Raw genomic sequence first — 115,095 nt, 5'->3', positions numbered from 1 at the left:
CGCTGCCGCCCTCGCGCATGGCGTCGAGATCGTCGCGCGCGGTATCGAGTTGCGCTTCGATACGCCGTGCATGCTGAATCAACGCCTCCCCGTATGACGTTGGACGCAACCCGCGCGCCTGACGCTCGAACAGCGGCAGGCCGATATCGTCCTCCAGATCCTTGAGCCACTTGGATAGCCCGGGCTGGGTCGTATTGAGCAACGCCGCAGACTGGCTCATGTTCCCGGTCTGCGCGAGCGTCAGCAGCATCTGCAAGTTGCGCAGACGCAAGCGATGAGTCCAATCCATACGCAATCTCCCGGCACCCGGCGATACCTCGCCATGACCCGACCCATACGATTTTTCGTATGGATCCGATGATTTATTCATTTCAAAGAATATGTCTCGCCGAGTATAACGCTATCCATAGACCCGAAAGCCACGGCCAGTCCGCAGGCAGCGCTCGCTAGACGAGCAGACCGGGCTCCCATCCAACATGGAGACAAGCATGTCCGATCGCGCCCTCAGCGCCGAACGCGCCGCCTATTACGAACACATCGGCCTCAACCACATGGCCCCCCTGTGGGAATCGCTCCACAGTCTTGTGCCGCCGCAACCGCGCCCGCGTGTGGCGCCTGCCATCTGGAAATACAACGAAGTGCGTCCGCTGGTCATGGAAGCGGGACGCGTCATCAGCGCCGAAGAAGCCGTGCGGCGCGTGCTGATTCTGCAGAACCCGGGCACCCCCGGATCGTCGAGCATCACCGGTTCGCTGTACGCCGGTCTGCAATTGATTCTCCCGGGGGAAATCGCGCCGAGCCATCGTCATACCCAGTCGGCGCTGCGCTTTATCGTGGAAGGCCGTGGCGCGTGGACCGCCGTCAATGGCGAGCGCACCACCATGCACCCGGGCGATTTCATCATCACGCCGTCGTGGACGTGGCATGACCACGGCAACCCCGTCGACGGCGAGCCGGTCGTGTGGCTCGACGGACTCGATATTCCGCTCGTTCAGTACTTCGACGCCGGCTTCGCCGAAAATTACCCGGAATCGCAACAACCGGTGCAGCGCCCCGAAGGCGACAGCTTCGCCCGATACGGCTACAACATGCTGCCCGTGCACCACAAGGTGAGCGATCCGACTTCACCGATTTTCAGCTATCCATATGCGCGCTCGCGCGAAGCGCTGGATACGCTGTTCCGCAACGGCGAACTCGACCCGTGGGACGGCATCAAGCTGCGCTACGTCAACCCGGCGACCGGTGGCTGGCCGATGCCGACGATGGCGACGTTCATGCAATATCTGCCGGCCGGCTTCCAGGGCAAGACCTATCGCAGTACCGACGCGACCGTCTTCTCCGTGGTGGAGGGGCGAGGCACCGTGCGCATCGGCGACGAGGTCTTCCAGTTCGAGCCGCGCGACCACTTTGTGGCGCCGTCGTGGGCGCCCGTGCAACTCGCGGCGCTGGACGACGCCGTACTGTTCAGCTACTCCGACCGCCCCGTGCTCGCCGCGCTGAACCTCCTGCGCGAGTCGCGCACTTGAATCGTGCGTCCGAGCGATACCACCCTTCACACAAGCTAAACATCGGCCGCCCGCGCGGCCGCCGTCTTCTCCTTCATCCGACGAGTCAACCACCATGTCCTACGTCTTCACTCCGCCGGCCGTCGTCGGCATTCCCGTTGTCGGCAGCCAAGACCTGTTCGCCGTGCGCCGCGTGTATTGCGTTGGCCGAAACTACGCCGCGCATGCCCGCGAAATGGGCTTCGATCCGGATCGTGAGCCGCCCTTCTTCTTTTGCAAGCCCGCCGACGCGGTAGTGCCGGTTGCGTACGGCGACACCCTCGAACTGAAGTACCCGGCCCAGACGAGCAACTATCACTACGAAGCCGAACTGGTCGCTGTCATCGGCAAGGCCGGCTCGGACATTGCGCTCGACGAGGCGCTGGAACACGTGTGGGGTTACGCCGTGGGTCTGGACATGACGCGTCGCGATCTGCAAATGAAAATGCGCGAGATGGGCCGTCCGTGGGAAATCGGCAAGGCGTTCGATGCTTCGGCGCCGATCGGTCCGATCCATCCCGTGTCGAGCGTTGGTCACATCGAGAAGGCCGGTATTTCGCTGACGGTCGACGGCGTGCAAAAGCAAAAGAGCGACATCACCCACCTGATCTGGTCGGTGGCCGAGACGGTGTCGTATCTGTCGCAATTCTTCCGTCTGGAACCGGGCGACCTGATCTACACCGGCACCCCCGAAGGCGTAGGCCCGGTCAAGGCCGGCGAGACGATGGTCACCGCCGTCGAAGGGCTCGGCGAAATCACGGTGCGCGTGGTCTGAGGTTCGTCCATGCAGCTCTACAGTTTCTTCAACAGCTCGACTTCGTACCGCGTGCGCATCGCGCTCGCCCTCAAGGGTCTCGCCTTCGACACCGTCCCGGTGAATATCCGCGTCGGAGAACACCGTGCACAACCGTACGTCGACGAAGTCAACGCGTCGGCCGCGGTGCCCGCCATCGTCGACGGCGACTTCTCGCTGGGTCAGTCGCTGGCGATCCTCGACTATCTCGACGCGAAGTACCCGCAGACGCGACTGGTGCCGCAGGACATCGAGGCGCGCGCCCGCGTGCTCGAACTCGCGATGCTCATCAGTTGCGACATTCATCCGGTGAACAACCTGCGCATTCTCAAGTACCTGCAGGGGCCGCTGGGGCTGTCCGCCGAGCAGAAAGACGCCTGGTATCGCCATTGGGTCGCCGAGGGCATGGCGGGGGTGGAACGTCTGCTCGTCAGGCATGGCCATGGCGCGTGGTGCTTCGGCGATGCGCCGACGCTCGCAGACGTCTGCCTGATTCCGCAGATCGCCAACGCGCAACGCATGGGCTGCGATCTGTTGCCGTATCCGCGCGCGATGGCGGTCTACGACACGGCGGCGACGCATCCGGCATTCGTCGCGGCAGCGCCGAGCCGTCAGCCGGACTACACGGCGTAAGTATGAGCAGCGAGGGCAGGAGAGTGCCCGAGGAGACAAGCATGACGCAATCCCATCAACCCAAAGCGCTCGTGGTGGGCGGTGGCATCGGCGGTCTGGCCGCCGCGCTCGCCCTCGCCAATCAGGGGGTACGCATCGAGCTGCTGGAACAGGCCGAGACCATCGGCGAGATCGGCGCCGGCATCCAGCTCGCCGCCAACGCGTTCGCTGCGCTCGATGCGCTCGGCGTTGGCGAAGCGGCGCGTGGGCGCTCGGTCTTTACCGATCACATCACTCTGCGCGACGCCATCGATCGCAGCATCATCGCCCAGGTCGACGTGGGTGCGCCGTATCGCGAACGCTTCGGCAATCCGTACGCGGTGATTCATCGTGCCGACATCCATCTGTCGATTCTCGAGGCGGTACAGCGCAATCCGCTGATCCAGTTCCGAACGGCAACGCGCGTCGTCTCGCTCGATCAGGACGCAAACGGCGTCACCGTAACGGATCAACACGGCGAGCGACACACCGCCGATGCCGTGATCGGCTGCGACGGCGTGAAGTCCGCCGTTCGCGCTGCGCTGATCGGCGACGAGCCCCGCGTGACAGGCCACGTCGTCTACCGGGCCGTGGTCGACGTGGAGAACATGCCGAAGGATTTGCAGGTCAATGCGCCCGTCGTATGGGCGGGGCCGCACTGCCACCTCGTGCACTACCCGTTACGCGGCGGCAGGCAATACAACCTCGTGGTCACCTTCCACAGCCGCGAGCAGGAGGTCTGGGGGGTGCGCGATGGCAGCAAGGAGGAAGTGCTGTCGTACTTCGAGGGCATCGACGCGCTGCCGCACCAGATGCTCGATCGCCCGACGTCGTGGCGACGCTGGGCCACTGCCGACCGCGATCCGGTCGAGCAGTGGAGCTTCGGGCGCGCGACCATCCTGGGCGACGCGGCGCATCCGATGACGCAATACATCGCGCAAGGCGCCTGTCAGGCACTGGAAGACGCCGTCACGCTCGGTGCCGCCTACGCCGCAGCGAACGGCGACTTCACGCAGGCGTTCCAACACTACGAGCGTGCCCGTATCCCCCGCACTGCCCGCGTGCTGTATGGCGCGCGCGACATGGGACGTGTCTACCACGCCAAGGGCGTGGATCGCTGGGTACGCAACTCGTTGTGGAAGGGCCGTACGCAAACGCAGTTCTACGACGCCCTGCAATGGTTGCACGGCTGGCGCGCCGAAAACTGCCTGTCGCAGACCCCGTGGCTGACGAGCGAGTAAGTCGGCGCGTGTAGCACTGGCTTCCCCGTATCACCCATTGCGCGGAATTCAAAACAACAACCGCGCATGGTCCCTGCGGCACGACGCGCGCTTGCCGTCGCGCTGCTTCTGGCACCTTAGAAGCTCTAACAAAATGATTTCCTGAGATGGCGCCAGCAGATGATGCAACCAGCCATTTTCAGGAAGGCTTCGTGAATGATTGCGAGGCGCTCGAAGCGGACTCGCAATCGCTTGAAGTTGTGCAGCCACGCGATGGTTCGCTCGACAACCCAACGCGTCTTGCCAAGACCGCTGCCGTGAGGCTCGCCGCGGCGAGCAATCTCGGTGGCGATGCCGACGGCGTGCAGGGGCTTGCGGTACTTGTCGTGGTCGTAGCCGCGATCACCCTGAACGATGTGCGGTTTAGACAAGGGGCGACCGCGCTTGCCTCGAATCGGAGGAATCGCCTCGATCAGTGGCAGCAGTTGGGTAATGTCGTTGCGGTTGGCGCCCGTGAGTATCAGCGACAGTGGAATGCCTTGGGCGTCGGTCAGGACGTGGTGCTTTGAACCTGGTCGCGCGCGATCTGTGGGGTTAGGTCCTGTTTTTGACCCGACCCCACTGCCCGGATAGAAGAGGAATCGACGACTACACGAGACCAGTCGATGCGATCGGCCGCACGGAGCTTGGCCAGAAGTACCTCGTGCAGACGATCCCAGACGCCAGCCTTCTGCCAGGCATGTAGCCGTCGCCAGCAACTCATGCCTGAGCCGCAGCCCATTTCCTGCGGCAGCATTTCCCAAGGGATGCCGGATTGCAGAACGAACAGGATGCCCGTGAGCACGGCACGATCGTCCAGCGGCTTGCGCCCGGGATAGCGGGCGCGCCGAGGCTTCGGTGGCGGCAGCAGTGGCTGGATGATTGCCCACAGTTCGTCGTCGAGTATTGGTTTGGCCATGTCCTTTGCGCAGCGATGACTGCGCAAAGGTTAACAAAAATCACTTTGAGTTAACAGCCCCCGTAAACTCATTTTGTTAGAGATTCTTAGAGGAGACAACCATGCCAGCCAGCCCCATCAACGTCACGGCGTTCATCGACCGGCATCGCATCTCGCGATTCCAGATGATGATCGTCGTGCTGTGCTTTCTGATCGTGGCCATCGACGGCTTCGATACCGCCGCCATCGGCTTCATCGCGCCAGCCATTCGCGCGGAATGGTCGCTCACCCCCGCCCATCTCGCGCCACTCTTCGGCGCAGGTCTGGCTGGCCTGATGGCCGGTGCGTTCCTGTTCGGGCCGCTTGCCGACAAGCTCGGCCGCAAGACGATTCTCATCTTCTCGGTGCTGTTCTTCGGCGTGGCGAGCCTGGCGTCGGCGTGGTCGATGGAGCTCTGGCAACTCATCGTGTTGCGCTTCCTGACGGGACTGGGTCTCGGCGGCGCGATGCCCAACGCGATTACGCTGACCTCGGAGTACTGCCCCGACTCGCGCCGCTCGTTCCTCGTGACGACCATGTTCTGCGGTTTCACGCTCGGCTCGGCGCTCGGCGGGCTGGCCTCCGCCGGTCTCATCGAAGCCTTCGGCTGGCGCTCGGTGCTGATCGTCGGCGGTGTCATGCCGATCGCGCTCGCCGTGATTCTGATGCGCGCCCTGCCCGAATCGGTGCGCTATCTGGTGATGGCCGGCAAATCGCCGGAACGCGTGGCGGCCTCGCTCCAGCGCATCGCGCCGCACGAGGATTTGCGCGGCGCAACGTTCAATGTCGCGACAAAGCCCTCGGCTACTTCGCCCGTGCGCCATCTCTTCAAGCCCGAACTGCTGCGCGGCACGCTGCTGTTCTGGGTCACGTTCTTCATGAGCCTGCTGGTGATCTACCTGCTCTCGAGCTGGCTGCCGACGCTGCTTCGCACGAACGGACTGACCTTGCGCAACGCGGCCATTGTCACGGCCATGTTCCAGGTCGGCGGCACCCTGGGCGCCATCGTGCTCGGCTGGTTGATGGATCGCTTCAATCCGCACTACGTGCTCGCGGCGGCCTATGTTCTTGCAGGCGTGTGCGTCGCAGCGGTCGGTCCGCTGGCGAGTTCGCCGGTGCTCGCGTCGGTCGCGGTCTTCTGGGCGGGCTTCTGCGTATCCGGCGGCCAGGTCGGCGCGAACGCGCTCTCAGCCGAGTTCTACCCGACGGACTGCCGCGCCACGGGCGTGAGCTGGGCCAACGGCGTTGGACGTATGGGATCGGTGGTCGGATCGGTCGGCGGCGCCTCGATGCTGGCCATGGGCTGGTCGATGCCGGCACTGTTCGCGGCCATCGGCGTGCCCGCCGTGCTCGCCGGTCTCACGATGCTCACGCTCGGCCGCCTGCGTCACCGCCAGAGCGCCGTCGCGATCGAGGCGGCCGCCTGATCTCGGCGCAAATCCACAAGCCAGCGGCGCATCGACGCTAAGCGTTTCGACACGCACAACCCGTCGCAAGCCGCTCACCCCGGCGTTGAACCCCGGACGGGCGTCATCCGCATCACGCGATGACGCCCGTTTGCCGTCTGGTCGCGGGCACGATCAGCAGCGAGCCGGGCGCTTCGTGTTGCGTCGCGCAATTCGTCGCGGATAGGGATAGAGTGTCGTCTGACGGCGAACGCGAGCGGTCCGCGCGGCCCCGGCGCCGTCAGTCCCAATACCCCCAGACGGAGATTGAAGGTGTCGCTGCCCCCCTTGCTGGTCATCATCCCGATGCATCCCGAGCAGTTGTCCGAACTGCAAACCCGTTTCGAAGTGATCTATCGTCCCAGTCACCATCCCACGCCGGAAGGCTGGGGCGCGGAGGGTCAACGCGCACGCTTCGTGCTCACCAACGGTGCGCGCGGCATGAGCGCGGCCGAACTGGCGCACCTGCCGAATGTGGAGCTGGTGAGTGCGTTGGGGGCTGGCTTCGAGAATCTGGATGTGCCTGCCATGCGGGCGCGCAACATCGTTGCCGTGAACGGCGCCGGGGCGAACGCGCCGACCGTGGCGGATCAGGGCTTTGCGCTGCTGCTTGCCGCGATGCGCCGCATTCCCGAGTACGACGCGGCTTGCCGCAAGGGCGTCTGGCGCGATGCGCTACCGATGCAGCCGGGCGTGGCGGGCAAGAAGCTCGGGATCGTCGGTCTGGGCGCGGTCGGACGACAGTTCGCCAAGCGCGCAGAAGGCTTCGATATGCAGATCGGTTACCGCAACCGAAATCGACGCGACGACCTGCCGGCGCACTATCGGTACTTCGATGACGTGTTGTCGCTTGCCACGTGGGCCGACATGCTCGTCGTGACCGCACCCGGCGGCGCGGAGTCGCACCACATGGTCAACGCCGACGTGCTGCGCGCCCTTGGCCAGGATGGCTTCCTCGTGAACCTCGGGCGCGGCAGCGTCGTCGACACCGCCGCACTGGCCGAAGCGCTGCGAAACGGCGTCATCGCCGGGGCAGGACTCGACGTCTACGAAGGCGAACCCGCGCCGCCCGCGGCACTCATCGACTTGCGCAACGTCGTGCTGAGCCCGCACGTAGCCGGACGCTCGCCCGAGGCCGAAGCGGCGACCCTCACGATGTTCCTCGAGAATACGCGCCGATATCTGGCGGGCGAACCCGTGATGACGCCGCTCTGAGGGCGTTTTGAGCGCGCGCTGAACGTTGATGCGGGCCTGATGCCGGCTTAGCGCCAGCGCAATGCGTGCATGGCGCCGGCATGACGCCCGCCTAGTGATTATCGAGCCCGTCGAGGCTTCTTTCCGGTGACGGAGAGAGCGTCACGCCGTCGTTGACGGGCTCGAACTCGATGCTGCTGCGCGCAGTGCCCGTCGCAAAGCGCGTGTTGCAGGTCGGGCATTTCACTTCGGCCTCCGAATGGAGGTAGTCGTACAACGACTGGACGCTCGGTTCGCTGGCAGCCACGGCAAAGCGCCCGTTGCATGTGGGACATACGACGAAACCGGTGTGGATCGACAACATGGTCTGACTCCTTCGCGTTCATCGCGTATTGCGACAGATGTTACAGCCAGTCGGTGCGCCGCGGGCTTCGGCGCGTGGTGTCGGAAGGCTCGTCGGATTCGCGGGGGGCGACCGTGCGGTCGTTCGCGGCCACGCCGACGGTCGGCTCGGTGCGCGTCGCCTCAGCGCTCGACGTGCGCTCCTCCGGCAAGTCGTGCGCGCGCTTGACGGGATCGAAGTCGCGCCATTCGCCAGCTTCCCATACGCCGTCCGCCTGCTCGATCTCGGCAGCGCCAGCATCACGCAGCACGGCAATGGCCGTATCCGCCGTGGACTCGCTCACATGGGTGGCGAGCATCACACCGGCGTCTCTCATGCCCGCTTCGCGTGCCGACACACGCTCACGGCTACGCATGCGCTGCAGCGCGCCGAGAAACGCACCCAGATAGGCCCCGGCCATCATGCCAACGACGGGCACCAGCCAGAATCGCCAGACAGTTACAAACAGCAGCGCGCCCAACGCGAGACCGAACGCACCACCCGCGATAACGCCCTGGGCCGCGCCCTTTCCCGCCGGACGGGCGGCGGCGTCCGCGTCGACATCGCCCCCTATCGGAAACTTGGCATGTTGTCCCGTCGGGTTGAGGAAGAAAACCGAGACATCGGACGGTCGGAATGCCCGGTCGTAAAGCCGGCTGGCCACGAGATTTGCCTGATCGCACGTCGTAAAGCGTCCTGCCACGATCATCGCCATCACCACCTCCCTAAGCTGGTTTCGTGAATACGTGAATCGATTCCCGTGGGATGAACGCTTTACCGGTTTGTTTCATCAAGGAATCCTGTCACGTACTGCATCGGCATTGAGAAAATCAATGCCCGGGAACCGTTGCCGACGCAGGGGAATCGCAATGACATGCGGCGAAATTGCCACGGGCGGTGCATTTGTGTGCGGATGCGGCACCTATACCGACAACTCCGCACACATGATGTCCTTGCACCCGCCGCACCCGCTGCGTTGTAAAGGCGATATTCCCTTCGCCGCATGGTTTGTTTCGACTTCGCATCGAACCCCACATTGGGAGCGTCTATGGCTCGCGCGATATGGAAGGGTGCGATCAGCTTCGGGCTGGTCAACGTCCCGGTCACGCTGTTTCCTGCGTCGACAACGCACAAACTCGATCTCGACTGGCTCGACAAGCGAACGATGTCGCCGGTCGGGTACAAGCGCGTCAACAAGGAAAATGGCAAGGAAGTCCCTCGCGACCAGATCGTGCATGGGTACGAATACGAAAAGGGCAACTATGTCGTATTGAGCGACGACGAGATTCGCGCGGCGAATCCTGCCGCGACGCAAACCGTCGACATTCTCGCGTTCGTCGACGCGTCGGACGTATCGTTCATGTATCTGGATACGCCGTATTACCTCGTTCCCGAGCGTGGCGGCGCGAAGGCCTACGCGCTGCTGCATGCGGCGCTCATCCGCGCGGGAAAGCTCGGCATTGCACGCGTGGTCATGCACACGCGCGCGCATCTTGCCGTGCTCGCACCGGCAGGCGATGCACTCGTGCTCGACACGCTGCGGTGGCAGGACGAGATGCGCGACCCGGCCGAAGTCGGCCTCACGAAGGAAAAGCTGGGAAAACTCGCCGCCCCCGGCGATCGCGAACTGGACATGGCGATACGGCTGATCGACGAAATGTCCGGGCCGTGGCGCCCCGGCGATTATCACGACACGTTCCAGGACGACCTCAAAGCGCTCATCGATCGCAAGATCGCCTCGGGTCAAACGCGCGAAGTCGCGCAAATCGAGGCCAGTGCGCCCAAGCTCTCCGGGGGTAACGTCACCGACCTGATGGCATTGCTCAAGCAAAGCCTGGGGACGAAGGGCAAGCGCGAGAGCGCCGCCGTCGACGCTGAAGACGTCGAGGAGAAGCCGGCGAAGAAGACCGGAAAAAAGACGACAGCGCGGAAGACGGCAACCAGGAAGACAGCAGTCCGGAAGACGACAGCGAGCAAAGCCGCGTCCAAACGCACCAAATCCGCGAAATCCAAGTGAGTGCGATCATGCCGAGACACAGCACGAGCACGCCCACCGAAGCGAAGGCCAAAGGGAAAGCGCAAACGAAAGCCAAGGCACGACGCGGCAATTCCCCGGACCCGCTCGCGGACTATGACGCCAAGCGCAACTTCCGCGCAACCCCCGAACCCCGTGGCAAGCGCACCCCACGTGGACAGGCGCTTCGCTACGTTATCCAGCGGCACGATGCAAGTCATCTGCACTACGATTTCCGCCTCGAGCTCGACGGGACACTGCGCTCGTGGGCATTGCCCAAGCAGCCGAGTCCGGACGTAAGCCGCCCGCGTCTGGCCGTTCAGGTCGAGGATCACCCGCTGGCCTATGCGGACTTCGAAGGCGACATTCCGGCAGGTAACTACGGCGCAGGACACGTCGACATCTGGGATAGCGGCACGTGGACACCCGACGGCAACGCGTCGCGCGACTACGCGAACGGCAAATTGTCGTTCACGCTGCACGGCAAGCGACTGAGCGGACACTGGACGCTGGTGCGCACCGACAAGCCCGCGCGACAGCCACAGTGGTTGCTGATCCATCGACATGACGACGCCGCATCGTCGCCCATTGCGAAGCCGCCGGTGAACTCGCGCAAGTCTTCGGCAAAGCCGCCTGACGACATGCGTCCCATGTTGGCGACACTGGTCGAGCAGGCCCCGTCCTCGGATGGATGGCATGCCGAGATCAAGCTCGACGGCTATCGCGTACTCATTCGTGTCGCGGGCGATGACATCCGAGTCTTTACCCGCTCGGGACAGGATTGGACGCAGCGCTTTCAACCCGCCGTCGACGCATTGCGAAAACTCAAGTTGCGCGGATTACCCAACGCGTGGCTCGACGGCGAGGCCGTCGTCGCGAACGAACACGGGCTACCGGATTTTCAGGCGCTGCAACGCGCGTTCGACGAAAACGCGCAGCGCGATATCGTCATTTATGTTTTCGATCTGCCGTGGTGTAACGGGCAGGACCTGCGCGAGACGCCATTGCGCGAGCGTCAGGCCATGCTCGCCACCCTCTTCGAAGGTAAGCAGACGGATGCCGTGCGCGTGCTCCAGCCGGTCACCGGCGATCTCGTCTCGCTGTGGCATGGCGCTTGCGAAGCCGGGCTGGAAGGCATCATGGTCAAGCGCGACGACTCGCCTTATGTGAGCGGACGAAGCGATGCATGGCGCAAACTGAAGTGCTCGCAACGCCAGGAGTTCGTGGTGGTCGGCTTCACGGAACCAACAGGTACGCGGCAAGGCTTCGGGGCGCTGTTGCTGGGCTACTACGATGACGATGGCAAGACGCTGCGCTACGCCGGCAAGGTCGGCACCGGCTTCGATACCGACGCGCTGTTGCGTCTGCGCAAGCGACTCGACGCCAACGAGACGGCCCGACCGCCCTTGTCGCCCGCACCGCACCCGGGTGGCCGTGCACGGGTGCACTGGCTACGTCCGACACTCGTTGCCGAAGTCCGTTTTGCCGAATGGACGCGCGATGCGCACGTGCGTCAGGCCTCATTCGTCGCACTGCGCAACGACAAACCGGCGAAGGACATTCGTCGGGAGGTGCGCCGCCACGGTTCTGCCAATTCGAAGGAGACGCCTGCCATGCCCAACGCCGCGACCAAGGCATCAGCCAACACAGCGAAGACCACAACCACGTCGGCAACGCGCATCGCCTCGTTGCCCATGAAGATTTCGCATGGCGATCGCGTCATGGACACGCATTCGGGCGTGACGAAGCTGGCCCTGGCCGAGTACTACCACGCCGTGAGCCAGTGGATGCTTCCTCATCTGGCGGACCGTCCGGTGGCCGTCCTGCGTGCGCCGGAGGGCATCGGCGGCGAGATGTTCTTTCAGAAGCACGCGGCGAAGACCATCCCCGGCGTGCGCATGCTCGATGCATCGCTCGATCCGGATCATGAGCCATTGATGCAGATCGACGACGTGACGGGTCTCGTGGGCGCCGTGCAGATGGGTTCGGTGGAATTTCACACATGGAATGCGCGCAGCGACCGGATCGAGCGTCCGGACCGCGTGATCTTCGACCTGGATCCGGGCAAGGGCGTCGAGTTCGCCCAGATCGTGCAAGGCGCACAACTCATTCACGGACTGCTGGATGAATTGGGTCTGCTGGCCTTCGTGAAGACGAGCGGGGGCAAGGGCCTGCATGTGGTGACGCCCCTCGCCCGCCGCCATACGTGGGACATGGCCAAGGGTTTTGCGGAAGCCATCGCCAAGCACATGGCGCGAGTCTTCCCGGATCGCTTCACGGCCACGATGGGGCCGAAGCATCGCGTGGGGAAGTGTTTTATCGACTATCTGCGCAACTATCGGGGTGCGACGACCGTATGCGCTTATTCGGCCCGCGCCCGCGAAGGCATGGCCGTATCGATGCCGGTGCATTGGGAGGAATTGTCCGTTTTGCCCAGCGCCGACGCCTGGAACGTGCACAACGCCGTGGACCGTCTCAAAGCCTTGAAGCGCGACCCGTGGGCAGACTACGAGCGCGCCTCGCAGCAACGGGTGACGAAAGCGGTGTTAGACCGGTTGGCGAAGTGAATCACCCGCAGAGCAGGAATACAACTACGGGTCTGTGGGCCGCCAAGCCGGAATCGTCGGGTTGTCCGTCTGCTTGCCACCCACTCTGTCATTCAATTGAATCACACTTCCAGGACATTCAAATCGTTAGGGAGCGCCATCATGGCAGCCAGTGCATTGGTGCAAGCACGCATCGACCCCCAGTTGAAGGAGCGCGCTACGGCGGTGCTCGACAAGATGGGATTGACGGTATCCGACGTAGTTCGGATTTTACTCACGCGCATTGCGAACGAAGGCGCGTTACCGTTCGGATTCGCGGCTGACCCTGACGCTTACGATGCATGGGTCAAGCAAAAGGTGTTGGAGGCGCTTGAAGACAGGCGCCCCGCGATACCGAATGAAGACGTTGAATCCCATTTCGCCGCTCGCCGTGCTGCGACACGCAAGCGCATTACGAACAAAAGGTAGTACGTGAGATTAGCGTGGTCCCGGCATGCCCATCCAAGACCGTATCGACATTTATGAATTTGTTGAGCAACGAAGCCCGAGTGCGGCAGTGTGGATCGACACCCGTATCGAACAGCAACTCTTCTCGCTGTTGCATTTCCCCGGGGCTGGGCGCCCGGGACGCGTCCAAGGGACTCGAGAACTGATCGTTACGCGCACCCCCTACGTTGCCGCGTATCGCGCGCTACCTGTGTGCGTGCGGGTGCTTCGTATCTATCACAACGCGCGAATGTGGCCGGGCGCCCCACGCTTGAGGTACGACAGCTAACGCCCATCACCCCCGCGTCGTGCCTGCGTCACCCTCTTGCAACCAGCGCCGCTTGTCGCGCAGTGGGGCTTCGCCGAACACTCGGGCGTATTCGCGGCTGAACTGGGACGCACTCTCGTAACCGACCGCCTGCGCCGCTGTCGCCACCGCGATATCGGCGGCAAAGATCAGGCGTCGCGCCTCCTGCAAGCGTAGTTGCTTCTGATACTGAAGCGGGCTCATCGCCGTCACGAGCTTGAAATGGTGGTGCAGCGACGACACGCTCATATGCACCTCCTGCGCCAGCGCCTCCACGCGCAACGGTTGCGCATAATGGTCGCGCAGCCAGCGCACGGCGTTCGCGATGCGATTCATCTGACTGTCCTGTAACGCCATCTGACGCAACAAGACCCCCTGCCCGTTCATCAACAACCGATAGATGATTTCGCGCTTGATCATGGGCGCGAGAATCGGAATGTCGCGCGGCGTGTCCAGCAATCGCAGCAGACGCAACACGGCATCGAGTAACGCCGCATCGAGCCGGTTGACGTATAACCCGCGAGCCGTCGACGTCGCCGCCGGCGGCGGCAGATGCTCATCGCCGATGAGCGAGGTGATATCGTCCGCGACCAGATCGAGACGCATGCCCAGATAGGGCGCCTGCTCGCTCGCGGCCGAGACTTGCGCGACCACCGGCAGATGGACCGACGACACGAGGTAATGCATCGGATCGTAGGCATAGTGCTCGTCGCCGATCTGCAGGCGCTTCTCGCCCTGCGCGATGACGGCGAACGCCGGCTGCTGCAAGACCGGCCTCGGCCCGCCCGGATGCAACACGCGGTGCACGAACAGGCCTTGCACGGCCGTCGGCGAGGTGCCCTCCAGGCCATGCGTCGCTCGTTCGAGCAACTGCACCAGTTCGGCGCGCGCCGCACGCGACGGGTCATTCGCGTGCGCATGGGTCGGCGCCGCGTCGTGAGGGGAAGTTTTGACGAGATGCATGACGAAGTTCCTCGATCCTTGATCCCTTGATCCGCTTGATCTGTTTGATCCGTTTGATCCGTTTGGGCGCACGGACGACGGCAATCGCGTTGCGCGCCCTCAATTCGCGACAGCATACGCTCGTCGCGAGAACTTGCCCGATTCTCCGCCATCAGATGGGCACGATCAGGCATGAAATTCAGAGAATCCGACAAAAATGCGGAAGACACCCGGCGTCGGACGGCGATACCCCGGCGACACGATCCCCCCCCGAATTCCCTGTCGGCCAACGCTTTCTCTCGCTTTTGCGCTTGCGTTCCCGGCAAGCCGACCACGGGCTTGCAGAATCAGGCAAAAAATGTGCAGGAACAGGTACTGCTTGCCCGATACCCCGCGCCGCATAATGCATCCCATCCCGTGCAAGCCGCCACCCTCCCGGCGGTCTTCTGCGACGGGCGGCAATTTCTACGGAGCGACGCAATGCGACAACGCAAACTCGGCAACACCGGCCTGTTCGTCTCGGAACTGTGCCTCGGCACGATGACCTTCAGCGGACAGGGCGACTTCTGGAGCAAGATCGGCCAATTGCAGCAGAACGACGTCGACGCGCTCGTTGGCCGTGCGCTCGACGCGGGCATCAACTTCATCGACACCGCCGACGTCTACTCGGAAGGCCAGTCGGAAGCGCTCACCGGTCAGGCGCTGCGCAACCTCAAGGTGCCGCGCGACAGCGTGGTCGTGGCAACCAAGGTCTTCGGTGTCACCGGCGCGCAAACGAGCAACTCGCGCGGCCTGTCGCGTTATCACATCATGGACGGCGTCAAAGCCAGCCTCAAACGCCTCCAACTCGAGCACATCGATCTGTATCAGGTGCATGGCTTCGATCCGGCCACGCCGATCGAGGAAACGCTCAGTGCACTCGACACGCTGGTGCGTCAGGGCCACGTGCGCTACATCGGTGTATCGAACTGGGCGGCATGGCAGATCACGAAGGCGCTGGGCATTTCGGCACGCCTGAATCTCGCGAGCTTCGCCTCGCTTCAGGCGTACTACACGGTCGCGGGACGCGATCTCGAACGCGAAATCGTGCCGATGTTGCGCAGCGAGAATGTGGGTCTGATGGTGTGGAGCCCGCTCGCAGGCGGCCTGCTCTCCGGCAAGTACACGCGTGACGGTCAATCGGAAAACGGCGCACGCCGCCAGACCTTCGACTTCCCGCCGGTCAATGTCGAGCGCGCCTACGACGTGATCGACGTGATGCGCGGCATCGCAGCCGAGAAAGGCGTTTCCGTGGCGCAGATCGCGCTGGCCTGGCTGCTCGCGCAACCGGTCGTCTCGACCGTTATCATCGGGGCGAAGCGTGCCGATCAGCTCGACGACAACATCGCCGCCACACGCGTGACGCTCAACGAACGCGAATTGTCGGCGATCAATGCGGCCAGCGCGTTGCCGAGCGAGTACCCGGGCTGGATGCTCTCGCGTCAGGGTGACCCGCGTCGCGCACAACTCGCCGAAGCCGGTCTGCTGTGATGTGAACTGTTGAAACGTCACCCATGAAAAACGGCGCACCGGACTCACCGGTGCGCCGTTTTTCCTTCCTTGTCCCGCTACTCGGTCGGAACTTCAGAACGTGTGACGCATGCCCACGTTCACGCCCAACTGACTCGTGCCCGGGGTCGGTGAGCCGCCCGCACCGCCCGAGCTCACGGAATATGCGGCGTGCTCGCTGTTACCCAGCCAGGCAAGCTGGGCATACACGGCCGTGCGCTTCGAGAGGAAATACGTGCCGCGCAGGGTCGCCATCGTCGCTCGGGCGTTCTGACGCGAGTTGAGCATCCGAAAGACCTCGCCGTCGACGGCAAACGTCGGCGTGAACTGATACAGCGCGCCGAGGTAGAACATGTCGGAGTTCACATCTGCCACGGCAGCCGACGCCGTCTGTACGCGACGACCCAGCCAGCCAGCCCCCGCCTTCCAGTTGCCGCCCTTCACATAGCCGTTCAGTTGCCAGCGCGTGTCCTTGTCCGATGAACTCGTGAGCGGCACCGCCGCCGCGCCGTTGAAGAAACTCGCCGCCGCCCCGGCACCGCCGCGCTGCTCGTCCCATGCGCCCGCCACGCCGAACCATGCCGTGTCGTACTTGAGCATTGCCGAGATCTGACGGCACGCGGTCATCTGTCCCGGCGTCTGTCCCGCACAGGTGCCCTGCCCCGGCGAGTTGCCGGCGCCGCCGCTGTCGCGACCGAACGAGTACGTCGCGCCAACGGTCAGGCCCTGAAACACGCCCTTGTATGCGACCGTGTTGTCGCTGCGCGCGTTGGGAATGTAGCTGTCGAGCGAGCCGCTGCCGTAAAGATCGGGCCCGAGAATGTCCGCGTCCGCCATGACCCAGAACGTCATCGAATACTGGCGGCCGAACGACAGCGTGCCGTACTGGTTCGACAATCCGACCCATGCCTGACGGCCGAACAGGCGTCCGCCCTGATTCAGGTCGCCCGCACGTACGTTGAAGCCGTTCTCGAGCGTGAACAACGCGTGCAGACCGCCGCCGAGATCTTCGTCTCCGCGCAAGCCCCAGCGCGACGGCAATGACCCCGTGTTGGCGGGCATGCGCACGAGCGAACTGTTGTTGGGGCCGGCGTGCGAGATATATTCGACGCCGGTATCGAGAATGCCGTAGAGCGTCACGCTCTGGGCCGAGGCGGAAGTGGTGGCCAATGCGAGGCCGGCAGCCAGCGCGAGCGCAGGCAGTCCCTTGTGGATCACGGTGATGTCTCCGAAGATGCTTGTGGTGGCCTGACCTGTGCCGGTCAGTTTGCAGCGCCGCCGCATGGCCGTCGGGGGACGAACCCTGCGGCGGGTACTTCATGGGCGAGAGGCTGGTCTTCGCCCTCGTACGCGTTTCAGACGCGGCCCGTCGCCGGGTTCGTCGGCGGCGTGCTCGCCGGTGGCGCGAGCGATCCGCTACGTGCCACGCGGCGACGCATGACCAGCATGAGACCCGCCGCGAGGAAAGCCGGAATGGCCACGATCTGGAACGCCTGAGCCGTGCTCGACGCCGTGGCGATCAGCACGCCGCCGAGGCTCGAACCGAGGATGGAACCGAGACGGCCCACCCCCAGCGCCCACGCTACCCCGGTCGCGCGCGAGGCCGTCGGGTAGTAGGCCGCCGTCAACGCATTGGCGCCGGTCTGCGAACCCGCAACACCAAAGCCCGCGAGGAAGACGACGATCATCAGCCAGCCCGCCTGATGCGTCACCGAACCCAGCACGCACAGCGCAATGCCGGCCATGACATACGACGCCGCGAGCACACGGTACGGACTCGTGCGGTCCATGGCAAAACCGATCAGCACCGCGCCCACCGTGCCGCCGAGCGGCAGCATCGCGCCGATACGTGCCGCTTGCGCGAGCGTATAGCCCGAGTCCTTGACGACCAGCGGCAGCCAGCTGGTGAGCAGGTAGAACGCGCACAACGTGCAGAAATACGTCGCCCAGAGCAGCATCGTGCCCACCACATAGCGGCGCGTGAACAGGCCCCCCACCGCCGAACTTGCCGCACCGGCCGGTGCGACTTCCGGATCGATACGTGTGAGCGTCGGATCGATGTGGCGCGCAATATCCAGTAACTGGTCCGCACGGTCGCCGCGCGCTGCGAGATAGCGCATCGATTCCGGCAGCCAGCGCATCAGCACCGGCACGACGAGCAGCGGCACCACACCACCGGCGATCAGCACGCCACGCCAGCCGATATGCGGCAACGTTTGCGCGACGATCTCTCCGCCGATGGCGAATCCGAGCGTAAAGCCGCAGAAGGTGGCCGTGACGAGCAGCGAACGCATGCGCTCGGCGCAGTATTCCGAGCTGAGCGTGATGGCGTTGGGCATCGCGCCACCCAGCCCGATACCGGTGATGAAGCGCAGCACGGCAAGCTCCGTCGGGCTATGGACGAACGCCGAGGCAATGCTGCCCAGCGCGAACAGCACCACGGAGAGGATCAGCACGCGCTTGCGCCCGATACGGTCCGCGAGCGGGCCGAAGATGAAGCAACCGAGCATCAGGCCGCCGAGGCCTGCACCGAACACCGTGCCGAGACTCGTCGTCGCCATCGCCCACTCGCTGCGGATCGCCGGCGCGAGGTAACCGATCGCGGCGGTATCGAAGCCGTCCAATGTGACGATGAGAAAGCACAGGGCAATCACGCGCCACTGAAATGGCGTGATGCCCCTGCGATTCATCAAAGCGGATATTTCCATGTCTGTCTCCTGTGCGGCAACTACCGCAGACTGAGCGACGGGTCGTGGCGTCTGTGTCGGTGCACGACGCTCTATGTCGACGCCGCCGCCGGTTGGGGGCGATTACATCGAGAACCTTCGGGTGATGGGCGCGCGGCGCCCCGCGCGCGTGACGCTGGCAGCGCTCATGACGTTGACGGCACGTTGGCGGCTCGGGTGGCGTGGGCGGCACAGGCAACATGAGCACCGGACAACTCCGGATCCCCTGCCGACAGGTACTCCCACATCCGCTCGATGATCCGGCCCGAGCGCGTGGCCCGCGCGCGGCATTGCGCGTCGTCGAGCACCGCTGCCGTGAACCTCCCTTCGAGCGCGAGCACGTCGAGATCGACGCGTGCGGCGTCTTCCAGATACCAGGTGAGGGCGACCATCGCTTCGAGCGTGTCGGCAGCGACGACGGCGCCATTGCCACGCATGACAACGGCAGCGTTCGTGCCCATGCACGCAACGACCGCCGCCGCCTGTTCGTCCGAGCGGATCAATTGCGGGTCGTCCCACAGCGGCACGCCCGGTGCGAAATAGGTGCCCGGCCCATGCAGCGCGCGCGGCGTGCGGCGCAGCGTCGAGAGCGACATCGTTTTGGACGGCATCGTTCGCGCGACTGCGCCGATCTCCGGACGCGCGCGGTAAATCTGCTGATGCAGGCGCACTTCGCCCAACACGCCCTCAGGCAGCGGGCCGTCGATGGGCACGACAGTACCCGTCTCGCCGACACCGATCAGTCCCATCGGACGTGCGGCACAGACGACGAAGTGAGCGTCGTCGATTCGCGCGCTGCAATGGCCATACGCGTGTGCGAGTCCGGCGCGCGCCAGCGTTCGCGCGGCCACGCGCACTGCGCGGTCGAGTGCGGCGACGCTGGCGATACTCGGCATGCCGGCGGTGGGAAGCGTAGTGTGAGTCATGGGGATACCGCCGGCCATGTCAGGACGAAAACTCGGGAATCTCGGGCTTGGCGCCCCACATGCAGAATCCGGTCGGATCGAACGGGAACTGGCGCGGCACGTACGTCGCCTCGTCCTGCGGCGCGATCTTGCGCACGCCGGTCGAGTACTCGTAGACCATGCCGTCCGGACCGGCGAAGTACAGGAACATCGCATGCGACGTCGGATGACGCCCCGGACCGAAGCGAATGGGCACGCCCTGCTCGCGCAGGAAGTACCACGACCGCATCAGGTCATCGATGCCGTTGACCTGAAAGTTCACATGCTGGATGCCCGCGCGTTTGGCCGGAAACAGCGCGATCTTGTGATGCACGTCGTCGATGCGCAGCAACGGTGCGTCGCCGATACGGTCCGACACCCGGGCGTTGCATACGCTGGTCCAGAACGCTTCGTCGCGGCGCGCGTCGGTGGTACACAGCCCAACGTGACTGAACGAGTCTATGCCCGCGTCGCGCTCGCCGTGATAGCCGCGACCGGTCTGGGCAGCGCGCAGCACGAGTTCGATCTGGTTGCCCGTGGGATCGCGGAACGTGAGGAAGTCAGCCACGCGACGCATGTCAGCTTCGTCGCGCGTGCCGCGACGAAATGCGATGTGCATCGCTTCGAGTTGCGCAGCAGCTGCATCGAAATGCGCATCGCTCGCGATGTCGAACGCCACCGTGTGGTCCGTGGGGTCGCCTTCGAAGTAGCACACCGAATGGTCGCGGCTGTCGCTGCGAAGGAATACGCAACCGGCCTCGCGACGCACTTCCTGCAACCCGAGAATGGTGCGCGCATAGCGTGTGGCACCTTCGAGGTCGCGCGTGCCCAGCCGCACATAACGAATGTCGTGCAGATTGATCACCGCTTGTCTCCTGCGGATGTTGTTCATGTCCCGGACTGGCGTCCGGCGACGTCGGTTCGACGACGTCAGTCTTGTGAGGGATACGATAAGGATGCGCGCCGCATGACGCCAACAAATTACGTAAATGTCCGGTATTTACGCTGTGAATTGGGTGTGCAGCATTGGGGGATGCGCGCGCTGTCGAGGCAAGGGACAAGACACTCCGGCGCGGCGGGGGGCGAGGGTGAAGGCGCTCGACGTCCTGCGTGCTGGCTCGCGGCTCAGTCTTCGCCGTGGAACAAATGAAAGATCGTGTTGCGCAGCCAGCGATGGCCGGCGTCGGTGTGAAAGCGCTCGTGCCAGAGTTGCGAGATGTCGAACTCGGGACTCTCGAACGGCAGCGCGTACGTTTGCAGGTCGGCGTTGGCGCTCAGCGCGCGGCCCAGCCGCGTCGGCACGCACACCACTAGATCGCTTGCGGCAATGAGTGCGGAGAGCCCCATGGAATGCGCCATGCGCAGCGCCACATGGCGCTGGTGCCCCGAGCGGGCAAACCACTGCTCGACCGCCGTCTCGAATACGTCGTGGTGGCCGGCGGTCGGACGATAGACCGCGTGCGCGGCATTGCGGAAGTTCTCGACCGTCAGTTCGCCATGGATCGTCGGATGCCCGTCGCGCACGAGCGCGACGTAATGCTCGCGAAACAGCCGTTGCTGATGAAAGCCCGACGAGAACCGCGTGAACAGCCCGAGGGTGAGATCGATGTCGCCCATCGCCATGGCGCTTTGCGCTTCACGCGGGGTGGTGTCGACCGTCACGATGCGCACGCCCGGCGCCTGCACCGCCAGCGTGGCCATGAGTTTAGGCATGAAGATCAACTGCCCGATGTCGCTCAGATACAGGCGGAAGGTGCGTTGCGCCCTGGCGGGAACGAAGTCCTGCGGCGCTTCGATGGCGCCCCGGATCAACCCGAGCCCTTCGGTGACCGGCGACGCCAGCGAGGTGGCGAGCTCGGTGGGGAGCATGCCCTGCGGTGTCTTCACGAACAGTGGATCGCCGAACGCCAGCCGCAGTCGCTTGAGCGCATTGCTCACCGCCGACTGCGTGAGGTTAAGTTCCTCGGCCGTAACCGTCGTGCTGCGCGTGCGCAGCAACGACTCGAACACGAGCAACAGATTCAGATCGAGCGAGCGTAAGTTCATCCCCAGCCGTGCAGTTCTGCCAAAAACGTCCCGCATTTTAGGCAACGGGCCGCAACGCGCGCAGTGCGGGAAACCCCGCCCCTGCGCGATGTCGCGATCATGGTATTTACGTGCGCGCGCTAGCGTGCAGACGCGCGATCACTTCCAGCACCTCCGGGCGCCTCTCGCGTTTGGCCGTCACGATGTGGTACCGCAAGGGACACTCGACTTCCACGTCGGACAGTCGCACGAGCCGACTCCGAGCGATCCAGTCCTGCGCGAGCGGCGCGCGCGCAAGCGCAATGCCCAACCCCGCCTCGGCCGCCGCGAGCACCACCGTATAGTCTTCGAAGCGACGATCGCGCGCGCGAGGACGCAGCGACACGCCCTGCGCCCCGCACCACGCGCGCCACCCCGTCAGATCGGAGTCGTGCACCAACGGCATCGCCAGCAGTTCGGACGCACTCGCGCCCTTCACACGCTGTGCAATTTCCGGCGACGCGACCGGATACAGCATCTCGCTCATCAGCGGCTCGGCATCGACGCTCGCCCAGCCACCGCGACCGTAGCGCAGCGCAATGTCGACTTCACCCGCGCCCACGTCCGCATTGCGGTGTTCGGTGGTGACCTGAATGTCGATGAACGGCTGGCCCGACTGGAGCGAATGCAGCCGCTCCAGCAGCCAGAGTTTGGCGAACGACGGCACCACGCTCAGCCGAACGGCAGGCACCTTGCGCGACTGATGCCACTGATCGGCGGCGGCATCGATGACGTCGAACGCGTGCTCGATGCGCCCCAGAAAGCGCTGCCCGTCGCACGTCAGGCTGACGCCTCGCCCGTGACGCTCGAACAGGGCGCAGCCGAGCCAGTTTTCCACGGCCCCGACCCGGCGACTGATCGCGCCGTGCGTAAGACCGCTCGCCTCGGCGGCAGCAGTAAACGAACCGTGGCGTGCCACCAGGCAGACGGTTTCCAGATTTGCCAGCGGAGGACGGGCGCGGTGCTCGGACGTCATGGACAGGGAAAACAACGGAAATTGGGGCCGGATCGGGAGGCCATACTGCGGCAATGAGCTGTGATTCCAGATCACAGCTTGCCATCGATTTGTGCAGTAGCTTATCACCGCGCGGGTGCGGCAAGATAGGCGTCCGAGAGGCATTCGCCTGCGCGCTTCGCCCTCGCACCCTCGCCTTCGCATCTTTTCCGCATGTTCCGCCAAAGGAGTTCACCGTGTCAGCCGCTGCCCCCGCATCGTTCACGCTCTACGTCGACGCACAGTTCACCAGCCCTTATGCACTGTCGGTTTTCGTCACGTTGCGCGAGAAAGGGATTCCGTTCGATCTGCGCACCGTCGACCTCGATCAGGGCGCCCATCACGAAAGCGGCTTTGCCGACCTGTCGATCACGCGTCGTGTGCCAACGCTCGTGCATGGCGATTTCACGTTGTCCGAATCGTCGGCGATCGATGAATATCTCGAAGCGATTTCGCCGGACGTTCCCGTGTATCCGGCCGACGTGCGCGAACACGCGCGAGCGCGCCAGGTGCAGGCCTGGCTGCGCAGTGATCTGGGCGCCCTGCGTGAAGACCGTTCGACGCAGGTCATCTTCTACCGTCCGTCCGGCAAGCCGCTGACCGATGCCGGTTACGCTGCCGCGAACAAGCTCATCGCCATCGCACAGAGCCTGTTGCCGGACGGTCGCATGTCGCTGTTCGACAAGTGGTGTATCGCGGACGTCGATCTCGCCGTCATGCTCAACCGTCTCGTGTACAACGACGACGTGGTGCCGCAGAATCTTGCCGAATACGCCCGTCGTCAGTTCCAGCACCCTGCGGTGCAGGAGTGGCTTGCCATGCAACGCCCGCCGCTCGCCTGATCTCACTACGCAGGCTGTCGACGGCAGCCTGCGCCTGCCAGTGCCGACAAGCGCAGACAAACGCGGATCACCCTCAGAGCGCGACCATCGCCAATTGCTGGCGATGGATGCGCAGGTGAAACAGGACGAGCAACCGGTGTGGGCAGTCCTCGCGTACCGCGACCGTGCGCTGTCGGCTCTCGCCGCCCAGTGTCACGTGGCGGCTCGCGAGCGCCGCCTCATAGGCGGCCTGCGCCACCGAGCGCGCCGCGAGCACCAGCAGCAGCAATGACCCGGCCATTGCGATACGAAAATCGCCCGAGGTGAAGATACGCTGCGGTACGTCGAACACCAACATGGCGATCACCACGCAGGCGTCGATGCACATGGCCCCCAGCGACGCCACGAGCAGGTAAGCGCGCAACATCCGAATCGTCGTCGACTTCATGCGTCTCCTCTCCCTTTGCGCATATCGGGTGGGAACGTCCAGCGCGCGGCGATGCGGTCGCCGAAGGCAACCGTTGCGCGACTTCAACGCCAGGAGCGTTCCCGACATGATGCGCTTTCGATATTAAATGTCGAGCGCAGTCCGCCTCGTGGTCGGAAATGTTTTTTTACACACTTTTGACCCGACCCGGGAAGCGCCGCGGCGCCTCCGAGAACGAAAATTCCGGCTAACGGCGCAGAATTCCAGCAAAAATTCACCAATTTCCGACATTTTCCGGCACAAATTCCGAAAGAAGCCCGCCGTGACGTGAGAAGCGGTGAATTCAGTCGACAGGCAGGCCCCGAAAGGAGGAAAATATGCCACCTTGCCGTTTACGTTAACGGCACAGACGAATCAAGCCACCTCTGCCGAGACACTGAAGAAACATGAGCGCTGACAACCAATTGCGTTTTGTCGTGGAGCCGCACGCCAACCCCACCCCCGCCGACCAGATCACCGCCGCGCTGGCGAATCCGGTGTTCGGCCGTGTATTCACGGATCACATGGTCACGATCCGCTGGACCGAAGGCAAGGGCTGGCACGACGCGAAGGTGGAAGCCCGCCGTCCGTTCCAGATCGACCCCGCATGCGCCGTGCTGCACTACGCACAGGAAATCTTCGAAGGCATGAAGGCCTATCGGAGCGAGGACGGCAAGATCTCGCTGTTCCGTCCGCAAGCCAACGCGAAGCGCTTCCGCGAATCGGCCCAGCGCATGTCGATGGCCGACTTGCCGGAAGGCGTGTTCCTTGAAGCCGTGGAAAAGCTCGTCGACATCGACCGCGCGTGGATCCCGGGCGCCGAAGGCAGCAGCCTCTACATCCGTCCGTTCATGTTCGCCTCCGAGAGTTTCCTCGGCGTGCGTGCCGCACATGAATACATCTTCTGCGTGATCGCCTGCCCGGTCGGCCCGTACTTCAAGGCCGGCAAGTCGGCCGTCACGGTGTGGGTGTCGGACCAGTACACGCGTGCCGCCCCGGGCGGCACCGGCGCCGCCAAGTGCGGCGGCAACTACGCCGCCAGCCTGATCGCGCAGACGGAAGCGAGCGCCAAGGGCTGCGATCAGGTCGTGTTCCTCGACGCCGCACAACACCGCTGGATCGAAGAACTCGGCGGCATGAACGTTTTCTTCGTCATGGACGACGGTTCGCTCCAGACGCCCCCCCTCTCGGGCACGATTCTGCCGGGCATCACCCGCGCGTCGATCATCGAACTGGCGCGCCGCGAAGGCCTCACGGTCAACGAAGCGCCGTACGAATTTGCCCAGTGGCAGGCCGATGCGGCCAGCGGGCGCGTGAAGGAAACGTTTGCCTGCGGTACCGCCGCGGTCGTCACGGCGATCGGTCAGGTGCGTCACGCCAACGGCGAATTCAACATCGCCGACGGCGGCGAAGGCCCCGTCACCAAGCGCATCCGCGATCAACTCACGGGCATTCAGCGCGGCAAGATCGCCGATCCGTTCGGCTGGGTGCACCATATCGCCTGATCGCGCGTTGTATCGGTCAATCACCGCATCGACATAACAAGCTGTGAAGCTGCGCGTCGCCCGAGACAGCGACGCGGGAAATCTCTGGCGGCGCGTCACCGACATCAGGAGAGTCGGGCGCGCCGTCCTGTTGTTCCTGACTTACAGATCATGAAACACGACACGGGCGCCGTATCCGGCGCCATTGCGGCAACCGACACAATCGGCGTTCCGCACTCCGTGCTCGAAGACATCTATGCGATGGTCATCGGCATGGCATTCGTGGTGGTCGGTCTGGTGCTGCTCAAGGCTGCCGGGTTGGTCACCGGCGGCGTGGCAGGCATCGCACTGCTCGCCTCTTACCTCTTTCCGCTACCGGTAGGCACCATCTTCACGCTGGTGAACATACCGTTCTTCCTCTTCGCGTATTTCACGATGGGCGCCCGCTTTGCGCTCAAGTCGACGATCGCGAGCTTCGGGATCACCTTCGCCCTGGCGGCCATGCCGCAGACGTTCAACGTCGCCTTCGTCAACCCGCTGTTCGCGGCGTTCGTGGGTGGCACGCTGTGCGGGATGGGCATTCTGGCGCTGGCGCGTCATGGCGCGGGCGTCGGCGGCACCGGCATCGTGACGCTGTGGCTGCAACGCCGACGGGGCATCAACGCCGGCATCACGCAGGTGTGCATCGACGCGACGATTCTGCTCGTCTCGCTGAGCGTCATTCCCTCGGGCCGCGTGGCATGGTCGGCCCTGTCCGCCATCGCGATGAGCGCGATGGTCGTGGCATGGCACAAGCCAGGACGCTACACGGGACGCTGATACAGCGCACGCCGCCCGAACCTAGCCGGGCCGGTAATCGGGACGGTACGTCGGCCGATAGGCCTTGGCCTGATCGAGCAGCCACTCGCGAAACACGCTGAGGGGTTGTCCGTGCGTAAGCTCGGTCGGATAGACGAGGTAATAGGCCGACTCGGCCACACTTTTCACGTCGAATGGAATCGTGAGGCCGAGCGTCGCCAGTTGCCCCTCGACGAAGAACTTGGGCACCAGCGCGATACCCAGCCCGGCCGCCGCGCCGGCGATCAGCATCGTGTGCAGTTCGTAGCGCACGCCCTGCAACGCGCGATGGTCTTCGATGCGCTGTTCGGCGAACCATTGCGTCCAGGCGCTCGGGCGCGTGGTCGAGTGCAGCAACGGATACGTCAGCAAGTCGGCAGCCGTGCGAACCGGCCCTTTCAGAATCGACGGTCGACAGACCGGCACCACCTCTTCCCCGAACAGATAGTCCGACGACGTGCCCGGCCACGTCGGCTGCCCGAAGTGAATGGCCGCCTCGAAGTGCGTCTCGCCAAAGGTGAACAGATCGGTGTGCACGCCCATGTTCACGCGAACGTCCGGGTGGCGATCGTCGAAGTCTTTCATCCGCGGAATCAACCATTGCGACGCGAATGTCGGCAGCACCGCCAGTTCGAGAGACCCGCCGCCGCTGCCATGCGCCATGATCGCCAGCGTGTCGCGATCGAGCTGCTCCAGCGTGCGGCGGACCTGCGTGCCATACAGACGCCCGGCGCGCGTGAGCATGACCCGCTGCTTGGCACGTACGAACAGGCGTACGCCTAGTTGTGTCTCCAGCGTGGCGATCTGGCGCGAGACCGCGCTCTCCGTCAGGAACAGCTCGCGCGCCGCATGGGTGAAGCTTTCATGCCGGGCAGCGGCCTCGAAGGCCAGCAGCGCCGCCGTGCCGGGGGTCTTGAATTTGCGCATGTTGATTCCAAAAACGCATCAAGTGGCAATTTTATCTCGCTTTACGCGCAAGCCGTCCGTTCCAATAATGCTGTCACGGCAAGATGGCATGGCGCGAAGCCCTACGATCCCCCATGTGCATCATGCCCTCCCCCTGATACCCTGCGGCGCTGGTCAACACAGCGCCCCTGCCTGAGAGACTCACCGATGCGCAATGCCAATGTGGAGTCGCTGCTGGTTTCCCTGATCGGGAAGGCCCGTACCGACGCCCTTTTCGCCACGCTCAACGCGCCGTCGATCCTCGCCGACTTCGAGTTCGGCCGCGTTACCCGCGCCGAACTGGCGCAAGCCATGAACATGGCGCTGTTCGAAGGGCTGCTAGAGCGCTCGCAGAACGGGCGCACCTATACCGAAGAGGCGATTGCCGCCGGCGGCAGCGTGTACTTCGACCATGGCGCGCTGCGCACCGTTCGGTGGGACGAGAACGGCGCGCTGCCCCCGGGAGAAGCCGCGTTCACGCGCATTCTGCGCCCGCTCGGCTTCCGGTTGAACGGTCGCTATCCGCTTGACCGCCTGGGCATGACGGGCCGCGCCTACGCCCACGAAGACTGCCCCGACGAAATCTCGCAGTTCTTCGTGAGCGAGCTGCACCCGGAGCGCTTTTCGGAAACGTTCCAGCAAGCCGTGTCGCGCGTGGTCGGCACATCGAAAGACCCGCTCACGCCAACGGCCGTCGGTCAATTGTGGGAACTGGAGCGCGACGGCACGCTGCCGCTCGAGAGCGCCCAGGCCCTGCTTCCCGTCATCGTCGGTGCGTTCGCCCGCCAGCATGACGTGCCGAGCGAAGCCGACTACGAACTGCTGCTCGCCGAATCGGCCGAAATGGCATGGATCGCGACGGAGGGCAACGCTTTTAACCACGCCACGGACCGCGTGGAAGACGTCCTCGCCCTGTCGGACGCCGAGAAGGCAAAGGGCCGCCCCATGAAACCCGAAGTCGAGCGCTCGCGCTCGGGTCGCGTGTTCCAGACGGCCTACCGCGCCGACACCGTGCGTCGCGAATTCCGGGGCAAGGATGGCGAGATCGTCACGCGCGACGTGCCGGGCTCGTTCTACGAATTCATCACGCGTCATCGCGAGTACGACACTGCCGGACGGCGCTGGAAACTCGACCTGCGCTTCGACGCGGGCAATGCCCAGGGCATTTTCAAGATGACGGCCAACGCCAAGTAACGACCAACGCGTAGATTTCAGCAAATTCCAAAAGGACACTCACGTGAACGCGACTTCCATTCTCAACGAACTGGGCATTGCCAAACTGGCCGAGACGGGCGACATCGCCGTGCACTCGCCGATCAACGGCGAACTGATCGGCCGCGTGGCCAGCGCCTCGGTAGCCGACGCACAGGCCGCCCTCGCGCGCGCGCAAACCGCCTTCACCGCATGGCGCAACGTACCGGCCCCGCGTCGCGGCGAGCTGGTCCGTCTGCTTGGCGAAAAGCTGCGCGAGCGCAAGCAGGCGCTGGGCGCGCTCGTCACGCTCGAAGCGGGCAAGATCCTGCAGGAAGGCCTGGGCGAAGTGCAGGAAATGATCGACATCTGCGACTTCGCGGTGGGCCTCTCGCGTCAGTTGTACGGTCTGACGATCGCCTCGGAGCGCCCGGGCCACCGCATGGCCGAGACGTGGCACCCGATGGGCGTTTGCACCGTCATCTCCGCCTTTAACTTCCCGGTCGCGGTGTGGTCGTGGAACGCTGCGCTCGCCCTCGTGTGCGGCAACGCGGTCGTGTGGAAGCCGTCGGAGAAAACGCCGCTGACCGCCCTCGCCGTCAACAAGTTGATGGAAGAAGTCATTGCCGAGTTCGGGGATGCCCCCCAGGGCCTGACGGCTCTCGTCATCGGTGGGCGCGACGTCGGCGAGGCCCTCGTTGCCGATCCGCGCTCGGCGATCGTGAGCGCGACGGGCAGCACCGAGATGGGCCGCAAGGTCGGCGTGGAAGTCGCACGCCGCTTCGGTCGTTCGATTCTCGAACTCGGCGGCAACAACGCCGGCATCGTCACGGAGAGCGCCAATCCGGAACTCGCCCTGCGCGGCATTCTGTTCTCGGCCGTCGGCACGGCCGGTCAGCGCTGCACCACGCTGCGTCGCCTGTTCGTGCATGAAAGCGTGTACGACAAGACCGTCGAGCGCCTGAAGACGCTGTACGGCAAGGTCGCCATCGGCAACCCGCTCGAGCGCGGCACGCTGATGGGACCGCTGATCGACGAAGGCGCATTCAAGCGCATGCAGAGCGCCCTCGATCAGGCGCGCGCCCAAGGGGGCAAGGTGACGGGCGGCGAGCGTCATGTCGTCGCCGGCAACGAAGGCGGCTTCTACGTCAAACCGGCCATCGTGGAGATGCCGTCGCAAACGGAAGTCGTACTGACGGAGACGTTCGCGCCGATTCTGTACGTGCTGAAGTACAGCGACTTCGCACAAGCCATCGAGGCCAACAACGCGTCCTCGCACGGCCTGTCATCGTGCGTATTCACCAACGACCTGCGCGAAGCCGAGCGCTTCACGTCGTCGGCCGGTAGCGACTGCGGCATCGCCAATGTCAACATTGGTCCGAGCGGCGCAGAAATCGGCGGCGCATTCGGCGGGGAAAAGGAAACCGGCGGCGGCCGCGAGTCGGGCTCGGACGCGTGGAAGGGCTACATGCGCCGCGCGACCAACACCGTGAACTACTCCTCCGCCCTGCCGCTCGCGCAAGGCATCGACTTCTCGATCGAGTAAGTCGCGCCGGCAGCGCCGGGGCACCAATCATCGTCCCTCGCGACGATGCACGATGCCCCGGCGCTGCCGCACCGTCTTCCGTGCCGGACGTCGCATGGCGTTCGGCGACAACGCTCTCCCGTCAGCCTTCTCACGTCACGCTTCGATCAGCGAGGCCCCCATGTACGCTTTCACGTCTTCCTTCGCCAATCCGGCAGGTTCGCCGATTCGCGAACTGTTCAAGTACCTGTCCGAGCCGGGCATGATCTCGTTTGCGGGCGGATACCCCGCGAGCGACCTGTTCGACGTCGACGGTCTTGCCGCCGCACAAGCCCGCGCTTTCTCCCTGCCGACACGCTGTCTGCAATACGGCCCGACGGACGGACTCGCGGAACTCAAGGCACAACTCATCGCCTTGATGGCGCAACGCGGTTCGCCCTGCGCCTCGGAAGAACTGCTGGTGACGACGGGATCGCAACAGGGCCTCGATCTGCTGTTGCGCGTCATGGTCGCGCCGGGCGATGTGGTGGTGACCGAGCAGCCGGCCTATCCCGCCACGTTGCAGGCGCTGCGTCTGCAGCAGGCGACGATTGTGAGCGTGCCGGTCGACGCCGACGGACTGGACGTCGCGCATCTGGAAGCGTTGCTGCGCGAAGGCCGGATCGCCCCGCCCAAGCTGCTCTACACCGTGCCGACGTTCGCCAATCCGACGGGCGCGACGCTCTCGCGCGAACGTCGCCTGGCGTTGTTGAAACTGGCGGTGGAATTCCGCTTCGTGATCGTCGAGGACGATCCCTACGGCAACCTGCGCTTCGCGGGCGAGGCCGTACCGACGATGCTCGGCCTGACGGCAGAGGTGCCCGGCTCGCGCGACTGGGTCGTGCACTTCTCGAGCCTGTCGAAGATCGTGGCGCCGGGATTGCGGGTGGGCTGGACAGTAGCGCCGCCGGAGATCGCGCGGCGCTGCGTGGTAGCCAAGCAGACCGTCGATCTGTGCAGCGTGCCGTGGACGCAGGCGGTGGCCGCAGAGTATCTCGCGGAAGGCTCGCTCACGCGCCATCTGCCGAAGATCACCGAGGCCTACCGTCTCAAGTGCGACGCCATGTGCCAGGCGCTGCGCGACAAGCTGGGCGACGCCATCCGGTTCCATGCCCCGCAGGGCGGGATGTTCGTGTGGGCCCGTCTCGCGGCGCTCAAGACAAGCGAATTGCTGCCGCATGCGATTGCGGAAAAAGTGTTGTTCGTGCCGGGCACGGCATTCTTTGCCGAGCTACCCGACGAAGCTTCGCTGCGACTGTCGTTCGCGGCGCCGGCCGTGACGGCGATCGAAGAAGGCGTGGCACGTCTGGCACGCGCCATGCAGGTGACGCTCAGGTAAGACAGGCAAGCGCCCCGCCGTAACGCCAAGGGCCTCGTCAGCCATCCCTGGGGAGCTGACGAGGCCCTTGCCATTTTCATGTGCGCCGCTTACAGCTTCACGCAGACGTTACGCAGTTCGGTGTAGAACTCCAGCGAATGCACACCGCCTTCGCGACCGATACCCGACTGCTTGGCGCCACCGAACGCCGTGCGCAGATCGCGCAGGAACCATGCGTTGATCCAGCACACGCCGACCTCGAGCGCCGCGCCCATGCGGTGCGCCCGACTCACGTCCGACGTCCACACAGTGGCCGCCAGACCGTATGGCGTGGCGTTCGCCATCGCAATCACTTCCTCTTCGGTATCGAACGGCGCGATGTGGCAGCACGGTCCGAAGATTTCTTCACGAATGACCGAGGCCGTTTCCGGCAGCCCCGTCCAGATCGTGGGCTGCACCCATGCACCGTCCTTCATCGACGCCGGCATGTCGGGCACCCCGCCGCCGGTCACGATCGTCGCGCCTTCCGCACGCGCCTTCTCGTAATAAGACAGCACCTTTTCGCGATGGACCTGCGAGACGAGCGGACCGAAGTTCGTGCCTTCGGCATACGGATCGCCGAGCTTCAACGATTCGGCGCGTGACTTGAGCGCGGCCACGAAGCGCTCGAAGATCGGGCGTTGCACATACACGCGCTCCGTGCCCAGACAGACCTGGCCGCTGTTGTCGAACGCCGAGCGCGTAATGCCTGCCACGGCCTTGTCGAAGTCGGCGTCCGCAAACACGATGCCCGGATTCTTGCCGCCGAGCTCGAACGACACCGGACGCACGCCGTTGGCTGCGGCCTTCATGATGGCTTCGCCGGTGCGTGTCTCCCCGGTGAAGGTGATGCCGTTGACGCCCGGATGCTCGGTGAGGAACGCGCCCGCCGACTCGGGGCCGAAGCCGTGCACGACGTTGTACACCCCGGCCGGCACCCCGACTTCGTTCATCACCTCGCCCAGCAACGTCGCCGTGGCGGGCGTTTCCTCCGACGGCTTGACGACCACCGTGTTGCCGAACGCGAGCGCAGGACCGACCTTCCAAGTCATCAGCAACAGCGGCAGGTTCCACGGGCAGACGACTGCGATTACGCCGCGCGGCGTGCGCACGCCGTAGTTCAGCGCGTTGCCGCCGTCGGGGGTCGTCATGGCAAACGATTCCGTCGGCACGTTCTTGATCATGTCCGCGAACACCTTGAAGTTCGCGGCCCCGCGCGGGATGTCGAGATGGCTCGCGAGGCCGTGCGGCTTGCCGGTATCCGCGATCTCGGCCGCAAGGAAATCGTCGAAGCGCCGATTGATGCCGTCGGCCACGGCGTGCAGCAATTCCACCCGCTGCGCGACCGTCATGCTGCCCCAGGGACCTTGCAGCGCCGCGCGGGCCGCACGCACGGCGGCGTCCACTTCGGCGCGTCCGGCTTCGTGGACGTGGCCGATCAGGCTGTTGTCGACAGGGTTGCGGTTCTCGAAGGTACGGGCAGTGGATACCCACTCACCGTTGATGAAGTTCCGGAAATCCTTCATGTCTCACTCTCGCTTGTGTCTTGGATGGATGCGGGCGACACCGCCCCCCATGGCGGGGGAAGCGACGTCGACATGACGCACACGATAAGTCTGCCGATCGGTCCTCGTCAACATTTTCTCGAGAATTTTTTATTGTCTCGACTATTTTCCGATTTTGCGAAAATCTTCGGGAAGCTCCGTATAATCTCGACACGCCGCGCCGACAGGCACTTTCCTCCTGAATCGCCGTAACACCGCTCATCCATGCACAGTCCCCAGTCCTCCGTTCCGAGCGCCGACGCCACATTGGCCCAAAGCGCCTATCTGCGCTTGCGCAGCGACATCGTCGAAGGGCATCTTGCGCCGGGAGAAAAGCTACGCGTCGAGCATCTGAAAGATCGTTACGAAGTGGGCGCGGGAACGTTGCGCGAGGCGCTGGCGTTGCTGGTGGCGGACGCCCTCGTGGTTCAGCACGGTCATCGCGGCTTTCGCGTCACGCCCATCTCGCTGGCCGACTTCATCGACATCACCGAGACGCGCGTGCAATTGGAGACCGAGGCGCTTCGTCAGTCCGTGGCGCTTGGCGACGATACGTGGGAAGCCGACCTGACGAGCGCCTTCCATTTGCTCACGCTCGCCGAAGAACGGCTGGGAGATCCGGCGAACGACAAGACCGGCGACAGCGGCCGGTTTGCCCAATGGGAGACGCGTAACCGCGCGTTTCACGAGGTGCTGATTCGCGCGTGTCCGTCGCGCTGGCTGCATCACTTTCTGGCGATTCTCTATCGCCAGTCGGAGCGCTATCGGCGCTTGTCGATCACACATCGTCCGGTCCCCCGCGACGTGCATGAAGAGCATCGGGCGATTTTCGACGCCTGTCTTGCACGCGACGCCGACAAGGCAGCGTCGTTGCTTGCGGCACACATCCGCAAGACGCTTGAAGCGGTGCGCGAGCTGCCCGACGCCGTGATCAACGCCGGAACGGTGCCGCTCGCGACCGTTCGCTAAACATCGCCCTCATCGACCCATGGCATTCAGCGCGGCAGACTGTCGCGCACGATCTGTGCGAAGTAACGCGCGCCGAGCGGAAGAATCGCGTCGTTGAAGTCGTAGCAGGCGTTGTGCAGCGGGATCGCACCCGGCTCATCGCCGCTGCCGTTGCCGATGAAGGCAAAGTTGCCCGGCACGTGCTGCAGGAACACACCGAAGTCCTCCGACGCCATCACCGGCGCGACGTCCGCGTCGACCATCGCCTCGCCTGCGACCGCCATGGCGGCACGCACGGCCAGTGCCGTGTTCTCCGCCCAGTTCATCGTCGGTGCGAACTCGTGCGTGTACTCGAACTCGCAATGCGCGCCGTGCATGGCGCAGGCGCCCATGCAGATCTCGCGCATGCGCGTCTCCAGCAGTTGCTGCACATGCGGGGTATAGCTGCGTGTGTCGCCCTTGATCACGACGTTCGTCGGGATCGCGTTGCGAATGCCGTCCGTGATGAACTCGGTGCATGACACCACCGCCGAGTCCGCCGGGTCGACACTGCGCGAGAGCACCGTCTGAAGCGCCACGACGATCTGTGCGCCGATCACCAGCGGATCCACGCCCATATGCGGGCGCGCCGCATGCGTGCCCTTGCCGCGGATGCGGATAACGAAATTGTCCTCGCTCGCCATGATCCCGCCGGCGCGCGTGGCAATGCGCCCCGTCGGTATGCCGGGCATGTTGTGAACCCCGTAGATCGCATCGATGGGAAAGCGCTCCAGCAGGCCGTCTGCGATCATCGCCTTCGCACCTCGGCCATGCTCCTCGGCCGGCTGGAAGATGAAGCGCACGGTACCGTTGAAGTCGCGCGACTCGGCGAGCAATTTCGCCGCGCCCAGCACCATCGACATATGGCCATCGTGACCGCATGCGTGCATCTTGCCGGGCACTTGCGACGCGTAGCTGCGCCCCGGCGCCTGCTCGGCGATCGACAGCGCATCCATGTCGGCGCGTATGCCGATCGCGCCGGTGCCGTGACCGTTACCATTACCGACCCGCAGATTCGCCACGATGCCCGTGCCGCCAATGTGGCGATGCACTTCCAGACCGAGGCTTTCGAGAATCGTCGCAACCGTGTGCGACGTCGAGACCTCCTCGAAACCCGTCTCCGGCTGACGATGAAAGGCATGCCGCCAGCCGGTGAGCGCCTTTGCGAAATAAGTCTCTTGCGCGATGTCCTGACGCATCCGTACCCCCTTGCCGTGATCGATTGTTGCGTTAGCGAGCGAGCCACGCCTGCTGGCGTTGCATGACCGACGATGCCGGTTCTCCCACGAGCGCGGCATAGACGGCCGGCGCTGTCGCGCCCTCGGTGCTGATGAGCAGCACGCGCGCGTCCGGCGTGAGGCCCAGCGCCGTCGCCATCGCCGGTGTCGCCGCCGCGTGCATCAGTCCGGCAAGCCCGGCGACACCCGATTCGCCCGCGACGAATGGCACGTCGTTGTCGCTGCCGCGCGCGAGTTGCTTCATTGCCTGCACGGCCTGCGCATCGGTGACCGTCATGAACGCATCGACCGACGATTGCAGGAAGCGCCAGGCGAGCGGCGACGTTTCACCGCAAGCCAGCCCCGCCATCACGGAATCCACCGATCCGCACGCCGATGCCGGCTTGCCCGCCATGGCGCTCTGATACAGGCAGTCGGCCTGCGCCGGCTCCACGACCACGAACGTCGGGCGCCACGCACCCCAGCGCTCCCAGAGATAACTCACGACCCCCGCCGCCAGGCCGCCCACGCCGCCTTGCACGAAGACATGCGTGACCGGACACGCGGCATCCTGTTGCGCCGCGCCGTGCGCCAGCGTCTCGCAGACTTCCGCCGCCACGATGCCGTAGCCCTGCATGACGTCGCGCGGAATGACCTCATATCCCTCGTAGGACGTATCGGATACGACATACCAGCCGTTGCGCGCGGCCAGCGCCGCCGCTTCGGCGACGGACTCGTCGTAATTGCCCGCGATTCGTACGATCTGCGCGCCGTACGCGGCAATCGCCTGCTCGCGCTCGTCGCTAACATGCGCATGCAGGACGATGACACAGCGACAACCGATGCTTTGCGCCGCTGCGGCCAGCGCGCGGCCGTGATTGCCGTCCGTGGCGCTAATTGCCGTAAATTCGCTCAGTGCGTCGCGATGCTCGCCCCTGAACAGCGACCGGGCCGTAAAGCCTTGCCCTTCGAACCGACGCAACAGCAGGCGAACCAGCGCGATGGGCGCACCGAGCGCCTTGAAGCTGCCGAGCGCGGCGCGCTGCGCCTCGTCTTTGACCAGCACGCTGCGCACACCAAGCGACGCCGCCAGATCGGGCAACGAACGCAGCGGTGTGCTGCCGGGCGTCAGGCCGTCCCAATGGGAAAGCCACTCACGGCTCTGCTGTGCGCGGGCGATGCTCATGATGTCCTGAAGAACGGCCGGGTATGGCGCACGCGTGGCATGCGCATTGAGGTGAAGCATCGGGGGGGCTCCGTGATGGCGGGATGTGAGAACAGCGCTCCCGCGATTAATGTGCGACGCCGAGACGTCGGGCAACGACATCGAGCAGCACTTCGGCGCCGCGCACAAGCTGATCGTCGTCGGTATGCTCGCGCGGGTTATGGCTGATGCCGCCACGGCTCGGCACGAAAATCATGGCCGCAGGCGCGATGCGCGCGATCATCTGCGCGTCGTGACCCGCGCCCGACGTCATGCGCCGGTACGACAGCCCCATGCGCTTTGCGCTGGCTTCGATGGCATCGGCCAGTTCCGCGTCGAAGACAACCGGCGAGAAACGCGCGAGCCGCTCGGTCGAGATGCGAACGCCCTCTTGTGTCGCCATCCTCGTCAGAAAATCGCTCAGCATGGCTTCGCTTTGCGTGAGACGTTCATCGTTCGGGTCACGCATGTCGACAGTGAATACCGCCTTGCGCGCAATCACGTTGATGACACCCGGCTCTAGCTTCATCGTGCCTACGGTCGTGAGCGTCGTGCCGGACTCGACGGCAATGCGCCGAAGTTCGGCCACGGCGGCGGCGGCAACGTAACCGGCATCGTGGCGCAGGCGCGTGGGTGTCGTGCCCGCATGGTTCGCGTTGCCCTGCACCGTGATCTGTTGCCACGAGATGCCCTGCAAACGTTCCACGACGCCGATCTCCAGCCCTTCCGCTTCGAGAACCGGACCTTGTTCGATATGCAGTTCGAGATATTCGTGCGGCACGAGGGTGCCCGGCTCCATGTCGCCGGCATAACCAATGCGAACGAGTTCGTCGCCCAGACGAGCGCCATCCGTGCCGATCGCATCGAGCGCCTCGTCAACCGACAAGCCACCCGCGTGCACCAGCGACCCCATCATGTCGGGGTGAAAGCGCGCGCCTTCCTCATTGGTGAATGCCGCGACCGTGATTGGACGCGACGGTACGATGCCCGCCTCGCGAAACGCCCGCGCAACGGCCAGACCGGCGAGCACGCCGTAGCAGCCATCGAGCGCACCGGCGTTGATGACGGTATCGATATGCGAGCCCATCATCAGGGGACGCGGCTTCGCTCCGGAGGCGTCGTGCGCACCGCTCTCGCCCGGCAGCGTGCCGAAGATGTTGCCGATGCGATCGACCTGTACATCGAGATCGAGCTCGCGCATCCACGCGACGACCCGATCGCGGCCAGCCTTCTCGTCGTCGGTGAGCGCCACGCGCGTGCGTCCGCCGGCGACGGGGTCGGCGCCGATCTCGCCGAGTTCGCGCAGTTGTTGCAACATGACAGGGCCGTTCAGACGGAGGGCGGAGGCTTTCGTGTCGGACATGAGTCGGTCGTTGTACTTGTCGGAATGGGAAGACGTTCAGCAAACGCAGCCGATGAAGCGCCAATGCGAGGATCCGGGAAGTCGCCGCTAGCGGAGTATCATCTGGCTGCCTGAATAATATTCCGGAGAGCGCGTACGATTTGCGCGTTTTCGGCGTCTCGATCGAACTTTTATTGCGCCCATGAGCCTCGACAGCTACGACATCGCCCTGCTCGCGGCGATCCAGCAAGACGCGACGACACCCCAGCACGCACTGGGCGCGCAAGTGAATCTGTCATCGGCCGCCGTGAACCGGCGACTGAAGAAACTGGCGGACGAAGGGGTGACGCGCAAGACGGTGTCGCTGGTCGACCCGGAACAGGTGGGCTACCCGCTCACGATCATTACGGAAGTCGAGGTGGAGAATGAGCGCCTCGACCTGCTCGACGCGATGAAGCGCAGCTTTCTGGCGTGCCCGCAGGTGCAGCAGTGCTATTACGTGGCAGGAGAATGCGACTTCGTGGTGATCATGGTCGTGCAGAACATGGCGCAATACACGGCGCTCACGCGTGCGCTGTTCTTCGAGAGCAACAACGTCAAGCGCTTCAAGACGCTGGTCTCGATGAGCAACGTCAAGGTCGGGCTGGAAGTGCCGCTCGACGCCGTCGCCGCGCGCTGACGGGCATTGTGCGGCGGGCGCCTGGATCGACGAGCAACGAGTAAAGCGCGGCGAGGCGTGCTCAGGACGCCGCCCCGATTTCCTCTCGCAGCATCTCGACGAACGTGCGCATCGTTGCGACGCGTCGCCGCGCGATGGCCTTGCTCGCGTTCGTCGTCAGCCCGTCCTCCAGATGAAAGAGCTTTGCCTCGAAGTGATCGAGTGCAAAGCGGCGATCTTCCAGCGCCCGATCCCCGGCAAACGGATCGATCGGATCGTACAGGCGCGAGCCCATGCGTCCCGCGACATAGAACGTGCGGGCGATGCCGATGGCGCCAATCGCGTCGAGCCGGTCGGCGTCGCGCAGGATACCGGCTTCGCGCGACTTCGGCGCGATGCCCGCCGAAAAGCTGTGGGCCTCGATGACGTGCGCGGTGGCGTCGATACGTTCGGCCGCCCAGCCCATCGCCTGCAAGATGCCGCGCGCCTTGTCGGCCGACAGGCGCGAGGCCTGCGAGCGACGCGGGTCGTTCTTCTCGACCGCTACGCAGTCGTGCAGCAGCGTGGCCACTGCGAGCATTTCCAGATCGATCGCCGATTCAGACGATTCGGATGCATCAGACGATTCGCGCGCTTCGTGCGCCGCGATCTCCTTGACCAGCGTCCACACGCGAATGAGATGCGACCAGTCGTGCGAACCGTCGTCGCTGTCGGCGTGTGCCGCCATGCCCAGTGTGTCCAGCACGGCGGCAATCGTCGACTCGTAGGGGGTGAAGGCGTGCGCGAGCATGTGATGTAAAGACCGTCGATGCAAAGCACACGATTTTACCTGCGGACAACGAGAAAACCCCGAAGACCTTCCGATCTTCGGGGCGCCTCCAACGTTACCTGCTGTTGTGCGTCAAAGGCGCTTCGCCTGACGAATGCTGCGCAGGAACGCGCGTGTGCGCTCCTGCTGCGGATCGCCGAAGATCTGCTCCGGCGGCCCTTCTTCGCAGACCGCTCCGTCACACAGGAAGCAAACCTTCGATGCCACTTCGCGTGCGAATCCCATCTCGTGCGTGGCGAGCAGCATCGTCATGCCTTCGTGCGCCAGATCGCGCACGATGTTGAGCACTTCGGACACCAATTCGGGATCGAGCGCCGACGTGATTTCGTCGAGCAACAGCACCATCGGGTCCATCGCCAGCGCGCGTACGATGGCCACACGCTGCTGCTGTCCGCCCGACATGCGATCAGGGTACTCGTTGGCCTTGTGCGCAAGACCGAAGCGTTCGAGCAACGCCATCGCGCGGGCTTCGGCTTCACGCCTGGGCTGCCTGAGCACGCGGATCGGTGCAAGGGTGACGTTCTCCAGCACGGTCATGTGCGGGAACAGGTTGTAGCCCTGGAACACGATACCGATGTCGCGGCGCAGGGAATTGACGTCCACGCCCGGGCCGGTAATGCGCTCGCCGTGCACGAGAATCTCGCCCGCGTCGATCGGCTCCAGGCCGTTGATACAGCGCAGCAGCGTCGACTTGCCGGAGCCGGACGGCCCGATGAGGCAAACCACCTGATGCGCTTCCACCGTCATCGCCAGACCGTTGATGACCGACACGTCGCCGTACGACTTGGCAATGTCGCGAATCTCGATGAATGACATGGTCGTTCGCTCCTCAGGCGCCACCCGCACGCATGCGGGCACGGTCGCGTTTTGCCATCCGTTCCACGAAACGCACCTGCGGAACCGAGATGATGATGAACAGAATGGCTACGGTCGTTGCCGCCGACAGGTTGTAGTGGTTCGACGCGATCACCATCGACTGATTGAAGGCGTCGATCACGCCGACCACGTTCACGAGCGCCGTGTCCTTCTGTAACGCGATGAAGGCATTGAGCAGCGGCGGAATGATCTGACGAATGCCCTGGGGCAGCACCACGAAGCGCAACGTCTGCGTGTACGACAGGCCGAGCGAGCGTGCTGCGGCGACCTGAGACCAGTGCACGCCCTGAATGCCGGCGCGATAGATCTCTGCGACGTAAGCCCCGACGGTCAGCGTCAACGCAATCACCACGTAGGTGGTCAGCGACAGATCCTTCAGGATCGGCACGCCGGTGAGCGGCAGACCGAAGCCGACCAGATAGATCACCAGCACGGCAGGCATCGCCCGGAAGATGTCGACATAGGCCGTGGCGATGAAGCGCAACGGCTTGCCGGCGTTGCCCGGGGCGAACATGGCCAGCGCAACGATCAGTCCCCAGATCAGCACGAAGACTTCCGCAATCAGGAAGATCTTCACGTTCACCCAGAAGGCTTCGAGCACGAGCGGGAACGTCTTGACGATCAGCGGCACGAGGAAGAATGTCTTCGCCACCGCCAGATCGTTCGCCAGGACGAACTGCAACGCGAGCACGACGATCAGTTGCGCCAGCGTGTAGCCCAGCGTGATCCAGCTTTGCACGCCGGCTTCCGACTTGGCGACGCGCGCCGCCACGACATCGTGTCGCGATGTGGCACGCCCGAAGTCCCGGTAGCGCGCAACCGCGCGCGCGAGCGGCCAGAGCACGACAAGCGACGCCACCCCGAGCACGCCGGTACCCACCGGCACCCACCAGCCACCGAGCTGATTGGCAAGCAGCCCCTCACGAAACGCGATGATCGTATAGACGCTGCTGGCGATGGCAAGCGCCGCCCCCAGCAGGGCACACAGACACAACACCGTGGGCGCGGCGGGCATGCCGCCGATGTTCAGGCGACGCTCCCGGCCCATGCTGCCGAGGATCGCCCCCGGCGCCTTTTGCGTGGATTGGCTCATGGTCGTGGCGACCTCACGGCGTCAGGACAGGCAGCTTGGCGGGATCGGCACCGAGGCTCGGCACAAGATATTGCGTGGCCAGACGGTCGAACGTGCCGTCTTTTTTCATCTCGGCGATCAGTTTGTTGAATGCCGCGAGATTCGGCGAGTCCTTGTTGACGAGGCCGCCCCATTGTTCGCTGGTGTCGTAACGGCCCACCACTTCGAAACGGCCTTCCGACTTCTTCGCGATGGACAGCACGTTCGGCGTGTCGTACAGCACGGCGTCGACCTGACCGGCGGCAAGGGCGGCGTACATGGCCGCGGCGTCGGTGTAGACCTTCGGATGCTCGGCGACCTTCACCTTGTCCGTCAGGTACGGCAGGATCGTGGTGCCCTGCTTCACGCCCAGACGCATCTTCTTGATGCTGTCCTTGTCGACCTTCGTGCCGGTCTTCACGAGAATGCCCTGATCCGAGCTGAAGTACGGGTCGGTGAAGTTCACGACCTTCTTGCGCTCATCGGTGATGGTGATTTCGCTCAGCGCGATATCGAAGCCCTTCGCCTGTCCTGCCACCACCTGCGCAAACGAGCGGTTGACGACGATCACGCGATCGAGACCGGCACGGTGGGCCATGTTGGCGGCCATGCAGTACTCGAAGCCGTCCTTGATGGTGTCGGGCGAGTCGCCGTTCCACCAGCCGGGCGCCGGCAGCACGGGACGCACCGACAGTGCGCCCGGCGTTACCGTTTCGAGCTTGACCGAACCGCGCGTGCCGGTGACCTGGCAGTTGCCGTAGTCGGGAGCCGCCGAGGCAGCCGTCGACAGCGCACCGAGGCCGCCCAGCATGAGCGGAATGAGCAGTGTGCGCAGCGGGGCGGTCTTGCGGATTGCGCGTTTCTTGTCCTGCCGTTCGATCGGGGTCATGGGGAAGTCTCTCCTTGCGTCTTGCGTTTGTAGGTTCGGCGCTGCGAGCATCGCAGCTTCGCAGCTTCATAGGGTCATGGGATTACAGCGGCAACGCGGCGGCGGGCTGGGCGATGCCGCCATGCGGCTTGCCGGCGCCGACGTCGCCCCACAGGACGGCGTGGTCTTCGGGCAACGCGCGCGAATTCGGCACCGACAACCACAGACGCATGAGCATACGGTCCTGACCGGTCTGCACGTCGTCCACGAAGGCGGTGCGGCCGTGGTACACGATGTGGTTGTTCAGCAGTTGAATGTCGCCCGGGGCGAAGCGCATCTGGAAGCACTCTTCTTCGGCCAGCGCCAGGAGCATCTGGATCGCTTCGTGCTCGGCGTCGCTGAGCTTGCGCACGCCCGGAAGCATCTGGGCGTTTTCAATATAAGTGAGCGAGAAGTGGCTCGTCAGCTTGCCGTCTCGCACGCCGAAAATCGGCAAGTCGTAGGCAATGTGCTCGCCGCCGGCTTCTTCGCCGAAACGGCTGCGCGGGATCGGCTTGCACAGCAGAGCGTGCAGGTCGGGGCGACGCTTGAGCATCTCGTTGTAGACGGTCGCACTGCTGGCGAGCTTGCTCACACCGCCTTCTGACGCCTGACGCACACACAACAGGCCCACGACATCGCAACGATCGGTGTGAAAACGCAGTTGGCCGGGAGATAGCGTACGGGCGCCCGACGAGAGGAACTGCTTGCCTGAGCTGTCGACGGTCGCGCCATACAGCTTCGCGCCCACGCCCATGCCTTCGTCCTTGATTTCGCGCATGACTTCGCCACGGCAGTTCTGGAACATCGGCGTGCCCAGATGCGCGCCGAGCGCGTACCAGATGCGACGGAGCGCTTCGGCGTCGTAGCGGCTCACATCGAGGCCGCGGATCTTCACCATGCCCGAACCGTTTTCGAGTTCTTCGCGAACGTCGTCGAAAAATGCGCCCGCGTCGGGCAGCGGAAAGTTCTGACGATTGATGTCGCGCCAGGCGACGTTGCGCGTCTGCTCCAGCGCAGCATCGATCTGATTGAGCACCACCGCCGGGAACGTCTTGACCCAACGGTCGTTGTTCAGCATTTCGGCACCGCGCCACACGGCAGCCCCCTGAAGACGCTTCGATTCAGACATGAAATCCTCCTGATAGATGTGGATGAGTCGTTCGCCCTACGTTGTATATACATGTAAAGACATTACACCCAGGTTCTCGATTCCGGCAATCAGGGGTTGCGTCGGATCAGGGAAAGTCCTAGCCCTGGAAAACAACACAGCGGCGAGGCGTCCTGGATACGCTTTACATGGCCACGCGGGCGCACACAGCGCCTCGTTGGCACACGACAGGCGAGACAGGTGACGGGCACGAAGTCCCGCGCGGGACTGCCCGACTGCCCCGGGACACATGACCCGGGTCACACGGACTATACGCGAACATAAATGTTGCCGTATATGATTTATTCATTTCGTATACGATTTTGCGCAAACAACGACGGCCGGGAGTCGTGTTTCCCCGTGACGAAAAGACTGAGGTAACGCTTACGCCTTCGCGTTCAGCCGGAAGAACGCCATCACTTCGCGTTGTGTTTGTTCGAGGTGTTTGCGCAGCAGTCGCACAGCCGTTTTGGTGTCGCCGGCGGCGCAGGCGCGATGGATGGCGAGGTGCTCGTCAGTGGAGCGCTGGTGATCGTTGACCGCAGACAGATGCGCGCGCAGAAAGCGGCCCATGCGCTCCTGAGCCGCGTGCGCCGTAGCGACCAGACGTGGGCGATTGGCCGGCGCGTACAGTGCCTGATGGAAGGCAAGATTCAGTTCGCTCCACGACTGTGGCGTGTCCGCTTTCGCGTAGCGTTGGAGCCACTGCTCTGCCACGGCCAGATCACTGGGCGCCATGTTGGGCACGGCCAGTTCCAGCGCGCGGCATTCGAGCGCGATACGCATGTCGAGCATCTCGACACAGTCGCTCACCGTGAGCGGCGTGACAAACGCCCCGGCATTGCGCTTGAGCACCACCCATCCTTCCGATTGCAGACGCATCAGCGCCTCGCGCACCGGAATCTTGCTCACGCCCAGACGCGCCGCAATCTCGTCCTGACGAATCGGCGCGCCCTCAGGCAATTCGCCCGACAGAATCTGCCGACGAATTTCCGCATGGGCGCGTTCTGCCGTCGACAGGGAGGCGGTATCGCCGTTAGCGGGCGAGTGTGCAGGAATGAATCGGGTCACGGAGACGTTGGACAAGGCCGGAGTGAATGGCACCCAGATTATACAATTGCACCATTCCGTATACGTTTCGGCTTGGCGTCCCAAACCCGTCGTCTCACCCCGGCAGTCACGTCGCTCATTTCCCCGCCTTCAGCCGCGAGGCGGGGACTCGACCGGTGGCGTGCCGTCGTGGAACAGTGTCTTCAGTTGTGAGCGAAGCGCCGGGGAGTCGGCGTGCTTGTGGACCGTCACCGCATGCTGAACGGCCGCCTCCAGCAACTCGTTCTCCGAGTCTGCGCTGAGGGCGACGGAGCAGTTCGTTTCACTGGGAAATTCCCGGCAATCGATGTATTTGCGAGTCATGATGGTCTCCTGATACCGAACGAAGCGACGGGGCGGGCGAACAAGGCGTTCGCTCAAAAAAAGTATAGGTCGCAGGCGCCCCGCGCGGCATTCGTGGCATTCGTGGTGTTCGCGGCTTACCTTGCCCAGACGACGAGCAGATGCAAAGGCAACGTCACCGCAGCGGTCAACGCGACGCCCGCACACCACAGGGCCACGAACCACAACGCCTGTCGACGTCGGCGCCGGATCTTTTCGCGCGCATCGCCGGTAGGTCTCATCGCGTATCTCCCGGCGTCGCGCGGGCCCTCAAAATCTCCGGCATGCACTTTCGAATCTCGTCGACGGCATGCCGAATCCGCAGCGGGAACGGGTGCTTCGACTGGATCAGCAGATGCAGGTCCAGAGGGGGGACTTCGTATCCGGGAAGGACCGGCACCAGGCTGCCATCTCTCAGCGCATCGATACCCGCCGGCACTTTGATTACGCCGATACCCGCCGCGCTGCGCAGCATGTCGTACATCGGCCGCCAATGACTCGTCGTCATTGCGGTGCGAATCGGTGCAGCGTCTTCGTGTCCCCAAGGATCGATCAACGGCAACTGCTCGCTGTCGAAATCGCCTTTGATGCGAATGAACGGGTGGTCTGCCAGATCGTCCCTCCCGTGAATCGCGCTCGCACGTGCCAGGTACGACGGCGCGGCCACGAGCATGCGTGGCACCTGCCCCAACTTGCAGGCGACGAAACTGCCGTCCGTCAATCGTCCAAGTCGAAACGACAGGTCCACCCCCTCCGAGATCAGGTCAAGGGCACGATCCTCCAGCACCAGATCGAAGGTCATCGACGGGCAGATATCGCGCAGGTGGCGCAACGCCTCGGGAATGATGCCCTCGCCAAGGCAATGCGGCGCCGATATCCGGAGGTATCCCTTCAACAGCGCGTGGTCTCGCGACACTTCGGAAACCGCCTGCGCGGCCGCCTCGACCACCTGCTTGCTGTGCGTGTAAAAAATCTCCCCTTCCGGCGTGCACTTGAACGCCCGAGTCGTGCGTTGCAGCAACTGACAGCCCAGAAACTGTTCGAGACGCTCGATGCGCTCGCTCACCGCCGATTGTCCGATGCCGAGATCGCGCGCAGCGCTAGAAATGCCGGCGCGCTCGACGACGCGCGTGTATACGCGCATGGCCTCAAGCAGGTTCATCGCGACCTCCCGCGGTGAGCTTTCGAGCAGGGTCGGGCAAGCGTGCGCCCGCGATCGTCATGCGCGCGAACATCGTATGCGTTGCCCGCGTGATTTGCAGTCTTCCTTCTTCGGTCGCCATGATCGTGCCTTCGATATCCATTGACTGAAGGGTAGTGCTTGGAAACCGATGTGTGAGTGCACAAAAACGGCGACATCCGAAGAGTACAGTTCTGATAGAGTTGTGCGAGCCCCGCGCAGACCATCGGAATCCGAGGTGCAGGGCGGGACGTTGTCAGGGAGCGAGCACGAAATGAGACTTTACGAGACGCTGGCGGGCGACATCGAGGGCCAGATCCGCAAAGGTGTCTATCAACCCGGGGAACGTCTGCCCTCGGTGCGGCAAACGAGCCAGCAGCGCCAGATCAGCATTACCACGGTCATCCGGGCCTACTTGTTGCTCGAAAGCCGTGGCCTGATCGTCAGTCGGCCGCAATCGGGATACTTTGTCAGTGCGCGCGAAGGCGGCGGTGCGCAGCTCGCCTCGCCGGTCAGTCCAAAACCGATTGCCATTTCGGCTTCTGTCGACGTGAGCCGACTGGTACTGTCCACCCTTCGATCGATCTCGGCTAACGACGCCGTTCCACTGGGATCGCCCTATCCCGATCCAGCCGCATTTCCCTTCGAAAAGCTCAACCGCTACGCGTATTCCGCCGCACGCGACGATTCGTTGCGCGGCATGAAGAACGCGCTGCCTCCCGGTCATCCCAAGCTGATCCGACAGATCGCCAAGCGTTACTCCGAGAAAGGCGTGAGCGTCGATCCTGCCGAGATCATCGTGACGGTGGGCGCGACCGAAGCCATCAATCTCTGTCTTCAGGCCGTCGCCAAGCCGGGAGACGTAGTGGCCGTGGAGTCGCCGACCTTCTACGCCATGCTGCACGCGATCGAGCGCATGGGCATGAAGGCCATCGAGATTCCGACCGATCCGGCGCGCGGCATCGACGTGCAGGCGCTCGCCGCTATCGCGAAGGAACAGCGCATCGCGGCATGCATGGTCATGCCGAATTTCCAGAATCCGCTGGGTTTCGAGATGCCGGACGATGCCAAGCGGGCCTTGGTGGCGCTGGCCACCGAGCTGGAGATGCCCATCATCGAAAATGGCGTCTACAACGAGCTGTATTACGGCGAGTCGTATCCGACGACGCTCAAGCAGTTCGACACCGCCGGACTGGTACTGCATTGTTCATCGTTTTCGAAGACGCTGGCGTCGGCCTACCGGATCGGCTGGGCGCTCCCGGGGCGATACCGCGATCAGGTCGAGAAACTGAAGTTTCTGAACACGCTCACGACGGCGTCCATCCCGCAGATCGCGATCGCGGAGTTTCTGGAGCGTGACGGATACGAGCATCATCTGCGCCGACTTCGCAAGACCTATGCCCAACAGGCCAATCTCATGAAGGCCATCGTGACGCGCTTTTTCCCCGAGGGGACGCGACTTTCGAATCCTGCCGGCGGCTACGTGCTCTGGGTGGAATTGCCCCGCGCGGTCGACGGCATGAAGCTCTATGAGCAGGCGCTCGAGCGCGGCATTACCATCGGGCCCGGCTACATGTTCTCAGCCTCCGGCAGCTACCCCAACTTCATTCGCCTGAACTACAGCACACCGTGGTCGCCCGAGATCGAGCAGGCCGTCATTACGGTCGGCAAACTGGCCGGCGCCTGCGCACGGCAGAGCGTGCCGACGCCTGGCGCGCGGTGAGCGGTCTCATCGCCCGCGATTCGCGCGCATCGATCGCACGACGCCTGACGGAACGACGCACGCGCTACGGCGGCTTCAGCCGCCGACCAATGACATGCGAATCGTCGGATACTGACGTTTGTCGCCGTGCGCGCCGCGCCGGCCCCGACGTTCGGAATAATTGTCACCGCGTGACTGCCAATGGGTGCGAACCGCCTCCGCGAGCCGCGCCGGCGACGCCCCGTCGCTCAGCCACGGCCTGAGGTCCATGCCCTGGGTGGCGAACAGACAGGTATAGAGTTGCCCGTCGGAGGACACCCGCGCCCGTGTGCAATCGCCACAAAACGGCTGCGAGACGCTGGCGATGAAGCCGACCTCCGAGCCGTCGTCCTCGTGCCGGTAGTTGACGGACGTGCTGCCGGGTCTCACGGCGTCCGCGGCGTCCACGGCGACGAGCCGATACATCGACGCCACCCTGTCGCGCACTTCACTGGCTGTCACGACACGCGACATGCCCCAGCCTGCGGCACCGCCCACGTCCATGTATTCGATAAAGCGAAGCGCCACCCCGGTGCCTTTGAAGTGGCGTACCAGCGGCAAGATCTGGCTGTCGTTCACGCCGCGCTCGATCACCGTATTGACCTTGACCGGCGCGAGCCCCACCGCACCGGCAACGGCAATGCCCTCCAGCACCCGCGCGACCGGCGTATCGGTGTCGGTCATGCGCCGGAACACCGCGTCGTCCAGCGCATCGAGACTCACGGTCACGCGCGTGAGTCCGGCGTCGCGCAGCGCGCGCGCCTTGTCCTTGAGCAGCACGCCATTGGTCGTCAGCGCAATCTCCATGGGGCGGCCGTCCCACGTCGGAATACGGGCAAGCCGCTCGATGAGATGTTCGACGCCGCGTCGCAAAAGCGGCTCGCCGCCGGTAATGCGGATCTTGTCGACGCCCAGCGAAGCAAAGGCGCGTGCCAGCGTCTCCATCTGATCGAACGATAGGCGCGCCGAGGCCGGCAGGAAAGGATACCCGGCGCCAAACGTGTCGCGGGGCATGCAATAGGTGCACCGGAAATTGCACTGATCGATGACGGACAGGCGCAAATCGCGAAGCGGCCGCCCGCGCAGGTCCACAACGGGCGCGCCATGCTCGCCCGGTTGCGCTGACGCAGCGGATATCGAAACAACGGGAAGGTCGACGATGGCGTTCACGAGACGGACCGTATTCGGCTAGACATGGGGAGTGATGTCCACAGCATAGGCGCGCCATCCGTCGCCAAGGATGACAGTTCGCCGCTGCGTGACGAAGTACAGTTGCGCCCCGGCATCCCGCCCGCTCAGGTCAGCTGATACGGAAACTTCGGCGTGACGGGGTCCGGCAGCTCACGCCCGCAGAGTTCGAACACCGAACGCTCGATATTGCGCGTCATGGCGTCGAGCGCCAGCGCATTCGGCGCAACGCCGAACGGTTCGGCCACCTCGTTGGCGATCGCCTCCAGTGCGATCAGCGTGTAAGAGATAAACACGCACAGCAATGGCGTGAAGAACTCCGTCGAATCGACCAGACCGAACGGCAGCAACATGCAGTAGGTGTAGACCGTGCGGTGCAGCAGCACGCTGTAGGCGAACGGAATAGGTGTCGACACAATGCGCTCGCACCCGCCGATCGTCTTGCCGAGGTCGACGAGTTGCGCGTCGACGGTCCAGAACTGCGCGTCCGTGAGCGCCCCCTGCGCGTGCGCGCGGCTCACGCGTTCACGCAGCAGGTGAAGTATCGCCATGGGGCGGTACTTCCGGTTGCCGAGCCAGGCCGCCTGTCCCGGTCCCAACAGCTTGCTCAGATCGTCATAGGGATCGCTGTCGCGCAGTTCGTGCTTGAGCGCATAGGTCACGGCCACGGTGAGATCGGCCACACGCTGCGCTTCACCGCCGGCAGGCAGGTAGCACAACAATTGCGACACGAGCGCGCGCGACGCGATCAGCGCATTCCCCCACAGGTGACGTGCCTCGTTAAAGCGCTCGTAGCTGGCGTTGTTGCGAAACGCCAGAAAAATGGCAAGCGTGAGCCCGAACAGCGTGAGCAGCGTGGTGTTGAGCGGGATCTTTTCGCCGAAGATTCGCCCCTGCGTGAAGACGGCCAGACTGCTGACCGCCCCCATGAACAGAAGCTGAGGAATGATCGACTGCAAGACGGAACCGTTCCAGACGAACAGGAGACGGAACCAGCTTTGTTTGGGCCGGACAATCATGACAGCGTGAATTCAAAAGTTAGTGATAGCCGGCGTCGTGCTCGCGGACCTTGCCCCGGAACACCCGGTACTGCATCGCGTTGTAGACGAGAATGATCGGCAGCACGATGGCCGTGCCCACGAGCGCGAACTGCTGGCTCTGCGGGCTGGACGAGGCCTGCCAGATGGTGAGCGAGGGCGGCAGGATGTTCGGCCAGATGCTGATAATGAGTCCGCTGTACCCAAGAAAGCACAGGGCGAGCGTCAACACGAACGGCGCGGCTTCATGACGCAGGCGCACCGAACGGAAGATCCCCGCCACACAGGCCACGACCAGAATCGGCACGGGCAGGAACCAGCCCAGCATGCCGCTGGCGAACCAGCGCTGCGCCACGCCCGGCAGGCCGAGCACCGTCCACAGGCTGACCAGCGCCACCATGCCGAGCAGCACCGTGACCATGGGGCGCATGAGCAGGCGCATCTTGCGCTGCAACTCGCCGTCCGTCTTGAGGATGAGCCAGCCACACCCCAACGTTGCATAGGTGACGAGTACGCCCATGCCGCAAAACACGCTGAACGGCGAGAGCCAGTCGAACGGGCCGCCGGCAAATTGCTCGTTCACGATCCGGATGCCCTGCAACAACGACCCCAGCACGACACCCTGACAGAACGCCGCGAGCGCCGAGCCGCCGATGAAGGCGAGATCCCACAGATGTTGCGTGCGGCGTGCCTTGGCGCGAAGCTCGAACGCGGCGCCACGAAAGATCAGACCGACCACCATCATGATCAGTGGCAGGTAATTTGCCGGAAGCAGTGTCGCGTACACGACAGGAAACGCGCCGTACAGCCCGGCGCCGCCCAGCACCAGAAACGTCTCGTTGCCGTCCCACACCGGTGCGACCGTGTTGAGCATGACCTGGCGCTCGCTCTTGCTGTCGAAGAACGGAAACAGCAGACCGATGCCGAGATCGAAGCCGTCGAGGACGACGTAGATGAACACGCCCAGGCCGATAATGGCCGCCCAGACCACAGGTAGATCGATATGCATGACGTCACTCCCCCTGAACGGCTTCGAACGGTTCCGACAACGCGCGGTTGTTCAGTCCCGGATGCTTCAGACGCACGAAATACTCGGCTCTCTCGCTCGGCCCCTGCTTCATGAGCTTGAGCATGTAGTACACCCCCATGCCGAACACGAGGAAATACACGACGACGAGGATCAGCAGCGACACGCCGACTTGCTGCGCGCTCACCGGCGAGACGGATTGCGTCGTGCGCAGCACGCCGTAGACGGTCCACGGCTGACGTCCGACTTCCGTCGTGATCCATCCGGCGAGCAATGCGATCAGCCCGGAAGGCCCCATGCACAGCACCATCCACTGATACCAGCGGGTCTCGTAGAACTTTCCGCGAATGCGCAGCCAGACGCCGAGGAGCGCCGTGAGCAGCATGAGCATGCCGAGGCCGGCCATGATGCGGAACGTCCAGAAGATGACCGGCGAATACGGCCGGTCCTGCGGGGCGAATTCCTTGAGACCCCGGATTTCGCCGTCCCACGAGTGCGTGAGGATCAGGCTGCCCAGATGCGGCACCTTGACGGCGTAACGCGTCACTTCCGCGTCCATGTCGGGCAGGCCGAACAGGTTGAGCGCGGTGCCGCCCTTCTCCGTTTCCCAGAGCCCTTCGATGGCCGCGATTTTGGCGGGCTGGTATTCGCGTGTATTCAGGCCGTGCGCGTCGCCCACGACAATCTGAATCGGCGCGAGCGCCAGCAGTATCCAAAGTGCCATCGAAAAGCTGCGCTTGACGGGCTTGTCGCGACGCCCCTTGAGCAAGTGCCATGCCCCACACGCCGCGACGATGAACGCCGCCACGATGAACGCCGCGATGGTCATGTGAGCCAGCCGATAGGGGAACGACGGATTGAACACCACCTTGAACCAGTCGACCGGCACGATGCGCCCGGCTTCGATGGCATAGCCCTGCGGCGTTTGCATGAAGCTGTTCGACGAGAGAATCCAGAACGTCGAGATGAGCGTGCCCACGGCGACCATCAGCGTGGCGAAGAAATGCGCACGCTCGCTCACACGCTCCCATCCGAAGAGCATGATGCCGAGGAACCCCGCTTCGAGGAAGAACGCGGTGAGCACTTCGTAAGTCAGGAGCGGCCCCGTGATGTTGCCCGCCACGTGTGAGAAGCCGGCCCAATTGGTGCCGAACTCATACGCCATGACGACACCGGATACGACCCCCATGCCGAAGCCGATGGCGAAGATCTTCGACCAGAAGAGAAACATGTCCTTGTAGGCTTCGTCGCCGGTGGCCAGCCAGCGCCATTCGAGCACCGCGAGAAAGCTCGCCAGACCGATGCTGATCGCGGGAAAAACAATGTGAAACGAGACCGTGAATGCGAACTGCAATCGGGCCAGTTGTAGGGCATCTAACATGTCCATGAGCGTTCTCTGAAGTGAGGCAACGGCCGGGCGCAGGCGACACCGCGCCGCACCCGTTCGCTCACGGGTGGTGCGATGGCTCGGCGGCGCCGGGCGGTTGGATGAGCGCTACGCCGCGCGCGGGCCGATCCCGGCGTCCGTGTGCGGCACTCGGGGTCAGCAGGTCATGACGCGGCCGGTGTTGCAGCAGGTGTCGCAGCGGGTTCGACGCGCTGCGCGCTGCGCAGGACACGAACGGGAATCGACTTGTATGACGGCGTTCCGCTGTCCTCGTCGATGTAGTCGAGCGGCACCAGCACATTGGCTTCGGGATAGTAGGCGGCGACCGAGCCTGGCGCAATGTTGTACTCGATCACCGTGATGCCCGTGAGCCGGAGTGCCCGGCCGGACGAGATCGTCTCGATGTCGACGAGATCGCCGTGTTCCAGCCCGTGCGCGGCCAGATCGTTCGGGTGCATGAACAACACGTCACGACGGCCGAACACGCCGCGATAACGGTCGTCCAGCGCATAGATCGTGGTGTTGTACTGATCGTGGCTGCGGATCGTGATCAGACGCAGCACGTCGTCCGCCCACGGTTCGTAGTTCTCTCGTACGCCCTTGAACACCGAGAAGATCGCCTTGCCCGACGGGGTATCCCATTTACGCTCGGTCGGCGGCAGCGGCATGCGAAAGCCGCCGGGCACACGAATGCGCGTGTTGTAGTCGTCGAAGCCGGGCACCGTGCGCTCGATGAGATCGCGAATGCGGTCGTAATCGCCGACAAGCGACTGCCAGTCGACTTTGCTCGCCGGCAGCGTCGCCTGCGCCATGCCCGCCACGATGGCCGGCTCTGAGCGCAGATGCTCCGAGGCCGGTTTGAGCCGGCCGGCAGACGCGTGCACCATCGACATCGAATCTTCGACGGTGATCGATTGGGGGCCGCCGGCCTGCACATCGAGCTCGGTACGGCCGAGCACCGGCAAGATGAACGTTTCCTTCGCCACGAGCAGGTGCGTGCGATTGAGTTTCGTGCCCAGATGCACGCTCAGATCCAGCGTTTTCATGGCGGGAAAGCACAAGTCCGGATCCGGCAACGCCACCGCGAAGTTGCCGCCCAGACAGATGAGCGCCTTGGACGATCCGTCGACCATGGCCTGCATCGCCTTGACGGCGTCGTGACCGTGCCCATGCGGCGGCTTGAAGCCGAAGACGTTTTCAATGCGCTGGAGGAAGTCCTCTGACGGTTTCTCCGTGATCCCCACTGTTCGGTTGCCTTGCACGTTCGAGTGGCCGCGCAACGGGCAGATGCCTGCACCGGGTTTTCCGAAGTTGCCACGCATGAGCAGCAGATCGGCGATGAGGCGCACGTTGGCCGTACCGGTGTTGTGCTGGGTGATGCCCATGCCATACGTCACGATCGTGGCGTTCGACTTGGCGTAGGCGACGGCGACCTGCTCCAGTTCGTCGCGCGTCAGACCGCTTTCCTTTTCGATGTCGGCCCACGACGTTGCTTCGAGGTCGGCGGCGAGCGCGTCGAACCCCTCGGTGTGGGTGGCGATGAAATCGCGGTCGAGCACATTGCCCTGCGTGGCTTCGAGCGCGAGCAACGCCTTCATGATCCCCTTGAGCGCCGCCGCGTCGCCTCCTGCTTTGACCTGGAAGTAGGTCGACGCGATCTTCGTGGAACTGTACGTCGCCATCTCGATGATGTTCTGCGGGTCGGCGAAACGCTCCAGCGCCCGCTCGCGCAACGGATTGAAGACGATGATCGGCACGTTGCGACGCGCGACTTCGTGCAGCGTGCCCATCATTCGCGGATGGTTCGTGCCCGGGTTGTGGCCGATCGAGATGATGAGTTCCGTCTCGTCGAAGTCATCCAGCGAGACGGTGCCCTTGCCGATGCCGATCGACATCGGCAGTCCGACGCTCGTCGGCTCGTGACACATGTTCGAGCAGTCGGGGAAGTTGTTCGTGCCGTACTCGCGGGCGAACAACTGGAAGAGGTACGCGGCTTCGTTCGAGGCGCGCCCCGACGTGTAGAACTCGACCTTGTCCGGCGAATCGTAGCTGCGCAGGATCTCGCCGATGCGCGCGAACGCGGCGTCCCACGCCACCGGCACGAACTTGTCGGTGGCGGCGTCGTAGGCCATCGGGTGGGTCAGGCGGCCAAAGTCTTCGAGTTCATAGTCGGACATGGCGAGCAGCGACGACACCGTGTGCTGCGCGAAGAATTCCGGCGTGACGCGCTTGGTCGTGGCTTCCCATGTCACGGCCTTGGCGCCGTTCTCGCAAAATTGGAACGTCGAGCGATGCTCCTTGTCGGGCCACGCGCATCCCGGGCAGTCGAAGCCCGTGGGCTGATTGGTACGCATCAGCACGATGGGCGCCTCGAAGCTCTCCATCTGCTGGCGCACGGCGGTAGCGGTGGCGCGCAGTGCGCCCCATCCGCCTGCGGGTCCGTCGTAGGGGCGAATGCCCGGTACTTCGCGTCGCTTGCTCATTTTTTCACTCCGTGCACCGGTCAGGATGCTGCGTTGCTTTGGGGGCTACGACCGCCATGCGGCCGCGGATTGTCGTGCCATTCGACTATAGGGATTTGTGGGCGGCGCGAAGCATGCAGTTCAGCGATTCGGCAAAGAGTACAGTTGCGATCCCGACGGGCGCGATCGGCGCTACGGTTCCGGTTCATTCTATTTTTAATGCCGGAACGTCGGAACCTCGGTTCGCCCGATAACATTTATCGGCATTGCCGTACCCGGGTGTCGATTTCCCGCCGGCGCCGATAAAAAAGCCCCGGAGGCGAGGCCCCCGGGGCTTTGTCCGAGCCGTAGGTGGAAGGCTGCGCTTTGCGCTCACGCCTCCTGATATTGTGCGTGCCGATTCCGCTCGATCACGCGAAGCAGATCGCGAACGCCGTCAATGACGAAGTTCAGCGTTGCCTCATTCATGAGTCGTGTCGCGGAGACTTGCTCGGACGCTCCGCCGATCACGATTTGCGCGCGAGGCACGAGCTGAGCGCCGACGGCAATCAACGTTTCATTCAACTGCGCCTGTGCGCGCACCCCGCCGGTAAAAGCAGGCGACGCCGACAGTGACAGTACCGGTTTGCCGGCAAGGCAGGACTGCCCTTGGGGCCGGGAAGCCCAATCCAGTGCGTTCTTCAGTACGCCCGGCAGGCCATGGTTGTATTCCGGTGTCGAGATAATCACGCCATCTGCGAAACGAATCGAGTCTCTGAGCGCCTGCACGGCTGGCGGCGGCACCTCCAAATCCAGATCTTCGTTGTACAAGGGCACGTCCGTCAGAACGATCACGTCGATAACCGCGTGCGCGTTGAGCAAATCCGAATCCGCCACGGTCTCGAGAATTTTGGTATTGACCGACGCTTTGCGGAGGCTGCCGGAAATCGCCAGAAGTTTAACGAGGGGGGGAGCAAGTTCAGCCATGGATTGAGTCCTCTGATAAGCGCAAGGCGCGTCTGCCACATCCGCACGGGGAACCTATGCGAGCAACCCGCCACGGCTTCCCGCAGCTTCGAGCATGTGATCAATGAAGGTTCTGAGTCGGCTGTTCATGAATCTGCGCGTCGGATACACCAAACTCTGGATGGCCGAACGATCTAGGAGTTCTGCCTCAGACATCAACTCGACGAGTTGCCCGCTTTGCAGGTCGTCCTCAACGAAAAGCCTGGGGATCAATGCGAACCCCATGCTGTTCACGAGTGCCTGCCGCAGCAGCCAGGGACTTGGGGTAAGGAATACGGGTTTGACCCGGATACGCTCGGTCGCCCCCGCGAGTCGAAATGCCAATTCGACATTCGTGGCGTTGGAGCCTGTCTCTTCGGACAAAAACCGATAGTTGAGAAGATCGCCAGGCACCCTGGCTAGCCCGGCCGATTTCACGTACTTTGCCGACGCAACCAAGATCCGGTCATACGTGGCGAGGGGTCGCTGAATCAGATTTTCCGACGTGATCGTGTGGTCAACTAGAATTCCCACGTCGTACCCTTCCGACACCAGATTCACCGGTCGATCCACGGTGGCGACCTGAAGCACCACTTCCGGATACTTGTCCTGATAGCTCTTGAGCCAGGGCGCGAGACCGGCCAGTCCGAAACCTGCTGACGCCACGACCCGCAGCAAACCGTTCAGGCCCGCGCGAGACTCGATCAACGAGTTTTCGAGCTCATCGAGTTGCCCCAACATGGACATGGCGCCATCCACATATTGCTTGCCCGCCTCCGTCAAGGTGACGGAACGTGTCGTTCGGTGAAGCAATCGCGTACCGAGTTGCGATTCGAGGTTCGCGATGGCGCGCGTCACCACCGGCACGCTCAGGTGCAGCTGGTCTGCCGCTTTCGTAAAACTTTCCGTTTCTGCGATCCTGACCAGGATGCGCATCGCAAGCATCTTGTCCATCCAATTGAGCCCATGTCGGCTCTCACGAGCCTGGTTCGTTCGCAACGGGTGCACGCCTATTTTGCGGCCTGCGCCGGAGGAGAACCGCACCTCCACCGGTTCATGGGATTGGATTCTATTCTGCCGAGGGGCAAATCGCTCCTCGTTTTACGTGAAAAAGACTTAACCGGTATTTGGTAGGAATCCGGCGTTGCGACGAACGACCGGATACGCCCGGATGCACGCGCGGGTCGGCCAATAGGCGTTTGGCCGACCCGCGCGATTAAAACGTTTCACCCATCAATACAAGGTCGCCAAATCGGCCGGTTTGAAGCCTGCAAGCGGCCCGCGCTCGCGCAACTTGTGTACCCACGCCGGGTCGCTCAGCAAGGCGCGCCCCACCGCGACCAGATCGAACTCACGGCGCTCCAGCCGCTGAATCAGGTTGACCAGACTCGCGGGCTGCGACGTCTCGCCACCGAACGCCCCCAGAAAATCTCCCGACAGCCCGACCGACCCCACGGTAATCGTGGCGGCTCCGGTCAGCTTTTTGGCCCAACCGGCGAAGTTGAGGCCGCCCGCACCATCGATCTCGGGAAATTCGGCGTCCCAGAAACGTCGCTGGGAGCAATGCAGAATGTCGACGCCGGCCTCCACGAGCGGCACCAGCCACTCGGCCATGGCATCGGGAGACTCCGCCAGCCGTACGGCGTAATCTTGCTGTTTCCACTGGCTCAGGCGCATGACGATGGGCATCTCCTCGCCCACCGCACGCCGGACCGCGCGAACCACCTCGACGGCAAAGCGTGAACGCGCCTTGAGCGTGGCGCCGCCATACTGATCGGTGCGCCGATTGGTGGCGCCCCAGAAGAACTGGTCGATCAAGTAGCCATGCGCGCCGTGAATTTCAACGACATCGAACCCAAGTCGGCGCGCATCGGCCGCCGCACGCGCGAAGGCCGCGATGGTGTCGGCAATCGCCTCCTCTGTCATTGCGACGCCCCGGGTCCGAGTCGCATCGATCAGGCCCGACGGGCTCTCGATGCCTGAGGCCGGCACCCAGTCGGTCATGGGGCTCCGGACCGATCCGACATGCCAGATCTGCGGCCCCATGGCACCGCCCGCCGCATGAACACCGTCGATGACGCGTTGCCATCCGGCCAGGGCGGCATCGCCGTGAAAATGCGGGATGTTGGGGTCATTGCTCGAGGCGGGACGATCGATCACGGTGCCTTCGGACAGAATCAGTCCGACGCCGTGGCTCGCCCGGCGGCGGTAGTACTCGGCCACGTCTGCGCCGGGTACGCCTTCGGGCGAAAACGAGCGCGTCATGGGCGCCATCACCACACGATTGCGGAGCTTCAGGGATTTGAGTTCGAACGGCTGGAACAGGGCGTCGAGCAAAATTTCTGTCATCACGTCTCTCCAAAAAGGTTGACGCGACCCATAGTATATTTTCTATACTTAATTTCAATTACGCACTTTAGATAGACCAGGTATATCGGAGGAAACCGTGATGCCAATACATGAGCCGCAACGATTTGCCGTGGATTGTCCGAGTCGAATTCTGTTCGATCAGATTGCAGACAAATGGTCGATGATGGTCTTGACGGTGCTTGACGCGCAGCCGCTTCGTTTCAATGAAATCAGACGGCGACTGGAAGGGGTTTCGCAGAAGGCTTTGACGGAATGTTTGCGCCGTCTGGAGCGCAATGGGCTGCTGACTCGACATGTCTTGGCGACGTCGCCCGTTTCCGTGGAGTACGAGATCAGTGCGCTCGGTCGCAAGCTTCAGAAGCCATTCAAGGCGCTGTATGCCTGGACGGTGGAGTACCTGGATGAAGTGGAGACCGCACGCCGGGCGTACGACGAACGCACAACATCGGCAAATGACGCCCGACGTGAACGGCAACCGGGATGAGACAGGCACGCACACACGTGCCTTCGAACGACTAAAAGGCGCTCCAATCGCCGTCTGCCGTCGCCGGCACGGGCTCGCGGCGCGCCGGCTTCCGTTTGGGGGCAGGCGCACGCACCATCGACAGGGAAGGCCTCGAAGGCGCCGTGCGCGGGGCGGTGGCGCCCGCACCCATCGGCTCCGTCACCGCGTCGTCCGCGCGCGCCACCGCACCGATGTTGAATACCGACACGAGTTCGCGCAACTCCTTGGCCTGGGCGGACAGCGACTGCGCCGCCGCCGATGCTTCCTCCACGAGCGCCGCGTTCTGCTGCGTGACCTCATCCATCTGCGTAACGGCCTGATTGACCTGCTCGATGCCGGTGCGCTGTTCGCCCGACGCCGCCGAAATCTCGTTCATCAGATCGGCAACTCGCTTGACCGACTGAACGATTTCGCCCATGGTGCGCCCCGCATCGTCCACGAGCGTCGTGCCGTTGTTGACTCGCTCTACCGACACGGTAATGAGCTCCTTGATCTCGCGTGCCGCAGTCGCGCTGCGCTGCGCGAGCGTGCGGACTTCGCCCGCCACCACGGCGAAACCACGACCCTGTTCGCCTGCGCGTGCCGCTTCGACCGCGGCATTCAGGGCGAGAATATTCGTCTGGAATGCAATGCCCTCGATGACGGAAATGATCTGCGCGACCTGCTCGGAGCTGTTGGCAATCTCGCGCATGGTGTCAACCACGCGGCTCACCACCTCGCCGCCTCGCGTCGCCGTTTGCGAGGCCAGGTCGGCGAGCGAGTTGCCTTGCGTCGCGTTGTCGGCGTTCTGCTTTACGGTGACCGTAAGCTGTTCCATGCTCGCCGCCGTTTCCTCCAGTGAGGCGGCCTGCTCCTCGGTCCGCTGGCTCAGATCCGTGTTGCCCGCCGCGATCTGCGCCGATGCCGTTGCAATGCCCTCGCTACCGGTGCGCACCCGACCCACGAGATCGACCAGACGCTCGTTCATGTGACGCAGCGCCCCAAGTAACTGGCTCGCCTCGTCGTTGCCGTGCACTTCGATACGCGTGCTCAGATCGCCGCGTGCGACCGTCTCGGCCACCTGCACCGCGCGTGCAATGGGCCGCGTGATCGAGCGGGTAGTCACCAACGCGATTGCCACGCCAAGCGCAATGGCAACGGCAATGAGGCCGACCGCCCAGGCAAACGCCGTCTGGTAAGCGACCTTCGCCGCTGCGACTTCCGCCGACGAACCCTCGCGATTGAGCGCGACATCCTGATTAATGACGTCCAACACCGACTGAAACGATTGCGTCGATGCCGTTGACGCCGACGCGCGCGCGTCGATGGCGCCGCCGTCGGCCGAATTGGCGAGTTCCTCCGCCTTCGTATCCTCCTCGCGATATTTCGCCCAGGCGGTGCTGATCGATTCGAATATCCGACGCTCTTCAGTCGACGAGACGAGCTTCGAATACGCGTCGAGCGTCTTGGCAAACTGGCCGATCATTTGCGTGTGACGCTCGCGCAGCGATGCTCGCTCGGCGGGATCGGTCGCAAGCAGCATGCGCAGCGAGGTGCCCCGCACTTCCTGAGCGGCATCGCGCAGGTCGCCTAGCGTCTCGACGCTTGGCAACCAGTTCGTGCCGATGACTTGCGTTCCCTCGAAGATGCGCGTTGCCTGAAGCAGTCCGATGCCGCCGATGGCGCCGAGCAGAAGCAACACAATGGCAAAGCCCGCGCCGAGACGCGTGCCGATCCTGATTCTGGTAAGGAATGACATAGGGACTCCGTAAGGCGGGATCGCCTGTTGGGCGATCATGGGTTGCGGCGCAATAAGCCCGAATAGGGCGGAATAAGCCGAATTGAGCCGGATTCAAGCCGAATAAGCCTGAACAAGGCGGAATGACGACATCGCCATCTTTAAAATTAGGAGTACTTATTTATACAGCGAGTTAAATTTCGTCACCCGTGCTTGTCACCCTTGCCTTACGTCTTCCCTGCGCCCCCGCCGCACATTCCCTTGTTATGGTGAGAATGCCTTCGGGGCGCTGGTTCAGACTATCCGAACCGGCCGCAACCGGGGTTCCTTTCGCGCCTGAAGGGGGAATGCCATGCGGGTTTCTAAACCGGACGCGCATCGATCAGGATCGCAGCAAGCAGGCACGGCTCGTTGCCACGCACGCTCCAGCTGTGCACCGTTCCGCGCTGCACGAACACATCGCCGGGTTTGAGCAGGACTTCGCCAGTGTCGAGGATGGCGTAGATCTCACCCTTCACGACGACCAGATAGTCGATCGTATCGGTCTTGTGCATCATCGGATCGCCCGATGCCCGCTGATGAGCGCTCGGCGCGCCGATCGACAGAAATGCCTTCTCGGCGTCCGAGTTACCGCGCCATGCACTGTCCGGCGGGAACTCCACCATCCGAAAGATCGAGCCGTTGGCCGGAGGCTCCAATCTCACCGGACGCGCGGCGGCGTCGACGTCCGCGCTGTTGTCGACGGGCGACGTGTCGGTTTCCCACAAATCGGTCAGCAACAGTCCCGGCATGGATTCCATTTCCTTGACGGTCGTCGCGTAGCCGTCAAATAGCACGGTCGAACGCCCCCGGGCGTCGTGCCCACTGACGACGCGGCGTATTTTCGAACTCATCGTTGCTCCTCTCTCCTCTGTCGCCGGACATACCCGCCGGCCGGGCATCGAGCCTGGCGATTGGATAGCCCCGACATTGCGCCCGACAACGGTGATTTTCCGCGATTTGAACAAGTGACCAACTAGGTTTACCACGTATACAAATATATTAACTATTTGTAAAATTTCCGCGGTACGATCAACGTTCTGCGACGACGGCTTATCCACGGAGCAATACATGAATGCAGATAGCGCGAAGCTGGCGGCTGGCGAGCGACGAACCACTAGAGCACGCATCATCGCGGCGGCCGAGCCTCTTTTCGCGCAACTGAGCTACGACGGCGTATCGCTGCGGAATATCGCCCAGCATGCCGGTGTACCTGTGGGACTCGTGAGTTACCACTTCGGCGGCAAGCTCGGGGTGTATCAAGCGATCTTCGAACTGCGCACGCCGGCGATGGTCGAGCAGCGCAAGGCCGGGCTGGCATTAGCCACGATGGAGGAGAACCTCGAGCGTCGACTGGAAATGATTCTCAAAGCCCTGATGCTGCCGATGCTGAATTTGCGCGCGACCGGAAACGAAACCCATTTCGGAATCATCGCGGCGCGTGAGATCAACGACCCCGGCGCGGCCGAGCGGGGGATCGTCCAAAAAATGCTCGATCCGCTCGCCATCGCATTTGTCGAGCAGTTGCGCATCGCTTTGCCGGACCGCAGCGAGGCCGAGATCCACTGGCTTTTCCAATCCGCGCTGGGCGTCATGGTCTACGTCATGGTGGACGTGGGTCGCATCAGTCGATTGAGCGCGGGCAAGGCAGACCCCGACGACGTCGATTCGACGTTGCGTCATTTGCTGTCGCTTTTGCTGAACGGCGTTACACGGAAGTGAACGAAGTGCAATAAGGAGAACGCAATGCGATTGGTATCCTATCGCCTCGGCGAGCGCGGCATCATGAGAGCCGGTGCGCTGGTCGACGACGGCGCAACGATCATCGACCTGAGCGTGGCCAGTGCGTATGCAAGCCCCAGACGCGGGGACGCCGATCCGCGCTTCGACAGCGTGCTCGCAATGATCCAGGGAGGCGACGCAGCACTTGAACTGGCGTACACGCTCATCCGAAGTGCTCCCGCCAGCGCCCGCATTCCGCGCGCCGACGCGATTCTGGATGCCCCGGTTCAGCCCCCCGTACAGATGCGGGATTGCCTGTGCTTCGAAGGCCATTTGGTCCAGGCATTCCGCAATGCCCGGAGGCTGCGTGCGCAGCAGTTTCCCGACCCCGAAGCGAAGTTCGCCGAGTTGGAGCGCGAAGGCATTCTGGCCGTTCCCAAGACGTTCTACGAGCAGCCCATCTACTACAAGGCCAACCGGTTCGCCGTGATTGGCACCGACCACGATGTTCGCTGGCCCGCTTACAGCAATGTTCTGGACTTCGAACTGGAGTTCGGCTTCTTCATCGGCAAGCAAGCCACCGACGTGTCGAAAGAAGACGCGCGCAGCTACATATACGGCTACACGATCTTCAACGACATGACCGCCCGTGATGCACAGACTGCCGAAATGGGCGGCCAACTGGGTCCGGCAAAGGGCAAGGATTTCGACACGGCAAACCCGATGGGACCTTGCCTCGTTACTGCCGACGAACTCACCGATCCCTATAACCTGACGATGATCGCGCGCGTCAACGGCGAAGAGTGGACACGCGCCCGATCGAACACGATGTATTGGAAGTTCGAAGACCTGATCGCGCATATCTCGCGCAGCGAAACGCTTTACCCGGGCGAATTCATCGGGTCGGGCACCGTCGAAGGCGGCTGCGGACTTGAGCTGATGCGGTTCCTCTCTCCGGGCGATACCGTCGAACTGGAGGTGGAGGGAATCGGCGTACTGAGGAATCGCGTGGTGCGTTGATCTAGCGCCCGCTGCCGGTCACGACGATCAGCACTTCTGCGTCTGTCCCCACGCTACGGATACGGTGCTTCACATGACCGGGGAATTCCGCGAAGTCGCCTTCACGCAGGAGGATCGACTGGTCGCCCAGTTCGATCTCGATGGCGCCGCTCAGGACGAAAAAGATTTCGTCGCCCTTGTGAAATGCGGCTTCGCTGACATGCGCGTCGGCGGGCAGACGGAGCACCAGCGCGGTCGGCCCATCGGCATCGCTGCCTGCTTCGCCGCTCGCGCGACTCAACGCCGCATAGCGGTAATCGGCGCCGCTCTGTTTGCGGTAGTGACGCTCCCCGGCGCGCACGACATGCACCATCCCCCTGTCTACCTGCTCGCCTAACAGCGATGCGGCGGAAGTCCCCAGCGCCTGCGCGATGCGTAGCAGTGCCGCCAGCGACACCGTCTTCTCTCCGCGCTCGAAACGCGACAGATGGCCTTTGCTCAGTCCGGCATCGAGGGCGAGCGCATCGAGCGTCATGCCGCGGCGCTGCCGCAATACCCGAACCAATTCTCCCGGATGGTCGTTTTGCGCCTCGTGGGCGGGCGTCTCCTCACGTGAGGGCTGTGAGGGCTCATATCGGCGCCGTGTCTCGCCGGTCGCGCGCTTGCGCGCCGGCTGCCGTGGCTTCTGGGTTGACAAAGTTGTCTCTCAATAAACGTAGGTTGTCCACACCGTGGAACGAGGTCCGTCCACGTAAACACCTATTTTGAACGGGATGCGCAAACGATTCTAAACGACTAGACTTCGAGCCAAAGGACAACAAAGTTGTCCCGAAGACAACCAACGACAACACGACCTGCGCAGGACCACCGAAACAGCGGCAACCGACGGGCGTAAACGCAATACAAGCGCCCCACGGACCGGACATTTCACTCGACAGGGACATCAAATGACCACGGTAAAGCACGACGCGCCGGTCATGGCGCATGGCAGCCCCACGGTGGACCGCCGCATGGCACGGGTCGCGTTCGCGTCCATGGCGGGCACGGCCATCGAAGCGTTCGACTTTCTCGCCTACGGCACGGCGGCCGCGCTCGTCTTCAATAAACTGTTCTTTCCAAGCCTGGACTCTGCCACGGGCACGCTGGCGGCCTTCGGCGCGTTCGCCTCGGGGCTCTTCGCGAGGCCGCTCGGCGGCATCCTTTTCGGTCACTTCGGCGATCGCGTCGGCCGCAAGTCCATCCTGATTGCAAGCCTCGTGCTCATGGGGTTGTGCACTACGCTCATTGGCCTGCTGCCAACGTACGACGACATCGGCATCTGGGCCGCCGTGCTGCTCGTGGCGTTGCGTATCGGACAGGGCGTGTCGTTCGGCGGCGAGATGGGCGGCGCCGTGCTCATGGCCGTGGAGCATGCGCCGCCGAAGTCGAAATCGTTCTACGGCAGCTTGCCGCAAGCGGGCGCGCCGATCGGCATCCTGCTGTCGACAGGCGCCTTCGCTCTGGTCAACCTGTTGCCAAACGAGACCTTCCTGCAATGGGGCTGGCGCATCCCGTTCCTGGCCAGCGCCGCGCTCATCGTCATCGGCGTGTTCATTCGCATGAAGGTCGAAGAGTCGCCTGACTTCACGGCGGTACAGGCGCAGCGCAAAGTGTCGCGGTTGCCGGTGCGCGACGTGCTCGTGCATCACTGGAAGCCGCTCCTGCTCGCGATCGGCGGCAAGCTTGCCGAGGTCACGCTCGTCTACACCATCATCGTGTTCTCCATCTCGTATGCCACGGGAAATCTCGGCTTCTCGCGCGCTGATGCGCTGAACGCGGTGATGATTGGCTCCGTGTGTCAGATCGTGACGATTCCGTTGTTCGGCTGGCTTGGCGATCGTGTCGGCGCACGACGCCTCTACATCGCGGGCACGCTGCTGCTCACCGTCATGGCCGTGCCGCTGTTCCACGCGATGGGCACCGGCTCGCTGCCGATTTACACCGCGGCGGCCGTCGTCGCGCTGGCGCTGAACTACGCCATGATTTTCGGGCCGCAATCGAGCCTCTATGCCGCGCAATTCCCGCCGGAGCTGCGTTACTCGGGCATTTCGATTGGCATTCAGGTGGCGGCGGCCATCGGCGGCGGACTCGCCCCGCTCATCGCTGCCACGCTGGTGGCGCGACTTGGCGGCATCGGCTCGGTCGGTATTTACCTGAGCGTACTGGGCCTGATCGGTGCAGTGAGCGCGTGGGGCATGAAGCCGACGGCGTCGGACTGAAGCGCCCGGAGCGCTCGATGACAAGCAACTTTACATGGAGGAACTTCATGCTGGACGAGGTCAAACAGGCGGTCACCGACCGCGCGCTCGACGACATGCGAACGCGCCTGGATATGGGCAACTGGACCGACAGGGAAAAGGTCGTGCTGACCTGTCGCATGCTTGCGATGGAGAACCATTCGGAGACGCTGGCGGGACAAATCACCGTGCGCTGCGACGACGGCACCTATCTCACCACGCCCCTGGCGGTGGCGTTCGACGAGATCGAACCGCGCCATGTCATTCGCGTGGACGACTCGCTGCGTCTGCTCGAAGGCAACGGCATGGCCAACCCCGCGGTGCGCTTTCACCTGTGGGTCTACCGGCGGCGGCCCGACGTGCGTAGCATCGTGCATACGCATCCGCCTTATGTCTCGACACTCTCCATGACGGGACGCCCGCTGCGCGTGGCGCACATGGACGCCACGCCGTTCTTCGACGATTGCGCGTTCCTGAAGGAGTGGCCGGGCCTGCCGATTGCCGACGACGAGGGCGAGATCATTTCCGCTGCACTCGGCACGCGCCGCACGATCCTGCTCGCACACCACGGCTTTCTGGCCGCAACGTCGTCCATCGAAGAGACAGCGTACCTGTCGATGCTGATCGAGCGCGCGGCGCGCAATCAATTGATGGCAGAAACACTCGGCCCGGTGAAGGAGCTCGACCCCGCGCTCGCCAGGGAATCGCATGACTTCCTGCTGCAACCGAGCATCGTCAAGGCGAGCTTCGCGATGTTCGGGCGGCGCGTCCTGCGACACGCACCGGACGCCCTTCGAAGCACTGGCGCGTAAGCGCGGATGCGGATGCGGCGACGCTCGTCGCGGGCGGTGTCGGAAATCTGTGAACAACAAAAAGCCCGCATCCATAAGGAATGCGGGCCCGAACTTTTCAATTGACGGAAAGCGCTCGTCAGAACGGAATATCGTCGTCCATGTCGTCGAAGCCGCCGCCCGACTGCTTGGCCGGGGCTTGCTGACGACCACCGCCGCCGCCGCCACCACCGCCGCGCGAGTAGCCGCCACCACCGCCTTCGTCACCGCCGCCGCCGCGCGAGTAGCCACCGCCACCGCCGCCGCCGCCGCCTTCACCACCACGGCCGCCGAGCATCTGCATCTGGTCGGCCACGATCTCCGTGCTGTAACGGTCCGTACCGTCCTGCGCCTGATACTTGCGCGTGCGGATACGGCCTTCGATATACACCGACGAGCCCTTCTTCAGGTATTCGTTGACGATTTCCGCAAGACGGCCGAAGAACGACACACGGTGCCATTCGGTCATTTCCTTGAACTCGCCGGACTGCTTGTCCTTGTAACGATCGGTCGTCGCCAGACGAATGTTCGCAACCGCATCGCCGCTCGGCATGTAGCGGACTTCGGGGTCGGCGCCCAGATTGCCGACCAGAATCACTTTGTTGACTGATGCCATAAATCTTTCTCCGGTATTGCTGAAATCCGATCAGGATTGACGAGGCGCTGGCGTCCTCATCGGTGCGGCGATTATAAGCCACACGACCGCCCCGGCTGCGCAAGTCAGGAAGATTGCGTTTTGACCGTAGTGGGTCATCAGAAAACCCCCTAGTGCCCCACCGCAGAAAAGACCGAGTGCCTGCGTCGTGTTGTACACCCCGACCGCTGCGCCCTTGCGCTGTCCCGGCGCCAGTTTCGACACCAGCGACGGCTGCGACGCTTCGAGCACGTTGAAGCCCAGGAAGTACACAAACAGCACCACGGCAATCACGCCGACCGTCGGCGGCAAGCCACCAAGCGCGACCTGCGCCACGGCGACCAGCGCAATCGCCGAGAGCAGCACGGCCTTCATCTTGCCGCGCTTTTCCGCCGCGATGATCGCAGGCACCATCGCCACAAACGACAGCCCCATCACCGGCAGATAAATTTCCCAATGCTGTGCGACCGGCAGCCCGGCGGCCACCAGCATGCGCGGCATCGCCACGAAGAGCGCCGTCTGCGTCGCATGCAGGACGAACACGCCGAAATTCAGACGCAGCAGTTCCGGGTTATGCAGCACTTCCGAGAACGGCGCGGGCCCGGCCTTGGCATGCACGGGCGGTGTCGGCACCACCCAGAGCACCACGAAAATCGCCAGCACGGCCAGTATGCCGATGGCCGAGAACAACCCGCTCATGCCCAGCCAGTGATACAGGAAAGGCGCACACACGATCGCCACGGCAAACGACACGCCGATGCTGCCGCCGATCATCGCCATCGCCTTGGTGCGGTTCGCGTCGCTCGTCAGGTCCGCCACACAGGCCATGACCGCCGAGGAGATGGCGCCGGCGCCCTGAATCGCGCGACCGACGATGATCCACGTCAGGTCATGGGCCATCGCCGCCACCAGCGAACCGATGGCGAAGACGACGAGGCCGAAAATGATGACAGGCTTGCGCCCGAGCCGGTCTGACGCCCATCCGTACGGGATGTAAAGCAACGACTGCGTCAGCCCGTAGATGCCGATGGCCAGCCCCACGAGAAACGTGTCGTTGCCCCCCGGAATGGTCTGCGCGAAGACCGAGAACACCGGCATGATCAGAAACAGACCGAGCATGCGCAATGCAAAAATCCCCGCGAGCGACGCACTGGCGCGCACTTCTAGCGGGGTCATGCGGCCACCTCGGCCGCGTGTCGAGGCAGGAGAAGCGGAAGTCACGGAATCAGTAGACATTACGTCCTGAGAGATGGAAAAAGCGCGTGCAGCCTCGGAATTGTCTGATGATTGCGCCTGGACGCGGGGTTCGTCAGCCGCCCGTCGGGCTCGCGCCGGGCATGCGTACCACCGTCTTCCGTCCTACAGGCATCGGGTGGGCGCCAGCCTCTGGAAATCGGGCGGTTCGTCCCCATCTGTCTTCCTCGCCAGCCGGCCGCCCGGGACAGCCTGTCAGCAGGGATCAGCCCCGGCAATCAAACTTAGGTATATTAGCAGGTTTAGCCGCCCTGATTTCCCCCCAGCGGCCCGCCCGACCGCTCCCGCCGCTTGCTGCGTCGATGCCCGGCCAACGCCGTGCCGTCGCGGCCCGACGTTCCGGGAAATTCGGGCGCTTGGGGGCCGGAAGCCGCCCCGCGACATATCGCCGCGCGGATTCCTCGGCGACGACCCGGAACCGTCAATGGAAACCATCCGTATTCGTGGGGCGCGTACCCACAACCTCAAGAACGTCAATCTCGACTTGCCGCGTCACCAGCTCGTGGTGATTACCGGCCTGTCGGGCTCCGGCAAGTCGTCGCTCGCTTTCGACACGCTCTACGCGGAAGGCCAGCGTCGCTACGTCGAAAGCCTCTCGGCGTACGCCCGGCAGTTTCTCCAATTGATGGAGAAGCCCGACGTCGACCTGATCGAAGGGCTGTCGCCGGCGATCTCCATCGAGCAAAAGGCGACCTCGCACAACCCGCGCTCGACGGTCGGCACCGTCACGGAAATTCACGACTACCTGCGTCTGCTCTACGCCCGCGTGGGCACGCCCTACTGCCCCGATCACGGGCTGCCGCTCGAATCGCAAAGCGTCTCGCAGATGGTCGACGCTGTATTGGCGCTTCCCGAAGACACCAAGCTCATGATCCTCGCGCCCATCGTCGTCGATCGCAAGGGCGAGCATGCGGACCTCTTCGAGTCGATGCAGGCACAGGGCTTCGTGCGCTTCCGGATCCGCTCGGGCGGCGGCGCGGCCAACGAGGGCACGGCGCGCGTGTACGACATCGAGGCGCTGCCCAAACTCAAGAAGACGGAAAAGCATTCCATCGACGTGGTCATCGACCGCGTGAAGGTGCGCGCCGATCTGAAGCAACGTCTGGCCGAGTCGTTCGAGACGGCGCTGCGTCTGGCCGACGGCCGGGCCATCGCGCTGGAGATGGATACCGACAAGGAGCACGTCTTCAGTTCGAAGTTCGCGTGCCCGGTGTGCTCGTATTCGCTGCAGGAGCTCGAGCCGCGTCTGTTCTCGTTCAACAACCCGATGGGCGCGTGCCCGACGTGCGACGGTCTGGGCCAGATGACGTTCTTCGATCCGAAGCGCGTCGTCGCCTTCCCGGCACTCTCGCTCGCGTCCGGCGCGATCAAGGGCTGGGACCGTCGCAATCAGTTCTACTTCCAGATGCTGCAAAGCCTTGCCGCGTTCTACGACTTCGACGTCGACACGCCGTTCGAGGAACTCGCGGAAGACACGCAGAAAATCGTGCTTTACGGCTCCGGCGAGCAGGAAATTCCCTTCACCTACGTGAACGAGAAGGGACGCACGTCGGTTCGCTCGCATGCCTTCGAAGGCATCATCCCGAATCTGGAGCGGCGCTATCGCGAAACCGATTCGGTCGCGGTACGCGAAGAGCTTGCGAAGTATCAGAACAATCGCGCCTGCCCCGATTGCGAGGGCAGCCGTCTGCGGCGTGAGGCACGATTCGTCAAGGTCGGGGAGGACAAGCAGGCCCGCGCGATCTACGAGATCGGCAACCTGCCGCTGCGCGAGACACTGGGGTACTTCCACGAACTGGTGTTGCATGGGGCCAAGCGCGAGATCGCCGACAAGATCGTGAAGGAAATCGTGGCGCGCCTGACGTTCCTGAACAACGTCGGCCTCGACTATCTTTCGCTGGAGCGCAGTGCCGACACACTCTCGGGCGGCGAAGCGCAGCGGATTCGTCTGGCGTCGCAAATCGGCTCGGGCCTCACAGGCGTGATGTATGTGCTCGATGAGCCCTCGATCGGGCTGCATCAGCGCGACAACGACCGCCTGATCGGCACGCTCAAGCATCTGCGCGATCTCGGCAACTCGGTAATCGTGGTCGAGCACGACGAGGACATGATTCTCGCGAGCGATTACGTCGTCGACATGGGCCTGGGCGCAGGCATTCACGGGGGGACCGTCATCGCACAAGGCAGCCCGGCACAGATCGAGCAATCGGCCGAGTCGCTGACCGGCCAATATCTGTCGGGCGCGCGTCGTATCGAGGTGCCGGCGGAACGTCGTGCGCCGGGCGAGGACTATCTGCGTATCGTCGACGCGACCGGCAACAACCTCAAACACGTCAATCTGGACCTGCCGGTCGGTTTGCTGACTTGCGTGACGGGCGTGTCCGGTTCGGGCAAGTCGACGCTGATCAACGACACGCTGTATCACGCCGTGGCGCGCCATCTGTATGGCTCGTCGGCGGAACCGGCACCGTATGAGCAGATCGACGGCCTGGAGCATTTCGACAAGGTCATCAACGTCGACCAGTCGCCCATTGGACGCACACCGCGCTCCAACCCGGCCACGTACACGGGGCTGTTCACACCGATTCGCGAACTGTTCGCGGGCGTGCCGGCGGCCAAGGAACGCGGCTACGATCCGGGCCGGTTCTCGTTCAACGTGAAGGGCGGGCGTTGCGAAGCCTGTCAAGGCGACGGCGTGATCAAGGTCGAAATGCACTTTCTGCCGGACGTGTACGTGCCGTGCGACGTCTGCCACGGCAAACGCTACAACCGCGAGACGCTGGAAGTGCAGTACAAGGGGCGCAACATATCGGAAGTGCTCGACATGACGGTCGAGCAGGCGCACGAGTTCTTCAAGCCCGTGCCGGTCGTGGCGCGCAAGCTCAAGACGTTGCTCGACGTCGGCCTCGGCTACATCCGCCTCGGCCAGTCGGCCACGACGCTCTCGGGCGGCGAGGCGCAACGCGTGAAGCTGTCGCTGGAGCTGTCCAAGCGCGATACGGGCCGCACGTTGTATATCCTTGACGAACCGACCACCGGATTGCACTTTCACGACATCGAACTGCTGCTCACCGTGATTCACCGGTTGCGCGATCAGGGCAACACGGTCGTTATCATCGAACACAATCTCGACGTGATCAAAACGGCGGATTGGGTGATCGATCTCGGGCCGGAAGGCGGGGCGGGCGGCGGGCAGATCATCGCCCAGGGCACGCCGGAGCAAGTGGCGGCGAGCAAGGCCAGCTTCACCGGCAAGTATCTCGCGCCGCTGCTCAAGCGCGGGAAGTAAGCAAGACGCCGTCAGGCAGCACCGCCCAGGGACAGCGCACCAGCGCCGCCCATGACTTATTGGCGTGAATGCGGCATGAATGCGGTCTGATTGCGGCATGACTGCGGCGCGAGGCATCGCAAGGTATTTTTAAGGACGTCATTTCATGGAACCGCGCTCTGGCTGGACTCCGGACCGCAACTTCTGGGTCGAACTGGCAAGCTACGTCTTCGCCGCCGGGGCCCTTTGGCTGATTCTTCACATCCACCTGCTCTCGGCGGTGCTCGCGGGCATGGTGGTCTATCAGTTGGTCCACGTGCTGGGGCCGCGCCTGCAACTGCGCATCTCCAGCGAGCGTGCCCGGCTGGTCGCGGTGGCGCTGCTCTCGGCCGTCATCGTTGCTCTGATGACGGCGCTGATCTTCGGTGTCATCACCTTCTTTCGCAGCGATGCGGGCCATCTGGAACACATCAACGGCCGCATGATGGAAGCGGTCGAGCAGGCGCGCTCGCAATTGCCGATGTGGGTCACCGATCGTCTGCCGGCGGACGGCGAAGACATCCATCAGGCCGTGACCGGATTCCTGAAGGACCACACGCAGGAGATGTCGCTGGTCGGCAAGGAAGCGCTCAACGCCATGGTTCATATCATCGTCGGGCTGGTGCTTGGGGCGCTCGTGGCGCTTTCGTCCATACGTCCGGTGCATCACATGCAACCGCTGGCTGCCGCACTCACTCGCCGCGTGACGCTGTTCGGCGACGCGTTTCGCCGCATCGTCTTCGCACAGGTCAAGATTTCCGCGATCAACACCCTGTTCACGGCCATCTTCCTCGTGGGCATCTTGCCGCTTTTCGACATTCATCTGCCGTTGCGCAAAACGATGATCGTCGTGACGTTCGTGGTCGGGTTGTTACCGGTCGTCGGCAATCTGATCTCGAATACGTTCATCGTAGTGCTCGGCCTGTCGGTGTCGCTGTACGTGGCAATTTCGGCGCTCATCTTTCTGATTGTCATTCACAAGCTCGAGTACTTCCTGAACGCTCGCATCGTCGGCACGCAGATCCAGTCGCGTGCCTGGGAATTGCTGTTGGCGATGATCGTTCTGGAGGCCGCCTTCGGGTTGCCGGGCCTGATCGCCGCGCCGATTTACTACGGCTATCTCAAGAGCGAGTTGGCGGAAAAGCGGCTCGTCTGAGTCGATGCATCGTTGGCGAGATGCGGCGTGTGCTGCCCGCGCCCCGGCGTGTCCTCCCCCACGAGGTCAACCGGGAGCGGGCATTTTCATGGGCGTAATTTGACATTTCGTCACCCGGTGACATAATGTCAAATTATGAAACCCGCCAAATCCGCCACTGCCGGCAAGCTCGACGAGAACACGCTGCTCTTGCGCGAAGGTCGCAAGATCGTCGAGGCGCTCGGCCAGACGTTCTCGCCGCTCGTCGAAGTGGTGCTGCACGACCTGACCGACCCGGACCATGCCATCGTGGCCATCGCCAACAATCTGTCGGGCCGCGAGCCGGGCGACGCGGTGACGGAAATGGGACTTGCGCGCATTGCCGATCCGGCGTTCCCGGAAGTCATCGCAAACTACGCCAACCGGTTTCCCGACGGGCGCCCGGCCAAGAGCACATCCATCGGGCTGAAGAACAGCCGTGGCGACTATGTCGCTGCCATCTGCCTGAATATGGACATTTCGATGCTGGCAGCGGCGGCGGCAAGCGTCCAGCAACTGGTGAACGTGCCGAATCAGGCGCCGGCGTCGGTCGAGGAGACGCTTTCGAACCGACGTCTGGATGACATCGCACCGCTGATCACCGCGTTTGCAGCACAGCGCAACACCACGCCGCAGGCCCTCACCCTCGCGCAACGCCGCGAAGCGATCCGCCTCGTCGAAGCGCGCGGGCTGCTCGATTTGCGCCAGGCGCATGCCGAAGTCGCACGGACGCTGGGTATCGCGCGCTCGACCGTCTACACCTACCTCTCCGACCCGAAAGGTGCATCATGACTACCCCCACGCAGGCCACCTCGGCTTCCCTGGCGATCACGTATGGTGACGTCGTCGCGGCTCACGACCGAATTCGCGAGGCGGCGCACCGTACCCCGGTGCTCACGTCGCGCACCGCAAACGCCATGACGGGCGCCAGCCTGTTCTTCAAGGCGGAGAACCTTCAGCGCATGGGCGCGTTCAAGTTCCGCGGCGCCTACAACGCGATTTCGCAATTCACCGCCGCGCAAAGGCGCGCCGGCGTGCTGGCGTTTTCGTCGGGCAACCATGCACAGGCGATTGCCTTGTCGGCACGCGATCTGGGGGTGCCAGCCGTCATCCTCATGCCGCAGGACGCCCCGCAAATGAAGGTCGAGGCCACACGTGGCTACGGCGCGGAAGTCATTCTGTACGACCGTTATACGGAAGATCGCGAGGCGCTGGCCCGGCGGCTGGCGACCGAGCGTGGCATGACGTTGATCCCGCCGTACGACCATCCGCACGTGATGGCGGGTCAGGGCACGGCAACGAAAGAGCTGATCGAGGACGCGGGCGAACTCGACGTCCTTGTCGTATGTCTGGGCGGTGGCGGCCTGCTCTCGGGCAGCGCAGTCGCAGCGCGCGCGCTGAATCCGAACATCGAGATTTATGGCGTGGAGCCCGAGGCCGGCAACGACGGTCAGCAGAGCTTCCGCACGGGAGAGATCGTGCACATCGATACGCCACGCACCATTGCGGACGGCGCGCAGACGCAGCATCTCGGCAACCAGACATTCCCGGTCATCCGCGCGCTGGTCGACGACATCCTCACGGTGACGGATGACGAACTCGTTCAGGCGATGCAGTTCTTCGCGAGCCGTATGAAGATCGTGGTGGAGCCGACCGGATGCCTCGCGGCAGCGGCAGTATTCCAGGGAAAGATCGACGTGCGCGGCAAGCGCGTCGGCATCCTGCTTTCCGGCGGCAACGTCGATCTCGCGCGTTTCGCCAAACTCACACTCGGGGAGGTCGCATGAGCACACAGGAACGCGGTATCGAATCGGTGAACGTACCGACGTTGCAACCGCCGCGCGGACATTATTCGCACGGCGTTTGCGCCAACGGCTTCGTTTTCGTCTCGGGACAGTTGCCCGTCACGCCGGAGGGCGAGCGCCTCGTGGACGCGCCGTTCGAAGTGCAGGCGAAGCAGGCGCTGGACAACGTCGCGGCAATTCTCAGTGCGTGCGGCTCCAGCGTGAGCCGGTTGGTGCAGGTGCGCGTGTACATCACGAGCGTGGACTACTGGGGAGCGTTCAACGACGTCTATGCCGCGTGGGCCGGTGATGCGAAACCGGCGCGTTGCGTGGTGCCGGTACCGGCGCTGAGTCATGGCGTAGCCGTGGAGATCGAGGCGACGGCATTGGCGGGCTGAGCGCCCTATCGATGGGCAAGCCGGGGCATGTTCCCGCTTTCGGGCGTGGCTTGAAGCCATCCGGGATTTTTGGCGCCGTGAATCCGTCCGACGGTTACACTTCGCTCCCTGAATTCACGTTCTTCAAGCCATGACGACGCCTGATCTTCCTACGCCGCAGCACGCGGCGTCCGACATTCCCGCTCCCCGGACACAGCAACGCGTCGATGACGAACCGTTGCGGCTCGTCACCAGCTTTAACGATATCTTCGTCGTCATCGCCTCGTGGCTGCTGTCCTTCGGCATCGTGTGGCTCACCATTGCGCTGCCGTCGTGGCTGCAAATGCTCGTCGCGGCCGCCGTGACCTGGGGACTCTCCGAGATTTTCGTTCGACGCCGCCGCATGGCGTTGCCCGCGTTGTGCTTCTCGTTCAGCTTCGTCAGCACCTGCGCGTTGCTCGGCTTCGGCAATGCGTCGCTGCTGCACCAGGGCGGCGAAAGCGTGCGCGCGTCGATGAGCGCGTGGACCCTCGTTGCCACATGCCTGTGCACCGCCTTTGGCGCCGCCCTCTTCTGGTGGCGCTTTCGCGTGCCTGCCGTCGTCGCGATGGGCCTTGCCGGTGTCGTGATCGTCGTGTGGGCGCATGCCATCGTGCTGCTCGACGAGAACGTTGGCGTGTGGCTGCTCGTCGGCAACGTCGCGGCAGGTCTGGCGATCTTCCTCTGGGCGCTGCGCTGGGACGCCCAGGATCCGCAACGCACCACGATCCGCTCCGACGTCGCCTTCTGGCTTCATCTGCTCTCGGCCTGCATGGTCACGCATCCGATTTTCTGGATGCTCGCCCCCCACCATCCGGGCGCGGTCATCGCCGTCTTCGTGGTGCTCACTGCCATCTCGCTTGCCATCGATCGACGCGCGCTCATGCTCTCGTCGTTGCTCTACGTGATGAGCGCGATCCTGCGCCTGTTCATGACATCCCCGGCAAGCGACGGCGAGTTCTACACGGCATCCAGTGCATCGCTACCGGCGACCGCCGTCGTCGTGGGCGGCGTGCTGCTCCTGCTCTCGGTGTTCTGGCAGCCATCGCGTAAAGCCGTACTCCGCCTGCTGCCCGCCGTCTGGCGCGCCCGGCTGCCGCGATAACCTCGCCGACCTCGCTGACCTTGCTGATCTTGCAGACTGCCCCGCGCAGCAAGGGCATCCGATGAAACGACGAGGCCGCGCCGAATCTCCCCGGCGCGGCCTCGTTTGCTTTCCGCAGCGAGCAAGCAGGCAAGCAAGCATTACTGGATCGTCACGCGCCCCAGCACCTTCATGTAATGATCGAGCGAGGGTGTCTGCATGCCGGCGACCTTTGCCCGGTCGTCCCAGCGACGCAGGCGCAGCGCCGCCTGCGCGTGATCGCGCGCCAGGAACGTCGTCGCCTCCTCGTCGCTGAACACCCCGCCCTGCAATGCCAGACTGCGCACGGAATCGACCGAAAGCTTGCCGTAGTACTCAGGGTCGATCGCGCACAGGCACCGCTTCGCGTCCACGTGCAGACGAATGGGATCGAGGACCGCGTCGTCAAAGAGCGGTCTCAGGAACGGCAATGCGAAATATTGGTGCAGATCGTCGATGCCGCGCTCGGTGGGCGTCTCGCCCTGGAGATTGAGCAGATGGCCGAGATCGTGGAGGAAACTGGCCGCGACGAGCGCCTCATCGGCGCCCTCGCGCTCGGCGAGCGCGCCGCTTTGCAGCGCGTGCTCCAGTTGGGTGACAGGCTCGCCGCTGTATGCGATCGAGCCGAACTTATCGAACAGGGTGCGGATGTCCGGCAGGCTCAGGGCCATCGTGAGAACTCTCGTTGTCGTCGCGAGAACTTGAGACGGAGCCGGCGGCGGCCGTCGCGACTTCGGCAAGCGCCGCCAGTTTCGACGCCTTGGCTTCCTTCGGCGCCTTCAGATCCTTGGTGTCCTTGCCGTCCTTCGGTTTGTCTCGCATGCGACTCTTGCGCAGCGCGCCGGCATCGTCGAGCACCGGATAGGCGGTCGAGCAGAACAGCGAATTGAGACGCTTCATGTCGCTGATGATGTCCAGATGCAGCGAACTCGTCTCGATACTCTGCACCGACTGCCCCGCCAGACGATTCAGGTGCGTGTACGAATATGCGCGCTCCAGATCGCGAAAGCTCTCCTTCTCCGCCATGAGTCGCTGTGCGCTCTTGAGGTCGGTGTTCAGGAACACGGACAGGCCGAGTTGCAGATTCGTCACCAGCCGTGCATGCATGTCGCAAATCTCCTGCAACCCTGCTTCGGAGAACGACAGCTTGTGCGATATCTTTTTCTCTTCGACTTCGACGACCATGCGCTCGATGATGTCGCCCGCGTGTTCCAGATTGATCGTGAGCGAAATGATGTCCGTCCAGCGACGGCTGTCCTGCTCGCTAAGATTCTCGCGCGACACGCGTGTCAAATACATCTTCACGGCGGTGTAGAGATGGTCGACGTCGTCGTCCAGCCGACGGGTCTCGCGGGCGCGCGCGACGTCGTTGCTCTTGATGACGTCGAGCAATCCGTTGAGCATGCGCTCGATGATGTCGCCCATGCGCAGCGTCTCGCGTGTGGCATTGGCCAGCGCCAGCGAGGGCATTTCGAGCGCGCTCTCATCGAGGTGACGCGCTCGGGTCACGCCGTCGGTTTCCGGCTTCTCGGCGAGCAGTCGCACGCACAGGCGCGCCATGGGCTCGGTGAAGGCCAGGCACACCACGCAGCGAACCAGGTTGTACAGCACGTGGAAGTTCACGACGGCCTGCGCCGGGGCGTCCGAGAGCCAATTCACGAGCATGGGCGCGTAGTCGACGAACGGCAGCACGATCAGGCAGCCGATCAGCTTGAAGAGCAGACTGCCGAATACCACGCGACGACCGGCCGCGTTCTGCCCGGCCGAGGTCAGCATGGCCAGCATGCCGCTGCCCAGATTCGCGCCGATCACGAGACACAGCGCCACCTTGAGTGAAATCACGCCCGACGAGGCAAGCGTTGCGGTGAGCAGCACCGCCGCAAGACTGGAATACGACACCATCGCGAACAACGCGCCGATGAGCGTATCGAGCATCACGTCGCCGGTGAGCGAGCCGAACAGTACCTTGACGCCGGCGGCTTCCGTCATCGGCGTGGTCGCGCCGACGATCAGCTGCAAGGCAAGAATGATGAGACCGAGGCCGATCGATACGCGACCCAGTTGGCCGGCGCGTGTCTGCTTGCGCGACAGGAAGAAGATGACGCCGAAGAAGATCAGCAGCGGCGAGAGCCAGTGCAGGTCGAACGTCAGGATCCGCGCCATGAGCGCCGTGCCAACGTCTGCGCCCAACATGATGGACAACGCCGGCGCCAGCGCGATCAGCCCTTGCGCACCGAACGACGACACGATGAGCGCCGTTGCATTGCTGCTTTGCACGAGACCCGTGACGAGCACGCCCGCCGCGAAGGCAAGGAAACGATTCGAGATGCTGTGCGACAGAATCCGTCGCAGATCGGCGCCGTAGACGCGAAGGACGCCGGTGCGCACGATATGTGTGCCCCAGATCAGCATCGCCACGCCGGAGAGAAGGTTGAGCAGAGTCAGCATGCCAGTGGTCCGTGTCTTATTGTCGACGGGACAGGCAGCGCGTCGCGCCACCCACATGACGCGTGCACTGGTTTGCCAAAACCGGCATCCCGCGTCAGTCCTACACTGGCGTCGGGATGCGTATGAAGTCTGCGCGTCATGCGTATCCCCAATCGGTACACCGTACACCAAATCGAACACCGCAACAATCGTGTCATCAATTTGTCACAATTTTTGCGCGCATTCTGCTAAGCCCTGTTGCATCAGGGAAACAGACCGGCTGCGAGGGCGCCCACCGGTCATCCCGGCCGATTCGAACCGCAGCATGTCTGTTCCCTTCGCCTGTGGATAACGGCTTCAAATTCCCCACGGCAGCGTGAAGGTTTTTGTGTTCGTGAAGCTCTTCATCGCTTCCTGAACCCCTTCCTTGTAACCGAGGCCGGAATCCTTGATACCGCCGAACGGTGTCAGTTCGATGCGATAACCCGGCACTTCCCATACGTTGACCGTGCCCACCTGCAACTCGTTAGTGAAGCGCGTCACGTAGTCGAGCCGGTTCGTGCACACGCCCGAGGACAATCCGAACGCGGTGCCGTTGGACATGGCGATCGCCTCGTCGATGCTGCCGAACGTAAGAATGGGCGACACCGGTCCGAATGTCTCCTCGCGCACGACCGTCATTTTCGGATCGACGCGATCGATCACCGTGGGCGAATACAGCGCACCTTCACGCTTGTTGCCCACGAGCAGCCGGGCGCCCTGTGCCACGGCTTCGTTCACGCGCGCTTCGAACAGCCTCGCCGCCGCTTCGTCGATGACCGTTCCCATATCGTTTCCGTCATCGGCCGGATCGCCGTACTTCCACAAACGGGTCTTTTCGGCGACAAGCTCGGTGAACTGCGCGGCGATGTCCCGATGCACGAGCATGCGCTTGACCGCCGTGCAACGCTGACCGGAGTTCTTGTACGACCCCTGGACGGCAAGGTCGGACGCACGATCCAGATCGGCGTCTTCCATCACGATGAGCGGATCGTTGCCGCCCAGCTCCAGCACGATGCGGCGATAACCCGCCTTCGACGCGATGTACTTGCCGATCGACACGCCGCCCGTGAACGTGATCATGTCGATGTTCTCGTTCGTGATCATCTCGTCGGCGATCTCCATCGGATCGCCGGTGATCACTTGCAGCATCTCCGGCGGCAGGCCGGCTTCATAGAGCGTGTCGGCCAGATAGTAGGCCGAGAGCGGCACCTTCTCGGAGGGCTTGAGCACCATCCGGTTGTTGGTCGCAATGGACGGCGCCACCTTGTGCGCCACCTGGTTCATCGGGTGATTGAAAGGGGTAATGGCCGAGATTGCGCCGAGCAGCGGCTCTCGCTGCGTGACCACCCGGCGCTTCTTGCCATGCGGCGTGAGGTCGCAGGAGAACGCCTGTCCGTCGTCCTTGAGGGCTTCGCCCGCGGCGAAGCCGAGTACGTCGGCCACTCGCCCGATTTCGTAGACGGCGTCCTTCTTGCACAGCCCGGACTCCATCGTAATGATGGCGGCAGCCTCGGCAGTGCGCGCGCGCAGCAGCGCCGCCGCCTTGTCCAGAATGTTGGCCCGCTCGAAACGCGTGAGCGTCGAGCGGTACTGCTTGGCAATCGAGAATGCGCGGCGAACGTCGTCGAGCGAGGCCTTCGGCACGGTGCCGACCAGATCGCCCGAGTACGGATTGAACACTTCGATGATCCGTTCGCGGGTCACTTTTTCGCCACCGATGCGAAGCGCTTCGGCGCGGAACTCGGGATGCAACTTGTGCGGCGCGTTCATGGGGTTCTCCACAGCATCTCCAACAGGACAGAGGCCGCACGTCGTCGAAACGATGCGATTCGCTCGACGCCGGCGCTTATTTCATCTGGCTCGGGCAGCCATCAGACGTGGTTGAGCGCCACGTCGAGAATGTCGAAATTGCGCAGGCGCGCCTTGCCCGGAATGCCGTCGGTCTTGCGGTTGAAGAGCAACGGCACGGTCTGCTCCGAAATCCCGCCATGCGAGCGCAGCGGCACCGTCAGTCCCGACAGATCGTGACGGCTCGCACTGGTGCCCAGTACGACCGACTGGCGGCTCACGACCACCAGGTCGCCTACGCGATCGGGGGGCAGCTCGAAGCGCGCGCAGGCTTCCGAGTTGGTAAGCACGACCTCGATGCCCGGCATCGCTGCAAGGCGCGAGCGAATGGCGTCGCGATCCGCGTCGGCCGGCAGATAGATGGTCGCGTACGAACCGAGGGCGCCGTGGTGCACCACGTACGGGTCGGTAATCGGCAGGATCACGCGAGCGCCGCCCGCCTCCACGCCCTTGCCGAACCAGTCGTCGAGCAGATCCTGCAAGTAGATGACGTTGGGCTCGCCGGTTGTCGGATCGTGCTTGGCGTTCATGCCGTGATCGGCCGTGAGTCCGATGACCGCGCCGAGTTCGTCCATACGGGCGAGGTACTTGTCCATCATGGCGTAGAAGGCGTTCGCGCCTTGCGTGCCCGGGGCCCACTTGTGCTGAACGTAGTCGGTGGTCGAGAGATACATCAGGTCGATGTGGCGGGTCTCCAGCAGCCGCACGCCTGCCGCGAACACGAACTCGGAGAGCTCGGCGCTGTAGACGTCCGGCACCGGCATGCCGACCAGACCGAGCACATCTTCGATACCGTTCTCTTCAAGCGTGACCTGATCGGCCTTCTCCGACGAGAAACAGATGCCCTTCATGCGATAGCCGAGCAGCTTGCGCAGCTTGTCCTTGGCCGTGATGACGGCGAGGCTCGCCCCTGCGTCGGCCGCCGCGGCGAACACCGTGCCGGCGCGCAGGTAGGCGGGGTCGTTCATCAGGACTTCCTTGCCACGGCCGCCATCGGCGTCCGGGTCGAAGAAGTAGTTACCGCAGATGCCGTGCACGGCGGGGGGCGCGCCGGTCACGATCGAGAGGTTGTTCGGGTTGGTGAACGACGGCACGACACAGTCGCCCTTGAACACGGCGCCTTCGGCCAGCAGACGCTTCAGATAAGGTGCGACGCCTGCGGCGGCAGCGGCTTCGATGTATTCGAACTGGCAACCGTCGACGCATACGATGACGGTCGGTTGCTGTGGCAAGCGGTATTGACGGCCGTTCACCTGGATCTGTGCGGGCTGATTCACGTCGGTTCTCCTCAAGAGCAACTCGGATGACCGTGGCAGTTCTCGCGTGTGTGGCGACACCCTGCCGACGGTCGAATTTTCAACAAGACAACATCCTCAACACTCAGCCGGCCTTCGCCTGCACCGTGGCGCCGGGCGCGCGCGTCAGCATCTCCCGAATGCGCGTGCGTCCACGCACAAGGTGCTCGCGCGTAACCTGCGCCGCACGCTCGGGGTCGCGCGATGCGATGGCGCTGACGATGTCCCGGTGTTCGCGCTCCGACTTCGGCGGCGCCGACGAATCGCCGGTCAGCGCGTCATGACGGAACAGGCTCAATTCCTTGACCAGACGACGGTAGGTCTCCAGCAACTTGCGATTGCCGACCATTTCCACGAGCGTGTCGTGGAACACGAGATTCAAGCGGTAGTACGCCTCGCTGTCCCCTGCTTCCACCGCGTGGTGCATGGCTTCGACGGACTCGCGCAGGCGCGTGAGCTGATCGGACGTAATCGACTCCGCCAGCGTGCGGGCAACGTATTCGTCGAGCACGCCGCGCAGTGCGTAAATCTCTTCGGCTTCTTCCAGCGCGATCACACGCACGAACACGCCGCGATTTTTTTCAGTACGCAACAACCCGGCTTCCTCCAGCGCACGGAATGCCTCGCGCACCGGACCGCGAGAGACGCCGAGGCTGCCGGCGACTTCGATCTCGTTGAGCTTGGTGCCGGGCGTGAGCGTGCCCGCCATGATCTGGCGCTCGATCTCGTGCTGGACGAGCGTCGTGAGCGACTGACTCTGCAACAACTCGATCGCGCTCGGCGAGGTGGGCTTCGGGGTCATTCCGGTCTTCCTTATCTCTGGACGCTGGCGCTTTCGCGTCACGCCCGTCACATCGGGGGGCAAATCGCCATCGCGGCATCGCGTGGCAATTTGTGGCATCACGTGATTTTTTTTGTTGTTGACATTCAAGCACAGCAATTTGTAGATTGTCAACAAAACACATCCGACATTGCAGACAGATTTTGCAACACCGTCGGGGTGAGTCGGTTGCGGCAACGACAAAACCCTATCTGAATCAACGATTTCCATACTATTGGAGGTATTTGACGAACAGATGACAACATCGCGGGGTTTCAAGAAAACGACATAATTTGCCAATAATATGCAACAAATCGCCTCAGTTAAGGCGTTGACCGTACTCACAACGCGACCGTGATCGCGACCCACAGGAGCCATCCATGAACTCATCCTTGCGCCGTGCCATGCGTGCCGCCGCCGTCCTGGCCACAGGACTCTTCTGCGTCGCGCAGGCTGCTCCCGCGCTCGCCAAGACCACGCTGACCGTCTATACCGCGTGGGAAGTCGAAGTCATGCGTCCGTATGCCGAGGCGTTCCAGAAGGCCAATCCGGACATCGAGATCAAGTACGTGCGCGACTCCACGGGCGTTGTCACGGCGAAGGTGCTCGCAGAAAAGGCCAATCCGCAGGCGGACGTCATCGCCGGGCTGGCGGCGTCGAGCCTTGAGCTGATCAAGCAGGAAGGGTTGCTCACGCCTTACACGCCCAAGGACTTCGACCAGCTCACGCGCGCGTACAGCGACAAGGCCAATCCGCCGTCCTGGGTCGGGCTGGACGTATGGGGCGCCACCGTCTGCTTCAACACGGTCGAAGCGGCCAAACGCAATTTGCCGAAACCCACTTCCTGGGAAGACCTCGCAAAGCCCGTCTACAAGGGGATGATCGTGATGCCCAATCCGGCCACCTCCGGCACGGGCTTCCTCGACGTGACGGCGTGGCTGCAAATGTTCGGCAAGGAAGGCGGTTGGAAGTACATGGACGCGCTCGACAAGAACATCGTCAAGTACACGCATTCGGGCTCCAAGCCGTGTCGTGATGCGGGCGCGGGCGAGTACCCCATCGGCATCTCGTTCGAATTCAATGCCCATCGCACGAAGAACGCCGGCGCGCCGATCGACCTCGTGTTTCCGAAGGAAGGTCTCGGATACGACATCGAAGCCGCAGGCATCGTGAAGACGACCAAGAAGCTCGACGCCGCCAAGCGCTACATGGACTGGCTCGCCAGCAAGGAAGCGAACCAGATGTACGCCAAGGACTGGGCCATCGTGGCGTATCCGGGCGTGGCGAAGAAATTCGACACGATTCCTGCGAACTACCCCGATCTGCTCGTGAAGAACGACTTCACCGAAATCGCGAAGAGCCGGGAATCGGTGCTGGCCGAGTGGCAAAAGCGCTACGGCGCGAAGTCCGAGAAGAAGTGACAAGAAGTGACGTCCGGCGGACATCCGAAGGGTGTCCGCTCGACTACGCTATGCCACGCCATGCCACGCCATGTCACGCCATGCCACGCCCAGGCAACAATGAGCGGGAGGTCCTCCGAATGAGCGACGATCAGCATCAAAGCACTTACCTGAAACTTGCCGGCATCCACAAGCGGTTCGACACCACCGTGGTGCTGCAAGACATTCACCTCGCCGTGCGGCGCGGTGAAATGCTCTGCTTCCTCGGCCCGTCGGGCTGCGGCAAAACCACGCTGCTGCGCATCATCGCCGGGCTGGAGGCGCAGACGCAGGGCACGTTGTCGCAAAACGGGAGGGACATCTCCCGGCTTCCGCCAATGCAGCGCGACTACGGCATCGTCTTTCAGTCGTACGCGCTGTTTCCGAATCTGAGCGTCGCGCAGAACGTTGCCTACGGACTCACGAACCGTCGTGTGCCTCGCGCGGAACGCGACGCGCGCGTGGCCGAATTGCTGGCGATGGTCGGGCTGCCTGACGCCGGGAGCAAGTTCCCCGGCCAGCTCTCCGGCGGACAGCAGCAGCGCATAGCGATTGCCCGGGCGCTGGCGACGTCGCCCGGTCTGCTGTTGCTCGACGAACCGCTCTCGGCGCTTGACGCCCGCGTGCGCGTGCGATTGCGCAGCGAGATCCGCGCGTTGCAGCAGCGCCTGGGCATCACTACGATTCTCGTCACGCACGATCAGGAAGAAGCGCTGTCCATGGCCGATCGCATCGTGGTCATGAATCAGGGCGTGATCGAGCAGATCGGCACGCCCGGCGAGATCTATCAGCATCCGGCCACGCCGTTCGTGGCGGACTTCGTAGGCAAGACGAACATCCTGCCGGCGCGTCTGGGCGACGCCGGACGCGTGCGCGTCGGACAGTACGAACTGACCTGCGGCACACTCAACGGCTGTCGCGCCGGCGAGGACATTCGGGTCTTCTTCCGGCCTGAAGACGTTCGCGTGCGCGATCTGGACGACCTCGACGACGAAGCGAACGTATTCGACGGCGCCGTGGAGAAGATCGAATTCCTCGGCGCGTTCTCGCGTGTGACGCTGCGCATGCACGCTTGCGATCACCCGCTGTATGCCGACCTCTCGCCTGCGGACATGCAGGCCCTGCAACCGGCCACCGGCGGCGCGCTGCGCTTTGCCGTGCCGAGCGCCGCCGTGCGCGTGTTCCGTCAGGGGTAGCCACGATGAGTTCCGTATCCACGACACTCGACAGTGCGCAGCGTACGCAACCGCAAGCCGGTCAACCGCCGACAACGGCGGCCGATCGCCCGCCGCCCGCTGCCGTGCGCCCGACGCGGCTGGCTTCGCACTGGACGGATCGTCTCGCACAGGGCCTGCTGCTCATCGCCGCGGCCGCCGGCGTGCTGTTCCTGCTTGCCCCGATGGCGGCGATTCTCATCAAGAGCGTGCAGGACAACGAGGGCCACTTCGTCGGCCTGCGCCATTTCCGCGATTACTTTCACTCGCCTGCCCTGTTGGGTTCGATCTGGAACAGCGTATGGATTTCAATGGCGACGACATGCATTACGGTGCCGCTCGCGTTTCTCTTCGCGTATGCGCTCACACGTAGTTGCATCCGCCACAAGACACTGCTGCGCAACATCGCGCTGATTCCGATTCTCGGCCCTACGCTGCTGCCCGCCATCTCGTTCATCTTCTGGTTCGGCAATCAGGGACTGCTTCGGCCGTTCATGGGCGACGTGGACATCTACGGCCCGCTCGGCATCGTAATGTCGCTCGTGAACGCCACCTTCCCGCACGCGCTGATGATCCTGATTACGGCGCTCTCGCTCACCGACGCGCGGCTCTACGAAGCGGCGGACGCGCTCGGCACGCCCGCGTGGCGACGCTTCTTCACCATCACGCTGCCGGGCGCGAAGTATGGCGTCATCAGCGCGGCGATGATCGTCTTCACTTATGCGATTTCGGATTTCGGCATTCCGAAGGTCATCGGCGGCGACTTCAACGTGCTTGCCACCGATATCTACAAGCTCGTGATCGGTCAGCAGGACTTCTCGAAGGGGGCGGTCGTCGGCCTGGTGCTGCTGGTGCCGGTCGGGATCACGTATCTCGTCGACTCTATCGTGCAGCGCAAGCAGCAGGCGTTGCTCTCTGCACGCGCCGTGCCTTACGCACCGAAGCCGTCGCGCGCCTTCGACTGGCTGATGGCGGCGATGTGCTGGGCGATGGCCGCGATCATGCTCGCGATTCTGGGCATGGCGGTGTACGCGTCGTTCGTGAAATTCTGGCCGTACAACTTCAGTCTGTCGCTGGGGCATTACCGTTTCGGCCTCATCGAAAGCGGTGCGGTGGACTCGTATCTCAATAGTGTAGAGATGGCGTTCTGGTGCGCGCTCTGGGGGACGGCGGCGATCTTCGTCATCGCCTATCTGCTGGAAAAGACGCGCGGCATGGCATGGCTGCGCGGCTTCATTCGCATGATGGCCGTGTTGCCGATGGGCGTGCCGGGGCTGGTGCTCGGTCTCGGCTATATCTTCTTTTTCGTCTCCGAGGCCAACCCGCTGCACAGCCTGTACGGCACGCTCGCCATTCTCGTGATCGTGAACGTCGTGCATTACTACTCGTCGAGCCACCTCACGGCGCTCACCGCGCTCAAGCAGATCGATCCGGAATTCGAATATGTGTCGGCCTCGCTCAAGGTGCCGTTCTATCGGACCTTCTGGCGTGTCTCCGCGCCCATCTGCCTGCCCTCGATCATCGACATCAGCCGGTACCTGTTCGTCAACGCCATGACGACCGTCTCGGCTGTCGTGTTTCTTTATTCGGCCGATACGTCGCTCGCGTCCGTCGCCATCGTGAACATGGACGAAACCGGCTCGATCGGACCGGCGGCGGCAATGGCCACGCTCGTGGTGCTCACATCGATGCTGGTATGCCTGCTTTATCACGGGATGCAGATCGTCGTGGAACGCTACACGCAGGCGTGGCGGCGCCCGTCGGGCATGACGGCGCGCCAGGTTCGGTGATGACGTCGATATCGAGGTAGCCGCAATGGGTCACATTCGTTCATCCAGTTGCTCAATCGTTTCATCCCCCGCTTGATAGGAGGCGGTCATGATTCTCGGTCAGGAACCGATTCTGCTTACCCCCGGCCCGCTCACCACGTCGCCGGCCACCCGACAGGCCATGCTGCGCGACTGGGGATCGTGGGATGCCCAGTTCAACACGATCACGGCGTCGTTGTGCCGCGATCTCGTGGAGATCGTGCATGGCGGCAATGACTATGTCTGCGTGCCGCTGCAAGGCTCGGGCACATTCTCGGTCGAGGCCGCCATCGGCACGCTGACGCCGCGCAACGCCCGCATTCTCGTGCCGGACAACGGCGCCTACTGCCAGCGCATTCTGAAGATCTGCCGCTATCTGGGACGCGACGCCGTTGCGCTGCCCGTCCCCGAAGATCAGGCCGCCAGCGCCGCCGCCATCGACGATGCGCTCACGCGCGACCCGTCGATTACGCATGTGGCGCAGGTGCATCTGGAGACCGGCGCCGGCGTGCTCAATCCGCTCGCGGAGATCGCACGTGTGTGCCAGAAGCACGGCAAGGGACTCATCGTCGACGCGATGAGCTCGTTCGGCGCCGTGGAGATCGATGTTCGCTCGATGCCGTTCGACGCGCTCATCGCGGCAAGCGGCAAGTGCCTGGAAGGCGTGCCGGGCATGGGGTTCGTCATCGCGAAACGAACCGTGCTCGAAGCGAGCAGCGGCAACAGCCACTCGCTGGCGATGGACCTCCACGATCAGTATGTGTACATGCAAAAGACCACGCAGTGGCGCTTCACCCCGCCGACACACGTGGTCGCAGCGTTGCGTGCCGCCGTCGATCAGTTTCTGGCTGAAGGCGGCCAGCCGGTGCGCGGCGAGCGTTACCGTAAAAACTGCCGGACGCTGGTCGACGGCATGGCCTCGCTGGGCTTTCGCGCGTTTCTCGCGCCGGAGGTGCAGGCGCCCGTCATCGTGACGTTCCACGCCCCGGCCGACAGCAAGTACGACTTCAAGGCGTTCTACGCCGCCGTGCGCGAGCGCGGTTACATCCTCTATCCGGGCAAGCTCACGCAAATCGAGACATTCCGTGTGGGCTGCATCGGCGCCATCGACGACAACGAGATGCGCAATGTCGTCACCGCAATCTCGCAGTCGCTGGCGTCGCTGGGCATTCGTCAGGTTGCGCCGCTAACGCGCGCGGCTTAGTCGGTGCGTTGACGTCGCATCGGATATCGCGTCGTTGGCGAGTTGTCGCGGCGCGGTTTTCGATGCCGGCTACGGCCACCTCCGGTAAGCTTTCGGGTACTGCGCCATCGCGCGCTGTCCCTCCGGAGGTTGTCCCCCCATGCCATCATCGAAAGCCACCGCTATCACATCGGCAAAAGCCAAAGCCGCTGCGACTGACAAGCCTGCGACGTCCACACGGTTGGCACGCTCGGCAAGGCCGGCAACGCCTGCGCACGCCGATCACCCGGCGGGAAAGCCTGACCGCCAGCACTTCGACATCCGCTTCAAACGGGCCTACGATGCCCCCGATCCTGCGGACGGTCAGCGGGTGCTCGCCGACCGCCTGTGGCCACGCGGTCTGGCCAAAGTCAAAGCGCATATCGACTTCTGGGCGAAAGACGCGACACCGAGCACCATGTTGAGAAAGTGGTTTCACGAGCATCCCGAGCAGTTCGACGAGTTTCGCCATCGCTTTCTCGCCGAACTTGCTGTGCTCGACGCCGATCACAACGCGATGTTGCAAGAACTACGCACGCGCGTAAGCGAAGGCACGGTGACCTTGCTCACCGCCGCGCATCGGCTCGAAGACGACGAGGCGCACACGCACTTGCATGTGCTGCGCGACTTCCTGGCATCGCGCCGGTAGTGGCGCGAGGATGTCTCGCGTATTGAGACATGAGACGGTATTCCGCCTCTCAAAACGACGGTTGTCGAAGCGATACCGTCGCGCAAGCGCATGAATGCTGGCTTCGCGAGCGACCGAGACAGGACGTCTCAAAGTTTGCTATAACGCGTGAGCGAGCGCCGAGCTCACGCTTGCCCACTGATTTGCCGACTTTCGTTGCCCGCACGGCAGCATCCTTGCCTCATGCTCGTTCCACTGATCGTTGCCTGCGCGCTGTTCATGGAGAACATGGATTCCACCGTGTTGTCCACCTCCTTGCCGCTGATCGCACAGGATCTCGGCGAGAGTCCGATCACGCTCAAGCTTGCCCTCACGACCTATCTCATCAGCCTCGCGGTTTTCATTCCCGTGAGCGGGTGGATTGCCGATCGCTTCGGCACGCGCAACGTCTTTCGCACCGCCATCGGCGTATTCGTCCTCGGCTCCATTTGCTGCGGCATCTCGACGACCCTGCCCGAACTGGTGGTTGCGCGCTTCGTGCAAGGTGTCGGCGGCGCCATGATGGTCCCGGTCGGGCGGCTCGCCCTGCTCAAGTCCGTCGAGAAGCGCGACATGGTGCGTGCGCTCAACTACCTCACCATCCCTGCGCTGGTGGGCCCGGTGCTCGGCCCGCCGCTCGGTGGTTTCATCACCACGTACTGGCACTGGCGCTGGATCTTCTTCATCAACATTCCCATCGGGGTGCTCGGCTTCGTGCTCGCCACGAAGTTCATTCCCGATCTCTATGAAGAGAACGTGCCGCCGCTGGACATCAAGGGCTTCCTGCTGTCGGGCTTCGGCCTGTCGATTCTGATGCTCGGGTTGTCGACCATCGGCCGTCACCTGATTCCGACGCCGCTCGCGCTCGGCCTGGTCGCCATCGGCGCAGCCTTGCTCGTCGCGTACCTGCGCCATGCGAAGGGGCTCGCGCATCCGTTGCTGCGCCTCGATCTTTTCCGGATCCCCACGTTCCGCGCCGGTGTCGGGGGCGGCACGTTGTTTCGTATCGGGGTTGGCGCGACGCCGTTTCTCCTGCCGCTGATGCTGCAACTCGGCTTTGGCATGACACCGCTGGAGTCCGGTGCGCTGACGTTCATCTCGGCCGCAGGCGCCATGTTTATGAAAACGCTCTCGCTGCGGATTCTGAAGCGCTGGGGGTTTCGTCGCGTGTTGATGACGAACGCACTGATCGCCGCGGCAACGATTGGGGGGTATGGACTGTTCACCGAGCAGACCTCGCATCTGGTCATTCTCGGCACGCTGCTGTTCGGCGGCTGCTTCCGATCGCTGCAATTTACGAGCCTCAATGCGATCTCGTATGCCGACGTGCCGGCCCATCGCATGAGTCAGGCGACCAGCCTGGCGAGCGTCGCACAGCAGGTGTCGCTCACGCTCGGCATCACGATCGGTGCGGCGGTGTTGCAGGCGTCGTCCTGGTGGCACGGACGCGATCACGTCACGGCTGTGGACTTCCCGTGGGCGTTCCTCGTGGTGGGGCTGATTGCCGTGAGCTCGACGATCTCGATCGCACGTCTGTCGCGCGATGCGGGCAGCGAGTTGGCGCAGCGGACATGAACCTCACGCCCGCCTCACCCGCAGCAATCGCAGCAATCGCAGCAATCGCAGTCGTAGCAATCGCCGCAATCACCGCAATCGCCGCAATCGCCCACGACCGTCATCAGCGGAAAATCACCGTCTTGTGGCCGTTGAGCAGAATACGGTGCTCCGCGTGGAAGCGCACCGCGCGCGCGAGCGCCACGCACTCCACGTCGCGACCGATCGCGGTGAGCTGTTCCGGATCCATCGTATGGTCCACGCGCTCGACTTCCTGTTCGATGATCGGGCCCTCGTCGAGATCCGACGTCACGTAGTGCGCCGTCGCCCCGATCAGTTTCACGCCGCGATCGAATGCCTGATAGTACGGTTTCGCCCCCTTGAAGCTCGGCAGGAACGAATGGTGGATGTTGATCGCACGGCCTTCGAGCTTCTTGCACAGATCGCTGGATAGCACCTGCATGTAACGGGCCAGCACCACGAGATCGATGTGGTTGTCCTGCACCAGTTCCAGCACCTTGGCTTCCTGCGCCGCCTTCGACTCCGGCGTCGCGTTCATGAGCGGCAAGTGGTGGAACGGAATGTTGTAGCTCGCCGCCAGTTGATAGAAATCCTTGTGGTTCGAGACGATCACCGGAATTTCGATGTTGAGCTGTCCGGTCTTGTAGCGGAACAGCAGATCGTTCAGACAATGGCCGATCTTCGAGACCATGAGCATGACGCGCGGCTTGATCGAGGCGTCGACCAGTTCCCACTGCATCTCGAACTGCTCGGCCAGCGGCGCGAACTCGCGCTGCAACGTCGCTAGATCGGTTTGCCCCGGCAACTGCTGGAAATGCACGCGCATGAAAAAGCCGCCGGTGAAGCGATCGTTGAACTGGGCCGAGTCGAGAATGTTGCCGCCGCGCTCGACCAGGAAACCGGCCACCGTGTGGACGATGCCGGGACGGTCCGGGCAGGACAACTTCAGAATGTAGCTATTTTCGATCGGTGCCATGATTGCTCCTGGGCAAGGCTTGCAATGTCGTTGCAGTGTGGAAATTCTTGAATTTGGTCGTTATCCGGACATCGACGCAGCGCACAACGCGCTCGATGCGCGCGCGACATGCCGCCGTGGCCGGACGTCAGGCTTACTCGTCCGCCGGCTTGAACAACGCCTCGATCCCCGCGCAGTCCTTCACGCGAATCGCGCCTTCGCGCAGCAGAAAATCGAGACTTGCGAGGCTCGCATCGACGGTCATCTTCCCGCGTGCGATCACCTCGCGTACGTTCCCGGCCGAGCACAGCCAATGCGCGCTCGCCTCGCCGTCCTGGTTCCCGGGCACGAAGCCGCGCGGCAGCGCGAGATCGTAGACGAAAATCTGCTCCGACTGCACCCCCTCGGGAATTTCCGCGAGGATGTGCAGCGTACGGCCCGGGCGCGCTTCGTTCGCCAGATACGCCGGAATGCCCGCTTCTTCCCAGCACTCCTTGACGAGCGTATCGCCCACGCCGATACCGTTGCCAATGCCGCCCGCCGCCGCATTGTCGAGGCAACCGGGATCGGTCGCCTTGAGCACGCTGCGCCGCGCGATCCACAGCTTCGGCGCTTCGCCGACGAATCGCGCGCTCACGTAGGCGTTCACATGGACCGCGAAGGTGCGCGTGCCGAAAAAGCGGGAGGCGGCGCGTTCGATCCACGCGAGCGGCGTGTCGTAAAGCCGCTGGCGAATGGCGTAGCGCTCGTTGCGCCAGCCCGTGATGCGTCCTTCCGCGGCCAATGTCGAAATGACGGGCGCCAGCGCCATGGTGCGCGCTTCACACGTGTCGTGACGCGGATGAATGCGTACGGCGAGCGAACTGATCTCGAACACGTCGGGCCAGCGGCACAGCGACTCGACATCGCTACGGCGAATCCATCCATAACGCTGCGAGCCGATCACGAGCGGCAGATGCGCTCTGTCGTCGAAGCGGCGCGCCGCCGCAATACAAGCAAAAGACATACGTCGGAGACCGGACGCACGCCAGACGTTGGCGCGCGAAAACGAGGCAAAAGCGGCATTTTACAGAAGCGGCGGCAAGTTCGCCCGTGGCAGGGGTCCGTTGCCCGGCGCAACGCGCATGCCGCCTCGTGCGCGCCCATGCCCGGGCGCGCTGCGAGACACCGCGCGTCGGCCTTCCCCCCGTCATCCCCACGGTCAACCTTTCACGCGCTCGCCCCTCGGGTCGTACAGCGCCCGCAGTTGCACACGGGCATCCAGCCATTCGCCTGCGAGATCGACCTGATAGCGCCCCGATTCGACATAGTCGGCAGACACCGGCCCGTCGGGATTCGTCAGGTACGCGAGGCCAATCGGCGCACCGATCGTGTGACCGAACGCCGCCGAGGTGATGAATCCGACGGGCTGCCCGTCACGCAGGACCGCCTCGCCGCCCCACAGCATCCGGTCGCCCGCCCCGTCGAGCGCCACACTCACCAGTCGGCGGCGCGTGCCTTTCGATTTGGCGAGTTCGACGGCCGTGCGCCCCGTAAAGGCCATGCCGCTCGCGAGCTTGCAAGCGAAGGTCAGCCCCGCCTCGACCGGATTCGTGTCGGGTGTCAGCTCCCGGCCCCACGCGCGATAGCCCTTTTCGATGCGCAACGAGTCGATCGCGTAGTAGCCAGCGTCCTTCAGACCGAAGACGCCGCCTGCAGCATGCAGCAATTCGTAGACACCCACCGCGAATTCCACGGGAACGTACAACTCCCAGCCGAGTTCGCCGACGTAGGTCAGACGCGTGGCTCGCACCGTCGCGTAGCCGAGGTCGATCTCACGGCTCGTGCCGAACGGGAATGCCTCGTTGGAGAAGTCGGCCTTCGACACCTGCTGCAACAGTGCCCGGGAATTCGGTCCCATCAGCGCCAGTACCGCGTATTGCCCCGTGACGTCGACTACCGTACAGCGTGGATCGTCAGGCATCCCGGCGATGCGCCGCTCCAGATAATCCATGTCGCGCGTCGTCTGCGCCGACCCGGTCACCATCAGGTATTGATCGGGGGCGATGCGTGTGAGCGTGAAGTCCGATTCGTAGCCGCCGCGCTCGTTGAGCATCGCCGTGTAGACGGTGCGCCCCGGCGCAACGGCGACATCGTTGCTGCATAACGTCTGCAAGACCCGCTCGGCGTCGCGGCCCTTGATCAGCAGCTTCGAGAACGAACTCATGTCGAAAAGCGCCACGGCTTCGCGACATGCGCGGTGTTCTGCCCCGCTCCACGCATGCCAGTTCTGCTGACCGAAGCTGTACTCGATCTTCGCGTCCTGCGGCGACGGCGCAAAGAAGTTGGGCCGCTCCCATCCCATCTTGCTGCCGAAACAGGCCCCTTTTGCGAGCAACGTCGAGTACAGCGGGGAACGACGGAATGGCCGTGCGGTGTCCAGTTCGCGATTCGGCCACGGCATGGCGTAGTGCAGGCCGAGCGTCTCCTTCACGCGATCGTGCAGCCACGTGTCGTTGCCGTTGAAGCCCGCAAAGCGCCGGATGTCCACAGGCCAGAGATCCATCGTCGGCTCGCCCGCGACGATCCACTCGGCCAGTGCCATGCCCGCGCCCCCCGCCGACGCGATGCCCATGGAATTGAAGCCCGCGCCGACATAGAAATTTCGCAGCTCGGGCGCCTCGCCGAGAATGAAGTTGTTGTCCGGCGTGAACGACTCCGGCCCGTTGTAGAACTGCCGGATCTGGGCAGTCTCAAGGGCCGGCACGCGAATCAGCGCGTTCTCCATGAGGATCTCGAACTGGTCCCAGTCGTCGGGCAACAACTGAAATTCGAAATGCTCGGGAATGCCGTTCATGCCCCACGGTTTGGCGTTCGGCTCGAACCCGCCCATCACCAGACCGCCGACCTCTTCCTTGAAATAGATATAGCCGTCCGGGTCGCGCATGACCGGCAAGTCGGCGTGCACGCCCGGCACACGCTCCGTCACGATGTAATAGTGCTCGGCCGAGTGAAGCGGCACGGTCACGCCGCACATGCGGCCCACGGCCTTGGCCCATTGCCCCGCGCAGTTGACGACGATCTCGGCATCGATGCGCCCGTGCTCACCGTCCTTGTTGCGCCACGACACGCCGGTCGCCGTCGGAATGCCATTCGGCGACGCCGTATGAATCTGCGTGATGCGCGTGTTCTCCGCGATACGCACGCCGCGGCTGCGCGCCCCGCGCGCCAGCGCTTGCGTCAGATCCGTCGGATTTGCCTTGCCGTCGCCCGGCAGCCACACGGCGCCCACGAGATCGTCGGTGCGCATCACTGGCCACAGTTCGCCGGCTTCGCGCGGCGAGATCACATCGCACTGCACGCCGTAGGCGCGCGCGACCGCCGCCGTGCGCTTGAGCTGCGTCATGCGCTCGCCGGTGCGCGCGACCGAGAGCGAGCCGCATTGCTTCCATCCCGTGCCCAAGCCGGTCTCCGCCTCCAGTTCGCTGTAGAGCTTCGTGGAATACCGGATGAGCTTCGTCATGCTCTCCTGCGAACGCAACTGCCCGACGAGCCCCGCCGCATGCCAGGTCGTGCCGCAGGATAACTGCCCTTGCTCCAGCAGGACGACATCGGACCAGCCAAGTTTGGCGAGGTGATAGGCGACGGAACACCCGACGATACCGCCGCCGACAATGACGACGCGGGCATGAGTGGGCAGGACTGAAGGCATGGACTGACTCCGGAAGGCTCGCACCGGTCAATGCCGGGCAATTGTCGTAGGCGATGAGGCGAGACTACGCAAATTTCGTCGTCATTGCAATAATTTGCAACATTACAACACATATCGCAACATCCATCGCTGCATCGATGACGGAGCCGTTAGCCATGCTCCCTCGGATGGCGCCGTCGTTTATGGCCCGCCGCAACTTGCGTTTCGCCCTGACTTGCGCAAAAATATACGCCGTATAAATATCGACGAATCACGCCATGACGACAGCCCATGTTTTCATTGCCGCCAGCCTCGATGGCTATATCGCCCGACCCGATGGCGACATCGATTGGTTGCTGCAACGGGACGACCCCACGGAAGATCACGGCTATACCGCGTTCATCGCCGACAAGGATGCGATCGTGATGGGACGCGGCACCTACGAGAAGGTGCTGGCGATGGGACCGTGGACTTATCCACTGCCCGTGACGGTCCTGTCCAGACAACTGGCGCGCACGCCGGTGCCCGACGCGCTCAAGGGCAAGGTGCGCTTTTCCGATCTGTCACCCGGCGCGCTGCTGCATGCGCTGGCGGCCGAGAACGTGAAGCGGATTTATGTCGACGGCGGGCAGGTGATTCAGTCGTTCCTGCGCGAAGGGCTGATCGCCGACCTCGTCGTGACGACGGTGCCGTTGCTGATCGGTGCGGGAAAACCGCTTTTCGGCGCGCTCACGAGGGACATCGATCTGCAACTGATCGGAAGCCGGCACTTTGCGTCGGGACTGGTGCAGTCCACCTACCGGGTCGTCGCATGAGCCGCCCTCGCGGCAGGCCCGCGCAGGGAACGGGTGTCACACGCGAGATGATTCTGCACGCAGCGCTCGCGCTGCTGGACGAACGCGGGGGACAGGGATTGGGCATGCGCGCGCTTGCCAGTCGGCTCGGTGTCACGCCGATGAGTCTTTATCACCATGTCGAGGACCATGCCGGATTGCTGCGCGCCTTGTCGGATGAGGTGTATGCGAAAGTGCTCAAGGGCATCGAAGCCCATGGGACATGCCGCGAAGACATTCGCGAGATATTGATCCGCTATCACGACGCCGTGCGCCGCCATCCGCAACTGACGCTCGCGATCTTTGCGACCCCCGCCGCGTTCGCCGGCGTCACGCGCGAGATCACGGACCGGCTCACCGCGCTGCTGCAAACCGTGACGCCGGAACCCGAGCTATGGCGGGATATCCTGATCGACCACGCGCACGGCAGCGGGCTTCCCTCGTCTGGCGACGGCACGTTCACCGCGCCGACCGCCCCCGACGACAGCGCCTATCGGCGAGCGCTCGATTGCCTGCTCGACAGTCTGGCAACATAGGCGGATGACCGCGCCGACCGTAAGGCATCCCCGACTACACGCCTGAAGCCCGCCTAACGCCCTGCGGGCGACGCAAGCAAGGCAACCAGTCGATCGCCAGCCGCCTCAAGGGCGCCATCGTTGTCGATGATCGTGAGGGGAATGCCTTGCGGCGGCGTCCATTCGACACGATGGGTGACGCGCTTGTCCAGCGCCGCGCCCGTTTCGCGTCCACGATTCGCAAGACGCCTCGCGCGCACTTCCGGATCGACGCGAATCTCCACGAGATGCAGACGCTCGCCATAGCGCTCGACCGCCTGCGAAAGAAATGCGCGCGAACCGTTCACGACGACATTCGCGCCCGCCGCCATCCACGCGTCGATCTCCACACCGATGCCATAACGGCAATCATGACTGTGCCAGTCGAGCGCGAAACAACCGAGCGAATGCCGCAACGCAAACGCCTCGTGCGTCAGCGCAATATGGTTCTCGCCGTCGCTCGGCGCGCGCGTGATGTAACGATGCGCGAACAACACCGGCCCGCCACCGGGTGGCTCCCGATCGAGTTGCCGTCGTGCGTAGGCGAGCAACGAGTCCTTGCCCGCGCCGGACGGCCCCATCACGTAATACAGACGTGCGTGATTCATGCGGCTTTTCCAAAAGCGAAACGCGCGAAGACATGGAACGGATCGTCCGGCGTCGGCTGGACGAAGATCGCAAGACTGTCGACACGCATCGGACCGAGCGCCTGCGCCCGCGGCTGCCACCAGTCGATCATCACGCGCGCATCTGCCGCGTCGACCCGATCTGACAACGTCACGTGAAAACGGAATTCGTCGAACACATACGGGTAGCCCCATTGGGCGAGCCGTTCGCGTTGCCGGGATGTCAGCGACGCCGGCTGACGCTTCGCCAGGTCGGCGTCGTCGAGCGGCGCTCGCAAAACGTCGAAAGCTTCGACACAATCCGCCGCAAGCGCGTTGATCGCCGCAGTGTTTGCTGCGTCGCTTGCGATGTTGCCCGCCGAGCAGGTCCCAGGGCGCAATGCGACGAAACCCGCACGCTTGCCATGGTCCGTGCCGATCACGTCCGCCTGCATCGCGAGATCGAATGGCGCATGACGCGCGGCCACTACGCCCGCGATGTTTGTCAGCTCGCGCAATTGCACCTGCGGCGCCAGTCGCATCGGCGCCTTGAGCGTGGCGTGCAAACCATAACGACGAGGATCGGCCGTCAACGCGGATAACGAACGCGACAAGCCCGGCACATTCGGCGCGCTGAGCTCACGCCGCGCAAGCGCATCACGCCCCAGCCAGCGGCTGCCTTCGTTCCACCAGCACGAACCGGCGGGCGGCGCGTAGTAAATCGCGAAACGCGCAACGCGAAGATCGAGCGCCTGTGGCGACGCGTCATTCGCCGCGCCGGTCATGGCGTGTCCCCCTGCACCACGAGTTGCATGCGATCCGCCGGGAAATAGGCGATGCCGTACTTGATCGATTTGCCCGCTTCGTCCACGTCGGTGCTCTCCACGCTCAGCACCGGCTGCTGACGATTGATGCCGAGATGGCGCGCGATGTCGCTATCGGGCAAGCGCGCGCCGATGCGACTCTCGCGACGCGTGTAGTCCGTCACACCGAAGACGGCGAGCGCCGCGCTGATGGTGTCGTGTTGTTCGAAAACTCCCGGGAAGTCGGGAAAACGCGTCGCCGGAAACCAGTTCTCGCTGTAGGCCAACGGCAGTTCGATGCCCTGTGGGTCGAGGCTGCGGCGCACCAGTTCAAGCCGATACACGGGCGCACCGGCGCGCAGTCCGAGCGCCTGCGCAACGCTGCCTTCCGCCTTGAGCTTGTGCGCCGAGACGATCTGCTGCGCAGTCTTCAGATGGTTCTGCGTCAGGTTCTCGGTAAAGCGTGTGCGGCGCCCGATTACATATCCGATGGCCGCCGCCTGCACGAACGTACCGCGACCGTGTTCGACGTTCACGAGCCCCTGCTCGGCCAGCCCGAGAATGGCCCGACGCACCGTATGACGATTCACGCCAAATCGAAGGGCCAGATCCGTCTCGCTCGGCAAGCGATCGTCCGGCAATCCCTCGCCATATCGCCGCTCACCGATTTCGGTGGCCAGAATCTGCGCGATCTGCCGCCACACGGCCACGCCGCTGCCCCGTTCGAGTTGTGCTGTCATCAAATTGACACCCCGCAAAGTTGTAATGAGATCGCGAGCCATACCTCACTGAAAGCACTGCGATCATACACACGTCTATACGACTAGACAATTATGCCAATCACAACTTCCGACACCACGCATGACGAGGACGACGACGCCCGGCAGGCGCAGATCGACCGCGCAAAGTGGCTGGCGTTGTTTGCCCGCGCAACGCGCGACGAACTCGACGACGCGCTCGCCTGTTGCCCCGACGCTCCTGAATTCATCTGGTTGCGCGCGCCGCAGACCGGCCTCGTCATGGTGCAGGGCCGCGTCGGGGGCAGCGGGGATCGTTTCAACCTTGGCGAGACGACCGTCACGCGTTGCACGCTGCGCCAGCAGGACGGCGTGGTCGGCACGGGCTACGTGCTGGGACGCGATGCCGAACGCGCGGTGCGTGTCGCGCGCCTGGACGCCCTCATGCAGACGCCGCAGCACCGCAGCATGCTCGCCGCCGGAGCGCTCACCGCCATTTCACAGCGCCTGACTGCGGCTGCCTCGCAGAACGATGCCGACACGGCCGCGAGCCGCGTCGAGTTCTTCACCATGGTCAGGGAGGCCTGAATGTTGAGCGCACCGATGCCCGACTGGTCGGCACTGCAACCCGGTTTCGACGACGCCGTCCATGACGCGCAAGGCGTGTTCCGCGCCGTGCTCGACGCCCTCGCGCGTCCCGGTCGCCTGCGAAGCGTTGGCCCGCGACTCGCCCCGAGCGACGAAGCCAGCATTGCCGCGCGTGCCACCCTCCTCGCGCTGGCCGACGCAACCACATCCGTATGGCTGCAAGTCCCGCTCGCCGAGGTGTCGAGCGCACTTCGCTTTCACACGGGCGCGCCGCTGCTCAGCGGCGAGCGCGCACTGGCGAACGCGCAATTCGCGCTGCTCACCGACCCCGCCCGTTGTCCCGCGCTGACGCACCTCGCCTTTGGCACGGCCGAATCGCCGGAGCACAGCGCCACGCTGATCGTCGATGTGCCCACGCTCGCCGAAGGCCACGCCACCGACGCAGGACTTCATCTTCGTCTGCGGGGCCCCGGCATCAAGACCCATGCGGACGTCGCCGTCGGCGGTCTGGATGCTGCCTTCTGGCAAGCACGCGCCGCACTGGCGCCGCGCTTTCCCGCCGGTCTCGACCTGCTGATCGCCTCGGGCGATACCGTGCTCGGCGTGCCGCGAACTACGTACGTGGAGGTTTGCTGATGTACGTCGCAGTCAAAGGTGGCGAACGCGCCATCGAACAATCCTGGGATCTGCTCGCCAAGGCGCGACGTGGCAATCCCGATGTCCCCGCGCTGAGCGTGACGCAGATTCGCGAGCAGATGCGTCTGGCCGTCGCGCGTGTGATGAGCGAAGGCGCGCTGTATGACGAAACGCTCGCGGCGCTGGCCATCAAGCAGGCGGCGGGCGATCTCGTCGAAGCCATCTTCCTGCTGCGCGCGTATCGCACGACCCTGCCGCGCCTGGGTACGACCCGCCCCATCGACACGGCATCGATGCGTTTGTCGCGCCGCATCTCCGCCACGTTCAAGGACGTGCCCGGCGGTCAGGTGCTAGGCGCGACGTACGACTACACCCAGCGTCTGCTCGACTTTGCCTTGCTGGCCGAAGGTGAGACGTGCGGCGCAACGCTTCCGGGAGAAATACCCGCCGCCGGCGCCGCGCCGGCCGCCGGTGCGCCACGCACGGCGAGTGGTTCAACCCCGTCCCCGGATGTGCCTGATATGGCAGATATCCCGGAGGTGCCGCCCATTGCCGCCACCACGCGCGTGACCGACATCATGAAGCGCGACGGGCTTCTCGAAGCGCTCCATGCCAATGGCAGCGCCAACGGCGGCGACCCGGAGCCGCACGACCTCGTGCATTCGCCGCTTTTCACGCCGGCGTCGCGCACCGCGCGCCTGCAAAACCTCGCACGCGGCGATGAAGGCTTTCTGCTGGCGCTGGGTTACTCGACGCAGCGCGGCTATGGCAACGATCACCCGTTCGCCGGCGAAATCCGTCTCGGTCAGGTGTCGATCGAAATCGAACCGGAGGAACTCGGCTTCGCCATCGACATTGGCGAGATCGCCGTGACGGAGTGTCAGATGGTTACGCAATTCGGCGGCAACCGGGAGACCCCGCCGCAGTTCACGCAAGGCTACGGCCTGACGTTCGGCCACAACGAACGCAAGGCCATGGCCATGTCGCTGGTGGACCGCGCACTGCGCACGAGCGAGTTGGGCGACGAAGCGAACTCGCCTGCGCAACAACAGGAATTCGTGCTGTATCACAGCGATAACGTCGAAGCCTCGGGTTTCGTGCAGCACCTGAAGTTGCCGCATTACGTCGACTTTCAGGCCGAACTGGAACTGGTGCGCCGCCTGCGCGCCGAGCACGCCGCGAAGTACGGGACACCCACCGCACCCACCGAAGCCGGCGCCGCCTCACCCGCGGTTCACAACACTCAGGAGGCCGCATGAGCGACGCAGCCGTCTCGCAAAGCACGACGCCCTCGTCCACGGCGCACGGCTACAACTTTGCCTTCCTCGACGAACACACCAAGCGCATGATCCGGCGCAGTCTGCTCAAGGCCGTGGCGATTCCCGGATATCAGGTGCCGTTCGGCAGCCGCGAGATGCCGCTGCCCTATGGCTGGGGCACGGGCGGCATTCAGGTCAGCGCTGCGGTGATCGGGGCCGACGACACGCTCAAGGTCATCGATCAGGGCGCGGACGACACGACCAACGCGGTGAACATCCGCCGCTTCTTCGCGCGCACGGCCGGTGTCGCCACCACGACGAAGACGTCGCAGGCCACCGTCATCCAGACCCGTCACCGCATTCCGGAAACCTCGCTCACCGAGGGGCAGATCCTGGTCTATCAGGTGCCCATGCCCGAGCCGATGTTTCGCCTCGAACCGCGCATTCACGAGTCGCGAAAACTCCATGCGCTGGGCGAGTACGGCCTCATGCGCGTGCGTCTGTATGAAGACATCGTGCGGCACGGCGCGATCGCCACGACCTACGACTACCCGGTGATCGTGAACGGACGCTATCTGATGTCGCCGTCGCCGATTCCGAAGTTCGACAACCCCAAGATGCATATGAACCCGGCACTGCAACTCTTCGGTGCGGGACGGGAGCGACGTCTTTACGCGATCCCGCCCTACACGTCGGTCGAGAGCCTCGACTTCGACGATCACCCGTTCGCCATTCAGAAGTGGGACGCGCATTGCGCCATCTGCGGTGCGACCGACAGTTTCCTCGACGAGGTCATCACGGACGACGAAGGCACGCGCATGTACGTCTGCTCCGACAGCGATTACTGCGGCGAGCGGTCCTCGGCAAGCATGGCCGACGTGGCGCACGCGCCGCAATCGCCGCAATCATCGTCGCAGGCACCGAAGGAGCGCACATGAACATGGCGACGAACACGGGAACGAACACGACGAACCGGGCCACGAACGCCCCACTGCGCGCCGCAGCCGAGCCGGACGATCCGGACGAACCGCTGCTGCGCGTGGCGGGCCTCGCGAAGTCCTACGGCGGACGCATCGGCTGCGCCGATGTCACGTTCGATCTCTGGCCGGGCGAAGTGATCTGTGTCGTCGGTGAATCCGGCTCGGGCAAGTCAACGTTGCTCAACGCGCTGGCCCTGCGCCATGAGATCGATGCCGGCTCGCTTCACTATCGCGGCACCGACGGCGCGCTGCGCGACCTGCGTGTGCTCGACGAAGCGCGCAAACGCCGTCTACTGCGCACCGAGTGGGGGTTTGTCGAACAGAACCCGCGCGACGGTCTGCGCATGAATGTGTCCGCCGGCGGCAACATCGGCGACCGGCTGATGGCCGTCGGCGCGCGCCACTTTGGGGAGATCCGGGAAAAGGCGCGCCACTGGATGGCGCAGGTCGAACTCGATCCGGGCCGCGTGGACGAGATGCCGGGCGCCTTTTCCGGCGGTATGCAGCAGCGTCTGCAAATCGCACGCAATCTGGTGACCGAACCGCGTCTGGTTTTCATGGATGAGCCGACGGCCGGTCTCGACGTGTCGGTGCAGGCGCGGCTGCTCGACCTCCTGCGCTCGCTGGTCGAGCGCCTTCATCTTGCCGCCATCATCGTCACGCACGATATCGGTGTGGCGCGCCTGATCGCCCATCGCCTGATCGTGATGCAGGCAGGGCGGGTGGTCGAGGCCGGTCTGACCGATCAGGTGCTCGACGATCCCCAACATCCCTATACGCAACTGCTGGTCTCTTCGGTGCTGCCCGTATGAACTCCGGAACTCATCTCACTGCGTTCAACCCGGCCGTCGGCGGTGCGACGCTCACGCTCGGCACCCGGGAAGACGACGTCATGCTGCGCGCGCAGGGACTGCACAAGACCTTCCGTCTGCACGCGCAGGGCGGTGCGGCCATTCCGGCGCTCGAAGGTGTCGATCTGACCGTGCGTCGCGGCGAATGCGTGGCGCTCGTGGGCCCGTCCGGGTCGGGCAAGAGCACGTTGCTGCGCTGCCTTTACGGCAACTATCTGGCGGGCGAAGGACGCATCGAGATTCGCCACGATGCCGGTCACGGCGGAGGCTGGGTCGACATCACACGTGCGACGGCGCGTGAGGTGCTGTCGGTGCGTCGCACGACGCTCGGTTACGTGAGCCAGTTCCTGCGTGTCATTCCGCGCGTACGCACGCTGGATATCGTGGCTGAACCGCTGCGTCGACTGGGGGTCAGCGAGGCGGACGCCGCCGGGCGGGCGCGCGATCTGCTTGCGCGACTGAACATTCCCGAGCGCCTCTGGACGCTCGCCCCGGCGACGTTCTCGGGCGGCGAGCAACAGCGGATCAACATCGCACGCGGGCTGATCGCCGCCGCGCCGGTGCTGCTGCTCGACGAGCCGACCGCTTCGCTCGACGCGCAGAACCGGGCGGTGGTCTCGCAACTGATTTGCGAAGCACGTGCCGCAGGAAGCGCCATCGTCGGCATCTTCCACGACGAGGCGACCCGCGACGAAGTGGCGACGCGCACGCTCGCGATGCGCCCTGTGCTTCGCCCCGCTCATTGAACCGCCGGAGTTTTTCCATGCTTATCAAGAACGCTCGCATCGTCACCCCCGACACCACCTTCACCGGCGTGGTCGAGGTGCGCGAGGGTCTCATCCACGCCGTGGAGGAAGGCGCCACGCAGGCCGCCGGGGCGCTCGACTGGGAAGGCGACTATCTGGTGCCCGGACTGGTCGAGTTGCATACCGACAATCTGGAAAAACACCTCGCTCCGCGTCCCGGCGTGTACTGGAATACGCACGCCGCCTTTGCGATTCACGACGCGCAGGTCGCCGCCGCGGGCATCACGACCGTCTTCGACTCGCTGGTGATCGGCGAGCGCGACGCGTCCGGGCTGCGCAGCCGCAAACTTCAGGCCGAGTGCGGTCAGGCGCTTCTCGATACGATTGCCGCCGGGCTATTGCGCGCAGATCATTTTCTGCATTTGCGCTGCGAGGTCGCCACGCAGGATGCTGCCGATACGTTCGCCGACATGTGCGATCACCCGCTGCTGCGTCTCGTGTCGGTCATGGATCACACGCCGGGCCAGCGCCAGTGGCACGACCCGGTGCTGCACCGTCAATATCATGAACGCAACGGCAAGGTGCCCGATGCGCAGTGGCACGCGATGCTGGCCGATCTCAAGGCGCAGCAGGAGAAATATGCGATCCCGCACCGGCGCACCATCGTCGAGATGAGCCGCGAGCGCGGCTTGCCACTGGCGAGTCACGACGACACGTCGCTCGAACACGTGGAAGAGGCGCAGCGCGACGGCGTGGCGCTGTCCGAATTTCCGACGACGCTCGTCGCCGCACGTGCCGCGCATCGGAAATCGATCGGCGTGATCATGGGCGCGCCGAATGTCGTGCGCGGCGGTTCGCACTCGGGCAATGTGGCGGCGGCGGAACTGGCGCGTGAAGACGTGCTCGACATCCTGTCGTCGGACTATGTGCCGGCGAGCCTGCTGCAAGCGGCGTTTCAGTTGCACCACGATCACGCCGATTGCGGTTGGACCTTATCGAAGGCGATGCGTACGGTGTCGTGGAACCCGGCGCAGTCCGCCGGTCTGACGGATCGCGGCGGCATCCAACCCGGCCTGCGCGCCGATATGGTACGCGTGACCGTGCGCCCCGGCATGCCGCCGATTCCGCGTGCCACGTATATGGCGGGTCAGCGGATCGCGTGAGTGGCTGAGTGGCTGTGTACGACAGCGGCACAGCGCAGCATTTCGGTCTCACGTGCAACGAGAAAGGGCGCCGAAGCGCCCTTTCTCTTTTCCACACAACTACAGCGATCACACCGACATTCGGTTCCGTCAGATCACCATTTTGCGCACGCGCGCGGAGAAGACGTCGATACAGGTCACGACGATGACCATGATTACCATGACGGCGCAAGTCTGCGCGTACTGGAAACTGCGAATCACTTCGTAGAGCACCACGCCGATGCCGCCCGCGCCGACCATGCCGACCACCGATGCGGAACGCACGTTCGACTCGAAGCGGTACAGCGTGTACGAGATCCACAGCGGCATGACCTGCGGCAGCACGCCGTACAGGATTTCGTCGATGGCGCGAGCACCCGTGGCGCGTACCCCTTCGACCGGACGCGGATCGATCGCCTCGACGGCTTCGGCGAACAGCTTCGAGAGTGTGCCCGTCGTATGCACCCACAATGCGAGCACGCCCGCGAACGGGCCAAGGCCCACCGCGACGATGAAGAGCATGGCGAAGACCATTTCGTTGATCGCGCGGCACGCGTCCATCACGCGACGCACCGGCTGGTACACCCATGCCGGCACCATGTTCGACGCCGAGAGCAGCCCCATCGGAATCGAGCACAGCACCGCGAGGACCGTGCCCCACACGGCAATGTGAATCGTCACGATCATTTCGTGGACGTACACACGCCAGTCGCGGAAGTCGGGCGGGAAAAAGTCGTGCGCGAACTGGCTCATGTTGCCGGAATCGCGAATCAGGTCGAGCGGACGCATGTCGGCGCCGCCCCAGGACCACACAAGCACCAGAAAGAAGATCGCCCAACCGATCAGGGAAAGCCACGAACGCTTGGGCGGCTCGCCCGGCAGACGGCCGCTGGCAGTAATGGATGCGCTGGTGTTCATGTCGAGTACCACGAGTCGTTCCGATCAGGCTTTACTGCGCCTGAAGCGGCGAAATATATCGAACCACAAAGAAGTCGGCGCCCCGATACCGGGTCCGCCGCCGTTTGAATCTGATACCGGATCCGCTGCCGGATCCGATGCGAACATGGCGACGGAACCGCCGCACCAATGCTCGCAAGGCAGCGCGCGTCGAGGCGCGTCGTCACGCCTCGACGCGCCGGGAAACGCTTACTTCGTTTTGTTCAGCGCTTTGTCGAGCGCGGCGAGCTTGTCGTCGAGGTCGGCCAGCTGCGTCTTCTTCTTGGCGGCGTCGACGTTGGCGTCCTGCTCGAGCTGCACCTTTTGCTTGAACAGTTCGAGCTGACGGATCGGCAGAAGCTGAGCATCGGACGATGCACGGAAGCCGCCATAGTTGTAGATGTTCTTCAGCACTTCCTTCTCATGCGCATCCTTGCCGTAAGCGAGGAAGAAGTCGCGAATCTTCTTCTTCGTGCCATCCGGCAGGTCCTTGCGCCACAGCAGCGGATCCGACGGGATCAGCGGCGACTTCCAGATCACGTGAACGAGCTTGGCCTTCTCCGGCTGCGTCGCTTCGAGTTTGTTCAGCTCTTCGGTGTTGTTGGTCGCCACGTCCACCTGATTGTTGATGACCGCCATCAGGTTGGCGCCGTGGTTCGAGCTGCGGGCCGTCTTGAAGTACGTGCGCGGGTCGATGTTGTTCTTCGCGAACGCGTAATAGCCCGGCACCAGTGTGCCCGACGTCGAGGTCGGATCGCCCAGACCGAAGTTGATCTTCTTGCCGTTCTTGATCACGTCGTCGAGCGTCTTGTACGGGCTCGATGCGTTCGAGATCAGCAGCGAGTAGTAACCTTCGGTGCCGTCGGCATACATGATCTTCGCGAAGACTTCGCCCTGCGAGCGGTCCACGGCTTCCATGGCGCCCTTGTTGCCCATCCATGCCAACTGGACCTTGTTGAAGCGCATGCCTTCGATCACGCCGGCATAGTCGGTGGCGAAGAACGGCGTCACCTTCAGACCCGTTTGCTTCTCCATGTCGTCGATCAGCGGCTGCCAACGCTGGCGCAGCGCAGCGCTGGAGTCGGTCGAGATGATGCCGAAATTGATTTCCTGCGCGTGTGCCGCCGCGACCGAGGCGATCATGGCCGCGCCGGCCAGCAGGGATTTCCACAGTTTCATGAGAGCAAGCTCCGGGTCAGTTAAGGCCTGTTTCAGGCTTGGTAAGGCGTAGTTAGGCTTGGTAAGGCTAAGTGAGGCTGAGTGAGGCTAAGTGAGGCGAATCGAGGCGGGGGCAGGACGTCGTCGAATCAAGTGAGGCTGAGCGACATCGACGTGAGGAACGGGGCCTCGGCCTGCGCGGGCCTGGCGTCTCCGGTCGCGCCTTCGGACGCGTCGGAACTTTCGTTGAGCAGTTCGCTTGCCTGAACCCCGTACAGCCGGCGCAACAGGTCCGGTGTCAGCGCCGAGGACGGGCCGTCGTACACCACACGGCCCTGATGCAACGCCACCGTGCGCACGCAATAGCGCATGGCGACATCCACCTGATGCAGCGAGACCACGACCGTGAGCTTGTGATCGCGGTTCATGCGCGCGAGCATGTCCATTACCTTGCGCGCCGACTCCGGATCGAGCGAGGCGATCGGTTCATCCGCGAGGATGATCCTGGCGCCCTGCACGAGCGTGCGCGCCAACGCCGCACGTTGCTGCTGGCCGCCGGAGAGCGTGCTGGCGCGCTGGAATGCGAGGTCGGCGATACCGACTTCGGCGAGTGCCGCGAGCGCCGCCTGACGTTCGGCCGAAGTGAAACGAAACATCAGACTGCGCCACAACGGCACGCGGGCGAGCAAGCCCGTGAGCACGTTGGTAATGACCGGCAGGCGGCCTACGAGGTTGAACTGCTGGAACACGAAGCCGATGTCGCGACGAATCTGTCGGACCTCACGCACGATGCGGCCATCGCGCTGAATCGGACGGCCGAGAATCTCGATGCTGCCCGGCTGCGAATCGGCCGCGACGAAGCCGGCGATGTGACGCATGAGGGTCGATTTGCCTGAACCCGACGCACCGATCAGGGCGACCATTTCGCCCGGCATGACTTTGAGCGCCACTTCGTCGAGGGCGCGTCGCCCATTGCCGAACGTCTTGGTCAGTCGCTCGATTCGAATCGCTTCGTCCACGGTTCACCTGTCAGTCAGTTCGCCGGTCGGTCCCGATGCGTCGTCACTTGCGCCATTCCGTCACGGGATGGCGTCGCTTGCATCGCTCGACTAGCTGTTTTGTGGCAATTTGTGCCAAAAGTGAACGCAGTCTAAAAAGACTGGATGACAACACGGTGACAATCGATCAGCTTTTTCCGGAACGGCGAAAACCCCTATCGGGTCAACGATTTGGCAGTGATTTCGGCGCGCTCGGCGGCATTGCGGCGTGGGGATGTGGGTTCGATAAGGCGCGAGCGTCGGACGACGTTCGCAACGATCGCGCGCCACTTTGTCTACATCTTTTCGGACGCCGCGCGAAAGCGCATCGGCAGAAAAGGCGACGACAAAGGCCGTGGCGCAAGACGCGCGCAGTGCAATGGACGGCGCGTCCATTTGACGAATCCGCCACCGCCGTGGCGACGTGTGGCGTGCTGTGGCGCAACATGGCGAGGCCGCCGACGCTGAAAGCGGTTCGGGCGGGGATCCGGAGGGGATCGGGAGCGTCAGGCCATCATCGAGCCATCAGGCGATCAGGAGTTCCGGGCCGCGTGCGCGTAACTGGGCGAGCATGCTCTTGTGCGGCGCGGCGTCGCTGATGAGATAGCGCGCAGCCTCGAAGTGGCGGATGCGCACGGGCGTCACGCGTCCGAACTTGGTGTGATCGGCCACCACGGCGGATACGTTCGCGCACAGCAGCATGCGCGCACGCAACTCGGCGGCGGCACGGTTGAAGTCGGTGATGCCGCCGTCTTCGGTCACCCCGCCCACGCCGATGAAGGCGAAGTCTGCGTGATACTGCGCGATCTGGTTGATGGCGTCCCACCCCTGTACGGCGTCTTCGTTGTCCTGCAACTCGCCGCCGAGCAGCGTCACCCGGTTATCGTGATGACGGCCCAGCAGTCGCGCGATCTGCCAGTCGTTCGTATAGACGCGCAAACGATGCTTGGAGAGTAGCGCCTGAGCCACCGCGCGCGTCGTGGTGCCGTAATCGATGATCACCGACGCACCGTCCGGCACCAGTTCCGCAGCGCGCACGCCGATGGCGCGCTTGCCCACGGCATTGACGTTCTCGCGCAGCGTCCAGTCGGGTTCGCTGCGATCGGCCGCCAACGCTCCCCCGTGCGTCATGAGCAGCAGCCCGCGCGCGGCGAGTGTGTTGAGGTCGCGGCGCACGGTCTCGCGCGAGACACCCAGTTCCCGCACCAGATCGCTGATCGCGAGCGCGCCGGTCTTGGCGAGTTGTTCGAGCACGTATTGTTGGCGTTGTTCGGCGAGCATGTTCGGACAATTTCAGTTGGACTACGAATTTTCTGACGAAGTACTCATCCCTGAAGCGCGACGCGCAACCCCAGGCCGATGAAGATCGCACCGGCCACGCGGTCAAGCCAGCGCCCGGCGCCCGGCCGGCGCTTGAGCCACGTGCCCAGCACCCCCGCGAACCAGCCATACGCGCTGAACACGACGATGGTCTGCGCCATGAACACGAGGCCGAGCAGCAACATCTGCCCGCCCGGATGGGTCGCATCCGCGCTCACGAATTGCGGGAGAAATACGAGGAAAAACAGCGTGACCTTCGGGTTGAGCATGTTGGCGAACACGCTCTGACGGAACACGGCGCCGAGCGGTTGCGGCGCGGCGTCGTTCGCGAGGGCGAGCGCGCCCCGAGCGCGCAGGGCCTTGATGCCGATCCAGATGAGATACGCCGCGCCTGCCAGCTTGATCGTCTCGAACGCCCAGGGCGAAGCGCGCAACACGGCGGCAAGACCGACGGCGGCAAGCGTCGTGTGAAAGAGGCAGCCGAACGTGAAGCCTGCGGCAGCGGCCAGCCCCGCTCGACGCCCTTGCGCGATGCCGCGCGCAATGACCTGCATGTTGTCGGGCCCCGGCGCGAGCGTGATCGCGACCGAGGTCAGCAGAAACAGCCAGAGATTGGGCATCGGGAGATCCGGTTCGGAAAATCGGCGGTGTACGTCGGTCGACGACACCGGCGCGAAGGCCTGTGGCGTAATGCCGGGCTCAATGGCCTTCGAACGAGCAAAGCAGGAACAGATCCAGGCCGGCGTCGCGAATCAGGCGCGAACCGCCAAGCTCGGGCAAGTCGACGATGGCAGCCCCTTCGATGACGGTGGCTCCCAGTCGCTCCAGCAGCTTCTTGCCCGCGAGCATCGTGCCGCCGGTGGCGACCAGATCGTCGATCAGCAACACGCGGTCGCCGGGCCCGCACGCGTCGGCGTGAATCTCGACCGTGGCACTGCCGTACTCCAGTTCATATTCTTCCGCGACCGTCTGATACGGCAGCTTGCCCTTCTTGCGAATCGGGATGAATCCGATATTCAGTTCGTACGCGAGAATCGAGCCGAGGATGAAGCCTCGGGCGTCGAGACCGGCAATGTAGTCGGGACGCTGCGCCATGTAACGATGCACGAACACATCGATGAGTACGCGCAGCGTGCGCGGGTTCTTGAGCAACGGCGTGATGTCGCGAAACTGCACGCCGGGCGCGGGCCAGTCCGGGACCGTACGGATCTGGCTCTTGATATAGGCGGCAGGGGACTCGTCGATCTGCACGGGGATCCTTCGTGGGGTACTGATAGGGAACACGCCACATTATGCCAAAAAGGCCCGACAGGCCCCCGAGCGTCGGGCAAGTCCGTCGGCAGCGACTCGCTTTGCGTCCGATTGCCGCCCCCAGTGCCGCCCCTTTGCCACCCTACTGGCGCCCCAGCAATCGCATCTCGGCCTCGACGAGCTTGTCGGGCAATCCGCGCAACACGACGATGTCTTCGGCCATCAGACGGGTCTCCGCCACCGGTTCCACACCCCGGATGCCATGCCGGCGGATCGCGGTCACGGTCACGCCCAGCTTGTCCAGTCGCAACTCGCCCAGCGTGCGGCCGACGGCATCGGCGTTGAGCGTGAGCGGCACCGATTGCAGACGCACCTGCTCCCGCTCGCCGCCCTCGTCCTCGTCGTCGATCCCGTGGAAGTACCCGCGCAACAGGCTGTAGCGCTCGTTGCGCGCCTGCGCCACACGGCGCAACACACGGCGCATCGGCACGCCCATGAGCACCAGCGCGTGCGAGGCCAGCATGAGACTGCCCTCCACGATCTCCGGCACGACTTCGGTCGCCCCTGCGGCAATCAGATCGTCGATATGCGTGTCGTCCACGGTTCGCACGACGACGGGCAATGTCGGTTCCAGCGCCTGCACCTGCGCCAGCACCTTGAGCGCCGCCGGAGTGCTGTCGTACGTCACCACGATCCCGGCCGCCCGGTGAATCCCGGCAGCCACCAGCGCCTCGCGCCGGGCCGCATCGCCGAACACCACGGTCTCTCCCGAGCTTGCCGCCTCCATCACCCGGTCGGGGTCGAGGTCGAGGGCGACGTAGCCAATGCCCTCCTGTTCGAGCATGCGCGCCAGGTTCTGCCCGCATCGGCCGTATCCGCAGATGATCACGTGCCCGGAAGTCTTGATGCTCTGTGTGGCGATTTTCGTCATCTGCAACGACTGCATCATCCATTCGTTGGCCACGAAGCGCAGCGCAATGCGATCGGCGTTGATGATCAGGAACGGCGCACACAGCATGGAGAGCAGCATGCCGGCGAGCACCGCCTGCGATAGCGACGGGTCGAGCAGGTTGCGGTCAATCACCAGATTGAGCAGCACGAAACCGAATTCGCCCGCCTGCGCCAGCCCCAGACCGGTGCGGATCGCCGTGCCCGGCGAACTGCCGAACAGGCGGGCCAGACCGGCAATGAGCGTGAATTTCACCACGAGCGGGCCGACGAAGAACAGCAGCACGAGCAGCGGCTGCTTGAGCACGATGCTCGGATTGAGCAGCATGCCCGTCGTGATGAAGAACAGGCCGAGAAGCACATCGCGAAACGGCTTGATGTCGTCTTCCACCTGATGGCGAAACGGCGTCTCGGCGATCAGCATGCCCGCGATGAACGCGCCCAGCGCCATGGACAGACCCAGATGCTCGGTGACGTAGGCCAGCCCCAGGGTGAGGAGCAGCAGGTTGAGCATGAAGAGCTCTTGCGAGCGACGCGCGGCAACGATGTGGAACCAGCGTCCGACCAGCTTCTGCCCCAGCCACAACAGCAACGCGAGCGCACCCGTGATTTTCAGGGCGGCGAGCGAGAGCGCCAGCACCAGCGCCTTCGAGTTGCCGCCGAGTGCGGAAATCACGATCAGCAACGGCACGACCGCCAGATCCTGGAACAGCAGCACGCCCATGATGTTGCGTCCATGCTCGGTCTCGAGTTCGAGCCGCTCGGCCAGCATCTTGGTGACGATGGCCGTCGACGACATGGCCAGCGCGCCGCCCAGTGCGACCGAGGCCTGCCAGGAAAATGACCAGAACAGGTTGACGAGCGCGCCCAGCCCGACGGCGACGAGCAACGTGCCCAATACCTGCGAGACCCCCAGTCCGAGCACGACTCGCCGCATGCTCTTGAGTTTCGGCAAGGAAAATTCGATCCCGATCGAGAACATCAGGAAGACGACGCCGAACTCCGCGAGGTACTGCACGCGTTGCGAATCGGACGCCAGACCAAGCGCGTGCGGGCCGATGACGATGCCCACGCTGAGATAACCCAACATCGGCGGCAGATGGAGCATGCGAAACAGCACCACCCCGATGCAGGCGGCGAATAACAGAACGAGAGTGAGTTCGAGCGGCGATGCCATCGGGTAAGGTCGGTTTCCTGATACAGGGTCGGCGAGATGCGTTGTCTTGCAGGGGTCATGCAAGGGCCATGCCAGATTACGTCCGGGCGCAGGCCGGGGGACGGAAACCGGAACGCTTCAGGCGATGTCCCGAAAGGCGCGGGGCCAAGCGTGGCGCGGCTGTCCTTCGAGGCCACGCCCGTTTTGATATACTCCGCGCATGATAGCGAAAATCAATCCAGGCCGGGCACTAGAGGTCGCCCGGGAGGTGTTGCGCACTGAAGCCGACGCCATCGAACGCGTGTCAGCGCACCTCGACGACAGCTTCTTCGAAGCGGTCTCGCTGCTGCTCGCCTGCAAGGGCAGAGTGGTCGTCACCGGGATGGGCAAGTCGGGTCATATCGGCCGCAAACTCGCCGCCACGTTCGCCAGCACCGGCACCCCCGCCTTCTTCGTTCACCCGGCGGAAGCCAGCCATGGCGATTTGGGCATGATCACCGCCGACGACGTCGTCGTCGCCCTGTCCAACTCCGGCGAGACGGGCGAGTTGGTGAGCATCCTGCCGATGATCAAGCGCATTGGCGCGAAGCTCATCGCCATGACCGGCAACGCCGCCTCCAGCCTGGGCCGTCTGTCCGACGTGCACCTCGATGCGCACGTCGAAAAGGAAGCCTGCCCGCTGGGACTCGCACCCACGGCCAGCACCACGGCGGCCCTCGCCCTCGGCGATGCGCTCGCCGTCACGCTGCTCGATGCGCGCGGTTTCGGCGCCGAAGACTTCGCCCGCTCGCATCCGGGCGGCGCGCTCGGCCGGCGTCTGCTGACCTTCGTGCGCGACGTGATGCGCACCGGCGACGCCATTCCGCGCGTGAGCGCCGACGCCAGCCTCTCCGATGCCTTGATCGAGATGACCGCCAAGGGCCTCGGCATGACGGCCATCGTCGACGCCGACGATCGCGTCGTGGGCATCTTTACCGACGGCGATTTGCGCCGCCTGTTCAAGCGTACGCTCGATTTCACTTCGCTGAAACTGGCCGACGTCATGAAGGCAGGCCCGCGCACGATCGGCCCCGATCACCTGGCTGCCGAAGCCGCCGAACTGATGGAGCGCTTTGGCATCACGCAATTGCTCGTGACGGAAAACGACCGCCTCGTCGGTGCGCTCAATGTCCACGATCTGTTCGCCGCCAAGGTCGTGTGAGCCCCGCATCCATGAGTCATTCCAGCACTGCCCCCTTCGACGCAGCCGCCGCCAACGAGCGTGCTGCCCGCCTGCGTGTCATGGTGTTCGACGTCGACGGTGTGCTCACCGACGGCGGCTTGCGTTACGGCCCGACGGGCGAGATCGTCAAGACCTTCGATTCGCTCGACGGTCATGGTCTGAAGTTGCTCGCCGAAGCGGGCATCGTGACGGCCATCATCACCGGACGCCAGTCGGACATCGTCGCCAAACGCGCTGCCGACCTGCGCGTCGCCCACGTGTACCAGGGGGTGCAGGACAAGCGCGCCGCATTTGAAGACCTGTGCGCCAAAGTATCCGTCACGGCAGACGTCTGCGGTCATATCGGCGACGACTGGCCCGATCTGCCAGTGCTCACGCGCGTGGGCTTCGCGGCCTGCCCGGCCAACGCACACGCCGAAGTCAAGGCGCGCTGCCATTGGATCGCGCACCTGCGCGGCGGCGAAGGCGCCGTGCGCGAGATGTGCGACTTCATTCTGCGCGCGCAAGGGCGTTACGACGCCCTGCTTGCCGAAGCGCTTGCCTGACGCGACGAGGGAGCCGATCCACACATGGCCATGCAACGCGTCTCTCCGTCCTCGCTGATCGCCGTCGCCGTCCTGGCGGGCCTGGCGGCAGGCACGTACTGGCTCGTGCAACGCACGCTGCCGTCGGACGCCGATCGCGCGCCGTACGTGAAGCAGCACATCCCCGATTACTACGCCGACGACATGGTGATCTCCATGCTGTCGCCGAACGGCACCACGCAGTACCGCGTCAATTCCGTTCACATGACGCATTTCGAAGACGACCAGACGACGGCCATGACGATGCCCGCCGTGCGCGCGTTCACGCCGGACCAGCCGGAAGTGACCGCCACGAGCAAGCGCGGCACGCTCAATGCCGACATGTCCGTCGTCGATCTGTACGACGACGCGGTCGTGGTGCGTCAGCCGGGACCACGAGATCCGGAAATGCGCGCCCTCTCGGAGCACTTCCAGGTGCTCGTGAACGAGGACATCGTGCGTACCGAGAAGCCCGTGCAACTCTTTCGCGGCGCCTCCGTCATGTATGGCGACGGCATGATTTTCAATAACATCTCGCGCGCCGTACAATTGCTCGGCAATGTCCACGGCACGATCCAGCCGGCGGAACTGGGCGGCCAACGTCCGCCGTCGCCGGGCCAGTCCGCCGCGCCGAAAGCACCTACAGCACAGAACTCGCCGAGCGCGCCCGGCGCGCCATCTCCGACCAAACAGGGCTCCAAGACCCCATGACCGATCGCCTTCACCTGCGACCCGCATCCCTATCGCTGCGTGCCCTGCGCGCGCTGGCCGCCGCCTTCGCCGTGCTCGGCGCACTGGCCGCGCCGCTCGCCCACGCCGAACGCGCCGACCGCGACAAGCCGCTCAATATCGAGTCGGATCACATGAGCTACGACGACCTCAAGCAGGTCAACATC

Annotated in this window: 107 protein-coding genes (2 of these 107 only partly in view); 50 read left to right on the top strand and 57 right to left on the bottom strand. The window is 63.8% G+C overall.

From position 1 onward, the window contains the following. Positions 1-289, bottom strand: the 5' portion of a protein-coding gene (locus UC34_RS03400; RefSeq protein WP_044453967.1) for a LysR family transcriptional regulator. It extends 662 nt beyond the left edge of the window; the window shows 289 of its 951 coding nt (coding positions 1-289); the start codon lies at positions 287-289; the stop codon falls past the left edge of the window. 199 nt (positions 290-488) lie between these two features. Between UC34_RS03400 and gtdA the strand changes: the two genes are divergently transcribed. The 4 genes from gtdA (at position 489) to UC34_RS03380 (ending at position 4,229) form a co-directional block, all read left to right on the top strand. Continuing rightward, a complete protein-coding gene (gene gtdA, locus UC34_RS03395; protein WP_044453965.1) occupies positions 489-1,526 on the top strand; it encodes a gentisate 1,2-dioxygenase in 1,038 nt (345 codons plus the stop codon). A gap of 94 nt (positions 1,527-1,620) precedes the next feature. Beyond that, a complete protein-coding gene (locus UC34_RS03390; protein ID WP_044453963.1) occupies positions 1,621-2,319 on the top strand; it encodes a fumarylacetoacetate hydrolase family protein in 699 nt (232 codons plus the stop codon). Positions 2,320-2,328: 9 nt separating this feature from the next. After that, positions 2,329-2,970, top strand: a complete 642-nt coding sequence (gene maiA, locus UC34_RS03385; protein ID WP_044453962.1) for a maleylacetoacetate isomerase — start codon at positions 2,329-2,331, stop codon at positions 2,968-2,970. 41 nt (positions 2,971-3,011) lie between these two features. Further along, a complete protein-coding gene (locus UC34_RS03380) occupies positions 3,012-4,229 on the top strand; it encodes a 3-hydroxybenzoate 6-monooxygenase (protein WP_044453960.1) in 1,218 nt (405 codons plus the stop codon). Positions 4,230-4,354: 125 nt separating this feature from the next. Here the strand turns inward: UC34_RS03380 and UC34_RS03375 are convergent. Beyond that, positions 4,355-5,166 (bottom strand): IS5 family transposase gene (locus UC34_RS03375; RefSeq protein WP_157122994.1). Its coding sequence is split into 2 segments (ribosomal slippage): positions 4,355-4,818 and positions 4,818-5,166, totalling 813 coding nucleotides; the frame shifts between segments, so codons are not numbered across the junction. A 101-nt stretch (positions 5,167-5,267) separates the two neighbouring features. Here UC34_RS03375 and UC34_RS03370 point away from each other — a divergent pair. After that, positions 5,268-6,611, top strand: a complete 1,344-nt coding sequence (locus UC34_RS03370) for an MFS transporter (protein WP_044453953.1) — start codon at positions 5,268-5,270, stop codon at positions 6,609-6,611. 291 nt (positions 6,612-6,902) lie between these two features. Further along, positions 6,903-7,844, top strand: coding sequence for a 2-hydroxyacid dehydrogenase (locus tag UC34_RS03365; protein ID WP_237165225.1), 942 nt, complete (start codon positions 6,903-6,905; stop codon positions 7,842-7,844). Positions 7,845-7,935: 91 nt separating this feature from the next. Here UC34_RS03365 and UC34_RS03360 read toward each other — a convergent pair whose 3' ends face one another. After that, complete coding sequence (locus UC34_RS03360; RefSeq protein WP_044453951.1) at positions 7,936-8,187, bottom strand: hypothetical protein; 252 nt, start codon at positions 8,185-8,187, stop codon at positions 7,936-7,938. Between the two features lie 40 nt (positions 8,188-8,227). After that, positions 8,228-8,920 carry a hypothetical protein gene (locus UC34_RS03355; protein ID WP_063389814.1) on the bottom strand — a complete coding sequence of 231 codons (693 nt, stop codon included), beginning with the start codon at positions 8,918-8,920 and terminating at the stop codon, positions 8,228-8,230. 333 nt (positions 8,921-9,253) lie between these two features. On the opposite strand from UC34_RS03355, the gene ku reads away from it, so the two are divergent. The 4 genes from ku to UC34_RS03335 all read left to right on the top strand — a co-directional run bounded on the left by ku (position 9,254) and on the right by UC34_RS03335 (position 13,540). Continuing rightward, positions 9,254-10,222 (top strand): non-homologous end joining protein Ku, encoded by a 969-nt coding sequence (gene ku / locus UC34_RS03350; RefSeq protein ID WP_044453949.1) that lies wholly within the window; start codon positions 9,254-9,256, stop codon positions 10,220-10,222. A gap of 8 nt (positions 10,223-10,230) precedes the next feature. After that, positions 10,231-12,786, top strand: a complete 2,556-nt coding sequence (ligD, locus tag UC34_RS03345; RefSeq protein WP_084070958.1) for a DNA ligase D — start codon at positions 10,231-10,233, stop codon at positions 12,784-12,786. A gap of 141 nt (positions 12,787-12,927) precedes the next feature. Beyond that, the gene (locus UC34_RS03340) at positions 12,928-13,233 is read left to right on the top strand and encodes a type II toxin-antitoxin system RelB/DinJ family antitoxin (protein WP_044453947.1); all 306 of its coding nucleotides are present in this window, start codon (positions 12,928-12,930) and stop codon (positions 13,231-13,233) included. 25 nt (positions 13,234-13,258) lie between these two features. Then, positions 13,259-13,540 carry a type II toxin-antitoxin system RelE/ParE family toxin gene (locus tag UC34_RS03335; RefSeq protein ID WP_218919553.1) on the top strand — a complete coding sequence of 94 codons (282 nt, stop codon included), beginning with the start codon at positions 13,259-13,261 and terminating at the stop codon, positions 13,538-13,540. Positions 13,541-13,546: 6 nt separating this feature from the next. On the opposite strand, the gene UC34_RS03330 is transcribed toward UC34_RS03335, so the two are convergent. Continuing rightward, on the bottom strand, positions 13,547-14,521 hold the full coding sequence (locus UC34_RS03330; RefSeq protein ID WP_157122992.1) for an AraC family transcriptional regulator: 975 nt from the start codon (positions 14,519-14,521) through the stop codon (positions 13,547-13,549). A gap of 459 nt (positions 14,522-14,980) precedes the next feature. On the opposite strand from UC34_RS03330, the gene UC34_RS03325 reads away from it, so the two are divergent. Beyond that, complete coding sequence (locus UC34_RS03325; protein ID WP_044453945.1) at positions 14,981-16,030, top strand: aldo/keto reductase; 1,050 nt, start codon at positions 14,981-14,983, stop codon at positions 16,028-16,030. Positions 16,031-16,123: 93 nt separating this feature from the next. Here the strand turns inward: UC34_RS03325 and UC34_RS03320 are convergent, their stop codons facing one another. The 6 genes from UC34_RS03320 to UC34_RS03295 form a co-directional block, all read right to left on the bottom strand. Next, on the bottom strand, positions 16,124-17,266 hold the full coding sequence (locus UC34_RS03320) for a porin (RefSeq protein WP_237165224.1): 1,143 nt from the start codon (positions 17,264-17,266) through the stop codon (positions 16,124-16,126). Between the two features lie 137 nt (positions 17,267-17,403). Next, positions 17,404-18,756: an MFS transporter gene (locus UC34_RS03315; RefSeq protein WP_044453944.1), complete on the bottom strand. Its 1,353-nt coding sequence runs from the start codon at positions 18,754-18,756 to the stop codon at positions 17,404-17,406. Positions 18,757-18,920: 164 nt separating this feature from the next. Then, positions 18,921-19,700: a class II aldolase/adducin family protein gene (locus UC34_RS03310; protein ID WP_335645757.1), complete on the bottom strand. Its 780-nt coding sequence runs from the start codon at positions 19,698-19,700 to the stop codon at positions 18,921-18,923. Between the two features lie 19 nt (positions 19,701-19,719). After that, positions 19,720-20,583 (bottom strand): VOC family protein, encoded by an 864-nt coding sequence (locus UC34_RS03305; RefSeq protein WP_044453942.1) that lies wholly within the window; start codon positions 20,581-20,583, stop codon positions 19,720-19,722. 260 nt (positions 20,584-20,843) lie between these two features. After that, positions 20,844-21,764, bottom strand: coding sequence for a LysR family transcriptional regulator (locus UC34_RS03300; protein ID WP_044453940.1), 921 nt, complete (start codon positions 21,762-21,764; stop codon positions 20,844-20,846). A 106-nt stretch (positions 21,765-21,870) separates the two neighbouring features. Next, positions 21,871-22,758 (bottom strand): LysR substrate-binding domain-containing protein, encoded by an 888-nt coding sequence (locus UC34_RS03295; RefSeq protein WP_044453938.1) that lies wholly within the window; start codon positions 22,756-22,758, stop codon positions 21,871-21,873. 215 nt (positions 22,759-22,973) lie between these two features. On the opposite strand from UC34_RS03295, the gene yfcF reads away from it, so the two are divergent. Next, a complete protein-coding gene (yfcF, locus tag UC34_RS03290; RefSeq protein WP_044453936.1) occupies positions 22,974-23,618 on the top strand; it encodes a glutathione transferase in 645 nt (214 codons plus the stop codon). A gap of 73 nt (positions 23,619-23,691) precedes the next feature. Here the strand turns inward: yfcF and UC34_RS03285 are convergent, their stop codons facing one another. After that, positions 23,692-24,045: a hypothetical protein gene (locus UC34_RS03285; protein WP_044453934.1), complete on the bottom strand. Its 354-nt coding sequence runs from the start codon at positions 24,043-24,045 to the stop codon at positions 23,692-23,694. Between the two features lie 425 nt (positions 24,046-24,470). Between UC34_RS03285 and UC34_RS03280 the strand changes: the two genes are divergently transcribed. Together UC34_RS03280 and UC34_RS03275 are read left to right on the top strand one after the other, a co-directional pair. After that, positions 24,471-25,568, top strand: a complete 1,098-nt coding sequence (locus UC34_RS03280) for a branched-chain amino acid aminotransferase (protein WP_044453933.1) — start codon at positions 24,471-24,473, stop codon at positions 25,566-25,568. A 150-nt stretch (positions 25,569-25,718) separates the two neighbouring features. Then, a complete protein-coding gene (locus tag UC34_RS03275) occupies positions 25,719-26,366 on the top strand; it encodes a YitT family protein (protein ID WP_044453931.1) in 648 nt (215 codons plus the stop codon). A gap of 21 nt (positions 26,367-26,387) precedes the next feature. Here the strand turns inward: UC34_RS03275 and UC34_RS03270 are convergent, their stop codons facing one another. Continuing rightward, positions 26,388-27,311, bottom strand: a complete 924-nt coding sequence (locus tag UC34_RS03270) for a LysR substrate-binding domain-containing protein (RefSeq protein ID WP_044453929.1) — start codon at positions 27,309-27,311, stop codon at positions 26,388-26,390. A gap of 186 nt (positions 27,312-27,497) precedes the next feature. Between UC34_RS03270 and UC34_RS03265 the strand changes: the two genes are divergently transcribed. The 3 genes from UC34_RS03265 (at position 27,498) to UC34_RS03255 (ending at position 31,423) form a co-directional block, all read left to right on the top strand. After that, positions 27,498-28,523: a DUF1338 domain-containing protein gene (locus UC34_RS03265; RefSeq protein ID WP_044453928.1), complete on the top strand. Its 1,026-nt coding sequence runs from the start codon at positions 27,498-27,500 to the stop codon at positions 28,521-28,523. A 43-nt stretch (positions 28,524-28,566) separates the two neighbouring features. Continuing rightward, complete coding sequence (amaB, locus tag UC34_RS03260; RefSeq protein ID WP_044453926.1) at positions 28,567-30,066, top strand: L-piperidine-6-carboxylate dehydrogenase; 1,500 nt, start codon at positions 28,567-28,569, stop codon at positions 30,064-30,066. Between the two features lie 160 nt (positions 30,067-30,226). Continuing rightward, positions 30,227-31,423 carry an aminotransferase-like domain-containing protein gene (locus tag UC34_RS03255; protein WP_044457685.1) on the top strand — a complete coding sequence of 399 codons (1,197 nt, stop codon included), beginning with the start codon at positions 30,227-30,229 and terminating at the stop codon, positions 31,421-31,423. Between the two features lie 89 nt (positions 31,424-31,512). Here the strand turns inward: UC34_RS03255 and UC34_RS03250 are convergent, their stop codons facing one another. Then, the gene (locus UC34_RS03250; RefSeq protein ID WP_044453924.1) at positions 31,513-32,967 is read right to left on the bottom strand and encodes a 2-hydroxymuconic semialdehyde dehydrogenase; all 1,455 of its coding nucleotides are present in this window, start codon (positions 32,965-32,967) and stop codon (positions 31,513-31,515) included. 243 nt (positions 32,968-33,210) lie between these two features. On the opposite strand from UC34_RS03250, the gene UC34_RS03245 reads away from it, so the two are divergent. Then, entirely contained in the window at positions 33,211-33,954 is a 744-nt protein-coding gene (locus UC34_RS03245) for a GntR family transcriptional regulator (RefSeq protein WP_044453922.1), read from the top strand. A 26-nt stretch (positions 33,955-33,980) separates the two neighbouring features. On the opposite strand, the gene UC34_RS03240 is transcribed toward UC34_RS03245, so the two are convergent. The 3 genes from UC34_RS03240 to UC34_RS03230 are packed head-to-tail and all read right to left on the bottom strand — an operon-like array spanning position 33,981 to position 37,756. Beyond that, positions 33,981-35,171 (bottom strand): M20 aminoacylase family protein, encoded by a 1,191-nt coding sequence (locus UC34_RS03240; protein WP_044453921.1) that lies wholly within the window; start codon positions 35,169-35,171, stop codon positions 33,981-33,983. Between the two features lie 31 nt (positions 35,172-35,202). Beyond that, the gene (locus tag UC34_RS03235) at positions 35,203-36,435 is read right to left on the bottom strand and encodes a diaminopropionate ammonia-lyase (RefSeq protein WP_044453920.1); all 1,233 of its coding nucleotides are present in this window, start codon (positions 36,433-36,435) and stop codon (positions 35,203-35,205) included. Positions 36,436-36,481: 46 nt separating this feature from the next. Beyond that, positions 36,482-37,756, bottom strand: a complete 1,275-nt coding sequence (locus tag UC34_RS03230) for a Zn-dependent hydrolase (RefSeq protein WP_044453919.1) — start codon at positions 37,754-37,756, stop codon at positions 36,482-36,484. A gap of 181 nt (positions 37,757-37,937) precedes the next feature. On the opposite strand from UC34_RS03230, the gene UC34_RS03225 reads away from it, so the two are divergent. Further along, positions 37,938-38,414, top strand: coding sequence for an Lrp/AsnC family transcriptional regulator (locus UC34_RS03225; RefSeq protein ID WP_044453918.1), 477 nt, complete (start codon positions 37,938-37,940; stop codon positions 38,412-38,414). Positions 38,415-38,475: 61 nt separating this feature from the next. Here the strand turns inward: UC34_RS03225 and UC34_RS03220 are convergent, their stop codons facing one another. From UC34_RS03220 to UC34_RS03185, 9 genes are all read right to left on the bottom strand, one after another. Continuing rightward, on the bottom strand, positions 38,476-39,183 hold the full coding sequence (locus UC34_RS03220; RefSeq protein WP_044453916.1) for an HD domain-containing protein: 708 nt from the start codon (positions 39,181-39,183) through the stop codon (positions 38,476-38,478). A 111-nt stretch (positions 39,184-39,294) separates the two neighbouring features. Then, positions 39,295-40,038, bottom strand: a complete 744-nt coding sequence (locus tag UC34_RS03215; protein WP_044453914.1) for an amino acid ABC transporter ATP-binding protein — start codon at positions 40,036-40,038, stop codon at positions 39,295-39,297. 13 nt (positions 40,039-40,051) lie between these two features. Beyond that, the gene (locus UC34_RS03210) at positions 40,052-41,191 is read right to left on the bottom strand and encodes an amino acid ABC transporter permease (RefSeq protein ID WP_052810880.1); all 1,140 of its coding nucleotides are present in this window, start codon (positions 41,189-41,191) and stop codon (positions 40,052-40,054) included. A 13-nt stretch (positions 41,192-41,204) separates the two neighbouring features. Further along, positions 41,205-42,098 carry an ABC transporter substrate-binding protein gene (locus UC34_RS03205; protein WP_052810879.1) on the bottom strand — a complete coding sequence of 298 codons (894 nt, stop codon included), beginning with the start codon at positions 42,096-42,098 and terminating at the stop codon, positions 41,205-41,207. Positions 42,099-42,180: 82 nt separating this feature from the next. Continuing rightward, a complete protein-coding gene (locus tag UC34_RS03200; RefSeq protein ID WP_044453913.1) occupies positions 42,181-43,248 on the bottom strand; it encodes a TauD/TfdA family dioxygenase in 1,068 nt (355 codons plus the stop codon). A 402-nt stretch (positions 43,249-43,650) separates the two neighbouring features. After that, positions 43,651-44,370, bottom strand: coding sequence for a GntR family transcriptional regulator (locus UC34_RS03195; protein ID WP_237165223.1), 720 nt, complete (start codon positions 44,368-44,370; stop codon positions 43,651-43,653). A gap of 96 nt (positions 44,371-44,466) precedes the next feature. Continuing rightward, on the bottom strand, positions 44,467-44,679 hold the full coding sequence (locus UC34_RS03190; RefSeq protein ID WP_044453911.1) for a DUF1059 domain-containing protein: 213 nt from the start codon (positions 44,677-44,679) through the stop codon (positions 44,467-44,469). 116 nt (positions 44,680-44,795) lie between these two features. Continuing rightward, entirely contained in the window at positions 44,796-44,939 is a 144-nt protein-coding gene (locus UC34_RS25605; RefSeq protein ID WP_167370631.1) for a hypothetical protein, read from the bottom strand. Beyond that, positions 44,936-45,859: a LysR family transcriptional regulator gene (locus tag UC34_RS03185; RefSeq protein ID WP_044453909.1), complete on the bottom strand. Its 924-nt coding sequence runs from the start codon at positions 45,857-45,859 to the stop codon at positions 44,936-44,938. Before UC34_RS03185 ends, UC34_RS25605 begins: the two co-directional genes overlap by 4 nt. Positions 45,860-46,151: 292 nt before the next feature. Here UC34_RS03185 and UC34_RS03180 point away from each other — a divergent pair, with 292 nt between their 5' ends. Beyond that, positions 46,152-47,600 carry an aminotransferase-like domain-containing protein gene (locus tag UC34_RS03180; RefSeq protein WP_044453907.1) on the top strand — a complete coding sequence of 483 codons (1,449 nt, stop codon included), beginning with the start codon at positions 46,152-46,154 and terminating at the stop codon, positions 47,598-47,600. A 75-nt stretch (positions 47,601-47,675) separates the two neighbouring features. Here the strand turns inward: UC34_RS03180 and moaA are convergent, their stop codons facing one another. The 8 genes from moaA to UC34_RS03140 all read right to left on the bottom strand — a co-directional run bounded on the left by moaA (position 47,676) and on the right by UC34_RS03140 (position 58,052). Next, the gene (gene moaA, locus UC34_RS03175) at positions 47,676-48,788 is read right to left on the bottom strand and encodes a GTP 3',8-cyclase MoaA (protein ID WP_072617431.1); all 1,113 of its coding nucleotides are present in this window, start codon (positions 48,786-48,788) and stop codon (positions 47,676-47,678) included. 125 nt (positions 48,789-48,913) lie between these two features. Further along, positions 48,914-49,825 (bottom strand): bestrophin family protein, encoded by a 912-nt coding sequence (locus tag UC34_RS03170; RefSeq protein WP_044453905.1) that lies wholly within the window; start codon positions 49,823-49,825, stop codon positions 48,914-48,916. A 19-nt stretch (positions 49,826-49,844) separates the two neighbouring features. Beyond that, a complete protein-coding gene (gene cydB / locus UC34_RS03165; protein ID WP_044453903.1) occupies positions 49,845-50,852 on the bottom strand; it encodes a cytochrome d ubiquinol oxidase subunit II in 1,008 nt (335 codons plus the stop codon). Positions 50,853-50,856: 4 nt separating this feature from the next. Then, on the bottom strand, positions 50,857-52,257 hold the full coding sequence (locus UC34_RS03160; protein ID WP_044453901.1) for a cytochrome ubiquinol oxidase subunit I: 1,401 nt from the start codon (positions 52,255-52,257) through the stop codon (positions 50,857-50,859). A gap of 164 nt (positions 52,258-52,421) precedes the next feature. After that, positions 52,422-54,740 (bottom strand): FdhF/YdeP family oxidoreductase, encoded by a 2,319-nt coding sequence (locus UC34_RS03155; protein WP_044453899.1) that lies wholly within the window; start codon positions 54,738-54,740, stop codon positions 52,422-52,424. Between the two features lie 351 nt (positions 54,741-55,091). Next, a complete protein-coding gene (locus UC34_RS03150; protein ID WP_237165222.1) occupies positions 55,092-55,724 on the bottom strand; it encodes an NADPH-dependent FMN reductase in 633 nt (210 codons plus the stop codon). Positions 55,725-55,739: 15 nt separating this feature from the next. Beyond that, the gene (locus UC34_RS03145; RefSeq protein ID WP_052810878.1) at positions 55,740-56,657 is read right to left on the bottom strand and encodes a LysR family transcriptional regulator; all 918 of its coding nucleotides are present in this window, start codon (positions 56,655-56,657) and stop codon (positions 55,740-55,742) included. 279 nt (positions 56,658-56,936) lie between these two features. Further along, on the bottom strand, positions 56,937-58,052 hold the full coding sequence (locus tag UC34_RS03140; protein ID WP_044453895.1) for an NADH:flavin oxidoreductase: 1,116 nt from the start codon (positions 58,050-58,052) through the stop codon (positions 56,937-56,939). Between the two features lie 100 nt (positions 58,053-58,152). Between UC34_RS03140 and UC34_RS03135 the strand changes: the two genes are divergently transcribed. Then, positions 58,153-58,557, top strand: a complete 405-nt coding sequence (locus UC34_RS03135) for a winged helix-turn-helix transcriptional regulator (protein WP_044453893.1) — start codon at positions 58,153-58,155, stop codon at positions 58,555-58,557. A gap of 31 nt (positions 58,558-58,588) precedes the next feature. On the opposite strand, the gene UC34_RS03130 is transcribed toward UC34_RS03135, so the two are convergent. Then, positions 58,589-60,316, bottom strand: coding sequence for a methyl-accepting chemotaxis protein (locus tag UC34_RS03130; RefSeq protein WP_044453891.1), 1,728 nt, complete (start codon positions 60,314-60,316; stop codon positions 58,589-58,591). Positions 60,317-60,657: 341 nt separating this feature from the next. Then, complete coding sequence (locus tag UC34_RS03125) at positions 60,658-61,188, bottom strand: cupin domain-containing protein (RefSeq protein ID WP_044453889.1); 531 nt, start codon at positions 61,186-61,188, stop codon at positions 60,658-60,660. Positions 61,189-61,405: 217 nt separating this feature from the next. Here UC34_RS03125 and UC34_RS03120 point away from each other — a divergent pair, with 217 nt between their 5' ends. Together UC34_RS03120 and UC34_RS03115 are read left to right on the top strand one after the other, a co-directional pair. Then, positions 61,406-62,056: a TetR/AcrR family transcriptional regulator gene (locus tag UC34_RS03120; protein ID WP_044453887.1), complete on the top strand. Its 651-nt coding sequence runs from the start codon at positions 61,406-61,408 to the stop codon at positions 62,054-62,056. Between the two features lie 24 nt (positions 62,057-62,080). Next, the gene (locus UC34_RS03115) at positions 62,081-63,076 is read left to right on the top strand and encodes a fumarylacetoacetate hydrolase family protein (protein ID WP_044453886.1); all 996 of its coding nucleotides are present in this window, start codon (positions 62,081-62,083) and stop codon (positions 63,074-63,076) included. Position 63,077: 1 nt separating this feature from the next. Here UC34_RS03115 and UC34_RS03110 read toward each other — a convergent pair whose 3' ends face one another. Further along, a complete protein-coding gene (locus UC34_RS03110; RefSeq protein ID WP_157122990.1) occupies positions 63,078-63,752 on the bottom strand; it encodes a helix-turn-helix domain-containing protein in 675 nt (224 codons plus the stop codon). Positions 63,753-64,002: 250 nt separating this feature from the next. On the opposite strand from UC34_RS03110, the gene UC34_RS03105 reads away from it, so the two are divergent. Together UC34_RS03105 and UC34_RS03100 are read left to right on the top strand one after the other, a co-directional pair. Beyond that, positions 64,003-65,313, top strand: a complete 1,311-nt coding sequence (locus UC34_RS03105) for an MFS transporter (RefSeq protein WP_237165221.1) — start codon at positions 64,003-64,005, stop codon at positions 65,311-65,313. A gap of 17 nt (positions 65,314-65,330) precedes the next feature. Continuing rightward, a complete protein-coding gene (locus UC34_RS03100) occupies positions 65,331-66,143 on the top strand; it encodes an aldolase (protein ID WP_174556759.1) in 813 nt (270 codons plus the stop codon). 118 nt (positions 66,144-66,261) lie between these two features. Here UC34_RS03100 and UC34_RS03095 read toward each other — a convergent pair whose 3' ends face one another. Then, positions 66,262-66,777, bottom strand: a complete 516-nt coding sequence (locus UC34_RS03095; protein WP_044453880.1) for a single-stranded DNA-binding protein — start codon at positions 66,775-66,777, stop codon at positions 66,262-66,264. A 30-nt stretch (positions 66,778-66,807) separates the two neighbouring features. Then, positions 66,808-67,971, bottom strand: a complete 1,164-nt coding sequence (locus tag UC34_RS03090) for an MFS transporter (protein WP_044453878.1) — start codon at positions 67,969-67,971, stop codon at positions 66,808-66,810. A gap of 502 nt (positions 67,972-68,473) precedes the next feature. Here UC34_RS03090 and uvrA point away from each other — a divergent pair. From uvrA to UC34_RS03060, 6 genes are all read left to right on the top strand, one after another. Beyond that, a complete protein-coding gene (uvrA, locus tag UC34_RS03085) occupies positions 68,474-71,338 on the top strand; it encodes an excinuclease ABC subunit UvrA (RefSeq protein ID WP_044453877.1) in 2,865 nt (954 codons plus the stop codon). A gap of 145 nt (positions 71,339-71,483) precedes the next feature. Continuing rightward, entirely contained in the window at positions 71,484-72,512 is a 1,029-nt protein-coding gene (locus tag UC34_RS03080; RefSeq protein ID WP_044453875.1) for an AI-2E family transporter, read from the top strand. A 135-nt stretch (positions 72,513-72,647) separates the two neighbouring features. Beyond that, positions 72,648-73,322: a helix-turn-helix transcriptional regulator gene (locus tag UC34_RS03075; protein WP_044453874.1), complete on the top strand. Its 675-nt coding sequence runs from the start codon at positions 72,648-72,650 to the stop codon at positions 73,320-73,322. Beyond that, entirely contained in the window at positions 73,319-74,317 is a 999-nt protein-coding gene (locus UC34_RS03070; protein WP_044453872.1) for a threo-3-hydroxy-L-aspartate ammonia-lyase, read from the top strand. The genes UC34_RS03075 and UC34_RS03070 overlap by 4 nt, the downstream gene beginning before the upstream one ends. Continuing rightward, positions 74,314-74,712, top strand: coding sequence for a RidA family protein (locus UC34_RS03065; RefSeq protein ID WP_044453869.1), 399 nt, complete (start codon positions 74,314-74,316; stop codon positions 74,710-74,712). Before UC34_RS03070 ends, UC34_RS03065 begins: the two co-directional genes overlap by 4 nt. Positions 74,713-74,842: 130 nt before the next feature. Further along, positions 74,843-75,835: a hypothetical protein gene (locus tag UC34_RS03060; RefSeq protein WP_044453868.1), complete on the top strand. Its 993-nt coding sequence runs from the start codon at positions 74,843-74,845 to the stop codon at positions 75,833-75,835. A 140-nt stretch (positions 75,836-75,975) separates the two neighbouring features. On the opposite strand, the gene UC34_RS03055 is transcribed toward UC34_RS03060, so the two are convergent. From UC34_RS03055 to UC34_RS03035, 5 genes are all read right to left on the bottom strand, one after another. Then, positions 75,976-76,524, bottom strand: coding sequence for a phosphonate degradation HD-domain oxygenase (locus UC34_RS03055; RefSeq protein ID WP_044457678.1), 549 nt, complete (start codon positions 76,522-76,524; stop codon positions 75,976-75,978). Then, complete coding sequence (locus UC34_RS03050) at positions 76,484-78,301, bottom strand: Na/Pi cotransporter family protein (protein ID WP_072617430.1); 1,818 nt, start codon at positions 78,299-78,301, stop codon at positions 76,484-76,486. Before UC34_RS03050 ends, UC34_RS03055 begins: the two co-directional genes overlap by 41 nt. A 336-nt stretch (positions 78,302-78,637) precedes the next feature. Then, positions 78,638-80,092, bottom strand: coding sequence for a phosphonoacetaldehyde dehydrogenase (gene phnY, locus UC34_RS03045; RefSeq protein ID WP_044453866.1), 1,455 nt, complete (start codon positions 80,090-80,092; stop codon positions 78,638-78,640). 101 nt (positions 80,093-80,193) lie between these two features. Beyond that, positions 80,194-81,447 carry a phosphonoacetate hydrolase gene (gene phnA / locus UC34_RS03040; RefSeq protein WP_044453864.1) on the bottom strand — a complete coding sequence of 418 codons (1,254 nt, stop codon included), beginning with the start codon at positions 81,445-81,447 and terminating at the stop codon, positions 80,194-80,196. A 103-nt stretch (positions 81,448-81,550) separates the two neighbouring features. After that, positions 81,551-82,267 (bottom strand): phosphonate utilization associated transcriptional regulator, encoded by a 717-nt coding sequence (locus UC34_RS03035; protein WP_044453862.1) that lies wholly within the window; start codon positions 82,265-82,267, stop codon positions 81,551-81,553. Positions 82,268-82,665: 398 nt separating this feature from the next. Between UC34_RS03035 and UC34_RS03030 the strand changes: the two genes are divergently transcribed. The 6 genes from UC34_RS03030 (at position 82,666) to UC34_RS03005 (ending at position 90,210) form a co-directional block, all read left to right on the top strand. Beyond that, positions 82,666-83,706, top strand: a complete 1,041-nt coding sequence (locus UC34_RS03030) for a putative 2-aminoethylphosphonate ABC transporter substrate-binding protein (protein WP_044453860.1) — start codon at positions 82,666-82,668, stop codon at positions 83,704-83,706. Between the two features lie 119 nt (positions 83,707-83,825). Continuing rightward, entirely contained in the window at positions 83,826-84,920 is a 1,095-nt protein-coding gene (locus UC34_RS03025) for a putative 2-aminoethylphosphonate ABC transporter ATP-binding protein (RefSeq protein ID WP_044453858.1), read from the top strand. A gap of 5 nt (positions 84,921-84,925) precedes the next feature. Then, positions 84,926-86,728 (top strand): putative 2-aminoethylphosphonate ABC transporter permease subunit, encoded by a 1,803-nt coding sequence (locus UC34_RS03020; RefSeq protein ID WP_084070329.1) that lies wholly within the window; start codon positions 84,926-84,928, stop codon positions 86,726-86,728. A gap of 88 nt (positions 86,729-86,816) precedes the next feature. Continuing rightward, the gene (locus UC34_RS03015) at positions 86,817-87,950 is read left to right on the top strand and encodes a 2-aminoethylphosphonate--pyruvate transaminase (RefSeq protein ID WP_044453856.1); all 1,134 of its coding nucleotides are present in this window, start codon (positions 86,817-86,819) and stop codon (positions 87,948-87,950) included. A gap of 139 nt (positions 87,951-88,089) precedes the next feature. Continuing rightward, positions 88,090-88,617, top strand: coding sequence for a DUF488 domain-containing protein (locus UC34_RS03010; RefSeq protein WP_084070328.1), 528 nt, complete (start codon positions 88,090-88,092; stop codon positions 88,615-88,617). A gap of 222 nt (positions 88,618-88,839) precedes the next feature. Beyond that, a complete protein-coding gene (locus tag UC34_RS03005) occupies positions 88,840-90,210 on the top strand; it encodes an MFS transporter (RefSeq protein WP_044453854.1) in 1,371 nt (456 codons plus the stop codon). A gap of 103 nt (positions 90,211-90,313) precedes the next feature. On the opposite strand, the gene purU is transcribed toward UC34_RS03005, so the two are convergent. The 3 genes from purU to UC34_RS02990 all read right to left on the bottom strand — a co-directional run bounded on the left by purU (position 90,314) and on the right by UC34_RS02990 (position 94,856). Continuing rightward, positions 90,314-91,186, bottom strand: coding sequence for a formyltetrahydrofolate deformylase (gene purU, locus UC34_RS03000; protein ID WP_044453852.1), 873 nt, complete (start codon positions 91,184-91,186; stop codon positions 90,314-90,316). Positions 91,187-91,319: 133 nt separating this feature from the next. Then, positions 91,320-92,171, bottom strand: a complete 852-nt coding sequence (locus tag UC34_RS02995) for an NUDIX hydrolase (protein WP_044453850.1) — start codon at positions 92,169-92,171, stop codon at positions 91,320-91,322. Positions 92,172-92,366: 195 nt separating this feature from the next. Beyond that, positions 92,367-94,856, bottom strand: a complete 2,490-nt coding sequence (locus UC34_RS02990; protein ID WP_044453848.1) for a GcvT family protein — start codon at positions 94,854-94,856, stop codon at positions 92,367-92,369. 257 nt (positions 94,857-95,113) lie between these two features. On the opposite strand from UC34_RS02990, the gene UC34_RS02985 reads away from it, so the two are divergent. Further along, a complete protein-coding gene (locus UC34_RS02985) occupies positions 95,114-95,650 on the top strand; it encodes a dihydrofolate reductase family protein (RefSeq protein WP_044453846.1) in 537 nt (178 codons plus the stop codon). Beyond that, on the top strand, positions 95,647-96,204 hold the full coding sequence (locus tag UC34_RS02980) for a TetR/AcrR family transcriptional regulator (protein ID WP_044453844.1): 558 nt from the start codon (positions 95,647-95,649) through the stop codon (positions 96,202-96,204). Before UC34_RS02985 ends, UC34_RS02980 begins: the two co-directional genes overlap by 4 nt. A 53-nt stretch (positions 96,205-96,257) precedes the next feature. Here UC34_RS02980 and phnN read toward each other — a convergent pair whose 3' ends face one another. From phnN to phnF, 3 genes are read right to left on the bottom strand one after another with little or no spacing between them, the layout of a single operon-like run. Further along, entirely contained in the window at positions 96,258-96,830 is a 573-nt protein-coding gene (gene phnN, locus UC34_RS02975; RefSeq protein WP_044453842.1) for a phosphonate metabolism protein/1,5-bisphosphokinase (PRPP-forming) PhnN, read from the bottom strand. After that, entirely contained in the window at positions 96,827-97,612 is a 786-nt protein-coding gene (locus UC34_RS02970) for a DUF1045 domain-containing protein (protein ID WP_044453840.1), read from the bottom strand. Before UC34_RS02970 ends, phnN begins: the two co-directional genes overlap by 4 nt. Continuing rightward, positions 97,609-98,370: a phosphonate metabolism transcriptional regulator PhnF gene (phnF, locus tag UC34_RS02965; RefSeq protein ID WP_044453838.1), complete on the bottom strand. Its 762-nt coding sequence runs from the start codon at positions 98,368-98,370 to the stop codon at positions 97,609-97,611. Before phnF ends, UC34_RS02970 begins: the two co-directional genes overlap by 4 nt. A 93-nt stretch (positions 98,371-98,463) precedes the next feature. Between phnF and phnG the strand changes: the two genes are divergently transcribed. The 7 genes from phnG (at position 98,464) to UC34_RS02930 (ending at position 104,590) form a co-directional block, all read left to right on the top strand. Then, positions 98,464-98,955: a phosphonate C-P lyase system protein PhnG gene (gene phnG / locus UC34_RS02960; RefSeq protein WP_044453836.1), complete on the top strand. Its 492-nt coding sequence runs from the start codon at positions 98,464-98,466 to the stop codon at positions 98,953-98,955. Beyond that, a complete protein-coding gene (gene phnH / locus UC34_RS02955; RefSeq protein WP_044453834.1) occupies positions 98,956-99,591 on the top strand; it encodes a phosphonate C-P lyase system protein PhnH in 636 nt (211 codons plus the stop codon). Then, complete coding sequence (locus tag UC34_RS02950) at positions 99,591-100,850, top strand: carbon-phosphorus lyase complex subunit (RefSeq protein ID WP_052810877.1); 1,260 nt, start codon at positions 99,591-99,593, stop codon at positions 100,848-100,850. The genes phnH and UC34_RS02950 overlap by 1 nt, the downstream gene beginning before the upstream one ends. Continuing rightward, the gene (locus UC34_RS02945) at positions 100,847-101,788 is read left to right on the top strand and encodes an alpha-D-ribose 1-methylphosphonate 5-phosphate C-P-lyase PhnJ (protein ID WP_044453832.1); all 942 of its coding nucleotides are present in this window, start codon (positions 100,847-100,849) and stop codon (positions 101,786-101,788) included. The genes UC34_RS02950 and UC34_RS02945 overlap by 4 nt, the downstream gene beginning before the upstream one ends. Further along, a complete protein-coding gene (gene phnK, locus UC34_RS02940) occupies positions 101,785-102,642 on the top strand; it encodes a phosphonate C-P lyase system protein PhnK (protein ID WP_237165220.1) in 858 nt (285 codons plus the stop codon). The genes UC34_RS02945 and phnK overlap by 4 nt, the downstream gene beginning before the upstream one ends. A gap of 80 nt (positions 102,643-102,722) precedes the next feature. Next, on the top strand, positions 102,723-103,427 hold the full coding sequence (gene phnL / locus UC34_RS02935) for a phosphonate C-P lyase system protein PhnL (RefSeq protein WP_044457672.1): 705 nt from the start codon (positions 102,723-102,725) through the stop codon (positions 103,425-103,427). A gap of 17 nt (positions 103,428-103,444) precedes the next feature. After that, on the top strand, positions 103,445-104,590 hold the full coding sequence (locus UC34_RS02930; RefSeq protein WP_044453830.1) for an alpha-D-ribose 1-methylphosphonate 5-triphosphate diphosphatase: 1,146 nt from the start codon (positions 103,445-103,447) through the stop codon (positions 104,588-104,590). 129 nt (positions 104,591-104,719) lie between these two features. Here UC34_RS02930 and phnE read toward each other — a convergent pair whose 3' ends face one another. From phnE to UC34_RS02895, 7 genes are all read right to left on the bottom strand, one after another. After that, positions 104,720-105,526: a phosphonate ABC transporter, permease protein PhnE gene (gene phnE, locus UC34_RS02925; protein ID WP_044457671.1), complete on the bottom strand. Its 807-nt coding sequence runs from the start codon at positions 105,524-105,526 to the stop codon at positions 104,720-104,722. 228 nt (positions 105,527-105,754) lie between these two features. Beyond that, positions 105,755-106,723, bottom strand: a complete 969-nt coding sequence (gene phnD / locus UC34_RS02920) for a phosphonate ABC transporter substrate-binding protein (RefSeq protein WP_044453828.1) — start codon at positions 106,721-106,723, stop codon at positions 105,755-105,757. Between the two features lie 128 nt (positions 106,724-106,851). Beyond that, on the bottom strand, positions 106,852-107,721 hold the full coding sequence (gene phnC, locus UC34_RS02915; RefSeq protein ID WP_044453826.1) for a phosphonate ABC transporter ATP-binding protein: 870 nt from the start codon (positions 107,719-107,721) through the stop codon (positions 106,852-106,854). A gap of 543 nt (positions 107,722-108,264) precedes the next feature. Then, the gene (locus UC34_RS02910; protein ID WP_044453824.1) at positions 108,265-109,020 is read right to left on the bottom strand and encodes a DeoR/GlpR family DNA-binding transcription regulator; all 756 of its coding nucleotides are present in this window, start codon (positions 109,018-109,020) and stop codon (positions 108,265-108,267) included. A gap of 44 nt (positions 109,021-109,064) precedes the next feature. Then, a complete protein-coding gene (locus UC34_RS02905; RefSeq protein WP_044453822.1) occupies positions 109,065-109,679 on the bottom strand; it encodes a LysE family translocator in 615 nt (204 codons plus the stop codon). 79 nt (positions 109,680-109,758) lie between these two features. Beyond that, positions 109,759-110,310, bottom strand: coding sequence for an adenine phosphoribosyltransferase (locus UC34_RS02900; protein ID WP_150624842.1), 552 nt, complete (start codon positions 110,308-110,310; stop codon positions 109,759-109,761). 142 nt (positions 110,311-110,452) lie between these two features. Continuing rightward, positions 110,453-112,435, bottom strand: coding sequence for a monovalent cation:proton antiporter family protein (locus tag UC34_RS02895; RefSeq protein WP_044453819.1), 1,983 nt, complete (start codon positions 112,433-112,435; stop codon positions 110,453-110,455). A 199-nt stretch (positions 112,436-112,634) separates the two neighbouring features. Here UC34_RS02895 and UC34_RS02890 point away from each other — a divergent pair, with 199 nt between their 5' ends. The 4 genes in view from UC34_RS02890 to lptA are tightly spaced (at most 24 nt apart) and all read left to right on the top strand, a layout consistent with a single transcriptional unit that may run on beyond the window. After that, on the top strand, positions 112,635-113,615 hold the full coding sequence (locus tag UC34_RS02890; protein ID WP_044453817.1) for a KpsF/GutQ family sugar-phosphate isomerase: 981 nt from the start codon (positions 112,635-112,637) through the stop codon (positions 113,613-113,615). Between the two features lie 11 nt (positions 113,616-113,626). After that, positions 113,627-114,181: a KdsC family phosphatase gene (locus UC34_RS02885; RefSeq protein ID WP_044453815.1), complete on the top strand. Its 555-nt coding sequence runs from the start codon at positions 113,627-113,629 to the stop codon at positions 114,179-114,181. Positions 114,182-114,205: 24 nt separating this feature from the next. Then, entirely contained in the window at positions 114,206-114,910 is a 705-nt protein-coding gene (gene lptC / locus UC34_RS02880) for an LPS export ABC transporter periplasmic protein LptC (RefSeq protein WP_072617429.1), read from the top strand. Continuing rightward, positions 114,907-115,095 carry the 5' end (the start) of a lipopolysaccharide transport periplasmic protein LptA gene (gene lptA, locus UC34_RS02875; RefSeq protein ID WP_044453813.1) on the top strand. 504 nt of this gene lie beyond the right edge of the window, so the window shows 189 of its 693 coding nt (coding positions 1-189); it begins with the start codon at positions 114,907-114,909; the stop codon falls past the right edge of the window. Before lptC ends, lptA begins: the two co-directional genes overlap by 4 nt.

The organism is Pandoraea vervacti (assembly GCF_000934605.2).
GTDB classification, from domain to species: Bacteria; Pseudomonadota; Gammaproteobacteria; order Burkholderiales; family Burkholderiaceae; genus Pandoraea; species Pandoraea vervacti.
The sequence above is the reverse complement of the archived record's forward strand: the minus strand, read 5'-3'. Positions and strand labels throughout refer to the sequence as shown.

Bases quoted from the DNA above. Each gene is read 5' to 3' on its own strand.
- UC34_RS02995 (WP_044453850.1), bottom strand. From the start codon at position 92,171: ATGTCTTTTGCTTGTATTGCGGCGGCGCGCCGCTTCGACGACAGAGCG.
- uvrA (WP_044453877.1), top strand. From the start codon at position 68,474: ATGGAAACCATCCGTATTCGTGGGGCGCGTACCCACAACCTCAAGAAC.
- UC34_RS03145 (WP_052810878.1), bottom strand. From the start codon at position 56,657: ATGGACAAGATGCTTGCGATGCGCATCCTGGTCAGGATCGCAGAAACG.
- UC34_RS03355 (WP_063389814.1), bottom strand. From the start codon at position 8,920: ATGGCGATGATCGTGGCAGGACGCTTTACGACGTGCGATCAGGCAAAT.
- phnF (WP_044453838.1), bottom strand. From the start codon at position 98,370: ATGACAGCACAACTCGAACGGGGCAGCGGCGTGGCCGTGTGGCGGCAG.
- maiA (WP_044453962.1), top strand. From the start codon at position 2,329: ATGCAGCTCTACAGTTTCTTCAACAGCTCGACTTCGTACCGCGTGCGC.
- UC34_RS03245 (WP_044453922.1), top strand. From the start codon at position 33,211: ATGCACAGTCCCCAGTCCTCCGTTCCGAGCGCCGACGCCACATTGGCC.
- UC34_RS02890 (WP_044453817.1), top strand. From the start codon at position 112,635: ATGATAGCGAAAATCAATCCAGGCCGGGCACTAGAGGTCGCCCGGGAG.
- UC34_RS02895 (WP_044453819.1), bottom strand. From the start codon at position 112,435: ATGGCATCGCCGCTCGAACTCACTCTCGTTCTGTTATTCGCCGCCTGC.
- UC34_RS03220 (WP_044453916.1), bottom strand. From the start codon at position 39,183: ATGCTCGCGCACGCCTTCACCCCCTACGAGTCGACGATTGCCGCCGTG.
- UC34_RS02930 (WP_044453830.1), top strand. From the start codon at position 103,445: ATGCTTATCAAGAACGCTCGCATCGTCACCCCCGACACCACCTTCACC.
- UC34_RS25605 (WP_167370631.1), bottom strand. From the start codon at position 44,939: ATGAGACCTACCGGCGATGCGCGCGAAAAGATCCGGCGCCGACGTCGA.
- UC34_RS02910 (WP_044453824.1), bottom strand. From the start codon at position 109,020: ATGCTCGCCGAACAACGCCAACAATACGTGCTCGAACAACTCGCCAAG.
- phnY (WP_044453866.1), bottom strand. From the start codon at position 80,092: ATGAACGCGCCGCACAAGTTGCATCCCGAGTTCCGCGCCGAAGCGCTT.
- UC34_RS03380 (WP_044453960.1), top strand. From the start codon at position 3,012: ATGACGCAATCCCATCAACCCAAAGCGCTCGTGGTGGGCGGTGGCATC.
- UC34_RS03215 (WP_044453914.1), bottom strand. From the start codon at position 40,038: ATGTCATTCATCGAGATTCGCGACATTGCCAAGTCGTACGGCGACGTG.
- UC34_RS03310 (WP_335645757.1), bottom strand. From the start codon at position 19,700: ATGACTCACACTACGCTTCCCACCGCCGGCATGCCGAGTATCGCCAGC.
- UC34_RS03050 (WP_072617430.1), bottom strand. From the start codon at position 78,301: ATGCTGACTCTGCTCAACCTTCTCTCCGGCGTGGCGATGCTGATCTGG.
- UC34_RS03225 (WP_044453918.1), top strand. From the start codon at position 37,938: ATGAGCCTCGACAGCTACGACATCGCCCTGCTCGCGGCGATCCAGCAA.
- UC34_RS03065 (WP_044453869.1), top strand. From the start codon at position 74,314: ATGAGCACACAGGAACGCGGTATCGAATCGGTGAACGTACCGACGTTG.
- UC34_RS03140 (WP_044453895.1), bottom strand. From the start codon at position 58,052: ATGACAGAAATTTTGCTCGACGCCCTGTTCCAGCCGTTCGAACTCAAA.
- UC34_RS03265 (WP_044453928.1), top strand. From the start codon at position 27,498: ATGCGCAATGCCAATGTGGAGTCGCTGCTGGTTTCCCTGATCGGGAAG.
- UC34_RS03315 (WP_044453944.1), bottom strand. From the start codon at position 18,756: ATGGAAATATCCGCTTTGATGAATCGCAGGGGCATCACGCCATTTCAG.
- UC34_RS03100 (WP_174556759.1), top strand. From the start codon at position 65,331: ATGACAAGCAACTTTACATGGAGGAACTTCATGCTGGACGAGGTCAAA.
- phnE (WP_044457671.1), bottom strand. From the start codon at position 105,526: ATGAACACCAGCGCATCCATTACTGCCAGCGGCCGTCTGCCGGGCGAG.
- lptC (WP_072617429.1), top strand. From the start codon at position 114,206: ATGGCCATGCAACGCGTCTCTCCGTCCTCGCTGATCGCCGTCGCCGTC.
- UC34_RS03035 (WP_044453862.1), bottom strand. From the start codon at position 82,267: ATGACCCCGAAGCCCACCTCGCCGAGCGCGATCGAGTTGTTGCAGAGT.
- UC34_RS03105 (WP_237165221.1), top strand. From the start codon at position 64,003: ATGACCACGGTAAAGCACGACGCGCCGGTCATGGCGCATGGCAGCCCC.
- UC34_RS03200 (WP_044453913.1), bottom strand. From the start codon at position 43,248: ATGTCTGAATCGAAGCGTCTTCAGGGGGCTGCCGTGTGGCGCGGTGCC.
- UC34_RS02945 (WP_044453832.1), top strand. From the start codon at position 100,847: ATGAGCGACGCAGCCGTCTCGCAAAGCACGACGCCCTCGTCCACGGCG.
- UC34_RS03010 (WP_084070328.1), top strand. From the start codon at position 88,090: ATGCCATCATCGAAAGCCACCGCTATCACATCGGCAAAAGCCAAAGCC.
- cydB (WP_044453903.1), bottom strand. From the start codon at position 50,852: ATGCATATCGATCTACCTGTGGTCTGGGCGGCCATTATCGGCCTGGGC.
- UC34_RS03005 (WP_044453854.1), top strand. From the start codon at position 88,840: ATGCTCGTTCCACTGATCGTTGCCTGCGCGCTGTTCATGGAGAACATG.
- UC34_RS03360 (WP_044453951.1), bottom strand. From the start codon at position 8,187: ATGTTGTCGATCCACACCGGTTTCGTCGTATGTCCCACATGCAACGGG.
- UC34_RS03180 (WP_044453907.1), top strand. From the start codon at position 46,152: ATGAGACTTTACGAGACGCTGGCGGGCGACATCGAGGGCCAGATCCGC.
- UC34_RS03285 (WP_044453934.1), bottom strand. From the start codon at position 24,045: ATGAAGTCGACGACGATTCGGATGTTGCGCGCTTACCTGCTCGTGGCG.
- phnN (WP_044453842.1), bottom strand. From the start codon at position 96,830: ATGAATCACGCACGTCTGTATTACGTGATGGGGCCGTCCGGCGCGGGC.
- UC34_RS03300 (WP_044453940.1), bottom strand. From the start codon at position 21,764: ATGAACTTACGCTCGCTCGATCTGAATCTGTTGCTCGTGTTCGAGTCG.
- UC34_RS03070 (WP_044453872.1), top strand. From the start codon at position 73,319: ATGACTACCCCCACGCAGGCCACCTCGGCTTCCCTGGCGATCACGTAT.
- UC34_RS03135 (WP_044453893.1), top strand. From the start codon at position 58,153: ATGCCAATACATGAGCCGCAACGATTTGCCGTGGATTGTCCGAGTCGA.
- phnL (WP_044457672.1), top strand. From the start codon at position 102,723: ATGCTGCGCGCGCAGGGACTGCACAAGACCTTCCGTCTGCACGCGCAG.
- phnK (WP_237165220.1), top strand. From the start codon at position 101,785: ATGAACATGGCGACGAACACGGGAACGAACACGACGAACCGGGCCACG.
- gtdA (WP_044453965.1), top strand. From the start codon at position 489: ATGTCCGATCGCGCCCTCAGCGCCGAACGCGCCGCCTATTACGAACAC.
- UC34_RS03185 (WP_044453909.1), bottom strand. From the start codon at position 45,859: ATGAACCTGCTTGAGGCCATGCGCGTATACACGCGCGTCGTCGAGCGC.
- UC34_RS03250 (WP_044453924.1), bottom strand. From the start codon at position 32,967: ATGAAGGATTTCCGGAACTTCATCAACGGTGAGTGGGTATCCACTGCC.
- UC34_RS03025 (WP_044453858.1), top strand. From the start codon at position 83,826: ATGAGCGACGATCAGCATCAAAGCACTTACCTGAAACTTGCCGGCATC.
- UC34_RS03335 (WP_218919553.1), top strand. From the start codon at position 13,259: ATGCCCATCCAAGACCGTATCGACATTTATGAATTTGTTGAGCAACGA.
- UC34_RS03240 (WP_044453921.1), bottom strand. From the start codon at position 35,171: ATGCGTCAGGACATCGCGCAAGAGACTTATTTCGCAAAGGCGCTCACC.
- UC34_RS03235 (WP_044453920.1), bottom strand. From the start codon at position 36,435: ATGCTTCACCTCAATGCGCATGCCACGCGTGCGCCATACCCGGCCGTT.
- UC34_RS02980 (WP_044453844.1), top strand. From the start codon at position 95,647: ATGAGCCGCCCTCGCGGCAGGCCCGCGCAGGGAACGGGTGTCACACGC.
- UC34_RS03155 (WP_044453899.1), bottom strand. From the start codon at position 54,740: ATGAGCAAGCGACGCGAAGTACCGGGCATTCGCCCCTACGACGGACCC.
- UC34_RS03390 (WP_044453963.1), top strand. From the start codon at position 1,621: ATGTCCTACGTCTTCACTCCGCCGGCCGTCGTCGGCATTCCCGTTGTC.
- UC34_RS03055 (WP_044457678.1), bottom strand. From the start codon at position 76,524: ATGGCCCTGAGCCTGCCGGACATCCGCACCCTGTTCGATAAGTTCGGC.
- purU (WP_044453852.1), bottom strand. From the start codon at position 91,186: ATGGCACCGATCGAAAATAGCTACATTCTGAAGTTGTCCTGCCCGGAC.
- UC34_RS03190 (WP_044453911.1), bottom strand. From the start codon at position 44,679: ATGACTCGCAAATACATCGATTGCCGGGAATTTCCCAGTGAAACGAAC.
- UC34_RS03015 (WP_044453856.1), top strand. From the start codon at position 86,817: ATGATTCTCGGTCAGGAACCGATTCTGCTTACCCCCGGCCCGCTCACC.
- UC34_RS03230 (WP_044453919.1), bottom strand. From the start codon at position 37,756: ATGTCCGACACGAAAGCCTCCGCCCTCCGTCTGAACGGCCCTGTCATG.
- UC34_RS03210 (WP_052810880.1), bottom strand. From the start codon at position 41,191: ATGAGCCAATCCACGCAAAAGGCGCCGGGGGCGATCCTCGGCAGCATG.
- UC34_RS03125 (WP_044453889.1), bottom strand. From the start codon at position 61,188: ATGAGTTCGAAAATACGCCGCGTCGTCAGTGGGCACGACGCCCGGGGG.
- UC34_RS03270 (WP_044453929.1), bottom strand. From the start codon at position 27,311: ATGCGCAAATTCAAGACCCCCGGCACGGCGGCGCTGCTGGCCTTCGAG.
- UC34_RS03205 (WP_052810879.1), bottom strand. From the start codon at position 42,098: ATGACCCCGATCGAACGGCAGGACAAGAAACGCGCAATCCGCAAGACC.
- UC34_RS03095 (WP_044453880.1), bottom strand. From the start codon at position 66,777: ATGGCATCAGTCAACAAAGTGATTCTGGTCGGCAATCTGGGCGCCGAC.
- UC34_RS03030 (WP_044453860.1), top strand. From the start codon at position 82,666: ATGAACTCATCCTTGCGCCGTGCCATGCGTGCCGCCGCCGTCCTGGCC.
- UC34_RS02985 (WP_044453846.1), top strand. From the start codon at position 95,114: ATGACGACAGCCCATGTTTTCATTGCCGCCAGCCTCGATGGCTATATC.
- ligD (WP_084070958.1), top strand. From the start codon at position 10,231: ATGCCGAGACACAGCACGAGCACGCCCACCGAAGCGAAGGCCAAAGGG.
- UC34_RS03160 (WP_044453901.1), bottom strand. From the start codon at position 52,257: ATGGACATGTTAGATGCCCTACAACTGGCCCGATTGCAGTTCGCATTC.
- UC34_RS02990 (WP_044453848.1), bottom strand. From the start codon at position 94,856: ATGCCTTCAGTCCTGCCCACTCATGCCCGCGTCGTCATTGTCGGCGGC.
- UC34_RS03370 (WP_044453953.1), top strand. From the start codon at position 5,268: ATGCCAGCCAGCCCCATCAACGTCACGGCGTTCATCGACCGGCATCGC.
- UC34_RS03295 (WP_044453938.1), bottom strand. From the start codon at position 22,758: ATGACGTCCGAGCACCGCGCCCGTCCTCCGCTGGCAAATCTGGAAACC.
- UC34_RS03120 (WP_044453887.1), top strand. From the start codon at position 61,406: ATGAATGCAGATAGCGCGAAGCTGGCGGCTGGCGAGCGACGAACCACT.
- phnG (WP_044453836.1), top strand. From the start codon at position 98,464: ATGCCAATCACAACTTCCGACACCACGCATGACGAGGACGACGACGCC.
- UC34_RS02970 (WP_044453840.1), bottom strand. From the start codon at position 97,612: ATGACCGGCGCGGCGAATGACGCGTCGCCACAGGCGCTCGATCTTCGC.
- UC34_RS03115 (WP_044453886.1), top strand. From the start codon at position 62,081: ATGCGATTGGTATCCTATCGCCTCGGCGAGCGCGGCATCATGAGAGCC.
- UC34_RS03080 (WP_044453875.1), top strand. From the start codon at position 71,484: ATGGAACCGCGCTCTGGCTGGACTCCGGACCGCAACTTCTGGGTCGAA.
- UC34_RS03340 (WP_044453947.1), top strand. From the start codon at position 12,928: ATGGCAGCCAGTGCATTGGTGCAAGCACGCATCGACCCCCAGTTGAAG.
- UC34_RS03060 (WP_044453868.1), top strand. From the start codon at position 74,843: ATGACGACGCCTGATCTTCCTACGCCGCAGCACGCGGCGTCCGACATT.
- UC34_RS03325 (WP_044453945.1), top strand. From the start codon at position 14,981: ATGCGACAACGCAAACTCGGCAACACCGGCCTGTTCGTCTCGGAACTG.
- UC34_RS02950 (WP_052810877.1), top strand. From the start codon at position 99,591: ATGTACGTCGCAGTCAAAGGTGGCGAACGCGCCATCGAACAATCCTGG.
- UC34_RS03170 (WP_044453905.1), bottom strand. From the start codon at position 49,825: ATGATTGTCCGGCCCAAACAAAGCTGGTTCCGTCTCCTGTTCGTCTGG.
- UC34_RS03090 (WP_044453878.1), bottom strand. From the start codon at position 67,971: ATGACCCCGCTAGAAGTGCGCGCCAGTGCGTCGCTCGCGGGGATTTTT.
- UC34_RS03075 (WP_044453874.1), top strand. From the start codon at position 72,648: ATGAAACCCGCCAAATCCGCCACTGCCGGCAAGCTCGACGAGAACACG.
- UC34_RS03275 (WP_044453931.1), top strand. From the start codon at position 25,719: ATGAAACACGACACGGGCGCCGTATCCGGCGCCATTGCGGCAACCGAC.
- UC34_RS02885 (WP_044453815.1), top strand. From the start codon at position 113,627: ATGAGTCATTCCAGCACTGCCCCCTTCGACGCAGCCGCCGCCAACGAG.
- UC34_RS03330 (WP_157122992.1), bottom strand. From the start codon at position 14,521: ATGCATCTCGTCAAAACTTCCCCTCACGACGCGGCGCCGACCCATGCG.
- phnH (WP_044453834.1), top strand. From the start codon at position 98,956: ATGTTGAGCGCACCGATGCCCGACTGGTCGGCACTGCAACCCGGTTTC.
- UC34_RS03255 (WP_044457685.1), top strand. From the start codon at position 30,227: ATGTACGCTTTCACGTCTTCCTTCGCCAATCCGGCAGGTTCGCCGATT.
- UC34_RS03130 (WP_044453891.1), bottom strand. From the start codon at position 60,316: ATGTCATTCCTTACCAGAATCAGGATCGGCACGCGTCTCGGCGCGGGC.
- phnD (WP_044453828.1), bottom strand. From the start codon at position 106,723: ATGAAACTGTGGAAATCCCTGCTGGCCGGCGCGGCCATGATCGCCTCG.
- UC34_RS03280 (WP_044453933.1), top strand. From the start codon at position 24,471: ATGAGCGCTGACAACCAATTGCGTTTTGTCGTGGAGCCGCACGCCAAC.
- UC34_RS03020 (WP_084070329.1), top strand. From the start codon at position 84,926: ATGAGTTCCGTATCCACGACACTCGACAGTGCGCAGCGTACGCAACCG.
- ku (WP_044453949.1), top strand. From the start codon at position 9,254: ATGGCTCGCGCGATATGGAAGGGTGCGATCAGCTTCGGGCTGGTCAAC.
- UC34_RS02905 (WP_044453822.1), bottom strand. From the start codon at position 109,679: ATGCCCAATCTCTGGCTGTTTCTGCTGACCTCGGTCGCGATCACGCTC.